Below are 109,871 nucleotides of genomic sequence, written 5' to 3' on the forward strand. Positions count from 1 at the left end.
GGCACCGCCGAGAGCCAGGCCGGCGTCGATCGCACCCAGCGCCTCGAGGAACTGCGCCAAAGCTACTTCGCCATCCTGGCGGAGATCGACACGGCCGAGCGCGGCGCGCTGACCCGCCGCCTGGAGGAGCAGGAGCGCGCGGGCCAGGCCGCCACCGAGGCCCGCCGTCGCCGCGCTACGCAGGACGTGCTCGACCTCAGGCGCGACCTCGACGACCGCTTCCGGATCACGCGCGAATACGATGAGCGTGTCCGCCGCGTGCGCGAGGCCGAGGCCGCCGGCGCAATCGACGCCGCGGAGCGCAGCCGCCTCGGAGCGCTGGCGACGGGCGAGCGCGACGAGGCGCTGCGCCGGCTGGAGGGTACCACCCGCCGCGTCGCCGCCGCGCAGCGGGACAACCGCGACGCCGAGCGCGAGGTCAACGAGGTACTGCGCGAGCGTGAGCGGCTCATCCAGGACAACGAGACAGCCTATGAGCGCTATGCGCGCCGCCTGGAACGCCTCGGCGATCTGGTCCAGCGCAGCGAGCGCGTCGGCCGGCCGCTGCCGGAGGAGACGATCGGACGGGAGGCCGAGGCCGCGATCGCAGAGCTGGAGCAGGCCGAGGGCCGGCTGCGGCAGGACACCGAGCGGACGGGGGACGCCGCCCGCGAGCTCGGCCTCGCCTTCTCCTCCGCCTTCGAGGATGCCGTTGTGGAAGGCCGCGGCTTTGGCGAGCTGCTCAAGGGCCTCGAGCGCGACCTGCTGCGCATCGGCACCCGCAAGCTGGTCACCGAGCCGCTGGCCAACGCCGCGACGGGCCTGCTGAACTCCGCGCTCTCGGGCATCGGCAGCCTGTTCGCGGGCCCGGCGGTCGCCAGCGCGCGGGGGAATGCCTTCGGCCCGGCCGGCCTGATCCCCTTCGCCACGGGCGGCATCGTCGACCGGCCGACCGTGTTCCCCTTCGCGCGCGGCGTCGGGCTGATGGGAGAGGCCGGGCCGGAGGCGATCCTGCCGCTCCGGCGTGGCCGCAACGGCCGGCTCGGGGTCGAGGCGACGGCCGCGCCGATCAACGTCGTGTTCAATGTCACGACGCCCGACGCCGGATCCTTCCGCGCCAGCCAGGGCGCGATCCTGGCCGAGCTGAACCGCGCGCTGCGCCGGAGCCAGCGGAGCATCTGATGGCCTTCGACGACGTGCGCTTTCCCGACCGCATCGCGCTGGGTGCGGAGGGTGGCCCAACCTTCGCCACCGTCATCACCACCTCGACCGGCGGCCACGAGCAGCGCCAGGCCAACTGGGCGGAGGCGCGGCGGCGCTACAACGTCGCGACGGGGCTCAAGGGCCGGGCGGACGTCGAGGCGCTGCTGGCCTTCTATATCGCGCGCCGCGGCCAGCTGCGCGGCTTCCGGTTCAAAGACTGGTCCGACTACCAGCTGCCGCGGCAGGCGATAGGGGTGACGGATGGCGCGCAGGCCGCGTTCCAGATCACCAAGCTCTACAGCAGCGGCGGGGAGCAGGTGGTGCGGCGCATCACGCGCCCTGTCGCTGGCACGGTGCGCTGCTGGGTGGGCGGCACCGAGCGCAGTCTCGGCCCAGGCTCGGCGCAGTTCGCGGTCAACCTCGCCACCGGCGTCATCACCCTCGGCGCCGCGCTTCGCGCGCCGGCGGACCAAGTGGTCGAGGCGAGCTGCGAGTTCGACGTGCCGGCCCGGTTCGACACGGACGCGCTGTCGCTGACGCTGCGCATCCATGACATCGGCGAGTGGTCCAGCATCCCCGTCGTGGAGCTGCGTGAATGAAATCCGTCTCGACCGGCCTTGCCGCGCATCTCGCTGGCCAGGCCACCACCCTCGCCACCCTCTGGCGCGTCCAGCGCCGCGACGGCGCCGTCTTCACCTTCACCGACCACGACCGCGATATCGCCTATGGCGGCGAGACGTACGTGGCCGCGCTCGGCTATCAGCGCGCCGCCATCGCCACCGGCGCCAGCCTGGCGGTCGACGAGACGGAGCTGCTCGGCCTGCTGGACAGCGCCGCGCTGGATCCAGCCGAACTCCGCGCCGGGCTGTGGGACCACGCCGAGGTGCGGATCTTCGCGGTCAACTACGCGAACCTGGCGGACGGCGAGCTGAAGCTCCGCCGGGGCCGCCTCGGCGAGGTCATCGCCCGCGACGACGGTTCGTTCTCGGCCGAGCTGCGCGGCCTGGCGCAGCCGCTGCAGGCGGTCATCGGCTCCGTCTACCAGCCCGAATGCCGCGCCGATCTCGGCGACGCCCGCTGCAGGATTGATCTCGCCTTCGGCGCCGGCTGGACGCAGCAGGCCAGCATCGAGACGGTGACGGAGAGCACGACGCTGGTCCTGGCCGATGACGGCATCGGCGGCTTCGCCGGCAGCCACTTCGAGGGCGGCGTCGCCATCTGGCAGTCCGGACCGAACGCCGGTGTCGCCCGCGAGGTGCTCGCCTGGGACCAGGCCAGCCGCACGCTGTCGCTCTTCGCGCCACCGCCGGTCGCGCCAGCAGTCGGCGACGTGCTGCACCTCCAGCCCGGCTGCGACAAGCGCAAGGCAACCTGCCAGGCGGTATTCGGCAACTACCTGAACTTTCGAGGCGAGCCTTTCGTGCCAGGCGTACTGGCCACGGTGGCGACGCCCCCATGACCATCGACGAGGCTGCGCGCGCCTATCTGGGCGTGCCCTGGCGGCATCTCGGCCGCAGCGCCACCGGCCTCGACTGCATCGGCCTCGTACTGCTTGCTGCACGTGACGCCGGCCGCACGCTGCCGGATCCGGCGCCCTACGCCCGCGAGCCGCAGGGCACGCGCCTGCTGGACGGGATCCTCGCCCACGCCACGCGGGTTGGAACTGCGGACCCCGGGGACGTGCTGCTGTTCCGCATGGGCCTCTATGGCGGCCATGTCGGGATCGCCTCGCTCCACCCCGCCTGGCGCGTGCCGGCCTGCATCCACGCCTACGCGCCGCACCGCCGCGTCGTCGAGCAGCCGATCGAGGGCGAGCTCGCCGCCGCCCTGATCGGCGCCTTTCGCCTGACGGAGTAGCGCATGGCCCAGCTTGCCGTGGCCGGAGGCGGCGCCGCGCTCGGCGCGGTCCTCGGCTCCGTCATCCCCGGCGTCGGCACCCTCCTCGGCGCGCAGGTCGGCTGGGCGCTCGGCGGCGTCGCCGGCGCGCTGCTCTTCCCCCAGCGCGGGCAGGATGCCCAGGGCCCGCGCCTCACCGACCTCACCGTCCAGACCTCCAGCTACGGCGTGCCCATCCCGGTCGCCACCGGCCGCGCCAAGATCGCCGGCAACGTCATCTGGAAAACCGCGATCGAGGAGGTCTCCTCCACCCAGCGCCAGCGCGGCAAGGGCGGCGCCCGCCGCCCCACCCAGACCACCTACGCCTACTACCTGTCGTGGGCGGTCGGCCTCTGCGAATGGCTCTCGCCCTCGCCGAACGCGCAGCTGCTGAAGATCTGGCTGGACGACAAGCTGGTGTTCGACGCCGAGGCCGCCACCGGCGTCGTCCAGATCCCAGGCCTCACCTGGCGCTTCTACCCCGGCGACGAGGCGCAGCTGCCGGATCCGCTCATCGCCAGTATCGAAGGCGAGGACGCCCCTGCCCATCGCGGCCTGGCCTACATCGTCTTCGAGCGCGTGCCGCTCGACCGCTTCGGCAACCGCATGCCGAACGTCACGGTGGAACTCGCCGGCGCCGCCATCCGCAGCTTCCCCGAGCAGCCCGGCCAGCCGCCGGCGGTCCCGCTGTTCGTCTCCACGCCGAGCGACTTCTTCATGGGCGCGGGCTGGAGCAACCGGGTCGCGATCGATTACCGCCGCGGCCGGCTCTACGAGGGCCGCCAGCGCTCTGGCTCCGCCGGCGGCGGCGCCGACGAGATGATCCGCGTCTACGACCTCGTCACCATGCAGACGATCGGCGAGCACCGCATTGACGCGGTGCTCGGCCACCTCTTCCCCGAAGGCAGCACGCCCAACGCCAGCGGCACCACCGCCGGCATCCTCCACGTCGGCGTGGACGGTTTTCTCTACATGACCGGCGGCCAGTCGATGCGCGTACCGCTTTGGAAGGTCGATCCGGACACCATGCGCGGCGTCGCCTACTTCGGGCCGCTGCAGGGCTCCAACCCGGTCTTCGACGGCGACGACACCATCGCGCTCTTCGTGCCCATGCAGATCGCCAGCATCGCCGTGCCGCAGCCGGGTGGCTCCACCCGCCCGCTGGTGATCGTGCAGGGCGGCCAGGCCGGCGCGGTGACGATCGACGCCGCGACGATGAGCTACGTCTGGGGCGGGCGGGACGCCACCTCGCCGCTGGCCATCCCGGGCCGGCACGGCATCATCCAGACAGACATCCTGGACGTGCAGCTGGTGCCGGGCGCCACCGGCACAGCCGGCGCGGACCTCTGGTATCTTCGCGGCACGGGCTGGAACACCGAGCCGCGGATCGAGATGATCCGGCTCCGCTACAGCCCCGCGCTCGTCATCACCCGCACCGACTTCCCGCCGATCGATGTCCCCGCCGAGATCGATGCCGGCGGCGACCGGCCGCTGATCCACCACGCCTGGTGGGACACCAGTGACGGGACGCTGGTCATCACCATCAGCAACGGGGGCAGCAGCGCCGGGCCCTACAGCCGCTACTCCACCTTCAAGTACGCGCCCGGCACGGGCGTGGTCTGGAAGCTCGTCGATCACGCGCCGGTCGGCCGCTTCGCCGGCGGGCCGGGACGCATGGAGCGGGTGCTCGGCAGCACCTGGGGCCTCGGCGGGGACCTGGTGCTGCAGACCGGCACCGGCCTCGCCACCTGGAACGCCAACGGCGCGGATTTCTCCAACCGCTTCTGGATTGACGAGCAGGGCGCGGTGATCGGCTTCTCCGGCACCTCGGACCTGCCCACCAAGCGCTTTCTCACGCGCGCCACCGCCGCCGACCTGACGCTCGGTGATGTCGTCCAGCAGCTTTGCACCCGCGCCGGGCTCGCCCCGGGCGACATCAACGTCGCGGGCCTCGCCGACAGCCTGCGCGGCTACGTCCTGCCGCGGCCGATGTCGGCCCGGGACGCCATCACGCCCCTCGCGAGCGCCTTCCAGTTCGACGCGGTGGAGCAGGACGACGTGCTGGTGTTCCGCAAGCGCGCGGGCAGCGTCGTGGCCAGCGTGCCCTATGCCGACCTGGTGCAGGAGCGGCCGGACGCGTCGGCGCTGAGCGAGCAGCGGGCGCAGGACGCCGAGCTGCCGCGCGAGCTCACCGTCCGTTACCTCGACGTGGACAGGGCGGGCGAGCCGAACGCCCAGTCCTGGCGGCGGCCGGTCAGCCCGACGCCGACCGTCGCGGCCACGGCCAGCAGCACGCTTGACCTGCCCATCCCGCTCACCGGCGGCGAGGCCAAGGCGATCGCGCGGCGGCTGATCACCGCCACTTGGCGCGAGCGCACCCAGCTCTCCTTTGCCGTCGGACCGCGCCACGCCCGGCTGGTGCCCACCGATCCGATCACCCTCGGCCTGGCGGACGGTGCGACGATCCGCTCCCGTGTGCTGTCGACGCAGCTCGGCGCCAACTGGACGACGCGGATCGAGGCGGTGACGGAGGATGCTGCGGCCTATGCGCTGACGGCGCCCGCCGATGGCGGCTCTGGCTGGGTGCTGCCGACGCTGCCGCTGCCCTACGCCGTCCGCCTGCTGCTGCCCGACCTGCCGCTGATCCTCGACGCCGACGATCTCGGCGGCGCGGGCCTGCGGGAATACCCGCTGATAGGCGGCTATCGTGGTCAGACGTTTCGCGGCGCCACGCTGTTCCGCAGCCCGGACCGGCTGGCCTGGGAGGAGATCGGCGCCGTCACGCGGTCGATGACCTGGGGCGTCGTCGCCGCCATGCCGCCGGCACCAGCCACGCCCTGGACCTGGGACGACAGCGGCGCGCTGGAGGCGCAGCTGGAGACCGGCGCGCTGGACAGTGCCACCGCGCTGGAGGTGCTGAACGGCGAGAACACGGCCGCGCTGATCGGCCTCGATGGCGCGGCGGAGGTGATCCAGTTCCGCGACGCCGCGGACCTTGGCAGCGGGCGCTATCGGCTCACCAGCCTGCTGCGCGGTCGGCGCGGCACCGAGGACCAGATTGCCAGCCGCGGCGTCGGGGACGTGTTCGTCCTGCTGGACGACGCGCTGCGGTTCCAGGGCTTACCCGCAGAAATCGCCGCCACCCGCCACCATCGCGCGCCGTCAATCTACGAGACGGTAGAGACCGCGGCGGTGACGGTGACCAAGGCCATCCGCGGCCGGGCGGAGCGGCCCTACGCGCCGGCGCATCTCACGGGCACGCGCGACGAGGAAGGCAACCTCACCATGACCTGGGTTCGCCGCACCCGCATCAATGGCGGCTGGGCTGACGTCACCGGCGAGGTGCCCCTCAGCGAGGCCACCGAAGCCTACGAGGTCGAGATCCTCGACGGCAGCACCGTCGCGCGGACCATCGCTGGTCTCTCTGCACCCACCGCGACCTACGCCGCCGCCGAACAGATCGCCGACTTCGGCGCGCCGCAGGCCACCGTCACGGTGCGTGTCTATCAGCTGAGCGCCATCGCCGCCCGCGGCATCGCAGCAAGGGCCATCCTATGACCACACCGAACCTTGCCATTCCACTCATCGTGGCGAGCCAGAACCAGAAGGAGGTCACGGCCAACGCGGCCTTCACGGCACTCGATCAAGCCATCACCGGCACCTTCGTCGCCGATGTCGCGGCCGGCAACGTCACGCTGACCGCTGCGCAGTATCGCGAGGCGCTCGGCGTGCGCGTGATCAACGCCACCGTCCCGGGCCGCACGGTCACCCTGCCGCTGGTCGAGCGTTACGCCCTCGTGAGCGTGGACGGGGCCACGTCGACTGAGGACGTCGCCGTCCAGCGCGGCACGACGAGCGTCGTTGTCCCCGCCGGCAGCGCGGCACTGATCCGCACGGACGGCACCGCGGACGGCTTGGCGGTGATCCTGCAGGGGGCCGATGGCGCGGCGGGCGCCGAAAACTTCCTGGCGCTCACCGACACGCCGGGCAGCTACGCCGGCCAGGCGCTGCGCCTGCTGCGCGTCAACGACGACGAGGACGCGCTTGAGTTCTTCGAGTTCGCTGGCGCCGGTTCCGAGACCTTCCTCGATCTGACCGACACGCCCGGCAGCTACGCCGGCCAAGCCGGCCGCGCGGTGGTGGTGAACGAGGGCGCCACCGGGCTCGGCTTCGGCGTACCCACAACGCCTGTCGTGACGCACACCGACAGCACCCTCGCGCCCGTGCTGGCTCAGGCCGGCCATTGGTTCCGCTGCACCAATGCCTGCACCATCACGCTGCCCTCCGACGCCACCGCCGCATTTCCGCTCGGCACGTCGCTGACCTTTTCGCAGGCCTCGACGGGCGCGCTCACCTTCGCCGCGGGTTCAGGCGCGACCGTCAACGTCGCGCCGACGCACCTCGCCAGCACCGCCGTCCAGCACGCCGTCGTCCAGGCCACGAAGCTCACAGCGAACACCTGGGTGCTGTTCGGCAACCTGGAGCTCGCCTGATGATCTCCCCCGGTGCCATCGCGGCGATGCAGCAGTTCCAGCTCGGCGAGCTCTGGCTCTACGGCAGCTACACCTCCTCGCAGGCCCTGTCGTCCCAGCGCGTGGTCTGGAATGCCGAAGCCATCGACACGCTGAACGCCTTTAGCCCGACCAGCAGCATCGTCACCGTACCAGCAGGCGTTGGATCCGCGCGGGTCTGGGCGCGCGTGCGGCATGACGGCCAGGGCGGCTCCGCGGCAGGCACGGTGTTCGCGCGCATCCAGCGCAGCACGAACGGCGGCTCCACCTGGGACACGATCGCGGAAGGCACTGCCTCGCACCCAGGCGGCACGCCGGATCAGACGATCGACGTGCCGGAGGCGAACATCGCCGTCTCGCCGGGCCACCAGTTCCGCGTGCTGTGCGGGCCGAGTGGGACCTTCGGGTTGGTGTCCTACGGCAATGATCCGAGCCGGACGTTCCTGCGGTTCGAGTGGGGTGCGTGAAGAGCGCCGTAGCTTTCGAACCGATCGGCATCACTGGCTTCGACGGGCAGATGGAGCGCGAGGGACTGTGGCTCTGCGGCCTGCCGGACGACGCGCCCGCGATCCTCTACGGCTGCCCCTCGCTGCCGGCTGAGACGCAGGCGCTGGCGCTGGAGACCAGCTGAACCAACTGGCACTTGCCGAGCTTCGGCCCGGGGGCAACGGCCAACGTCGAGGTCACGGTGCCAGGCGCGCGCCGGGGCGACTTCGCGGACGCCTCGCTCCACACCAGCAGCATCGCCTTCGTGCTCGACTGCCATGTGTGGTCCAACAACAGCGTGCGCGCGACCGCGCGGAACGTCAGCGTGTCGACGGCGCGCCGCGCCAGCGCCGATGGCAGTGCAGGTGCTGAAACGGCAGGTGCCCAAGCTGGCCGGGGCTTGGACGCACGTTAAGGCGCGTCAGTTCAATTGTCGAAGCCGCAGCGGTAAGCGCTCTTGGGTCGAGAGTGCGCCCCTCCCAAAGCTGCTGATGCGTGTCTGGGCGAGCCGCGTTATCGTTTTCGCGCGTCCGTAACTTCCGCGCTTGCATCACGATCAGCACCCGAGCAATATTGCTTCGAAAGCGCATCGAGCTGCAACCGGAGCGTGTGCATGGCTATCGCTAACACTTCAGCTTGTCATCTTCTGTCGATTTGGGCGGTCGCCTGAATCGGTCAGTCCGAGGCTCTACGATGCGGTCGGCGGCGCGTTGCTGAGGAGCAGCAGCGTCGATTCGGTCGCCGCCGCGTGTCTCCCGCCCGGCCGGACGCTTATGAGCGAGCACGGCCCGGACGGCCAATAGCCACTTCCAGGTCCGCTCAACGTCAAACGCGGGACCGAGCCTCGTGCACGCAGCGTAGTACAGCGCCGCGCGAACACGGTCGAACGAACTGAACGAGGAAACGGTCCATGTCGCTGCCAAGCAACCTGTTGATCCGGACCGGCGGGCAAGTATACCATGTCGCGGTAACTAACCAGCTTGCTGATTTTTCTGCGACCAACCACGTCACCGGAGTTGCAGTCACGGACAGCCATATACTGAGCGACCTTTTCTCACTATCTTCGGCTATCATTCTCGTTGATCGTTTATACTCTGGATATGATCAGGGCCTCCTCGGCGCACGCGACGCCACTGGAGCCGCGATTGATCAGCTTAAGACTGTGGCAGATCTTGACGCGGATTACAGCACCTTCAAAACGATAGCTTCGGGTATGACCGCCCTCCTCGTCAAGGGCGACCCACTCGCGGTCTACACGGAATTTTCGCTTGGTTCTCTCTCGACGATTACATCCGAGATAAAGAAGGCCTTTTTCTTCTCAGCAATGCAGGAATACTTTGAGTATGGCGATAAGGCTGTCGTCTCTGCGTACACAGCGATCCAGATCATTCGACGATCCGCATCGGGCACGGTCCACGCACGCGAGGACATCGTGGCCATGACTGGCGCGGCGGTCGGCGGATCCGCGATGCTGCAGGCCGCAGGGCAGCTTGTGAGCAAGTCTGATCTACTCGACGGGACCTGGTGGAGTGACCTCCGGGAACTAGCGACCTTTTTGGCGGGACTTATACTCCCGAAATTCGACCTGCAGCTTGAAGCGGTCGCGCCTCGGGTGAAGGCATGGGTGGATTTTCTGAAGGGTGTAGAATACGGATCAACCGAAGTGCTCAAGTTGTGGGAAATGGCACTGTACACCAGTGAAGTCCGGTTTGAGACGCCACCCATGTTTACGGACGCTAGCTTGCAGGAAACCCTTAGCTATTTTGAATCTCACGGCGGCCAGACCGGAGGCCCAGGCGACGATACAATCCACGGCAACGCCCAACCGAACCGGCTCGAAGGTGGCGGCGGCGACGACGATTTGCGCGGCGATGGTGGACCGGACACTCTTCTTGGTGGAATAGAAAATGACACTCTCTTTGGCGGATCTGGCAACGACAGCCTTTTAGGCGGGGACGGCGCGGACTCTCTGAAGGGCGAAGCAAACAGCGATACGCTGGTGGGCGGCGCCAACAATGACACCTTGTATGGAGATGAACACGGCGATAGTCTCCATGGTGGCTCCGGGAACGATCTCATCGACGGCGGAGACGGTACAGATACAGCCTCCTTCGAAGCGTTCCTTGCGTCGGACATCAATCTCAGCGTTAAGACTGACGGAAGCTTCCAAGTTACAACTCCGAAGGAGGGAACGGACACGTTGATCCGCGTGGAGCGGATCACTTTCGGCAGCATTACTAGGGATGTCGCTGACTGGCTGGACTATTTCAAAAACCCACCCGTGCCACCGCCAGGCGGCGGTGGGGGTGGCTCGTCCGCTCCACCTGGGGGAAGCGTGAATAGCGGACTGTCCGTCGTTCGCACCAATCACACCATTGCTGCCAACGGGACGTTGAAACTTACGGATATCTATGCGCCGTCCGCTTGGCGCGACAACGATGGCGCCCCTGATCTCACCTGGTTCTTCGTAAAGGACCGCACCCCGGGTGGTGGCTTCCTTACGAGAGACGGCACGCAGCTTGACGAAGATACGGTTTACACGGACCGTATCACCAACATTGGCTCCTACGGCTTCAAAGGCGCAGGGTTTGCGTCTGTTGACGAGATCGGCTTCAACATCGTCGACAGCTCTGGCGATTATTCGCCCTCGTTCGCCGCTGGGGCTGGTGCCAAGGTCACCACCTTCGTACCAACCTCGTCCGGCCCCGACCTGGTGATCGAGAAGGGCAGCTTCACCGGCTCGACGTTCAAGAAGGGCGACAGCGTCGAGGTGTCGTGGGAGGTGAAGAACAAGGGCGCCGGCGATGCGGGCGAGAGCTCGGCCGGGGTGTATCTCTCCGCCGACGCGACGATCACCGCAGCCGACACCTACCTCGGCAAGAACGACACCAAGGCGCTGACCGCCGGGACGACCGATCCGAACGAGAAGCTGACCGTCACGCTGCCGGGCAACCTGGCGAGCGGGAAGTGGTATCTCGGCGTGCTGGCCGATCGCACCGGCGCGGTGGATGAGGGCACCAACGAGGGCAACAACTTCTGGGCCAAGGAGATCACCGTCGGCTCGACCGCGAAGCCTGACCTGGTGATCGAGAAGGGCAGCTTCACCGGCTCGACGTTCAAGAAGGGCGACAGCGTCGAGGTGTCGTGGGAGGTGAGGAACAAGGGCGCCGGCGATGCGGGCGAGAGCTCGGCCGGGGTGTATCTCTCCGCCGACGCGACGATCACCGCAGCCGACACCTACCTCGGCAAGAACGACACCAAGGCGCTGACCGCCGGGACGACCGATCCGAACGAGAAGCTGACCGTCACGCTGCCGGGCAACCTGGCGAGCGGGAAGTGGTATCTCGGCGTGCTGGCCGATCGCACCGGCGCGGTGGATGAGGGCACCAACGAGGGCAACAACTTCTGGGCCAAGGAGATCACCGTCGGTTCGACCGCGAAGCCTGACCTGGTGATCGAGGGGGCCGCAATTAGTGGTTCGTCATTCGGCCGGGGCGCGACTGCGAGACTGGATTGGCAGGTCAAGAACGCCGGTTCGGGTAGCGCGGGGTCGAGCGAGGTCGGAATCTATCTTTCGACAAATACATCTATCACCGATAGCGACGATCTGCTCGACACCAACTCCACGGCGGCGCTCGGACCGGGAGATATTGACCGCAACCAGTTCGAGACATTCACCATCCCAAAGAGTATATCACCGGGGAACTACTATGTAGGTCTTATCGCTGATCACAAAGAAAAAATCGACGAATCCAGTGAGGGGAATAACAACGACTCGTATTTCGCCATCTCCATATGGTGATTATTGAGCCAATTTATGCTTCCGAATTCAGGGCTCCGTATCGAACGTCGAACTTCTGAACGCTGCAGAGGAGTGTCTTCGCGAGGTCGGAGAACTCCCCTGTCGCATTGAAGGTGTGACAACCCCCGATACGGCGTGGGTCTATGCCATAGACGTGTTCCCAAAAGCCTCTGCGACGGTTCGAATCCGGGCGCACTCCCTCCGCCAGTTCCAATACGAGCCGTGCTCTCCGCCAGACTGACCGCCGCGCTGAGTGGCAGGTTTCCTGGGGTTTTCGGGGCAGACCTGTTGACTGGCCCGGCGCGGAGACGCCCGAAAATCGCTCTCCGGAGGCCAATTCTCTCCGGACCTCCTGATGTCAATCGGCGTGGCGCGCGACGAACGATCCCGCACCGCCATGGCGCTCCGGCGCATCTTGGGGGACCGGCCGCCCGTCGCAATCCTGGACGACACGCCGCAGCGCCTGCGCGCCTGCGCGGCCGGGCTCGGCGTGGCGATCCTGCCCTGCCTGCCGGCAGACACCACGCCCGGACTGTGCCGCGTCGCCGAGCTGCCGGAGGAGATGGATGAGGATGCGTTCCTGGTGATCCATGAGGATCTGGCGGCCAGCCGGCCCGTGCGTGCCGTGGCCGAAGCGCTCGCCGCCCTGTTCCGGCGCGAACGCACGGCGCTGATGGGCGAGGTCAGTCCACGATGAACAGACGCGCACCCTTCCTCGTCGACGACCGGTGCGCGGCGTCGCCGAAATCCGAAACCTGGTAGGACATGCCCGGCTTCAGCGTGAAGCGGCGGCCGTCGCGCAGCTCGGTCTCGAGTTCGCCGTCGACGACGAAGAGCACATGGCCGCGGTCGCACCAATGGTCGGCCAGGTAGCCGGGCGAATACTCCACCATGCGCACGCGCAGCTCGCCGATGTTCAGCGTGCGCCACAGGGCGTGGCCCGTCTCGCCCGGATGGCGCGTGGGCTCCACTTGCGACCAGTCGGTGACGGTGAAGGTAGACGCCGGGATCTTCATCAGCCCGCGGCCCTCTTCGGCGGCAGCGGTTCGGTGGCGCCACCCGCGGCGCGCCAGGCGCCGTAGCCGCCCTTGAGGTGGGAGACCGGCTTCAGCCCCATCTCCTGCGCCGCGCGCGCCGCCAGGGCGCTGCGCAGCCCGCCGGCGCAGAAGAAGACGAAATGCCTGTCCTGCTGGAATTGCGGCCTGGCATAGGGGCTGGCGGGGTCGATCCAGAATTCCAGCATGCCACGCGGGCAGTGGAAGGCGCCGGGCACGCGGCCCTCGCGCTCCAGCTCGCGGATGTCGCGGATGTCCACGAACTGCACGTCGTCGCGGCCATACAGCTGCTGCGCGCGCGCGACGTCGATCTCCTCGACGATCGCATTCGCCTCGTCCACGAGCTGGCGATAACCTCTGGTGATCTGCTGCGGCATCCCGCCCTCCTACTGCACCAGCACGCCGTCGCGCGCGACGATCCGGCCATGGCTGACCACCAGGCGGCGCGGCGGCTGCGCGACCACCGCCTCGGCCAGCGTCTCGGCTTCCAGCAGCACCAGGTCGGCGCGCTCGCCGACGGCGAGGCGGCAGGTCTCGAAGCCGCAGGCCTCGGCGGCCCAGTCGCTGACGGTCGCGAAGGCCAGCGCCACCTCGTCGTCGCGCCGCAGGTCGTTCTTCATGCCGAGGATCATCGCCCGCTGCAGCATGTCCGGCTTGCCGTAGGGACCCCAGGTGTCCCGGATCCCGTCATTGCCGGCAAATATCTTCGTCCCGTGTGCGCGCGCAGTCCTCACCAGCGGCACGGGGCGGGAGGGTGGCGCGGTGGTGGCCAGCGCGATGCCCGCCTCCGCCAGCGCTTCGTAGAGCGATGTCGCGCGCGCGACATCGCCGAGGCAGAAGGCGTGGCTGACCACCACCTTGCCCTGCATGCCGAGCGCCAGCGTGCGCTCGATGATCAGGTCGAGCGCGAAGGCGCCGAGTTCGCCCGGCTCATGCAGATGAATGTCGAGCGGCTTGCCGTGCCGCGTGCAAAGCCCGAAGACCGCATCCAGATGCCCCTTCGGATCGCGATCGATGCCGGAGGGATCGAGGCCGCCGACGATGTCCGCGCCGTTCCGCAGCGCCGCATCCAGCAACTCCAGCGTGCCGGGGCGGATCAGCAGGCCGGATTGCGGGAAGGCCACCACCTGGATGTCCATGGTGCCGCGCATGGCATCCCGCAGCGCGACGAGCGCATCGGAATGCGCAGTGCCCACGGCCACGTCCACATCGGCATGAGTGCGGATACGGGTGGTGCCGAGGGCCAGGAACAGCCGCGCGAGGTGCTCGCCCTGGCGGCGGGGATCGAGGCCGAGGCGCTTGCGTTCGTTCCGCTCGTTGTCGATGCGGTCGATCAGCCGCGACCCGACCTCGTTGCGGTACCAGCCCATGCCCCACAGCGTCTTGTCGAGATGCGTGTGGCCCTCGACGAAGGCGGGCAGCGCCAGCAGTCCGCGCGCCGCTTCAACGGATGCGCCCGCCGGCGCGTCGAGGCCGGGGCCGATCGCGGCGATGCGGCCCTCGCGGATGAGGATGTCCGCCGCGCCGCCCTCGGGCGTTTGGCAGTCGCGGATCAGCAGCGTCGTCATGCCAGCACCCAGCTCCGGAACAGGTCGAGGTCGATGTTGCCGCCGCAGAGGATGGTGGCCGCGCGCTTGCCGCGCATCCGCTCCTTCTCCTGCAGCAGGGCGGCGAGCGGCGCGGCGCCGGCGCCCTCGGCCAGGTTGTGCGTGTCCTGCCAATAGGCGCGGATCGCCGCGGCGACCTCGTCATCGGTGACGGTGACGATGCGCGCCGCGCCCTTGCGGATCATCGCGAGCGCCCCGGGATCGGGCACGCGTGTCGCCATGCCGTCCGCGCGGGTGTTGGCGGTGGGCGTCTCCACCACATGGCCGGCGGCGTAGGACAGCGCGTAGGACGGCGCTTCGGTGCTCTGCACGCCGATGATCTCGGTGGCCAGGCCCAGCAGGTCGCGCGCCATGATGCAGCCGCAGATGCCCGAGCCGAGGCCGATCGGCACATACAGCGCATCGAGCGGGGGCGCGGCGCGGAACAGTTCCAGCGCATAGGTCGCGACGCCCAGCACCAGCGCCGGCGCGAAGGAGGGCGCGAAGAGCAGCCCCTTCTCTTCCGCGAGGCGTGCCGCCTCCACCCGCGCCGCGTCGAAATCCGCGCCATGCTCGATCAGCGTCGCGCCGAAGGCGCGCATCGCCGCGTTCTTTTCTGCGCTGTTGCCGCGCGGTACCACGATGGTGACGGGCACGCCCGCGCGCGCGCCGGCGAAGGCGAGGCTCTGCCCGTGGTTGCCGCGCGTGGCGGAGATCACGCCCGGCACCGCCGGGCGCTCGCGTTTCAGCCGGTCGAAATAGGTGATGCCGCCGCGCACCTTGAAGGCGCCGGTGGGCGTGTGGTTCTCGTGCTTGACCCAGACCTCGGCGCCCGTGCGCTGCGCCAGCAGCGGCCAGGCGTATTGCGGCGTCGGCGGGAAGACGCCGTGCACCAGGCTTGCGGCTTGCTCCAGGGCGGGCAGGTCGAACACGCGAGAACCTCCGGACGAAACAACCGCGCGCCGCCTGCGTTCAGGGCGCGAGAGCAACCATAGCGGAGGCGGCTGCCATGGCCATCACGGTAGACAGCAGCCAGTGGACCGGACAGCGCGACGAGACGCCGCTGGCCGTTCCGGTGGTCTGGGGCGAATTTTCCGACGAGGCGGCGCGCGATGCCGCGGCGGTGCAGCTGCGCGAGGCGGGCGCCCGGGATTCGGCCGGCAAGCCTGCGGCGCAGGAAGGTGGCGTCGCCCCGCCGAAGCGCGCGGTGAACGAAGACCAGGTGGACCCGCCCGACGAGCACCCGAAAGCGGCCGATCAGCGCAACCAGCGGCAGCTCCATGTCGGGACGGCGATGGCCGCCACCTCCATGGCTGCGGCGGGGCTGGTGATCGCGACCGGCGGCGCCGCGCTGCCGGCCTTTGCTGCCGCCGTCGCGGCGGGGGCTGCCACCGCCGCGGTCGGCGAGCCGCTCGCCGATGCCACCGCGCCGCAATCGTCGCAGCGGGAAACCGAGGCCCATGATCCGCCCGCCAGGCTGCACGGCCCGGTGCTCGGCCTGCAGGCGCCGGACCCGGAGACGCGCGCCCGCGCCGAGCGCCTGCTACGGGAGGCGGGTGCGCGGCGCATCCATGTGCAGGAGACCCGCGCCGGCTGATGGCGCGCGGCTGTGGCCGAGACAGGACAGGCGGCCCATGCGGGCCGCCTGATGCCGGCACGGCGAGGTGGATGGGTCGATCAGACCGCGCGGAGATTCGTCGCGGCGGCCTTGCCGCGCTCCATCACGATCTCATAGGAAAGCTTCTGGCCTTCGTTCAGGCCCTGCATGCCCGCCTTCTGCACGGCCGTGATGTGCACGAACACGTCCTTGCCGCCATCCTGCGGCACGATGAAGCCGAAGCCCTTCGTTGCATTGAACCACTTCACGGTGCCGATCGCCATGCGATCCGGGCTCCTCAACCTTGTTGCCCGCGCGCCGATCGCGCGGACTGGGGCCACGCGGCGGCATGAAGTCCTGACTGACCGGGCAGGCGAAGCCCGATAGGCACGGCGAGCCGAGACGCGTTGACGGCGGCAGGATGCGCGGGCGCCGGAAGCCAAGTCAAAGCATCCGCGCCGCGGTCACGCGTTTGTCAGCCGGCAGTTGTCGCGCAGCAGAACACCAGTACGAAAAATCGCAAAGCATCCACGCGATGATGCGTATTGCGTGCGCCGTAAACGAAATGGGCGGGCCTTTCGGCCCGCCCACCGTCTTCCGATCCGAAGTGGAGGATCAGAAGTCCATGCCACCCATGTCGCCGCCCGGAGGACCACCGGCCGGAGCCTTCTTCTCCGGACGCTCGGCGATCATCGCCTCCGTGGTGATCAGCAGCGACGCGACCGAAGCCGCATCCTGCAGCGCCGTGCGCACGACCTTGGTCGGGTCGATGATGCCGGCGGCGACGAGGTCCTTGTACTCGTCCTTCTGCGCGTCGTAGCCGTAGGACGCGCCGTCGTTGCGCAGGATCTCGCCCGCAACCACCGCGCCGTCCTTGCCGGCGTTCTCGGCGATCTGCTTGAGCGGCGCCTGGATCGCGCGACGCACGATCTCGATGCCGACCTGCTCGTCGTTGTTCAGGCCCTTCACGCCACCGAGCTTGGTGGAGGCGCGCAGCAGCGCCACGCCGCCGCCCGGCACGATGCCTTCCTCGACCGCGGCGCGGGTCGCATGCAGCGCGTCGTCGACGCGGTCCTTGCGCTCCTTCACCTCGACCTCGGTGGAGCCGCCGACGCGGATCACCGCCACGCCGCCGGCGAGCTTCGCCAGGCGCTCCTGCAGCTTCTCGCGGTCGTAGTCCGAGGTGGTCTCCTCGATCTGCGCCTTGATCTGCTCGCAGCGGCCCTGGATCTCCTCCTTGGAGCCGGCGCCGTCGACGATCGTGGTGTTCTCCTTCTCGATGCGGACGGTCTTGGCCTTGCCCAGCATGTTGAGGGTGACGTTCTCGAGCTTGATGCCGAGGTCCTCGGAGATCACCTGGCCGCCGGTGAGGATCGCGATGTCCTCGAGCATCGCCTTGCGGCGATCACCGAAGCCCGGCGCCTTCACGGCCGCGACCTTCAGGCCGCCGCGCAGCTTGTTGACCACCAGGGTGGCCAGCGCCTCGCCCTCGACGTCCTCGGCCACGATCACCAGCGGACGGCCCGACTGCACCACCGCCTCGAGCAGGGGAAGCATGGGCTGCAGGCCCGACAGCTTCTTCTCGAAGATGAGGATGTAGGGGTTGTCCATCTCGGCGATCATCTTCTCCGCATTCGTGATGAAATACGGGGAGACGTAGCCGCGGTCGAACTGCATGCCCTCGACGACGTCGAGCTCGGTCTGGATGCTCTTGGCTTCCTCGACCGTGATGACGCCCTCGTTGCCGACCTTCTCCATCGCCTTGGCGATCATCTCGCCGATCTCGGACTCGCCGTTGGCGGAGAGGGTGCCGACCTGGGCGACCTCGGCGGAGGTCGTGATCTTCTTGGTGTTCGCCTCGAGGTACTTCACGACCTCGGCCACGGCCTTGTCCACGCCGCGCTTGAGGTCCATCGGGTTCATGCCCGCGGCCACCGACTTCGCACCCTCGCGGACGATCGCCTGGGCGAGCACCGTCGCGGTGGTGGTGCCGTCGCCGGCGATGTCGTTGGTCTTCGAGGCCACTTCGCGCACCATCTGGGCGCCCATGTTCTCGAACTTGTCGGCCAGCTCGATCTCCTTGGCGACGGTCACGCCGTCCTTGGTGATCCGCGGCGCGCCGAAGCTCTTGTCGATCACGACGTTGCGGCCCTTCGGGCCGAGCGTGACCTTCACCGCATCGGCGAGGATGTCGACGCCGCGGAGCATCCGCTCACGCGCGCCGGCGCCGAACTTGACGTCCTTTGCAGCCATGTTTTCCGTTCCCTAGATCTGTGTGTCGGAGACGACCAGCCGGAGATGCGTTGCCCCGCGCGACGCGCGGGACGACGGACTCAGGCGGCCTTCGCGACGGAAGGGTTGTCGAGAATGCCCATGATGTCGGACTCCTTCATGATCAGGAGCTCCTCGCCATCGAGCTTGACCTCGGTGCCCGACCACTTGCCGAACAGGATGCGGTCGCCGGCCTTCACGTCGAGCGGGCGGACCTCGCCCTTCTCGTTGATGGTGCCAGCGCCGACGGCGATCACTTCGCCTTCCTGCGGCTTTTCCTTGGCGGTGTCGGGGATGATGATGCCTCCCGCGGTCTTCTCCTCGGCCGTCACGCGGCGAACGAGAACGCGGTCGTGCAGGGGACGGAACTTCATGCGAATCCTCTCCTGACTGCTTCCATAAGAGTGGCAAGCTCTTCCGGAGATACGCGGGCTTCCCGGACGGCCATCGGCCGCCACGCGGAACCCGCAGCCAACGCACCCGTTCCGGCGTGCGCTAGCACTCCCCCCAGAGGAGTGCCAGCGATCTAGGGCAGCGCCCCGCTATCGTCAAGACGTCGGCAGCACTCTCAGAGTGCGAGTGCTAATGCATTGAACCCAAACGTTTTTCTTGCGTTGACCCCATCCGGTCATGGCATGCTTCCGATCCCGGCCGGGCGAGCGACCCTCAACCGGACGGGAACGGGACGGGAACAATCACACAGCCCTGAGGATGACCGGACAGGAGCCCGCATGGATCTCAGCAGCCTCGAACGCCTCGCCCGCTTCCCCACGCTGCCCGACTGGCGGCTGACCACCGCGGAGCTGCTCTACCACATGCCCGACCATCCGGGCGTCCTGCAGAGCTTCATCTGGCAGAAGCACGACATGGCGCCGCGATTCCCGGAACTCGGCCGCTTCCTCGACTTCTGGCGGCGCGAGATCGAGGCCCCGCTGCACTCCGTCCGCGTCGCCTCCACCGCGCTGATCAAGCCGGCCGAGCTGCGCTATGCGGGCGGGGAGTTCCGCCTCCACTGAATCCGGCGCAAGCTGCGGAGGATTGAACGCCGCCGCGGGCGCCAAGCCCGCGGCCAGGGGGAAACCGCCGCATGCACGACAGCCCGGCCGCCGCGCCGGCGCGGCCGCTCGCCGGCCTGCGCGTCCTCGATTGCAGCCACATCCTCGCCGGGCCGTACGCTACCTTCATGCTCGGCCTGATGGGCGCCGACATCGTCAAGATCGAGCGTCCGCCCGTCGGCGACGGCCTCCGCGACACCGCGACCCGGCCCGAACTCGGTGGAATCACCGCCAACATCCAGTCGGTGAATGCCGGCAAGCGGTCCATCGCGCTCGACCTCGGCACCTCAGGCGGCCGCGCGGTGCTGGAGCGGCTGATCCCCACGGCCGATGTGTTCCTCGAGAATTTCCGGCCGGGGAAGATGGCCAGCCTCGGCTTCGGGCCGGACCGCGTCCACGCGCTCAACCCCCGCATCGTCTATGCCTCGATCTCCGCCTGGGGGCAGACCGGGCCGCTCGCCGCCCGGGGCGGCTACGACCATGTGATGCAGGCCGCCACCGGCATGATGTGGGCACAGGGCGACGACCCCGAGGCTCCGCCGGTGAAGGTCGGCTTTCCCGCCATCGACATGGCGACCGGCCTGGTCGGCGCCATCGGCCTGCTCGGCGCCATCCTGCGCCGCCGCGGCGGGGAGGAGGGGCCGATCGCCGTGGACATCTCCATGGCCGACGCCTCGCTCTGCCTGATGGCGGGCATCGCGCATGGCTGGCTGATCGAGGGCCGCGCCCCGCCCCGCGTCGGGAATGTGGGCTTCACGGCCAGCCCCGGCGCCGGCGTGTTCCGCTGCGCGGAGGGCTGGCTGTCCGTCGCCGCCAGCACGCGCGCGCAGTTCGATGCGCTCTGCGCCGCGCTGGGCCATCCCGAATGGTCCACCGCGCCGGACTGGCTCACCCGCCGCCCCGAATCGCCCGGCGCCATCCTGCGCGGCCTCGGCACGCCCCGGCTGAAGGCAGCGCTGGACGAGGCCTTTCTCGCCCGCGGCGCCGAGGCGTGGGAGACCCTTCTCAATGCCGCCGACGTGCCCGCCTCGGCGGTGCGCAGCATCGCGGAGTTCCTGGAAGGCCCCTATCGCCAGACCGGCGGCAGCAGCTTCCGGGTGCCGGACCCGAACAGCCCGGACGGCGCGCTGCACGAAGTGCTGGGCGCCGGCTTCCGCTGGACCGGCGGGGCGCCCGCCGCCACCGCGCCGGCCCCGCGCCTCGGCGAGCACACGGATGCCGTGCTCGCCGAGGCCGGCTTCGATGCCGCTGCCATCGCCGATCTTCGCCGCCAGGGAGCCATAAGATGATCCGCCGCCGTCCGCTGATCGCCGCCGCCTCGGCCCTCGCCCTGCCGGCTCACGCCCAGACCGGCGGCTGGCCGGCCCGCCCGCTGCGCATGATCGTCCCCTATGGCGCCGGCAACGTCACCGACGTGGTCGCCCGCCTGCTCGCCGACGACCTGACGGCCCGGCTCGGCCAGAACGTGGTGGTGGAGAACATGCCGGGCGCCGGCGGCACGATCGGGACGGCCGCCATCGTGCGTGCCGCACCCGACGGCTACACCTTCGGCCTGGTCGCGATGGCGGCCGTCGCCGTGATCCCGCAGATGATGCGCAACCCGCCCTACGACCCGCTGCGCGACCTGGAGCCGGTCGGGCCGGTTGTGGTCACCGGCGGCAGTTTCCTTGCCGTGCATCCCTCGGTGCAGGCGCGCACGGCGCCGGAACTGGCGGAGACGGTGCGGGCGGGCCGGCCCTCGCCCTTCTTCTACTACTCCGCCGGCAGCGGCACCTTCCCGCACCTGAACATGGAGGCGTTGCGCCTGCGGCTGGATTTCCCGGCCGAGCACGTCCCCTACCGGTCCAGCGCCGCGGGACTGGCCGACCTGTTGGCGGGCCGGGTGCATGCCACGCTCGACACGGCGGTGGTGACGCTGCCCCATGTGCAGAGCGGGGCGCTAAAGGCGCTGGCCTTCACCTCGCCGCAGCGCAGCCCGAGCATGCCGGACGTGCCGACCATCGGCGAACAGGTGCCCGGGCTCGACCTGTCCTCGCCCTGGCTCGCCGCGCTTGGCCCGCGCGGCATCCCGCCGGCGGTGCTGGCGCGGCTGCAGGCCGCGGTGGCTGCGAGCGCGACGGCCCTGGTGCCGCGACTGCCGCCGAATGTGGACCCTGATGCCGGCTCGCCGGCTGAGTTCGGCGCGCGGATGCGCGCGGACCATGCACGCTTCACCCCGCTGATCCAGGCGATCGGCCTGAAGCTGGACTGAGCCGGCGGCGGGTGTCTCAGAGCCCGGCGTCGGCCGGGACGATCACCCGCCCCTCGGCGTCCAGCCGCACCGGCACCGCCTCCAGGCTCTCGCCGTAGCAGGGGCCGGAGAAGCACGCGCCGTCCTCGATGCGGAACCGCGCGCCATGCGCGGAGCAGACGATGTGCTGCTTCTTCGCGTCCAGGAAGCGGTCCGGCGCGGGGTCCAGCGGCAGGCCGATATGCGGGCAGGAATTGACGTAGACGAAGACCTGCGCGCCCCGGCGGATCGCGAACAGGCCGGTGAACCCACCCGGCGCGGCCGGAAAGCCGCGGCTCTCGCCCTCCGGGATCTCGTCCAGCCGGCAGAGCACCCGTTCGCCGGCGGCGACCGCGCTCATGGCTTCCGGCCACCCAGTTTGCACAGCTTCCGCCAATGCTCCGCGCTGACCGGCATCACGGAAAGCCGCGACTGCCGCACCAGCGCCAGCTCCGCGAAGGCAGGATCGGCCTTGATCGCGGCGAGCGTCACCGGCGTCGGCATCGGCCCCACCGCCTTCATGTCCACGCAGACCCATGCGCCCTTCGGGTCGTCGGCGCCGACCGTGGGGTCGGGATAGGCCTCCCGCACCACCTCCACCACGCCGACGATCTCCTTGCCGATGTTCGAGTGATAGAAGAAGGCCAGGTCGCCCTTCTTCATCGCCTGCAGGTTGGCGCGCGCCATGTGGTTGCGCACGCCGGTCCAGGGCTCGACGCCATTGGCCACCTGCTGATCCCAGGAGAAGGCATCCGGCTCGGACTTCACGAGCCAATAGCTGCGGCCGCGCGCCATGTCAGGCACGATCCTGTCTGGCGGCGTCGCTGGGGCGGCGCATGGCGGGGTCTGCTCCGGGTCCTTGCAGGAAAGGCACGTAACGCGCGACGGCCGTGGCTTCAATCCGCCGCGAGTAGCCCCTAGGTTAGCCGCGTGGACGCCAGCCCTTCCGCACCGACCCGGCCAACCGGGCCCCGCACCGCACCGCCCGCCCCCGCCGGGCGCTCGCTGCATCGCTTTGCCAATCCCGGTCGCTTCCTGCGGCTGACGGATCGCTGGATGCCTTGGCTCTGGGCGCTGGCCATCGGCGTCACCGGCATCGGCGCCGCCTGGGCGCTGTTCTTCTCGCCGGCGGACTGGCAGCAGGGCGAGACGGTGCGGATCATGTACGTCCATGTCCCGATGGCCTGGCTGGCCATGGGCGGCTACACGGGCCTGGCCATCCTCTCGATCATGTCGCTGATCTGGCGTCATCCGCTGGCGGACCTGACGGCGCGGGAGCTTTCCCCCGTCGGCGCCGCGGCCACCGCCCTGTGCCTGGCGACCGGCAGCCTCTGGGGCAAGCCGATGTGGGGCACCTGGTGGCAGTGGGATGCGCGCATGACCAGCGTGCTGGTGCTGTTCTTCCTGTGGCTCGGGCATGCCGCGCTGGTGCGCGCCTTCGACGACCCCGAGCGCGGCGCGCGGGCCGGCGCGATCCTGGCGCTGGTCGGCTTCGTCAACGTGCCGATCGTCAAGTTCTCGGTGGACTGGTGGAACACGCTGCACCAGTCGGCCAGCGTCACGCGCATGGATGCGCCCGCGATGCATGTGGACATGCTCTACCCGCTGCTGACCTGCGCGCTGGGCTTCACGCTGCTGTTCGCGACGGTGGTGCTGGCGCGCACGCGCGCGGCGGTGATGGAACGCCGTGTCCGGGCGCTGGAAATGGCGCGCGCGCGCCGGCTTGACGCAGCGCAATGACCACCCATTGGCTGCATGTGAGCCTGTCCTGGGGCGTGACGGCGTTGGTGTTCGGCGGCCTCGCCGTCGGCGCCTTCCTGAGGCATCGCGCCGCCGCCGCGCGCCTGAAGCAACTCGATCCGCGCGGGGAGCGGGAAGCGTGATGACTCGGAAGAAGCGCCGGATGTGGATCCTGCTGCTCTGCGCCATCGGCCTGGGCAGCGCGACGGCGCTGACGCTCACCGCCTTCCAGGACAACCTGGTGTTCTTCCGTTCGCCGTCCGACATCATGACCGGCGAGCAGCGCCCCACGCCGGACCGCGCCTTCCGCCTCGGCGGGCTGGTGGAGGCGGGCAGCGTGCAGCGCGATCCCACCGTTGCGGGGCAGCGCCCCGTGGTGCATTTCCGCGTGACGGATGGCGCCAACGTCATCCCCGTGACCTACCAGGGCGTGCTGCCCGACCTGTTCCGCGAAGGCCAGGGCGTGGTGACACTCGGCAAGCTCGGCGTGGACGGCGTGTTCCGCGCCTCGGAAGTGCTGGCGCGGCATGACGAGACCTACATGCCGCCCGAGGTCGCCGACGCGCTGAAGCGCGCGGGCCACTGGCAGCCCGACCAGGGTCCGGCACCGGCGCCGGCCATCTGGAACACGCTTGACCCCCGCACGCAGCAGCCGACCATGCCCGGAAGGACCGGCTCTTGATCGCTGAGCTTGGCCATTTCGCCCTCGCCCTTGCGCTGATCCTGGCCTTTGCGCAGACCGCGCTGCCCTTACTGGGCGCGGAGAAACGCGATGCGCGGCTGATGTCTTCGGCGGCCCCGCTGGCCATCGGGCAGTTCATCGCCATCGCGGCGTCCTTCGCCTGCCTGATGTGGGCCTATGCGATCAACGACACGACGGTGCTGAACGTCGTGCAGAACAGCCACAGCGCGAAGCCGATGCTCTACAAGATCACCGGCACCTGGGGGAATCACGAAGGATCCCTGATCCTTTGGGTGATGATCCTGGCGCTGTGCGGCCTTGCCGTCTCCGCCTTCGGGCGTGGCCTGCCCTCCACGCTGAAGGCGCGCGTGCTCGGCGTGCTCGGCCTCATCGGCGTCGGCTTCATCGCCTTCATCCTGAAGACGTCCAACCCCTTCGAGCGTGTCTGGCCGCCGCCGCCGGACGGGCAGGGCCTCAACCCGGTGCTGCAGGACATCGGGCTCGCGATGCATCCGCCGCTGCTCTATCTCGGCTATGTCGGCTATGCCGTGACCTTCGCCTTCGCCATCGCGGCGCTGATCGAAGGGCGCGTGGACGCCGCCTGGGGCCGCTGGGTGCGCCCGTGGTCGCTGGCGGCCTGGAGCTTCCTCACCGGCGGCATCGCGCTCGGCTCCTGGTGGGCCTATTACGAGCTCGGCTGGGGTGGCTACTGGTTCTGGGATCCGGTCGAGAACGCCTCGCTGCTGCCCTGGCTGATCGGCACCGCGCTGCTGCATTCCGCGATCGTCGTGGAGAAGCGGGAGGCGCTGAAGACCTGGACCGTCCTGCTGGCGATCATCGCCTTCGGCATGAGCCTGCTGGGCACCTTCCTTGTGCGGTCGGGCGTGCTGAACAGCGTGCACTCCTTCGCCAACGACCCCGAGCGCGGGCTGTTCATCCTGGCGCTGCTGATGTTCTACATGGGCGGCGCCTTCCTGCTGTTCGCCTGGCGGGCACAGGCCATGGCGCCGACCGGCATCTTCGCGCCCGTCTCGCGCGAAGGCGCGATCGTGCTGAACAACCTGCTGGTCTGCTCGATCAGCGCGGTGGTGTTCGTCGGCACGCTGTGGCCGATGTTTGCCGATGCGCTGTTCGGCGCGAAGGTTTCGGTGGGTCCGCCCTTCTTCAACCTGGCGACCTTCCCGCTGGTCGTGCCGCTGCTGCTGGCGATGGCGGCGGGGCCGCTGATGCCCTGGAAGCGCGCGCAGCTCTGGCCTGTGGTGCAGCGGCTGTGGGCGGCTGCGCTGATCGGCTTCGGCGCGTTCTTCCTCGCGCTGCTGCTGACGGGCGAGCATGTGATGCCCGCGGTCGGCTTCGGCTTCGCCGCCTGGGTCATCGGCGCGGCGATCACGGACATCGCCGACCGCACCGCGCTGTTCCGCACGCGGCTCGGCAATTCCTGGGCGCGCGCACGGAATCTGCCGCGCGCCGCCTGGGGCGCGGCGATCGCGCATGCCGGCATCGGTATCGTCGCCGCCGGCATGGCCGGGATGGGCCTCGCGCAGGAGAAGCTGGTGGCGATGGCCCCCGGCGATACCACGGAGATGGCCGGCTACACCTGGCGCCTGGACGGCGTGCGCGACACGCCAGGCCCGAACTTCACCGCGCGTCGCGCGACGATCACCGTGCTGCGCGACGGCGAGGTGCTGCATGTGATGCAGCCGTCACGGCGCTGGTTCCCGATCGCACGACAGAACACGACCGAAGTCGCGATCCGCACCAACCTGCTCTACGACCTCTATGCGGTGATCGGCGAGGAGGATTCCGCCACCGGCAAGGCGGTGATCCGTATCCACTACAACCTGCTGGCGCCATGGCTCTGGATCGGCGCCTTCATCATGGCGATCGGCGGCGCGCTGTCGCTGTCCGACCGGCGCGTGCGCGTTTCCGCGCCGAACCGCAAGGCGGCGCTGCCGCAGGGCGCGGCCACCACATGACACCGCTCGCCCGCCGGGCGCTGCTCTTCGCGCCCTTCGCTGTGGCCGCGGCCGGCGGCGTCGCCTTCTACGGCATGCTGCAGGGCATGCGCACCGGCGAGTACAACCCGCGCGGCGTCCCCTCCGCGCTGATCGGCCAGCACGCGCCCGACTTCACGCTGCCGCCGCTGGAAGGCGCGGAACTCCCGGCGCTCACCTCGGCCGATTTGCGCAACCTGCCGGGGCCGGTGCTGGTGAATTTCTGGGCGAGCTGGTGCGTGCCGTGCATCATCGAGCATCCGCAGCTCATGCAGTTGTCGCGCGAGGGCGTGCCGGTGTTCGGCATCGCCTACAAGGACAAGCCGGCGGACAGCCTGAAATTCCTGCGCGACCGCGGCAACCCGTTCCGCCGCCTGTCGAAGGACGAGCCGGGGCGCGTCGCGATCGACTGGGGCGTGTACGGCGTGCCGGAGACCTACCTGCTGGACAAGCAGGGCATCATCCGCTGGCGCTTTGCAGGGCCGGTGACGGCGGACGTCGTCGAGCACGACATACGGCCGTTGCTCAGGCGGTGGGCGTGATGCGCCCGACAGGTCGCGCGGCCCCAACTAAACCCTCCCTCGCATGCGGGGGAGTGCCTCTGCTCCCTCCCCCGCATGCGGGGGAGGGTCGTGGTGGGGGCACGACCGCCCGCCTGCGAAGGGGGCTCATCGCCCTCCTTCTTGCCCTGTTTCTTCCCCTGCACGCCCTCGCGGTCTCCAACCCCGCGGACATGCTGCCCGATCCCGCGCAGGAGGAACGCGCGCGCAATCTCGGCCGCGACATCCGCTGCATGGTCTGCCAGAACCAGTCCATCGAGGACAGCGAGGCGCCGCTGGCCCGCGACCTGCGGCTGATCGTGCGCGAACGCATCACCGCCGGCGACAGCGACGCCGAGGTGAAGGACTTCCTGCACACGCGCTACGGCGATTACGTGCTGCTGAAGCCGCCCTTCTCCTGGTCCACCGCCGTGCTCTGGGCCACGCCGGTTGTCGCGCTGCTGCTGGGCGGCAGCCTCATCCTGGGCCTGCGGCGCCGCAACGCGCAGGCCATCGCGCCGCCGCCGCTGACCGAGGAGGAGCGCCGCCGCCTCTCCGCGCTCGGCGTGACGCCGGATGGCGAGACGAGGCAGGACGGAACCCGGGCGTGACCATCTGGATTCTCGTGGGCGGCCTCGCCCTGCTGGCGATGCTGCCGCTTGCCGTGATCCTGCTCCGTCCCGCCCGCGCGCGTGGCCGCGGCGAAGCCGATCTCGCACTGTATCGCGCGCAGCTCGCCGAGCTGGATCGCGAGAAGGAGGCCGGGCGCCTGGACGAGACGGCGCATGCCGCGGCCCGGCTCGAAGTGCAGCGGCGCATCCTCGCCGCGCCGAAGGAGGATGCGGCCGGTGCGGGCCGCCGCAGCGCCGCGCTGCTCGGCGCCGCGCTGTTCCTGGTGCCCGCCGTTGCGATCAGCCTGTACCTGGTGCGCGGCGTGCCAGACATGCCGAGCGCGCCCTATGATCTCCGCCAGCGCCAGGCACAGGCGGAGGAGCAGCTCCTGGAGCAGTTGCGCGCGCGCATCGCGCAGCTCGATCCGCGCAGCGAGCAGGCGCGGCAGGGCTTCATCCTGCTCGGCAACGCCGAGCGCAACCGCGGCCGCAACGCGGCGGCGCTGGAATCCTGGAACCGCGCGCTCGCCATCCGCTTCGACCCGCAGATCGCCGCCGACGTAGCGGAGCTGCAGATGGAGGAAGGCAACCTGGCGGAAGCCACCACGCTGCTGGGGCGCGCCCTGCTGCAACAGCCGCAGGACATCCGCCTGCGCTTCCTGACGGGCCTGGTGGAGGAACGCGCCGGGCGCCCGGCGAATGCGCGGCGCGTCTGGCAATCCATCGTGGATGACGCGCCACCGGATGCGCCCTGGCGGGAGATGATGCTGCGCCGGATCCAGCGCCTGCCGTAGGATCCGCGCCTACGCCGCGACCTTGTAGCCTTCCTCCTCCACCGCGGCGGCGACCGCGGCGCGGGGTAGCGTGGTCGCGGCGCGCACGACGCCCTCGGCCAGGCTGACCTCCACCTCCGCGGCGGGATCCTTCGCCCGGATCGCCTCGGTCACCGCCTTTACGCAATGGCCGCAGGTCATGCCCGCGACCTTCAACTCCACGGTCATGCCGTCTTTCCTTCGAGCTCCGCGATGATCGGGCAGTCCGGCCGATCGTCACCCGAGCAATGCTGCGCCAGGTGCCGCAGGCTCTCCGCCACGGCGCTGAGCGCCTTGGCCTTCGCCTCCAGCGCTTCGACATGCGCCAGCGCGAGGTTCTTCACCTCGGAACTCGCGCGGGAGCGGTCGCGCCACAGCGCAAGCAGCTTGCGGATGTCCTCCAGCGGGAAGGCCAGGTCGCGGGCATGGCGGATGAAGCGCAGCACGGCGACGTCCTGCGGTCCATAGCTGCGATAGCCATTGGCGCGGCGCTCCGCCTCGATCAGGCCGATCGCCTCATAGTGGCGGATCATCTTCGCGGAAACGCCGGAGCGCGATGCGGCCTGGCCGATCGTCATGCCGCGCGGCGCCGCCACGGGCCTCAGCCCGGCCGGCCGGTCGAGGGTGACGGCCGCCAGCGCGCGAGGAGGAGCGCATTCCCCACCACGGACACCGACGACATCGCCATCGCCGCGCCCGCCAGGGCCGGCGAGAGGAGACCGAGCGCCGCCAATGGCAGGCCCAGCAGGTTGTATGCGAACGCCCATCCCAGATTCCCCTTCACCTTCGTGTAAGTCCTGCGCGCGATGTCCAGCGCCGCCGGCACCAGGGCCGGGTCGCCGCGCATCAGCGTGATTCCCGCGGCCGCGATGGCCACGTCCGTCCCGGTGCCCATCGCGATGCCGAGATCGGCCGCGGCGAGCGCCGGCGCGTCGTTGATCCCGTCGCCCACCATGGCGACGCGGGAGCCCTGGTCGCGCCAGGCGGCCACCTGTGCCGCCTTGCCGTCGGGCAGCACTTCGGCCGCGACGCGGGCGATGCCGAGCCGTTCCGCCGTGGCCTGCGCGGCGGCTTTGCTGTCGCCGGAGAGCATCGCGACCTGCACGCCCTGGGCGCGCAGCGCAGCCACTGCTTCGGCCGCGCCGGCCTTCGGCGCGTCCTCGAAGGCGAGCAGCGCCAGCACGGCGTGGTCGGCAGGGTCGATCAGCCAGGACAGGCTGCGGCCCTGCGCCGCCTCCGCTTCCGCCGCAGCAGCGAGCGGGCCGGCATCGGCGCCGCATCCGGCCAGCAGGCGGCCGCTGCCGAGGGCGAGGCGGCGGCCCGCCACCACGCCCTCCACGCCGCGCCCCGGCAGCGCGCGGAAGTTTTCGATCGTTGGCACCGGCACGGCGCCCTGCGCCGTCAGCACGGCCTTCGCCAGCGGATGCTCGCTGCCGGATTGCAAGGCGGCGGCCAGCGACAGAGCCTCCTCGCGCGACACACCGGGTGCGGCGTGCAGTGCAGCCAAGCGCGGGCGGCCTTCGGTCAGCGTGCCGGTCTTGTCGAAGGCGACGAGGTCGACGGCCTTGGCGCGCTCGATCGCTTCCGCGTCGCGGATCAGGATGCCGGCGCGGGCCGCGGCGCCGGTGCCGGCCATGATCGCCGCCGGCGTGGCGAGGCCGAGCGCGCAGGGACAGGCGATCACCAGCACCGCCACCGCATGCAGCACTGCATCCTCGAAGCCCGCGCCGGCCAGCAGCCAGCCGAGCAGCGTGAGCAGGGCAATGCCGATCACCACCGGCACGAACACCGCGCTGACCCGGTCCACCAGCCGCTGCACCGGCGCGCGGGAGGCCTGCGCCGCAGCGACCAGGGCCGCGACGCGTGCCAGCGTGGTGTCGGCTCCGACTGCCGTGGCGCGCAGCACGAGGCGGCCATCCAGCACCACGGTGCCGGTCGCGAGGCTGGCGCCCGGCGCCTTCTCGACCGGTCGCGATTCGCCGGTCAGCGCGCTCTCGTCGGCGCCCGCCTCGCCGGATTCGACGACGCCATCCACCGGCACGCGCTCGCCGGGGCGGATCACCACGCGGTCGCCCACCACCAGCGCGGCGGCGGGCACCTCGCGCTCCGTGCCGTCAGCCTCGAGCAGATGCGCGGTGGTCGGTCGCATCGCCAGCAACGCGCGGATCGCCGCGCCGGTGCCGCGCTTGGCGCGCGCCTCCAGCCACTTGCCCAGCAGCACGAAGAACAGCACGACCACCGCGGCCTCGAAGTAGAGGCCATGCACATGCGCCGTGCCGTGTCGCCAGAGGCTCCACAGCGACAGCAGGAAGGCCGCCCCGGTGCCGAGTGAGACCAGCAGGTCCATGTTGCCGGTGCGGTCGCGCAGCGCGGCCCAGGCGGCACGCCAGAAGCGCGGGCCGAACCAGGCGAACATCGCCGTGGCCAGCGCAAGCTGCACCCAGGCGCCGGGCATCCAGTCCCGGCCGATTCCCATGCCGAGCATGCCCACGAGGAAGGGCGCGGCGAGCAGCCCGGCCGCCAGCACCTCCCGCCCCTGCCGCGCCAGCTTCGCGGCGGCGGCGCGCTCCTCCGCCTCGGCATCGTCGGGGATGGCGGCAAGCCGATAGCCGGCCCTCGCCAGCGCCGCGGCCAGCGCCGCATCCTCCACCCCTGCGAAGGCGCGGATCGTCGCCTGCTCGTTGGCCAGGTTCACGGTGGCGGAGAGCACGCCCGGCACGCGCCGCAAAGCCCGCTCCACCCGTCCGGCGCAGGCGGCGCAGGTCATGCCTTCGACGCCAAGGGTGCGCTCCGTTTCCGGCACGGCGTACCCCGCGGCGCGGATCGCCTCGGCCAGGGCGGCGGGCTCGGCGGTTCCGGCGACCTCGGCCTGCTCGGACGCCAGGTTCACCTGCGCCGCCGTGACGCCCGGCACCTTGCCCAGCGCGCGCTCCACGCGCCCCGCGCAGGAGGCGCAGGTCATCCCCTCCACGGGCAGGGAGAGGTGCGGGACGGCGGTGAGCGGTGCCTCGGGCATCGCCTTGGGGTGCGTTTCCATGGGGCAGAGATCGGTCCTCCCACCATGGGAGGGTCAAGGGGCGATCCCTGCGTCTTGGGCAACCCTGCGACGCTTTTCATGCGCGCGCCTTGATCTAACGCAGGTTCCGGGACGGGAAGGGTGGACGTTGACGGCGGCGCAACGGGCGGCGACATGGCGCCCATGCGCGCTGCATTCCTGCTGCTTCTCGCCCTTCTCCTGGTCCATCCCGCCGACGCCCAGGCGCCCCCCTCGGAGCCTGTGCGGATCGTGAACCGTACCGGGCAGCCGGCGACCGCGCTGCATGCCGTGCGCAGCGGCCGGACCGATTGGGGATCCAACCTGCTGAACCGCGGGCCGCTGCCGAGCGGATCCTTCTTCAACCTGCGGACCAACCCCGATGCAGGCTGCCGATTCGACATGCGGCTCGTGCTGCAGGATGGGCGGGAGAGCGTGCTGCGCGACCAGGACATCTGCGCCACGCCGCGGGTGGAACTGACCGAGGCGGCCGCCGCGGCACCGCCGGCCGCCGCCGTCGCGCAGGCGCGGCCGAACCAGAACGCCCGCCGTGTCTCCTCCGGCACGGGCTTCGTCATCGCGCCCGACATGGTGCTGACCAACCAGCATGTGGTGGATGGCTGCGACCGCATCCTGGCACGTACCGCCGATGGTCGTTGGCTGGCCGCGGTGCCTCCGGCGCGGGTGGATGCGCCGCTGGATCTCGCGCTGCTGCGCATCCCCGGCAATCCCGGCCCGGTGCTCAGCTTCCGCAGCGGCCCGGCAGTGCGGCGCGGCGAGAGCGTGGTGGCCTATGGCTTCCCGCTGGCCGGGCTGCTCTCGGCAGATCCGAAGCTGACGCGCGGCGAGATCAATGCGCTTGCGGGCATCCGCAACGACGCGAACAACTTCCAGATCAGCGCGGAGGTGCAGCCCGGCAATTCCGGCGGGCCGCTCCTGGACATGCAGGGGCATGTCGTGGGGGTCGTCGTCGCGAAGCTGGACAGCCGCCGCGTGCAGAACGTGGACAACGTGAACTTCGCCGTGAAGGGCGAAGCGGCGCAGGGCTTCCTGCGCCGCGCCGGCATCGCCTTCCGCACCGCCGAGAGCCGCGGCGCCGACCGCAGCGCCGCCGATGTCGGCGACATCGCCCATCGCAGCACGGTGCTGCTGCGCTGCGAGCGGTAGCCCCGCGCGGTCAGCCCGCGATCAGCCCGACGATCACCGTCCCCCAGGTGGTCAGCAGGATGTGGCCGATCGGCACCGCGGGCGTGTAGCCGAGCACGCCGACGGTGCTGCCCGACTTGTCCTGCAGCGCGGCAAGCCCTGCCGTCATGGTCTGCGCGCCCGCCAGGCCGCCGAGCAGCAGCACCGGATGCATCTTCAGCAGGTAGCGCCCGGCATAGAGGCCGACGAACATCGGCACCATCGTCACGAGTATCCCGCCGAGGAACAGGCCGATCCCGGCCTCGGCCAGCGCCTGGAAGAAGATCGGGCCGGCATGCAGCCCGGTCATCGCGACGAAGGCCGACAGGCCGAGCGTCGTCATCAGGGATATCGCGCCATCGGGGATGCGGCCGAACAGCGGCAGGCGCGTGCGCAGATGGCCCACCAGCAGCCCCGCCAGCAGCGTGCCGACGCTGGTGCTGAGGGCGATGTGCATGCCGCCCACCGGCAGCTGCACCAGCACGCCGACCACGCCGCCCAGGAAGATCGCCAGGCCGAGCACCACGAAGTCGGTGTTCTCCGTCGGCTGCACCACCGTGCCGATGCGCTTCGCCACCTCGGTGATCAGGGCGTCCGGACCGACGATGCGCAGCAGGTCGCCGCGCTCCACGACGGTGCCGGGCGCCAGCGGGATCGCCTCGCCGCCGCGGGTGATGCCGTTGAGGTAGATGCTGCGCGCCCAGTCCGACTGCGCGAGCGCGCCGAGCGTCTTGCCGGAAACCTCCCCGCGCGCCACCAGCACCTCGCGCTCCGCGAGGGGGATGTCGAGCAGCTCGCGGTCCTCCACCTCCTCCGCATGCGGGCCAACCTCCTGCACCAGCACCTCGCGCAGCCCGGACAGGGCGATCACGTCGCCCGCCTGCAGGCGCAGCGTTGGCTCGGGTGGGATGATCGCGCCGTCGCGCCGGATGCGCTGGATGAACAGGCGGTGGCCCGGGCGGAGCTCCCGCGCCTCGGCCAGCGTCAGCCCGGCGACGGGGGAATCCGCGGCGATGCGATAGGCGCGCAGCTCCACGCGCCGCCAGCCGGAGACCACGCCTGGCCGGGCGCGGCTGATGCCGAGCTGGCGTTCCAGCGCCAGCGCCTCGGCCTTCAGGTCGATGCCGAGCAGGCGCGGGCCGAGCGTGCCGCAGAAGAAGATCACGCCAAGCGCGCCGAACAGGTAGCAGACCGCATCCGCCACCGCGATGTGCGCGACCAGCCGCGCGCGCTCCGCCTCCGGCAGCGGCAGGGCGTTGATCGCCTCGGTCGCGGTGCCCATGGCGGGGCTTTCGGTGAGCGCGCCCGAGACCAGGCCCGCCGCGAACCCGGCATCGAGGCCGAGCACGCGCGCCACCGCATAGGCCGTGACCAGGCCGCTGACGGCCATCATCACGGCCAGCGCGATCGGCCGCACCCCGTCGCGCTTCAGCGCGGTCATGAATTGCGGCCCGACCGAATAGCCGATGCCGAACAGGAACAGCAGGAACAGCAGGGATTTCGCCTGGGACGAGATCTCCACATGCGCCACCTGGCCGATCAGCACCCCCGCGAAGAGCGAGCCGGTGACGGCGCCGAAGCTGAATCCGCCGAATTTCAGCGCGCCGAACCAGGTGCCGACGCCGATCGCGAGGAACACCGCGAATTCCGGGTATTTCTCCAGGAAGGCGCCGGGCCATTCGAGCATCGCAGATCCCCCACGGAGTTTCGGTCCCGGATCATGCTACTGCGCCGTTGCCCGAGCGAGATAGACGGGGACGCGGCACGGGCTTGGCAATTCCGCCGCGCTCGCGTAACGCCCGGCCCGGACGCTTGGGAGAAGGTCGCGCATGGCGGACATCCACATCGACATCGCCGGCGAGGTGTTCCGCGCCCGCTTCGAGACGCAGGACGCGCCGCAGACAGTGGCGCGCTTCCGCGAGCTGCTGCCCTTCAGCGACCGCATCATCCATGTGCGCTGGTCCGGCGAGGCCTGCTGGATCCCGATGGGCGAGCGCGACCTGTCGCTGGGCTATGAGAACGCCACCAGCCATCCGGCGCCGGGCGGTGTGATCGTCTATCCCGGTGGCATGCCGACCAGCGTCAGCGAGACCGAGATCCTGATCGCCTATGGCGGCTGCAGCTTCGCTTCCAAGGCGGGGCCGCTGGCCGGCAACCACTTCCTGACCATCACCGAGAAGCTGGACGTGCTGGCGAAGATCGGGCGGTCCGTGCTGTGGGACGGCGCCAAGTCCATCACCTTCCGCGCGGGGAGCTGAACCGATGCCACTGGGCATGAACGATGTCGTGGTGGGCGAGGGCGCGATGGCGCTCGCCGGCAAGCCGGTGACGGTGCACTACACGGGCTGGCTGTTCGACCCGAAGGCGCCCGACAACAAGGGCACGAAGTTCGACAGCTCGCGCGATCGCGGCGAGCCCTTCGGCTTCCCGCTCGGCGCCGGCCATGTGATCCAGGGCTGGGATCGCGGCGTGGCGGGGATGCGCGTGGGCGGCCAGCGCGTGCTGACCATCCCGCCCGAGATGGGCTATGGCGCCCGCGGCGCCGGCGGCGTCATTCCCCCCAACGCCACCCTGCTGTTCGAAGTGGAGCTTCTGTCCGTCGGCTGACGAATGGAGGGGCCCGGGGAGCCTCAGGCTCCCCGGCGGAGCGCGAGGCGGAGCCTCGCTAGATCTTCTTGCTGCGTCGCCACTTTCGTGGCCGGTCGCTGGGGAATGCCAGTCCGCTCGCCGCGACCCCGAGATTCGCGAGAAGCTTCGCCTGCTCGATGGCGCAGCGGTAGCCTTCCAGCACCGGCACTTCCCAGCCCATGTCGTTGAGCCGCTGCTGCAGCACCGGCGCCAGCCAATAGGCCGCGGAGCAGCCGGTGATCAGCACGTCCGCGCCGTCCTCCTCGATCGCCGCGACGGATTCCCGCACCGCCGTCTCCACCATGTCCGAGGTTTCGCCGCGGTCGTGCTTCGCCTTCTCCGCCTGCACCGGGCGCTCGTCCGGCAGGTTCGGGCGCGGCAGCGGGAAGTTCACGTTGCGGATGCCGCGGCAGCGGTCGGCGAAGCCGTAGCGCACCACCAGCTCGCGCATCTGCATGTTGTGCGCTTCGGAGATGTCGATGATGCCGAAGCTGTTTCCCAGCATGCTCGCGACATGCATCTGGGCGTTGCCGCAGGAGGTCACGGGGATGCCGTGGCGCAGTCCGATCTCGCGCGCCTCGGGGAAGCCGGGGTCGCCGCCGCCGAGCAGCACGATGGCGTCGTAGTTTCCGCTCTCGCAGGCGGCGCGCACGATCGGCAGGCGGTTGACGCCGACGATGGCGAATTCCTCGCGCGTTTCCACGGGGTGGTTGCCGTGGGTGGCCGGCGCGCCGGGATGCACCTCCCAGTCCACGTCGGCCAGCAGGTGGCGGAGGCTGTCGTAGTTCATCAGCATCGCCTCCTTCGGTCCGTCGAAGGCGCGCATGCCGTAGCCCGATCCCGCCGCCAGGCTGAAGGCCTGGATCAGCAGCAGGCGCTTGCGGGAGGCGGGCATCGTTCTTCTCCTACACCAGCCGGATGTCGGCGATCGCCGCGACGAGCTGCGGCGCCATCTCCGCCTCGAAGCGCTCGGGCGTCCAGTCGCGCGCGGAGCCGGCGATGTGGACCGCGCCCTGCGGCACGCCATCGGCGCCGACCAGCGCGGCGGCCATCACGATCTCGGAAGGGCGCCACTCCCCGCTCTGCAGCGCATGGCCGCGCTGCCGTGCTTCCGCGACCTTCGCCATGATCGCGTCGGGATCGGTCAGCGTGGTCGGCGTGTAGGCGGGGCGAGGCAAACGCTCGATCATGTGGCGCGCCTGGATCGGATCGAGCCGCGCCAGCACCGCGCGGCCGCCGGCGGAGCAGAACAGCGGCATCCGCCGCCCGACCAGCGCGGCCGCGAAGGATTCGCGCTTCGCCTGCATGCGCAGCGCATAGACAAGGGAATCGCCGTCGAACAGCGAGAGGTCCACGCGTTCGCGCACCGCGCGTCGCAGATCCACCAGCACGGGCGAGGCGCGCTCCACCAGGGGATGCGCCTGCAGGAAGTTGAAGGAGAGATCGAGCACGCGGCAGCCCAGCGCGTAGCGGCGCGTGGCGGGGTCCTGCTGCAGGTAGCCGAGTTCCCGCAGGCTGCGCGTGAATCGCTGCACCGCGCTCTTGTCGAGGCCGGTGGCCAGCGCGAGTTCGCTGAGGCTGAGGCTGCGCGGACGATCCCGGAACGCCTCCAGCACGGCAAAGGCCTTGCGGATGGACTTGACGCTCTGGACGCCCTCGGCGGTGTCGGGCTCGCTGCCCGCTTCGGTCCTGCTTGACAAGGCGGCGCGTGTTTGCGGCATATTGGATTGAGCGATAGCGTGTTGCATTCCGACATGCAAGCCGGCGCCATCCCGGCGCAGAGGAGGCAGCGATGCGGCTGAACGAGGCGCAGCTTGCCGAGTACCGGCAGCGGGGATTCCTGCTCTTCCCCTCCCTGCTTTCGGCGGCGGAGGTGGAGGCGCTGCGCGCGGCGATGCCGCCGCTGGTGGCCAGCGACGGGCCGGAGATCCGGCGCGACCGCCCGGATGCGCCGCCGAAGATCGTGTATGCCGTGCACGCCACCAGCACGCCCTTCGGCCTGACCAGCCGCCTGCCGCGCATGCTCGGCACGGTGGAGGCGCTGCTGGATGAGCCCGCCTATGTGTATCAGAGCCGGATCAACCTGAAGCTGCCCTTCTCCGGCGATTCCTGGTCGTGGCACCAGGACTTCACCGCCTGGCAGCGCGGCGACGGCATGCCGAAGCCGCAGGCGGTGATGGCCGCGGTGTTCCTGCATGACTGCACGCCGGCGAACGGCCCGCTGCTGGTGATCCCCGGCAGCCACACGGACCTGCTGGACGAGATCCTCGGGCGGGAGGCGGATGTGCAGGGCTACGACACCGAGCGCGTGCCGCTGGAGGTGCTGCGCGGCCTCGCGGATCGTGGCGGCGTGGTGGATCTCTGCGGTCCCGCGGGCACCGTCGCCTTCATCCACCCGACGCTGCTGCATGGATCGGCGATGAACATGACGCCCTGGCCGCGTTCGATCCTCTATTTCAACTACAACGCCGTCTCCAACCGGCCGACCGCGAGCAAGCGGCCCTGGTTCATGAACAACCCCGAGGTCGCGCCGCTTGCACCGGTGGCGGAGGACGCGCTGCTCGCGACGGCCTGACGCCAGGTCACGCGCTCTTCGCCATCAGCCCGCCATCCACCAGGATCTCCGTCCCGGTGATGTATTTCGCCTCCTCGCTGGCGAGGAACAGCGCGGCATGGGCGACGTCCCAGGCCTCGCCGCGGCGGCCCAGCGGCACGCGCCTCTGCGCCTCCGTGCGCAGCGTGGCGAGGTCGGCGCGGCCCTTCTGCTTCGACACGCGATGCTCCAGCAGCGGCGTGTCGATCATGCCGGGTATGATCGTGTTCACGCGGATGCCGCGTGGTCCGTAGCGCACGGCCAATTGCCGCGCGAACTGCACCAGCCCGGCCTTGGAGGCGGAGTAGCCGACATGGTCGTGGCCGAGATGCCGCATGCCGCCGATCGAGCCGACATAGGTGATCACGCCCGCGCCCTGCCCCTCCATCGCCGGGAGCACGGCCTTGGCGACGAGGAAGGCGCTGGTCAGGTTGAGGTCGAGCTGCGCCCGGAAATCCTCCACCGACATCTCCACCGGACCGCCGGTGATGGACCCGCCGACATTGTGCTGCACCACGTCGATGCGGCCGAGCGCGGAGAGGCTGCGCTGCGCCATCGCGGCAACCGAGGCGGCGTCGGTGACATCCGCCTCCAGCACCAGGCAGCGCCCGCCTTCGCCTTCGATCAGCCGCGCCGTCTCCGCGGCGGCGGCAGGGTCGCGGTCCACCACGGCGACCGACGCGCCCTGCCGCGCGAAGAGCACCGCGGTGGCGCGGCCATTGCCCCAGCCCGGGCCGACGGAGCCGGCCCCCGTCACCACCGCGGCCTTGCCGGCCAGGCGTCCCGCCATCGAGTCCCTCCCGTCAGTCCTTCAGGTTCACGCGCTTGGCGATGTCCTGCCACAGCGCGACGAACTCGGCTGTCTCCCGCGCGTGATCCTCGGGCGTGGAGGCGACGGGCGCGTAGCCCATGCCGCGCAGCCGCTGGTTCACCGCCGGCTCCTGCATCGTCGCCGCGATCGCGTCGCGCAGCTTGCGGCGGATCTCCATCGGCGTGCCGGCCGGCGCGTGCAGGCCCCAGACGCTGGTGATGTCCACGCCGGTCAGGCCGGATTCGTCGAGCGTCGGCACGTTCGGCATCGAAGGATCGCGGTCGGGCCCGGTGACGGCGATGGCGCGCGCGCGCCCATCCTCCACCATCGGCTTGGCCGAGCTGATGCCGCCCCACTGCATCTGCACCTGCCCTGCCACCAACGCCGTCAGCGCCGGGCCGGAAGAGCGGAACACCACATGCGTGATGTCGGTGCCGGCGCGCAGGTTGAACAGCACGCCCGCGAAGTGCGTGGAGGAGCCGACGCCGCCGGAGGCGTAGTTCAGCTTCCCGGGATTGGCCTTCGCATAGGCGATCAGCTCCTGCACGTTCCGCGCGGGCACCGAGGGATGCACGATCAGGATCACCGGCGCGCGCGCCAGCCGCGTGACCGGCGCGAAGTCGCGCACCGTGTCGTAGGGGATCTGCGCGATGATCGCGGGATTCTGGTAGAAGGAATTGTCCGAGAGGTACAGCGTGTAGCCATCCGGCGCGGAGCGCGCGACGAATTCGGCGCCGACGATCGCGGTGGCATCCGGCTTGTTCTCCACCACGATGGTCTGGCGCAGCCTTTCGCCCAGCGGTGGCGCGAGCACCCGCGCGATGTTGTCTGAACCGCCGCCCGGCGCGCGCGGCACGATGATGCGGATGGTGCGCGTCGGATACTCCTGCGCCAGCGCTGGTCGTGCCAGCGCGGCGGTGGCCGCGGTGAGCGCGAGGAGGCTGCGGCGATCGAGGCGGGTGGCCATGAAGTGTCTCCCTTGCTGGTTCAGTCTCCGCGTCCGCTTCGCGCACGGCCCTGTTCCGGCGCGGGCGGATTGTTGCCGGCGGGCGGCAGCGCGCCGAGCGAGAGGCCGCCGCAGACGAAGATCATCTGTCCCGTGACATAGCCCGTGCGTTCCTCAAGGAAGAAGGCGACGGCCTGCGCCACTTCCTCAGGCAGGCCGAGGCGGCGCATCGGCACGCCTTCGCGCAGGCGGATGACGTCGGGCTTGTCCGGCGGGTTGTTGCGACGGAACAGCTCGGTGTCGATCATGCCCGGTCCCACCGCATTCACGGCGATGTTGTCCGGCGCCAGTTCCCGCGCCCAGCTTCGCGTCAGCGAGGCGAGCGCCGCCTTCGTCGCGGCATAGGCGCTTCGCGTCTCCCGCCCATACACGGCGCGGCTGGTGATGTTCACCACGCGCCCGCCGCCCGCTTCGCGCATGCCCGGCAGCACCGCCTGCAGGCAGAGCAGCGCGCTGCCGAGATTGAGCCGGTCCAGCCAGCGCTGCGTCTCGCCGGTCGCCTCATGCATCCATTCGCGGCGGGAGGAGCCGACATTGTTGACCAGCCGCGTGATGCGATGCGCGCCCGCCAGCCGTTCCAGCGTACGCCGTGCCGCGGCGGCGTCGGTGATGTCCACGCACTCGAAGCCGGCAAGGCCGGGCGGCGGCGCGGGCTCGATGTCCAGCCCGAGCACGGCATGGCCATCCGCTACCAGGCGGTCGGCGATGGCGCGGCCGATCCCGTGCGCGACGCCGGTGACAAGGACGGTGTAGGGCGCGCTCACAGCGGGATGCTCCCGGGCGTGCGGCCGCCGCAGACGGACAGCACCTGCCCGCTGATCGCCGCCGCGCGGGGATCGAGGAAGCAGGCGACGGCGTGCGCGACATGGTCGGGGCGCGGCCGCGCCGCGAGCGGCCCGGCAAGCGGCAGCACCGCGTCATCCGCCAGCAGCGCTTCCGGCCCGGCGATCACGGCGTTCACCGTCACGCCGAGCGGCGCGAATTCCAGAGCCCAGCTGCGGGCCAGCCCGACCAGCCCACCCGAGACCGCCGCGGCGATGGTCTCGCATGCGGGGCCGGTGATCGCCCAGTCCGCGACGATGACGATGCGCGCGGTCGGCGCTTCCGGTCGGTCCGCGACCAGCGCGCGCGCGGCCATCCCGGCCTCGGCCAGGGCCTCGTCCAGCGCCGCGATCATGTCTTCCGCCGCGACAGCGTCGAGCCGTCCTTCCGGCAGCGCCGGCGCCAGGATCACCGCCGCGACGGGATGTCCGCCTTCCGGCAGCCTGCCGAGCAGAGCCGGCACCGCGGCTGCATGCGGCGCCGCGAGAAGGTCGTAGCCCTCCGCCGCGAGCCGCTCGCGCAAGGCCGGCGCCAGCGGCGCGGCAGCGCCGACCAGCAGTGCGTTGCGGCTCATGCCGCGCCTCGTGGCAGGGCATCGAGGAAGGCGCGCAGGTCCTTCGCGCAGCGCTCGGGCTGCGCATCGGTGATGTTGTGCGCCGCGCCTTCGTACACGATGAAGCGGTGGTCTGGCACGCTGCGCAGCACCGCGTAGTTCTCCATGGAATGCACGGGATCGGCGCCGGGCACGACGAACAGGCTGGGGCAGCGGATCTCCTGCAGCCGCGCGCCGAAATCGCCGCCGGCCATCATGCGCACGAAGCGCGCCAGGAAGCGCGGGTCGTTGCGCGCGGATTCCGCGACGAACCAGTCCACGAAGCCGGGCTCCACCGCATCCGGGTCGAAGCGCTGGCGGATGGTGCGGCGCAGGAAGGCCGCGACGCCTTCCGTCTCCAGCCCCTGCGTCCAGTCGCCATAGTCGTGATGGCCGGTGGACGGGCGCAGCCCGGGAATGGCGGCGAAGGAGGCGAGCGAGGCGAAGCGCCCCGGCCAGGTGATCGCGGCGAGCATCCCGATGATGCCGCCGGTCGAGGAGCCGACGAGATGCACGCGCTCCAGCCCGAGATGATCGAGCATCTCGATCAGGTCCAGCGCCATGCGCGGCACGGAAAGCTCGCCCTCCTCCGCCGGCGCGTCGGACGCGCCGTGGCCGCGCATGTCCCAGCGCAGCACGCGATAGCGGTCCAGCAGATGCGGCACCCATTGGCGGAAGCGGTTCATCGAGCCCATGGCCGCGTGCAGCAGCACCACCGTCTCGCCCGGCCGCCAGGGCGGCGTGAAGTCGTCCAGCCGGTAGCGGATCCGCAGGCCGTCGCTGCTGCGGAAGGCCGGCGGGGCCGGCTCCGCGGAGCACGGCGCACCGGGCGCGTGATCGCTCATCCCATCGCCGCTCCCGCTACCGGTGCCGGCCTGCGCGCGGACGCCCCATGCGCCGCGCATCATCTCTCAATGCGATATGAGGCAGCGTAATCCGACACGCTGTCAAGCGCATGGCGGTCCTGCGCCGCAGCCCCGCGGGTCCGTGCCCGAGTCACGCCGCGGCGCCACCTGGTCGCGCGCGTCGGCACATTCCGGTCACGAACCCGAAGGGCGACTGCGCGTTTCAGTCGCCGGTCTTGTGGGGGCTGCCACACTGTATACGTTAGGCGGGTCGCTGCACGGCGCCCGTCCGGCGCAGGCCGTCGGGGGGACCGGTCCGGCATGGACCATTCGACACGCGCGGGTGCCGCGGTGAAGGCGGCCGCGCCGCTGCGCCGGCGGCTGCCGCTCGGCGCGCATCTGCTGCTCCTGACGCTCGCGGTCCTGCTGCCGGCGCTGCTCGCGGGCGGACTCACCGCCTGGCAGCTCGGCAGCGCCTATCGCCAGGTGGTCGAGACGGCGCTGCAGGGCGGCGCGCGCACCCTCGCCGTCGCGGCGGATCGCGAGATCGACGTCGCCGTCACGGCCGTCACCTCCCTCGCCGCTTCCCGCGCCGTGCGCGACGTGGCGAATGGCGCGACAGGCGGGCAGGCCGATACCGCGTTGGCCGACCTGTACGAACGCGCGCGGGCCGTCGGCAATGCCTTCGGCGGCTGGATGCTGCTGGTGCGTGCCGACGGGTCCCAGCTCTTCAACACGCTGCGCCCGCTCGGCGCACCGCTGCCGGTCGCCAATGGAAGGCCCTGGATCGACCGCGCGATCGCCACCGGCGCGCCGGTGGTCAGCGACCTCTTCACCGGAAGCGTGTCGGCGCAGCCCATCCTTGTCGCCGCCGCGCCGGTGGCGGGCATGGCGTCCGATCCGCCCCGGCGCGAAAGGCTGGCGCTGATCCTCGCCTTCGACCCGGCGCGGCTCGCGGCGCTGCTGGCGCATGTGCGGGCGGGCGAGATCGCCGGTCTGATCCAGGTCTCCGATGGCAGGATCATCGCGCGGTCCGTGGGCCATGCCGAGGCGATCGGCCAGGTCGCGCCGGGCTGGATCGCCCAGCCCCTCGGCGCGCAGGAGGTCGGCATCGCCGCCGGCCCCTCGCTGGAAGGCAGCCCGATGGTGGGCGCCTTCCACCGGCTGGAGCGCGTGCCCTGGGCGGTGGTGGTCACGGCCCCCGCCCCGGCCCATGTCGCCGCCTGGCGCAGGCCGGTGGAGCGGCTGGCGGTGGGCGGCGTCCTGCTGCTCGCCATTGCGCTGCCGCTGGCCTTCCTGCTCGCGCGACGGCTGCTCGGCCCGCTGCAGGCCTTGGCACGCGAGGCCGATGCGGTCGCGGCCGGCCATCCTGCGCCGCCCCGCGCGCCCCCTGCACCCGTGGCGGAGTTCGAGGCGCTGCGCCACGCCTTGGCGCGCGCCGCCGAGGCCGCCCGCGCACGCGCCGTCTCCGAAGGCCGCGCCGCCGCCGCGGAGGAAGCGGCCGGCGCGCTGCGCACCGAGCGCGATCGCGCGCGGCTGTATTTCGACGTCGCCCGCGCCATGCTGGTCGTGCTGGGGCCTGACGGCACGGTGCGCAGCATCAACCGCGAAGGCCTGGCCGTGCTCGGCCTGGAGCGGGAGGAGGAGGCGGTCGGCCGCGACTGGTTCGCGAACTTCCTGCCGCTCGCGCTGCGCGCGCCGGTGCGTGCGGTGTTCGACAGCATCGCGACCGCGGGCGCAGCGGCGGAGGGCTCGCACGAGAATGCCGTGCTGCGCGCCGACGGCACAGAGCGGTTGGTCGCCTGGCGCAACACGGTGCTGCGGGACGAGGCCGGGCGCCTTCTCGCCGTCGTCGCCTCCGGCGAGGACATCACCGAACGCCGCGCGGCGGAGCAGCGGCAGACGCTGCTGATGCGCGAGGTGGACCACCGCGCGAAGAACGCGCTGGCCGTCGTGCAATCCATCCTCCGGCTCACCCGCAACCAGGGCCCGCAGGATTTCGCCGCCGCAGTCGAGGGGCGGGTGAATGCGCTGGCGCGCGCGCATACGCTGCTGGCGCGCGAGCGCTGGGCCGGCGGCGACCTGCGCGAACTGGCAGAGGCTGAGCTCGAACCTTATGCCGAGGCCGGGCGCCTGCGGTTCGATGGTCCGCCGGTGCGGCTGGCGCCAGAGGCGGTGCAACCGGTGTCCCTGGTGCTGCACGAACTCGCCACCAACGCCGCCAAGCATGGCGCGCTGTCGCATCCCGGGGGCCGGATCGCGCTGCGCTGGGCGCCGCAGCCCGGCGGTTCGTTGCGGCTCGACTGGGCGGAGACCGGCCAGTCCGAGGCAGACTTCAGGGGCCCGCCGACGCGGCGCGGCTTCGGCACGCGGATGATCGTCGCGACGGTGACCGGCCAGCTTGCGGGCCATGTCGATTTCGACTGGCGGCCGGATGGGCTGCGCTGCGGAATCCTGATCGGGCCGGGCCGCATCGCGTCCACCGCCTCGGCCGGCCTCGCGCCCTCCGCGGCCCCGGCGCCCGACATCGTCTCGCTGGATGGCAGGCGGATCCTGGTGGTGGAGGACGAGCCGCTGGTGGCGATGGATGTCGAGCAGACCCTGCGCGACCTCGGCGCCGCGGTGATCGGGCCGGCCGGCACCGTGGCCGAGGCGCTGCGCCTGGTCGAGCAGGCCGGCATGCCGGATGCGGCCGTGCTGGACGTGAACCTGGGCGGACAGGCGGCCTTCCCGGTGGCCGACCTGCTGGTGCGGCGCGGCGTGCCGGTGCTCTTCGCCACCGGCTATGGCGAGTTGCCGGAAGGCTGGAGCGGGAATGGCGGGCAGGGTCTCACGGCGCTGCTGCGCAAGCCGGTCGGGCGGGAGGCGCTGGCCGCCGCGCTGGGCCGCCTGCTCGCGGCGCCGACTGGAACGGCACCGGCGGCGGAGCCCCGCCAAGGGACCCCGCCGCGCGAGGCCAGGCACCGCGGCTGTTCCTAGCGAGGGGGCTCGCTCCGCGGACAGCCCGGCCCGGCGGCGCCCGATATCGCGGCGCATCATCGGGGCGCCGCTTCGCTTGGCGCTTGCCCGGCGCCACGCCAGGGCGCATTCCCTGCGGCATGGCCGCGCCGCGAATCCGCCTGCTGCCGCCGACCACCGCCAACCGCATCGCCGCAGGCGAGGTGGTGGAGCGCCCCGCCGCCGCCGTGAAGGAGCTGGTGGAGAACGCGCTCGATGCCGGGGCGCGGCGCATCGCCATTCGGCTCGAGGAAGGCGGCATCGCCGGCATCCTGGTGGAGGATGACGGCAGCGGCATGTCCGCCGCCGAGCTCGATCTCGCCGTGGAACGCCACGCCACCTCCAAGCTGCCGGAGGAAGCGATGCTGTTCCGCATCGCCACGCTGGGCTTCCGTGGCGAGGCGCTGCCCTCCATCGGCGCGGTGGCGCGGCTGACCATCACCTCCCGCACCGAAGGCGGCGATGCGCACGCCATCACCGTCGAGGGCGGCCGGAAGTCCGCCGTGGCGCCGGCCGCAGGCCCGCCGGGCACCAGGGTGGAGGTGCGCGACCTGTTCTTCGCCACCCCGGCCCGCCGCGCCTTCCTGAAATCCGCGCGCAGCGAGGCGGAGGCGAGCCTGGATGCGGTGCGCGGGCTGGCGCTCGCCTGGCCCGGCGTCGCCTTCGCGGTGGAAAGCGACGGGCGCCCCGTGCTGGCGTTGCCCGCGCAGGCGCGGGAGGCGCGCATCGCCGCGCTGCTCGGCCCGGAGTTCTCGGCGGCCGCGCTGGCGGTGGAAGCGGAGCGGGGCGCGCTGTCGCTCTCGGGTCTTGCCGCGGCGCCGCTGCACCATCGGCCCACCGGCACGGCGCAGCACCTGGTGGTGAACCGCCGCCCGGTGCGCGACCCGCAGCTTCGCACCGCTTTGCGTGTTGCCTATCGCGAGCTGATCCCGCGCGGCCGCCATCCCGCCGCGGCGTTGTTCCTGGAGCTGCCGCCGGAGGCGGTGGATGTGAATGTCCACCCGATGAAGACCGAGCTGCGCTTCCGCGATGCGGAGGCGGTGCGCGGCCTGCTGATCTCGGCGCTGCGCCGCGCGCTGGCCGTCGGCGTCGCGGCCGTGCCGGGCTTGGCGCCGGAAGCCGTGCCCGGCTCGGGCGGCTTTGCCGAAAGCGCGGCGCCCGCCCCTGCGCCACCCAGGCCGATGCTGACCGGCTGGCAGCCGGCGCCGCCGCGCCCCGCCGCCCCGCGCCTGCCGCTCGGCTTCGCCGCCCCGCCGCCGCCGCCCGAGCCGATCCTGCCCGAGGAGGAGGGGCCGCTCGGCCGCCCCCTCGCACAGCTCCTGTCCACCTATGTGCTGGCCGAGGCGCCGGATGGCGCGCTGGTGCTGGTGGACCAGCACGCCGCGCATGAGCGCCTGACGCATGAGGCGCTGAAGGCGCAGCTCGAGGCGGGCGGCGTGCGCGCGCAGCCGCTGCTGCTGCCCGCCGTGGTCGAGCTGCCCTCCGCCGCCGTGGCGCGGCTGCTGGACGCCGCGACGGCGCTGGAACGCCTCGGGCTGGAGATCGAGGGCTTCGGCCCCGGCGCGATACTGGTGCGCGGGTTGCCGGCGCTGCTCGGCAACCCCGACCCCGCGCCGCTGCTGCGCGACCTGGCGGAGGAGATGGCCGAGGATGGCGGGGAAGGGCTGGCCCTGGCCGACCGGCTGGATGCCGCGGTGGCGCGGCTGGCCTGCCATGGCTCGGTCCGCGCCGGGCGGCGACTGACCGGCGCGGAGATGGCGGCCCTGCTGCGCGACATGGAGCGCACGCCGCGCGCGGCGACCTGCAGCCATGGCCGCCCGACCTTCATCCGGCTGGGCAGGGCGGAGCTGGAGCGGCTGTTCCACCGCCGATGACGCCGCCCGCCCGCATCGTGCTCGACGTCTCCAGCATCCTGCGCTGGACCGGCCCGCCCGTGGGCATCCTGCGCGTCGAGCAGGAACTGGCGCGGCACGGCCTGGCCGCGGAGCCGGATGTCGTGCCGGCCTTCTTCGATCCCCGCCGCGGCGTCTTCCGCGCGCTGAACCCGGCTTGGCGGGACCGGCTGCTGGGTGCCGAGGCGGCGATCGACCACGTCACGCTGGACTGGCGCCGCCAGCGACGCCTCTGGCAGAACCTCGCCTCGCCGCGCTACCCCGCGGCGATGGCGCTGGAACGGCTGCGCCTGGCCGGGCATGGCTGGGCGGCGCAGGCGCAGAGACGTCTGCTCGGCGCCTATGTGCATCACGCGCCGTTCGGCGCGCCGGGGGTGCGCCATGCGGTGGTGCCCCTCGACATGGCGCTCGGCGCGACGCTGGCGCTCGGCCCGCGCGACCGGCTGCTGCTGGCGGGATCGGGCTGGGCGCGGGCGCGCGCCGCCGCGGCGCATGGGATGGAAGCCGGCGCGCGGCTGGTGCCGCTCTGCTACGACCTGATCCCACTGCTGCATCCCGAATGGTTCCCGCCGGAGGAACTGCCGGATTTCGAGGCCTACTGGGCCGCCCTGCTGCCCGCCGCCGCCCGCGTGCTGTGCAACGCCGCCTGCGTCGCGGAGGACATCACCCGTCACGCCGCAACGCTCGGCCACCGCATCGCGCCGCCCAGCGTGCTGCCGCTGGGCTTCGCGCCGCCCCCGCCGGTGCCGCCCGCGCCGCTGCCCCCGCCGCTCTCACCCGGCCGCTTCGCGCTCTTCGTCAGCACCATCGAGCCGCGCAAGGGCCACGCGGCGCTGCTGGCCGCGTGGCGGCGCCTGGTGGCGGAGGGCGTGCCGCAGCGCGCCGATTTCCGCCTCGTCTTCGTCGGCCGTCCCGGCTGGATGGTGGAGGCGGTGCTGCGCGCGCTGCCGGACGCGGATGGCGCGCTGGGCGGGCGCGTGCTGCATCTGCGCCACGTCGACGACGCCACGCTGCGGCGGCTGCTGGCCGATTGCGCCTTCACGCTCTACCCCTCGCGCTACGAGGGGTTCGGCCTGCCGATCATCGAGAGCTTCGCCGCCGGCAAGGCGGTGATCGCCTCCACCGGCGGCGCCGTGCCGGAGACGGTGGGCGGCCTCTCCCCCTGCCTCGATCCGCTGGATGTGGACGCCTGGACGGCGACGCTCGGCGCATGGATCGCCGACCCGGCCGCGCGCGCGCCCTGGGAGGCGCGGATCGCGCGGCAGTTCCGACCGCTGCACTGGCCGGAGGCCGCCGCCGGGATCTTCGCCGCTACCCGCGCGGCGTGAGCAGGCTGCGCAGCCACAGCAGATGCGCATGCAGCCGCGTGCGCAGGGCCAGGCCGGGCTGCGCGCGCAGCAGCGCCAGCGCCGCCCGCGCGCCACGCCCCTGGCCCAGGGCAAGCTGCTCCTTCGCCGCGCCGAGCGCGCCGGCGATCAGCGCATCGGACATACCGTCCAGGCCGTCATCCTCGGCGCGCCCGGCGCGGCGCCGCTCGGCGGCGCGCCGCGCGCGATGCGCGGCGACGATGCTGCGCTCGAGCGTCTGCCAGGTCGCCTGCCCGGCATGGATGCGATAGTCCACCAGCGCCTCGGTGAGCGCATGCAGCGCTCCGGCCTCGCTCAGCCGCAGCCACAGATCGTAATCCTCCGCGCCGTCATAGCTGGCGCGATAGCCGCCAACCGCCAGCACGGCCGCGCGGTTCAGCAGCATGGTCGGATGCGCCAGCGGATTGCCCCGCGGCAGCGCCGCGGCGATCGCCTGCGGGCCGGGCGGCGGCGTCACTTCCCGCAACACGCGGCCGGCGGCATCCACCACGCGCCAGCCGGACGCGATCGCCACCGCCTGCGGCGTCGTCGCGGCCAGCGCCATCTGCTTTGCCAGCCGGTCCGGCCGCGCGACGTCGTCGGCATCCATCCGCGCCACCCAGGGCGCTCGGGATGCGGCCAGGCCGCGGTTCAGCGCAGACACCACGCCGCTGCGCGGCTGGGTCAGCACCCGGATGCGTGCGTCCCGCCGCGCCGCCTGCGCCAGCAGTTGCGGGGTGGCATCGCGCGAGCCATCATCCACCACGATGCAGTCGAAGTCGCGCCACTCCTGCCGCAGGATGCTGTCGAGCGCCGCGGGCAGGAAGGCGGCCCCGTCGCGCACCGGCATCAGCACGGACACCGCCGGCATCGTCATGCGGATGCCATAGCGGATGGCGCTGCCGCCTGTCAGCATCATTACGGTCACGCGCGACGGCCTGTTCTTCACGCGGCTGCTGGTGGACCAGGTGCGCAGGCTGGTGGGCCCGCGCGACTACGAGATCATTGTGGTGGACCAGGGCAGCCGGGACGGCACCCAGGCCTGGCTGCGCGCCCAGCCGGATGTGCGGCTGCTGCGGCGCTGGACCTGGTTCGGCCACGGGCACCGCCATGGCGAGGCCGCGGAGAAGGCGGTGCGCGCGGCACGGCATGAGCGGATCGTGCTGCTCGATTCCGATGCGCATCCGGTCTCGGCCGACTGGCTGGAGAACAGCGCCGACCTGCTGGACGACGCCCGCCCCATCGCCGGCGCGATCTTCCGCAGCCCGCATCGCGGCAACCCGCATGGCTGGTACGTGCACCCGCATTTCATGGCGTTCCGCAGGTCGGACCTCGGCGGGCTGGTGGTGCTGCGCAAGCTCCGCGGCGAGGACACCGACACCGGCGAGGAAGCGACCATCCGCGTGCTGGCGGCGGGCCGCGGCGTGATCGGCCACGAGATCGCCTTCTGCCCGGAACTGTCGGTCGGGCACGAGAGAGTGCCGACGGTGGCGGGCGGCGTGTTCCATTGCTGGTACACCTCGCGCCTGCTGCACGAGGAAGCCGTTGTGCTGCGCGAATCCGAAGGCCAGGTCAGCCGCGCCACCTATCTCGACCCGCTGATGGCGAAGCTGCGGGCGCATTACGGGCTGGACTACTGATCGAGGCGCAGCTCCTGCGCGACTTCCGCCAGGATCGCCTCGATGCAGCGGAAATTGTCGGCGAAGTCGGCGCGCAGCGCCGCGACGCGCGCCGCGGCGCCGATCGCGCGGCGGCGGGCGGGATCCCGCAGCAGCAGCGCGAGCGTCTCTGCCAGCCCTGAATCGTCATCCGGCCGGTCGAGCACGAAGCCGCTGCTGCCATGCGCGATCAGGTCGGATGCGCCGTTCAGCCGCGTGGTGACCACCGGCAGGCCGGCGGCCATGCCCTCGATCGTCGCCAGGCTGCAGGCATCCCAGCGCGTCGGGTGCAGCATCGCATCCGCCGCGGCATAGAGCGGCTCCATCGCCGCGACCGGGCCGAGGAACGCCACCTGCTCCGCCACGCCAAGCCGGGCGGCAAGCCCGGACCAGGGCCGGTCCGGCAGGCCGCCGGCCACCGCAAGCCGCACATCTATCCCGGCGGCCCGCAGCCGCGCCAGCGCAAGCAGCGCCGTGTCCAGCCCCTTCAGGCGCAGATTGTGCGCCACCATCAGCCCGAGGAAGGTCTCGTCGCCGAGCCCCAGCGCGGCGCGCGCCGGGCCGCGCAGCGGCGCCAGCCGTTCCGGCGCGAAGCGGGCATTGTCGACGCCATTCGGCACCACGCGCAGCCGCTCCGGCGGCAGCCTGTGGCGCTGCGCGAGGAAGCTGCCGAGATGCCGCGACAACGCGATGACGCGCCGTGCGCGCGCCGCGGCGAGATGCTCGACGACGCGCATCTGCATCCGCCGGCTGTTCAGCCGCGGCGAGATCGTCGCGCGCAGCCGGCGCCAGGCGACATGGGAGGTGATCTCCCGCTGCAGGGAATGCAGGCCGGAGCCGGTATGGGGATGCAGCACATGGCCCGACCAGCCGACGCCGCCATCATGCCAGACCATCGGCGGCAGCCGTCCCGGGCGCAGCGCCGCCGTCACGCCGCGCGCGCGGCCGAGCACGGAGCCGGGATCGGGGATCAGGTGCAGCCGTCCCGCGCGCACCGCGCCCTGTGCGCGGAAGGCCAGCAGATGCACCTCGTGCCCGGCATGCGCCAGATGCTCGGCGAAGCGCGCCGTCCAGCGTTCCGCGCCGCCACCTTCCGGGTTCCATTCCTCGATGACGAGGCCGACGCGCATGCTGCCTCCGGACGTTCAGCGCGGAGGCTAGCCTGCGCTGCCGGGGACGGCGAGAGCCTGCTCGCGCTGCGAGACGTGCGGGATTCCCGTGCGCGCGGCGCGCCCGGCGTGTAGGAAGATGCGACGCGGAGCGGAGACAGGCCGATGCGGGTGCTGCAATTGATCTACGCGTCACGGCCCTTCGGCTTCGATGCCGCCGCGCTCGAGGACATCCTCGCGGTGGCGCGCCACCGCAACGCGCAGGACGGCATCACCGGCGCGCTGATCTGCCGCCACGACCTGTTCATGCAGGTGCTGGAAGGACCGCGCGCCGCGGTGACCGCCTGCTTCGGCCGCATCCTGCGCGACGACCGGCATGTGGAGGTCTCGCTGCTCTGGAGCGGCGACGCCGCGGCGCGGCTCTTCCCGGACTGGACGATGCGCGACGATTCCGTCCCGTCCTGGATGTGGAGCCGGGAGGCGCTGGCCGCCGGCGCCATCGCCGGCGCCACCGCGGAGGAGGCGCGGCAGGTCTTCGTGCGCCTGGCGCGCGAGCCGCACCAATGCGGACTGGTCCTGCACGCCACCCGGCATTGACGGGGCCGCCGCGTGGCGGCACTCCGGACCGATGCCGAAGCTCCAGGCCGCCCAGATCGCCGTCACGCCCTTCCAGCAGAACTGCGCCCTGATCTGGGATGCGGAGACGCGGCGCGGCGTAGTCGTGGATCCCGGCGGCGACGTGCCGCGCATCCAGGCGGCGCTGGATCGCGCCGACTTCACGGTGGAGCGCATCCTGCTGACGCATGGCCACCTGGACCATGCCGGGGGCGCGGCGGCGCTGAAGGCGGCGCTGGAGGCGAAGCAGGGCGCGCCGGTGCCGGTGGAAGGCCCGCATCGCGCGGACGAGTTCCTGTTGCAGGGCATTCCCGTCCAGGCCGCGCAGTACGGCCTGGAGGGCATGGACAGCGTCACGCCCGACCGGTGGCTGGCGGACGGCGACGTGGTCTCCATCGCCGGGCAGGAGTTCGGCGTGCTGCATTGCCCGGGCCATGCGCCGGGGCATGTGGTGTTCGTCGCACCCGGGCTCGGCTTCGCCATCCTGGGCGACGTGCTGTTCCGCGGCTCGATCGGGCGGACCGACTTCCCCTATGGCGACCACGCGGCGCTGCTCGATGCGATCCGCACCAAGCTGTTTCCGCTGGGCGACGAGATCCGCTTCCTCTGCGGCCACGGCCCGGGTTCGACCATCGGCGAGGAACGCCGGTCGAACCCCTTCCTGAAATAGGTCGCCCTATCGCGGGCGCAGCACGACGACCGCCTGCACTGTCGCCTGCACCACGACATCCTCCGCCACCGCGACGGGCGGCGGGGCGGCGCTGGCGCTGCGGGCGGCCATGGCCATCGGCGCCGGGCGCGGCATGCGCTCCGGCACGTCGATCCGCACCTCCTTCAGCCCGACCATCACCAGGCCGAGCTGTTCCGCCACCGCCGCCGCGCGCCGGCGCAGCCCGTCCAGCGCCAGGCGGGAGGCTTCCTCCCGCGCCGCGCGCTCGGTCTCGCGCGTCAACTGCCAGTGCAGGCTGCTCATCGCGAGCCCCTGCCCCTGCAGCGTGCCGGCCAGGCCGAGCAGCGCGGCGCCGTCGCCGCTGCGCAGCGTGACCTGCTGGGCCGCCTGCCAGGCGCGGCCCTCGTCGACGCGGTTGGTCCAGTAGCCGCCGGTCGAGACGCGCACGCCCTGCACCGCACGGGCACGCTCCACGGCGCCGGTGACGGCGCGGTTCACCGCCTCCTGCGCGGCGGCGGCGGTGCCGGCACGGGCCTCCGCGCGCAGCGTCGCCACCACCTCGTCCGGGGCGCGCAGCACCTCGGCGCTCTCTCCGATATGCAGTTCCGTCTCCGGCACGGGCGTGGGCTGCGCGGCGAGCGGCGCGGCCAGGGCGACTGGCATTGCAAGCAGCCCGAGCAGGGCGAGGATCCGGCGCATCTGGGTTCTCCGTTCTGGTTCCCGCATGGAGCGGGATTGCCGTGGCGGCAGCATGGCATGGCAAGGCTGCCGATGCTTCGGGCACGCGGGTTTGATGCGCCGGCGGCGCCAAGCCATCGGCGTGAGGCTGTCAGAACGGCAGCAGCAGCGGCACCAGCAGCACGCTGACCACCAGCGCGACGAGCGTGAAGGGGACGCCGACCTTCATGAAGTCGGCGAAGCTGTAGCCGCCCGGCGCCACCACCAGCGTGTTCACCGGCGAGGAGACCGGCGTCATGAACGCCGCGGAGGCGGCGAGCGCCACGATCATGGCATAGGGGTAGGGCGAATGGCCGAGATCCTGCGCGATGGCCAGCGCCACCGGCGCCATCAGCACCGCCGTCGCCGTGTTGGAGATGAACAGCCCGAGCGACGCGGTCACCACGAACAGGATCGCCAGCACCAGCCGCGGCGCGAAGCCGCCGGCGACCGACAGCAGCGCCTCCGCCGCCAGGTCCACGCCGCCCGTGCGTTGCAGCGCGATGGAGAAGGGCAGCATGCCGATGATCAGCACCAGCGTCTTGAAACTGATGGAGCGGTAGGCGCTGTTCATGTCGACGCAGCGGAACAGGCCCATCAGCAGGCAGCCGATCAGCGCCGCCTGCACGTTCGGCACCACGCCGCCGACCATCAGCGCGACGGTGATGCAGAGCGAGAGCAGCGCCGGCAGGGCGAGGCCGGGCGCCGGCAGCACCTCGTCGAACTCGGCCGGCAGGTTCAGCAGCACCAACTCGCTGCTGTCGCGCCGCAGCGCCTCCAGGTCGCGCCAGAAGCCGAACAGCAGCAGCGTGTCGCCCACCTGCAGGCGCTGGGTCAGCAGCTCCGCGCCGGCAGGCTTGCGGCCACGCCGCAGGCCGATGGCGGTCATGCCGTATTCCGAACGCAGCCGCGCTTCCAGGATGGTGCGGCCGACCAGGCTGGATTCGGCTGGCACCAGCGCCTCCACCATGCCCATCTGCTGGCTGCGCGCGCCGAAATAGCGCGTGCCGTCGCCGAGCGGCAGCGGCGCCAGGCCGTGGCGGGCGAACAGTGGGGCGGGATCCGCGCCGGCGGCCTGGAAGTCGGCGAGAAGTTCGTCGCCATCCTGCAATGCCACCGTGCCGGAAGGCCGCAGCAGGTCCACGCCGAAGCGGCGCGGGCGCTCGATGGCCAGGATGTTCAGGCCGTCCTTGCGCAGCGCCAGCTCCTCAAGCCGCCGTCCGGCCAGGGGCGATCCGGGCCGGATGCGCAGGCGGTATTCGCGGTCCGGCAGGTCGTATTGCCGGATCCAGTCCTGCAGCCGGGCGCGCTGCGCCTCCGGTGGCGCCGACACCGCCGCCGCGTCGCCACCCGACAGCAGGCGCCGCGCGACCAGCATGTAGAGCACGGCCAGCACCAGCAGCGGCAGGCCGAAGGGGGTGACGCCGAAGAAGCCGAACCCCTCATGCCCCTGCCGCGCCAGTTCCGCATTCACCATCAGGTTCGGCGCGGTCGCGATCAGCGTCAGCATGCCGCTGATCAGCGCCGCGACGGAAAGCGGCATCATCAGCGCGCGCGGGGAGGCGCCGGTGCCGGCGCACAGCCGCAGCACGATCGGGATGAAGATGGCGACCACCGCCGTGCTGCTCATGAAGGCGCCGAGCCCGGCCGCCGCGATCATCAGCATCACCAGCGCACGCGATTCGCTGCCGCGGGCGGCGCGGCCGAGCCAGTCGCCCATGTCGCGCGCGACACCCGTGCGCACCAGTCCCTCGCCGATGACGAACAGCGCGGCGATCAGCACGATGGACGGATCGGCGAAGCCGGCCAGCGCCTCGTTCACGGTGATGACGCCGGTCAGCGGCAGCAGCACGATCATCAGCAGCCCGACCACGTCCATGCGCGGCCGGTTCGCGATGAACATCGCGATCGCGGCGCCGAGCAGCAGCAGGACGAGCAGGAGGTCGGTGTTCATCGCCGCGGCCGTGGTGGCACAGCGCAGGCGGCGAGGCCAGGGCAAATGCCGCGCCCGCGCCGGCTTCGCGTATCCTGGCTGTGCAGCCCGTCCCAGGCCCGCCGCGGGCGCGATTCGCACCCCGCGCCTCGACGCCGCCTGCATGCTATCGGTTGCGTGCGACGGAAGGACGAAGGACGCTCCCATGGCCTTCGGCGAGGCAGGCGATTTCATCTCCACCGGCGCCCTGCCGGCGGCGGAGCGCGTGCAGGCTCTGGTGGAAGACGCGCATCGCCGCTTCGCCGGCGTGACGGAAGGCGACGTGTCGCGCGTCTACCCCGCGCTGGCGCGCATGCCGTCGGAGCTGTTCGGGATTGCGGTCGCGGATACGCGCGGCGCGGTCTTCACCGCGGGCGATGCGCGGCAGCCCTTCTCCATCATGTCCGTCTCCAAGCCCTTCGTCTTCGCGCTGGTGTGCCAGGCGATCGGGCCGGAAGCGGCGCGCGCCCGCATCGGCGTGAACGCCACCGGCCACGCCTTCAACTCGGCAGCGGGCATCGAGCACATGCGGGATGGCCGCACCAACCCGATGGTGAACGCGGGCGCCATCGCCACCACCAGCCTTGCGCCGGGCGCGACGCGGGAGGAACGCTGGCGCTTCCTGCACGAGGGCCTGTCCCGCTTCGCCGGCCGCGACCTGCCGATGAACGAGCCGGTGCTGGCCTCGGCGCGCGAGACCAATTTCCGCAACCGCAGCCTCGCCTGGTTCCTGCAATCGGTCGGCACGATCTATTGCGAGCCGGCCGAGGCCGTGGACCTCTACACCATGCAATGCGCGCTGGACGTCACGGCGGTCGACCTCGCCGTGATGGGCGCGACGCTGGCCGATGGCGGCGTGAACCCCGTGACGAGGCAGCGCGTGGTGGATGCCGCCACCTGCCACTACGCGCTGGCGGTGATGGCGGTGGCCGGCCTGTACGAGACCTCCGGCGACTGGCTCTACGAGATCGGCCTGCCCGGCAAGAGCGGCATCGGCGGCGGCATCGTCACCGTCTCACCCGGCAAGGGCGGGCTCGGCACCTTCGCGCCGCCGCTCGACGCGGCCGGAAACAGCGTGAAGGGACAGCTTGTCGCACGGCACCTGTCGCAGCGCATGGGGCTCGACCTGTTCATCTCGGCGCCGGCGGGATGAACCGGCGGCTACCCGCCGTGGAACTCCAGGGTCAGCATGTCCACCTCGTCGCCGACCCATTGCTGGCTGCGCAGCACGGCGCCCGATTCCGGCTGCACCCAGAAGAGGTTGGTGAAGGCGCCTGCGCCGCCGCCGGTGCAGCGCTCCTCCACCAACAGCCATCCCGCCTCGTCGCGGCCGGTCAGCCGGCATTCCAGGGCGACGCCGAAGCGCATCGTGGCGGGATCGCGCTCATTCGCGGCGAGATCCACGCTGCGCCGCGCGAAGGCTTCCGTGCCGCGCAGCGCCAGCGGGCGTTCCAGCGGGTCCGGCCCCTCGAAGCGCGTCGCCATCACCATTTGCCGGAAGCCCGCGGTGGCGATCACCCGCGCGCCTTCGGTCGCGACGGCGACATTGCTGGCCTCGCCACGCCAGATGTGGCGCGCGCCGCTTCCGCTCACCGGCAGCAGCACCGCGCGCCGCGGCGCGATCAGCAGGACATAGGGCCCCTGTACGGGCACCGGCAGCGCGGTGGGCGTCCCGCGTCGCAGCGCCTGCGCCGCGGGCGTGTCGCCGCAGCCGCCGAGCAGCGCGAGAAGGCTTAGCGCGACGGCGCAGCACAGAGGCGGACCCATGCCAGGGAAGCTAGGCTGCGCGCCCCCGCCACTGCAACGCCATCAACGCCGCCGCCAGCGCCAGCCCGACCAGATGCGGATGCGGCACCAGGTCGGCCAGCAGCGCCTCCAGCGCGGCGGGGAACACCATCAGCACGCCCGCCAGCGCGAGCGCCCAGCGCTCCCACCCCGCCAGCGCGCGCAGCAGCCAGCCCTGGGTGGCGGCGGCCAGCGCGGCGAGGCCGAGCGTCGCCAGCACCACCTGCCACGCCACGTCGGCCCAGTTCATGCCGTCGCGCAGCTGCAACAGCAGCCCGACGCCCTCCGGGTCGGTGACGAAGACGAAGGGCAGGACGAAGGCGGGTATGGTGTATTTCCACGCCATCAGCGTGGTGCGGTATGGCCCCGCCCCGGTGATCGCGCTGGCCGCGAAGGGACTGAGCGCGGTGGGCGGCGAGACCTCGCTCAGCACCGCATAGTAGAAGACGAACATGTGCGCCGCGTAGTCCGGCACGCCGAGCTTGATCAGCGCCGGCGCGGCGACTACCGCGCAGATGATGTAGCTGGCCGTCACCGGCACGGCGAGGCCGACGACCCACACGATCAGCCCGGTATAGATCGCCGTCACCACCAGCGAACCGCCGGCCGCCTGGATGGCGATGTCGGAGAATTTCAGCCCGAGCCCGGTCAGCGTGATGACGCCCACGATGATGCCGGCGCAGGCGCAGGTGGCGGCGATACCCACCGCCTGCACCGCGCCCGCCGACAGCGCCTGCACCAGGCGCATCGGCGTCAGGGCCGTGTCGCGCCGCAGGAAGCTCAGCACCACCGCGACGATCATGGCGTAGAGCACCGACAGGGTCGCCGAGTAGCCCATCACCATGAAGACGACGATCGCGATCAGCGTGGAGAAGTGGAAGCCGTAGAGCCGCAGCAGCTTGCCGACCGGGTCGACCTGCATCCTGGTCGCCGCGTCCTGGTCGCCCGCCGCGGCGCGCGCCTGGATGCGCCGCTGGTCCAGCTCCACCATGAACAGCAGGGAGGCGTAATAGAGGCAGGTGGGGATGATCGCCATCACCAGCACCTCGAGATAGCCGATCTTGAGGTACTCGGCGATCAGGAAGGCCGCAGCACCCATCACCGGCGGCGAGAGGATCGCGCCCATCCCGCCGGCTGCAAGCAGCCCGCCGGCATCGGCCGCCGGATAGCCGACCCGCTTCATCATCGGCCACGCCACGGTGCCGAGTGTCACGGTGGTGGCCACGCCCGAACCCGAAGGCCCGCCCAGCAGGAAGGAGGAGAGCACCACGGTGCGCCCCGCGCTGGTCGGCTTGCCGCCGGTCAGCGCGAAGGAGAAGTCCACGAAGAATTTTCCCGCACCCGAGGCCTGCAGGATGGCGCCGTAGATGGTGAACAGCACGATCAGCGACGCGGACACATCCACCGCCGTGCCGAAGATGCCTTCCAGCGTGATGGTCAGGTGCGGCACCAGCCGCTCGGCGTCGTAGCCCTGGTGCTGCCAGGGCGGCGGCAGCAGGTTGCCCCAGAAGCCGTAGAGCAGGAACACCAGCCCCACCACGGGCATCACCGGCCCGGTGGCGCGGCGTGTCACCTCCAGCACCAGCGCGATCAGCATCCAGCCGACCACCAGGTCCATCGGCTCGGGGAAGACGTAGCGGTCCTGCAGCTCGTCGCCGCCGGAGATCAGGTACCAGATGACGTAGATGCTGGCGGCGATCAGCGCCATGTCCCAGGGCATCAGCCGGTGCCGCCAGCTTCGTCCCGCGGGGAACAATGCGAAGCCCAGCACCAGCGCGAAGCCGACATGGACGTAGCGCAGCGTGGTGGTGGGCACGATGTCCCAGGCCGCCCACAGGTGGAACAGCGACATCGCCAGCGCGACCGCGACCGTGGCTTGGCCGAGCAGGCCGGGGAGGCGGTTCTGCACCCCCTCCTCCTGCTCGATCAGCTCCTCCAGCCGGGCGGCGGTGGCCTCGTCCAACGCGCCCTTGGGCACCTCGGGCGGAATCAGGGTGGTGCTCATCAGCCCGAGATGCCCTTGACGGCTCAGCCCAGATTGGCGCCGGCGGCGCGCCAGAAGGTCTCCGCGGCAGGATGCCAGGGAATGCCGGCCGCTGCGGTCTTCTGCGCTGCCAGCGTGAAGTCGCGTGCGGCGGAATGGGTGCGCACGAGGTCCTCGCGCCTGCCCCAGGTGACCTGCAGGATCCTGGTCACGAGGTCGGCGGGCATGTCATCGCGCACCGCCAGGATGTTGGCGACGGAAAGCTGCTTGTTCGGCGTGGTCTGGCCCGGATAGGTGTTGGCCGGGATCTCCTCCGGGAAATAGACCGGGCCGTTCTTCTCCACGATCTTCTGGAAGAGATCGGCATGATCCACCAGGTGGATCTGCGTGCCAGGCGTCGCTGCCAGGTCGGTGATCGCGCTGGTCGGCACGCCCGAGACGAAGAAATAGGCATCGAGCTTGCCGTCGCGGATCGCGTTGGTGGATTCCGCCGGGGAGAGCCGCTCCCGCGCACGGAAATCCTTCTCGCGATCCAACCCGGCGGCCTCGATCACGCGGAAGGCGAAAAGCTCCGTCGCGGAACCCGGCGCGCCCGTGGAGATGCGCTTGCCCTTCATGTCCGCCATGGACTTGATGCCCGTGGCGGCCGTGGTCACCACCTGCATGCGGTTGGTGTAGAGCACGGCGATCGCGCGGGCCGGCACCTTGCGCCCGCGGAAGGGGCCGGCGCCGTTGATGGCGTCCACGGCCGCATCCACCTGGCCGAACAGCATGCCGACGCGGCCGGCGCCGAGGAGCTGGAAATTCGCGACGGAGCCGCCGGTGACCTCGGCTGTCGCGCTCATCCCGGGAATGTCGCGCGAGAGCAGGTTCCCGAGCGCGCCGCCGAGCGGGTAGTAGACGCCGCCGGTGGTGCCCGTGGCGATGGACATCTGCACCGCGCCCTGGGCGCGCGCGACATGCGGCAGGCCGAGCGACGTTGCACCCGCGATGGTTGCAAGTCGGAGCGTGAGCGTGCGTCGGCCGATGGCGTTGGACATGAAAGCGGTTCCTCCCTTGTTCACGGCGCCAGGAATACAGGCGCTGCGGATGCTGTCAAACGGCCGGCGGTTGACCTGCGTCAAGGTTTGCATCGGCCGGGGAGCCTAACATGATGGTATTCTGCACCGGAGCAGAGGGAGCGCCCCGATGACCAATCTCAGAGCCCGTGACCTGATGACCTCCGACGTCATCACCGTGCCGCCCGAGACGCCCGTGATGGCGATGGCGCGCGTGCTGGCCGATCGCGGCATCTCCGCCGTCCCGGTGGTGGATGCGGAGGGCAAGGTGCTCGGCATCGTCACGGAGGCCGACCTGATCCGTCGCCTCGCCGGCGAGGCCGACAAGCCCACCGGCTGGTTCGCCAGCCTGTTCGGCAACCAGGAACGCGACGCCGAGCGCTACGCCCGCACCCATGGCGTGACCGCGCGCGACGTGATGACCAGCGAGGTCGTGGCCGTGGACCCCGACACGCTGGCGTCGCAGATCGCGCACATGATGGAGGATCGCGGCATCCGCCGCGTGGTCGTGACGCAGGACGGGCGCCTGAAGGGCATCGTCTCTCGCGCCGACCTGCTGCGCGCGCTGGTCACCGCGCCATCGGATGGCGGCGAATACCCGGATGAGCGCATCCGCCGCGCGGTGATGGCGGCGATGAAGAAGGAGCCCTGGGCGGACACCTTCTACACGCTGGTCGAGGTCAACAACGGCATCGTGGAGTTCCACGGCTTCAGCCGCAGCGCCGCCGTGCAGCGCGGCCTGCGCGTCCTGGCGGAGAACATCCCCGGCGTGAAGGGCGTGACGGACAACACCCAGCCCATGCCGCCCTACCTGTTCGCGACGGCGTAGCCCTACCGTCCAGAGAAGGCCTCTCCCCCCAACGGGGGGAGAGCGTTGGGTGAGGGGGGCATCACCCTACGCTCTCACTCTCCCCGCGTCGGAATCCTCTCCAGATCCGCCAGCCACGCCGCCGCCGAGGCATCGCTCGGCGCGCGCCAGTCGCCGCGCGGCGAGAGCGACCCGCCCGAACTCACCTTCGGCCCGTTCGGCAGCGCCGACCGCTTGAACTGGCTGGTCGCGAAGAAGCGCCGGACGAAGACCCGCAGCCATTTCGCGATCACCGGCAGGTCATAGGCCATGCGCTTGTCCGCCGGCGTGTTCGGCGGCCAGGCGCCGGCCTGCGCGTCGCGCCACGCATGCCATTCCAGGAACGCCACCTTGGAGGGGCGAAAGCCGAAGCGCGTGACGTGGAACAGCGTGAAATCCTGCAGCGCATAGGGGCCCACGAAATCCTCGGTCTTCTGCGCCGGCCCGTCCTTGCCGTCGCCGGGCACCAGCTCGGGCGAGATCTCGGTCGCCAGGATGTCCAGCAGCACGGGCTTCGCCGCCGTGCCGAAGGCAGCGCTCTCCGCCACCCAGCGGATCAGGTGCTGGATCAGCGTCTTCGGCACGCTCGCATTGACGTTGTAGTGCGACATGTGGTCGCCGACGCCATAGGTCGCCCAGCCCAGCGCCAGTTCCGACAGGTCGCCGGTGCCCAGCACCAGCGCGTCGTGCTGATTGGCCAGGCGGAACAGCAGCGACGTCCGTGCGCCGGCCTGCACGTTCTCGAAGGTGATGTCGTGCACCGGCTGGCCTTCGGCGAAGGGATGGCCGATGTCGCGCAGCATCTGCGTGCAGGCCGGCGTCATGTCGATCTCGGCCGCCGAGACGCCCAGCGCGCGCATCAGCGCCCAGGCATTGGACTTGGTCCGGTCCGTCGTCGCGAAGGCCGGCAGCGTATAGGCCAGGATGTTCGTGCGCGGCAGTCCGAGCGTGTCGAAGGCATGCGCCGCGACCAGCAGCGCCTGCGTTGAATCCAGCCCGCCGGAGACGCCGATCACCAGCCGCTTGATGCCCGTGCATTCCAGCCGCTGCCGCAGCCCGTACGATTGGATGTTGTAAGCCTCGTAGCAGAGCTCGGAGAGCCGCGCGTCATCGTCCGGCACGAAGGGGAAGCGGCTGAGCGGGCGGCGCAGGCCAAGGTCGCTTTCGGTGTCGGGCGCCAGCGCGAAGGGGATCACGCGGAACGGGCGCGAAGGCGGGTTGAAGTCCGCGGCGTCGCCGAAGCTGGTCATGCGCAGCCGTTCCTGCTGCAGCCGCTCCAGGTCGATATCGGCCAGGATCGGCGCCGCATCCCGGGCGAAGCGCGGCGCCTCGGCCAGCAGCGTGCCGTTCTCGTAGATCATCGCCTGCCCGTCCCAGGCCAGGTCGGTGCTGGATTCGCCGTTGCCGGCGGCGGAATACAGGTAGGCCGCGACGCAGCGCGCCGAATGCACCTGGCACAGCGCATGGCGATAGGCCGACTTGCCGACGGTGACGTTGCTCGCGGAGAGATTCAGCAGCACCGTCGCGCCGGCCAGCGCGGCGGCCGTGGAAGGCGGCACCGGCGCCCACACATCCTCGCAGATCTCCACATGGATGGTCAGGTCCGGCAGGTCGGTGGCGCGCAGCAGCACATCGGTGCCGAAGGGCGCCTCCTGCCCCGCGATGTGCAGCGTCGGCGGCACGGCGCCGAGGCCGGTGGCGAAGTGCCGCTTCTCGTAGAACTCGCGGTAGCCCGGCAGGTAGGATTTCGGCCAGGCCGCCAGCAGCCTGCCGCGATGGATCGCGAGCGCGGCGTTGAACAGCCGCCCGCCCACGCGCACCGGCGCGCCGACGAACAGCACGGGCGCCAGGTCACAGGATTCGTCCAGCAGCCGCGCCACGGCCTGTTCCACCGCCGCCAGCAGCGCCGATTGCTGCAGCAGGTCGTCGATCGCGTAGGCGGACAGGCCGAGTTCCGGGAACAGCACCAGCGACGCGCCCTGCGCCGCCGCGTCGCGCGCCATGGCCAGCGTCTGCGTCACGTTGAAGGCGGGATCGGCGACGCGCACGCGCGGCGCGACGACCGCGGCGCGGACGAAGCCATGGGTATGGAGGTTGTGGAAGGCGGTCACGGCCGGTTCACCTCGGGCCTGCCGATACAGCAAGCGGGTGACGGCGACAAATGCGGCGCGTCATGGGCGGGCGAAGCCGACGCCGGTCAGGCCGATGCCGAGCACCCGTTCGTCGCGGCCCGCGCCGACGGCGCGGGGGGAGGTCGCCCGCCCGTCCTCGATCGTCACCCGCAGCACCCCATCGGCCGCGGCGGCGGCGGTGAAGGGCAACGCGACCTCGCGCGGCCGTCCGTCGGTGAAGTCGATCTCCCGCGGCGCCTCGCCAGCGATTGTCACGACCACCGGCGGCTGCCCGGGGCCGGCGGCGAAGCGATGCATTTGCAGCAGCAGCGCACCGCCGCCCGCCCAGCCTTCCGGCAGCGGCAGCAGCAGGCTGGCCTTGGGCCCGCTCCAGGCTCCCCAATTCTCCAGCCCGTGGAAGCCGCTCTCCAGCCAACCTGCATGCTCACGCAGGTCGGCGATCGGATGCAGGCCGGGGGCAGCCGGCGGGCGGGGCAGCGGCGCGGTCTCGAACGCCCAGGACTCACTCGGTCCGAACCAGCGCAGCCGCGCGAAATCGACCGCGCAGGCGTGCCCAGCAAGCCCATGCGCCTCCAGATAGCTGCGCAGCCTGGCGGGGTAGTCGCGCTGGTTCGGCGCGCCGAAATCCCAGCCGGGCGGGTTGAAGGTGGAGAAGCCGTTCGGCGTGCGCAGACCTGCCACGGAGGCCAGGACCATCGCATCCACGTTGTGGCTGTAGAGCTGGTCCGCCATGCTGCGCGCCTGGCCCATGCGGGGCACGATGGCGACGAAGACTTCGCAACCGGGTGGCGGTGGCACCAGCGCCTCGATCCGGCGCAGCTCCGCCGTGCGGCGCATTCCCGTGTCGGGGATCGCGGTCCATTGCTCTGCCAGCAGCAGCATTGCGCAGCCAGCGGCCGCGATCCGCCAGCGCGCCTGCCACAGCGCGGCCAGCGGCACGGCGCAGGCGATCACGGCGAGCGGCGCCAGCACGACCACGACGCGCGAGATCTCGCGCGCCACGCCGGCACCCGGCACGCGCAGGAAGGTCACGCGCCAGGCCCAGGCCCGGCCGCCGAAATCCACCGTCGACAACACGATGAGCAAGGTCGCGATCAGGAAGGCGAGGGCGAAGCGCAGGCCGGGATCGGCGCGGCGCCGCCACAGCAGCAGCATGGCCGCCAGCGTCGCAAGCAGCGTGATCGGCGGGATGCCGCGCGCCAGATAGCGCATGCGCAAGGACGCACCGGCGGCGTCGCGGTCAAGCCAGGGGCTCAGCCAGCCCCAGAGCAGGTTGCGCGGCCCTGTGTCGATCACCGAGAGTGGCCCGAGCGCGAAGAAGCGTGTCGCTTCGATCCCGTGCCCGCCGGTCTGCGCCAGCAGGGGCAGGTAGAGCCAGAGTGCCGGCAGCAGCGCGACGACGAGAACCAGCAGCGGCACGCCCAGCAGCCACCAGGGCCGCCTCTGGCCGAACAGGCCGCGGAACTCGGTGCGCGGCATGCCGATCGCGAAGACCAGGGCCGAGAGCAGAATGGCCAGCCCGACGATCCAGAAGGTGTAGAAGGCGGTCAGCATCAGCGCACCGCCGAAGCCGCCCGCCAGCACGCCCAGCCACAGGAACCGCCGGCGGGCGCCCTGCAGGAAGGCCATCGCCATGCCGTGCAGCATCGCGCACCACAGCACCGCCGGACCCACGGCGTAGATCTGGATATGCAGCGTCGCCGCCTGCATCAGGCCGGGACTCAGCGTGCTGACCGCAGCGGCCAGGCAGGCCCAGGCCGGTTCCAGGCGCAGCATGCGTCGCGCCAGGAGGAAGGCGCCCAGGAACCCCATTGCGCCGAACAGTGGCGGCACCAGCTCGACCGCCAGCAGCGGATCGGCGCCGACGAGCCGGAAGCCGAGCGCCGCCAGGCCGAACAGCAGATAGCCGTCATTGTAGCCCAGCGTGCGCGCGAAAGGGTGGAACCAGGCGACCTGATGCCAGGGCTCCACGCCGGTCAGCACGTTGAACCAGTGCGAGATCAGCGCGACGGCGATCAGCCCGTCATGCTGGTCGCCCGTCATGCTCTCGAAGCCGGAGAGCCACAGGTCGCGGTGCACGACGGCGACGGCGCCGCACAATGCGACGAGCAGGATCACCGTGGCGGGAAGACGGCCGGATCCGTTCCGGCCGGGCGTCGTTTCGGCGCGGGGCATCAGCCCCGGCGCTGTACCACCTCCACCAGCGCCTCGCAAACGCGGTCCACATCCGCATCTGTCAGCGCAGGATAGCTCGGCAGGCTCATGCCGCGCGCCGCGATGTCCTCCGACACGGGCAGGACCAGATCCGGCCGTTCGTGGTGCGGCATGTGGTGCGCGCAGTAGAAGACCGGCCGCGTCTCGATCCGCAGCCGCGCCAGGCGCTCCATCACCGCGTCGCGGTTCGCGCCGCGCGGCAGCAGCAGGCTGACCAGCCAGTCCGAGCTGTCCACCTCGGGCCGCATTTCCTGGAACGCAAAGGGGTGGTTCGCCAGGTTCGCCCGATACCGCGCGGCGATCGCCTTCTTGCGCGCCAGGATCGCCGGCAGCCGCTCGATCTGGCCGAGGCCGATCGCCGCGGCGACATTGGTCATGCGGTAGTTGAAGCCCATCGCGACGTGCCAGTAGCGACGGTCCGGGTCCATGCCCTGGCCCTTGGCGATGCGCAGCCTGCGCAGCATCGCCGCGTCGCGGGCCATCACCATCCCGCCCTCGCCGGTGGTGACGGTCTTGTTGCCGAAGAAGCTGAAGGTCGCGGCGGCGCTGAACCGGCCGACATGCGTGCCGCGCCAGGTGCTGCCCAGTGCCTCCGCGCAATCCTCGACGATCTCCAGGCGGTGCCGCTCCGCAAGGGCGCAGAGCCGGTCCATGTCGCAGACGGCGCCGTACAGGTGCACCGGCATGATCGCGCGGGTCTTCGGGGTGATGCGCCGCTCGACATCCACGGGGTCGAGCAGCCAATCCTCCGCCGTGCAGTCGGCGAAGACCGGCACGGCGCCCGCCTGCACGATGGTGTTGACGGAGGCGATGTAGGTGAAGCTCGGCACGATCACCTCGTCGCCGGGCTGCAGGTCCAGGCAGTGCAGCGCAAGATGCAGCGCGACCGTGCCGTTGCACACCGCGGTGACATGCGGCGTGCCGACGACCTCGCCGAAGGCGCCCTCGAAGCGGTCGAGGAAGGCGCCGCGCGAGGAGATCCAGGTGCTGTCCACGGCCTCGAGCACGTAGCGCCGCTCATTGCCGGACAGGTCCGGCTCATAGACGGGCAGGAAGGCGGAAGCCGCCCCGTCGGCCGGCCGGCTCAATTCGTTCATTGCGAGTCTGCCACCAATGCCGTGGCCCTCCCCATTACCAAAACCGCAGGTTGATCAGTACGCCTGCGCCTAATCGGTCTGGTTGTTTCTCTCTAGCGCCGCGCCGTGTCATCCGGCAACCGATTTGCCGCGCAGCGGCCGTGCGGGCACCCCGCCCACCATCGTCCGATCCGGCACGTCCTTTACCACCGCGGAGCCGGCCCCCACCACCGCGTCGGCGCCGATCCGTACGCCCGGCCGCACCGCCGATCCAACCCCCACCAGGCTGCGTGCGCCGACCTGGACGTTGCCGGCAAGCGCGCAGCCCGGCGCGACATGGGCGGCCGAGCCTAGCAGGTTGTCGTGGTCCACGACCGCGCCGTTGTTCACGATCACGAAGTCCCCGAGTACGGTTTCGGTCCCGATCACGGCGCGAGCCAGCACCGCCGCACCGGCCCCGATTCTCGCCGCCGGCGAGACAAACGCCGCAGGATGGATCAAGGCCGGGATAACAAAACCGTGTGCCGCCAGCGCCGCACCGAGCCGCTCACGCGCAAGGTTGTTTCCGATGGCGACGAAGGCTGCCGAAACGCCCTCTCGCCGGAGCCGCGGCAGGTCGTCGTCACCGCCGATGACAGGGACGCCGAGCACCGTCCGGCCGGCCTGCGCACCATCCAGTAGGCCGGCAATCCGCCAACCCTGCGCCGCCCGGAAGGCTTCGATGACCACCTTGGCGTGGCCGCCGGCGCCGATGATCAGAAGATCCCTGGACATCCCGAATCCGCACTCCCTCCCCGCGACGGTTGCAGCCCGGACGCGCAAAAATTGACCTTCAGGCAATCCCCGCGCGGGGTTTGTTCGCCAGCCGCAGCAGATATAAGGGCGCCGGCGCCGCATCGGCCGCACGGAGTAGCCCCCTCGTCCATGACGATCTGGTTCGACGTCGAAGACCTCTTCGAATACGCAGGCGCCGTTGCCAGGCCAAGCGGCATCCAGCGCCTGTCCTACGAAATCTATGCGGCGATCCAGGCAAGCGACGCGAGCCGGGTCGGCTTCCTGCGGCATGACCCGGTCGGCGGCACCATGCGCGTGGTGGATTGGGCGGATGTGCAGGCGATCTATCGCAGCATGACGCATGGCGTGCCGGCCCGCGCGCCGGCCGCGGCGCCGCAGGCGGTCGCGCCATTGCTGCAGAGCCGCGCGGCGCGGCTTCCCCTGATCGGCAGCGGCATGCGCCTGGCGGCGAGCCGGCTGCCGCCGGAGATGCGGCGTCCGCTGGGCGAGGCGGCGCGCGCGCAGGTGGCGGCGATACGCGGCCTCGCGCGCTTTGCCGCGGCGCTGCCCGGTGCCCTCGCCGCGCGCCGCCGGCAGAACGCCGCCGTCGCCGCGCCGCCGCCCGGCGAGGTTGCCGCGCTTCCTGCGACGCCCGGCGCTGCGCCCTCCTACGGGCGCGACATCCGCGACGTGGCGCAGCCCGGCGACGTGTTGGCCGCGCTCGGCTCGCCCTGGTCCAGCCAGGGATATCCCGCCCTGGTCGCCCGCCTGAAGTCGCAGACGAATCTCCGCTTCGCCCTGCTGGTCTATGACCTCATCCCGGTCATGCGCCCGGAATTCTGCGATCGTGGGCTGGTGATGCTGTTCTCCTCCTTCATCCTCGGCTGCCTGCCGCTGGCCGACGAGCTGATGACCATCTCGCGCGCCAGCGCCGCCGACCTGGAGCGCTGGTCGGCGCGGATCGGGGTGCGGCTCGCCACCACGCCGCGTCCGATCCCGATCGGCACCGGCTTCTCCACCTCGGCCGAGACCGTGCCGCTGCCGCAGGGCCTGGTGGCGGGCGAGTATGCGCTGTTCGTCTCGACGGTGGAGGCGCGGAAGAACCACCTGCTCGCCTTCCGCGCGTGGCGGCGCCTGCTCGAGGAGCTGCCGCCGGAGCGTGTGCCGCAGCTTGTCTTCGCCGGGCGCGTCGGCTGGATGGTGGCCGACCTGATGCAGCAGATCCGCAACTCGGAAAACCTCGCCGGCAAGCTGACCGTCGTCGAGAACCCCGACGACACGACGCTCGCCCAGCTCTATCGCGGCGCCCGCTTCACGCTGTTCCCCTCGCTCTACGAAGGCTGGGGCCTGCCGGTCTCCGAAAGCCTCGCCTTCGGCAAGGTCTGCCTGGCGTCCGGCACCACCTCGGTGCCGGAGGCCGGCGGGCGGTTCTGCCTCTACCATGACCCCGACAGCGTCACGGAAGCCGTGGCGCTCTATCGCCGCGCCATCGAGGAACCCGGCCTGATCGCCCGGCTGGAGGCCGAGATCGCGGACGGCTACCGGCCGACGCCGTGGAGCAGCACGGCAGCCGCGATCCTCGACCAGCTCGGACACGGGTGAGCCCGCTGGTGCCGGCAACCTCGCCGAGGATCTGGTTCGATGTGCAGGACCTGCTGGACTACGCCGAGATCGCGACCCGGCCGAGCGGCATCCAGCGCGTCTGCCTGGAACTCTATGCCGCGCTCGAGGCGGTCGGGCCGGAGCGCATCGGCTTCCTGCGGCACGATCCCGTGGCCGGCACGATGCGGGCGATGCGGTGGGAGGACCTCGCCGCCCATTGCGCACCGCTCCGCCTGACGGAGCCGCCCGCCCCGGGCGACGCGGCGGAAGCCGGCGCGCCGAAGGACGCAGCGGCCGATGTCCCGGAGGCGCCGCGCGGGACGCTGCGCAGGGCATTGCGCTGGCTGGCCTGGCGACTGCCCGTGGAGCTCCGCTACCCCATGGGGGAGGCGATCTACGGCCAAATCGCGGCGATCCGTGCGCTCGGCCGAGCGGCACGTGCCACCTTGCCGGGGGGCGGCTCCGCGACCTCCTCCGCGGTGCTGGAGGGCTTGCCCGACATCCGCAACGTCGCCCAGCCTGGCGATATCGTCGCCGCCTTCGGCTCGCCCTGGGGCCATCCCGACTACGCGGCCCTGCTGCAACGCTGCGCCCGGCCCGCTGGGCTGCGCTTCGCCATGCTGGTGCATGACCTGATCCCGGTGGTGCGCCCGGAATTCTACGAGGCGCACAACGGCGCGCTGTTCCGCGCCTTCATGCGCAACTGCCTGCCCGAAGCCGACCTGCTGCTGACCATGTCGCGGGCGACGGCGCGCGACGTCGTATCCTGGGCGGGGGCGCAGGGGCTGGCGCTGCGGACGCAGCCGCGCCCGCTGCCGGTCGGCATCGGGTTCAGCCACGCGGCGCCCGGCCCGCTGCCCGAGGGGCTGGAGGCCGGCAGCTACGTGCTGCTGGTCGGCACGCTGGAAGCCCGCAAGAACCACCTGCTGGCCTTCCGCGTCTGGCGCCGCCTGCAGGAGGAATTGCCGCCGAAGCAGGTGCCGCAGCTCGTCTTCGCCGGCCGGGTCGGCTGGATGGTCGAGGACCTGATGCAGCAGATCCGCAACTCCGGCCAGCTTGCCGGCAAGCTGACGCTGATCCCGGACGCGGACGACGCGACGCTCGCGGCGCTCTATCGCGGCGCGCGGTTCACGCTGTTCCCCTCGCTCTACGAAGGCTGGGGCCTGCCGGTGACCGAAAGCCTGTCCTTCGGCAAGGTCTGCCTCGCCTCTTCGGCGGCCTCGCTGCCGGAAGCCGGCGGGGCGTTCTGCCTGTATCACGACCCCGACAGCGTCACGGACGCCGCGCGCCTGGTGCGCCGCGCGATCGAGGAGCCGGGGCTGATCGCTGAGCTCGAGGCCCGGATCGCGGCGGAATACCGGCCCACGCCCTGGACCGCGACAGCCCGCGCCGTGCTCGACGCGGCTTCCTGATCAGCCGATCCGCGCGCGCCAGTCGTCCAGCACCGCGGCGAGCGTGCTCTCCCAGGGCACGCGCGGCGCCCAGCCGAGGGTGTCGCGCGCGGCGGTCGCGTCGCATTCGGTGCGGATCACGTCGGTCGGGCGCAGCCGCGCCGCCTCCTCCTCCACGCGCGGCGCGATGCCCGCCAGACGCAGCAGATCCGCCAGGATCGTGCCGACATGCTTCGGCGTGCCGCTCGCCACGTTGAACACCGCGCCGGGCTTCAACGCATCGGCGCAGCGCAGCACCGCGACATAGGCGGCGCAGACATCGGCGACGTCGAGGAAGTCGCGCCAGCGCTCCAGCGCGCCGACGCGGATCACGGGTGGCTGCCGCCCCGCGGCGATCATCGCCGCCTGCCGCGCGAAGGCGGAGACCACGAAATCCTCCGACTGCCCCGCACCGGTGTGGTTCACCGGCCGCAGCCGCACGCTGCGCAAGCCGCGCAAGGCCATTTCGGCCACCGCCAGGTCCGTCGCCGCCTTGGACGCCGCATAGGGATTGGCGGGCAGCAGCGGCGCATCTTCCGCCAGTCTGCGGCCCTGCTGGAAAGCAAGGCCGTAGACTTCCGCCGAGGAGGCCTGGACGAACAGCGCCTCCGGCGCTTCCGCCCGCACCGCCTCCGCCATCGCCAGCGTGCCGAGCAGATTGGTGCGCCAGGTCAGCAGCGGATCGCGGAAGGAGGCGCCGACGGCCGCCATCGCGGCCAGGTGCAGCACCGCATCCGGCCGCGCGGCGCGGAGCGCGGCCGCGCAGCTTGGCTGGTCCAGGAGGTCGAGCGTGACCGCCTCGTCCCAGTCCGCGACGCTTTCGCCGCGGGTCGCCGCCAGCAGCCGCGCCTGCGGGAAGGCGGCACGCAGCGCCGGCCGCAGATGGCCGCCGACGAAGCCGGAAGCGCCGGTGACGAGGATGCGGCGCACGATGCGTCAGCGCATGCGCGACTGGTGGCGCGCGATGTCGGCTTCCACCATCTCGGCCATCATCTGCTCGAAGCTGATGGTCGGCTCCCAGCCCAGCTTCGCCTTCGCCTTGGCGGGATCGCCATGCAGCACGTCCACCTCGGCCGGGCGCATGAAGCGCGCATCCACCGTGACGAAATCCTGGTAGTCGAGATCGGCGCAGGCGAAGGCGACGCGGCACATCTCGCGCACGCTGATGGTGCGCCCGGTCGCCACGACGTAATCGTCCGGCGCCTCCTGCTGCAGCATCAGCCACATCGCGCGGACATAGTCCTTCGCATGGCCCCAGTCGCGCGTGGCGTCGAGGTTGCCCATCGGCAACTCCTTCGCCAGGCCGAGCTTGATCCGCGCGACGCCGTCCGTGACCTTGCGCGTCACGAACTCGATGCCGCGCAGCGGGCTCTCGTGGTTGAACAGGATGCCGGAGGACGCGTGCATCCCGAAGCTCTCGCGGTAGTTCACGGTGATCCAGTGCGCGTAGAGCTTCGCCACCGCATAGGGGCTGCGGGGATAGAAGGGCGTCTTCTCGCTCTGCTGCTGCTGCTGGATCTTGCCGAACATCTCGGAGGAGGAGGCCTGATAGAAGCGCGCCTCCGGTGCGGCCAGGCGCACCGCCTCGATCACGTTGTGCGCGCCCATGGCCGTGACGTTGCCGGTCAGCAGCGGCTGGTCCCAGGAGGTCTTCACGAAGGACTGCGCGCCGAGGTTGTACACCTCGTCCGGCTTCACCTCCTGGATGGCGCGGATGATGGAGGAGAGGTCCATCAGGTCGCCATCCACCATGCGCACCCGGTCCTGCACGCCGAGCCAGCGCAGCCGCTCCCCCATGACCTCGGCCGAGGCGGAACGACGCAGCAGGCCGGACACCTCGTAGCCCTTCTCCAGCAGGAGCTGCGAGAGATAGGCGCCGTCCTGGCCTGTGATGCCGGTGATGAGTGCGCGGGGCATGAACCTCGCCTTCATTGCGATGCGGGCGCCTGGATTAGACGGCATGGCGTCCCAAGGCCAGACCTGCGGTCACGGACGCGACCCGGGACCCGGCAGGGTGCGGCCGTTCAGTCGGCAAGCCGGCGAACCGGAACCAGCTCCACGCCGGACGCCGCTGCGGCGTATTCCTCGGCCACCTGCCCCCAGCTCCGATGGCGCATGCGCTCATGCACGCCTTGCTGGACCGCGAACGCCGCATCGCGCCCGGCGATGGTCCGCAGGATCAGGTCGGCCAGCGCCTCCGCATCGTGGGGATCGAAGACATAGGGGGCCAGCTCCGGATAGCGCGCGAGCAGTTCCTCGGTGTGCGGGCCGCGGGCCAGCACGCAGGGCGTGCCGACACTGACCGATTCGGAGAACGGGAAGGGCGCGTCGCCGCCTTCGAAGAAGGCGGGATGCACCGTGAGCGCGGCCGCATGATAGAAGGCCGCGTGCTCCGCATCGGGAAGCCGCGGCACCGAGAAGGCGTCGAGCACCAGCCCGTGCTCCCGGATCAGTCCATGACTGCGCAGGAAGGGCGTGGCCGGGTCATCGATCAGCGCGGTCGTCATCAGGAGCTTCAGCGCGCCGAACCTCTCCTGGACCAGGATGCGCAGCGCCTCGATGACCGCGGGGATGTTCTTGCTCGGCCGTTCCTGCGTGGAGACCGCGATGTAGTCCACGTGTTCCAGCGGGAAGTCGGCAAGATAATCCCAGCCCCGAAGGCCGGCATGGCGGCGCAGCATGGCGGCGGCGGCCCGACGGCTCGCGGCCGTACGGATGCCGTCCGGCTCCAGGAAGGGAAGCGCGTGGCGCAGGTCGGGCGGCGCGTGCGGCACGATGCGCAACCGTCGCGGGTCGGCACCCAGCGCCGCAACCGCATGCCGCCGGGCGACGTGTTCCGAGAAGGTCAGGATCGCCTCGCAGACCTGCAGGTTGTGGCGCACCGCGGGGAACCATCCGGTGATCGGGCCGTCCGGTCCCAGGTCGTGAGGATTCCAGGTGGAGCTGAAATCCACCATCATCGCATCCGGCAACAGCATGGCGCGGCGCCCGGGTATGCTCTCCGGCACCACCATGTTGGCCATCAGGCTGAGCCAGGCGTCGACGCCGCCGGGGTCAAGGCCGCGCACCTCCCAGGATGGCCCCTCCGGTGACGCGGTCGGGTCGGGCGACCGGCCGGGGATCGCCGGCGGTTCGTCGGCGATCGGCATCGCCTCGGCGCGCCGCTCCGCCTCACGCTGCGCCGCCCAGGCGGCCAGCCCCTCCGCAAGGCGCGGAAAGGGTGGCAGGCGCAGCCGCCGGATGCCGATCGCGATCTCGGGCGCCACGGCAACCGGATCGCGCCGGGCGGCCATTGCCAGGCCAAGGCCGCTCCGCACGCCGAACCGCCAGAAGGGGCGCAGCAGGGCGCGCAGGGCGAGCAGCGGTGTGGCGAGCACCCCGGCGGCAAAGAGGCCGAGGCCGATGCGGCTGTCGGGCATGGCCAGAAGCCGCTGCGCGGCCTGCGGAAGCTCGGGCGGCGGTGGCTCGGCCGGTGCCGGCGGGGGTAGCGGCGGCTCCGGCGCCGGCAGGGCGACCTGCTCGATCGTGCTGAGCGTCCAGTCCGTGCCTTCGCGCGCGCGCAGCGCCCCCAGCATGGCCCGCGCCGCCGCTTCGTTCATGGGCCGGACGCAGACATGCAGCACCACCCGCCCGCTCTGTGCCGCGCCCTCGACCAGCATGGCGAGGAGGCGGCTCATGCCTTCGCCCACGAAATTGACGGGAAAGTCCCAGGCGACCCAGACGCCAAGCGCGACGCGTTCCCGCGAGGGCTCAGCCATGTGCCATCAGCCTTCCGAGGATGTCGCCATAGGCTGCGACGAGATCGGCTTCCGACGTCGGCCGCAGGTCGTGCCCGGGCGCGATGCCGGCGCGCAGCCGGCGCTCCGCCTCCAGCAGCGCGGTCGCGGCGGCGTCGGGATCGCGTGCCGGGTGGAACAGCGCCGCCACCCCGTGCCGGTCGCAGATGTGGCGCATCGGCGGGTAGTCGCTGCTGACCAGATGGGCGCCGGCCATGGCCGCGTCGAAGGCGGCGAAGGTGCCGTTGTCGGCCAGCACGTTGTGCCAGAGCACGCCCTTCGAGGCGACGAGGCGCCGATAGGTCGGGTCGGGCGGCTCGCCCACGAAGTGCATCCGCGCCAGCACCTCCGGCGCGTCGGCCAGGGCGCGGGCGCCGGGATGGTCGCTGCCGGTGGCCGGGTCCAGCGCGCGGCTGCTGACGCCGCAGACGGTGATGTCGAGCCCGCCGCCGCGGCTGACATAGCCGCGCAGCGCTGCGACGGCGGCAAGGTGGTTCTTGTGCGCCTGGCGGTTCGTCACCCAGAGGATGCCGGGCTCGGACCCCGCCGGCGGCAGTACGATCTCCGTCTCGGGCATCGCCGCCTCGGTCTGCAGCGGGGCCAGCACGGCGCGGTCGGGATGCACCCCCGCATAGCTCACCAGGTCCGAATGCGTGGTCGGGGTTGTCGCGAAGGCGCAGCGCGCACGGCGCCAGCCGATCATCGCCTCCGCCAGGGTCGAGCGGTCGCCGAACCCGTGCGGCCCGCCATGCGCCGCCGCGACGCGCCGCGGCAACAGGTCGGCGCAGAACACCGCGGTGGGGCGCAGCCAGGGGATCCGCGCGTGCCCGTGCGAGGCGAAGAACAGCCAGGCATCGGCATCGCGCAGCTCGCGGCCCCCGTCATCCGGCAGCAGCACCGGCGCCGCGCCGGGCGGCACCAGCGCCTCCGGCAGGATCACCCGTGCGGCATCGGCCGCCATCGGGCGCCAGGCGAAGGGGCGGATCGAGATGCCGCCGACCTCCCGGCACCAGCGGCGCAGCGCCTGCCAGTCATAGGGGCCGCTCCGCGGCAGCGCGACCACGACCTCGACGGTGCCGATCCCCTCCCACGCGCGCGAGGCGTAGAGCCGCGCGAGCAGCAGCGCGTTGCGCAGCATGCCGCCGCGCCATTCGGCGGCGAGGATGATCGCCAGTCGGATGCGGCGGTTGTCGGGCGAGGATTCCACGGAGGGGCCGCCATGCGCCGCGGCCCGCCCTCAGTCAAGCGAGGGGGTGGGACGTCAGCCGCCTTGACGCTCAATTTGCGACCCGGCATCACGTGGCTGAGATACGGCGCGGCGGATGAGGAGGCGATGCCGACAATCCTTCACCGGCCTCGTCGGCTCGTCTGGATCGTCAACCATCGCACGCTGTTGCCGGCGGAGGTGCCGATCTTCCGCCGCCTCGGCTACGAGGTGTTCATCCCGAAGATCATTCCGCCCGAGCATGCCTACCGCAGCGGCGTCGTCACGCATGACTACGACGCGTCGCTCACCCTTCCCGAAGCGACGCTCGCGGTCCTCAATGCGCATGACTTCTACGGGCGGAGCCTGTCCCGGCGCGGCTGGAGCCCGACGATCCACCAGATCCTGAATGCGCATTTCGATGTCGTGGTGACATCCATGTCGAACTTCATCACGCCGCTGCGGGAGACGGTGCGGCATTTCCGCGGCCTTGTCGCGATGCGCGTCTTCGGACTGCAGCATCCCAACACCTATGCCCGCGGCCTGGAGCATTTCGGCCATGCCGAGCTGCTGGACGAGATCGGCCGCCGAGGCGAGTCCTTCGTCTTCGCCCAGGGCTTCGACAATCTGGCCGAGATCGAGCCACCCGAACTCGCCCGGCGTGCGCATACGGTGACGGTGCCGCTGCCCGAACGGATCTATGCCGAGGCCGAGAGCTGGACGGGGCGCGGCGCCGAGGTGATCGCCTACTGCCCGGGCATCCAGCAGGAGGGCTATTATCGGGAGCTGTACGACGCCATCCGCCGCGACTTCGGCGACCTGCCGCTGCGCATCTTCGGCCGGCAGACGGAAACCATCCCGGACCCCGCGATCCTGCCCAACCTGACCGACGCGGCGCTGATGGCCCTGTACGCCGCCGCGCCGGTGATGGTCTATCCATCGACGGAGCCGCGCCATGTCCACTACGCGCCGATCGAGGCGATGATCGTCGGCACGCCCGTGCTCTACCGGCGGGGCGCGCTCTGCGACGTCCTGGCCGGGGGCGGCGGACCGGCTGCCTGTGCGGATGTCGCGGAGATGCGGGAGAAGGCGCTGCGCCTGATGGCCGGCGATCAGGCGCTGACCGAGGCGATCCGGGCTGCGCAGCCGCGCATCGTGGCCCAGTTCGACACCGCGCTCGCCGAACGGCAATGGGCGGCCATGCTGGGCCCCGCGATGCGCGAGCCGCTCGCCGAGCGTAGCGTCGCATGAGGCGCTGGCTGTCCCGCCTCCTCGGGCGGCAGGAGACGCGCGCGCGGCTGATGCAGCTCGAGGCGCAGCTTGCCCAGCTTGCGGACGCCGCCGCCGGGCTGCGTGGCGAAGTCGGTGCGCTGCGGGCGGAACTCGGCACGGCGCGCGCGGAACTCGGCGCGGCACGCGCGGAGCTCGGTGCGGCGCGCGCAGGGCAGGAGGCGGCGCTGCGCCACAGCGCCGAGTCGATCGTCGCGCAGGTCGAGGATGCGGTGGCGGCCCATGTCGACCGGCTCGACGGCTACCTGGTCCACCACGCGGATCGGATCGTCACCGATCTCAGCCGAGGCTGAGCACCGCTTCGATCCACACGCCGGCATTGCCGAAGCCGATCACCTCCGCCCGGCCGTCGCCGGTAACGTCGGCCGCAAGTCGTGGATAGCGGTCCTGGCTCTCCCAGCTTCCGGCCACGACGCCGAAGCCCTCGACCGCAAGCACCGGATCCTCGAAGCCGCCGGTCCCGTCGGCCAGCGCCACCCAGACGCCGGCATTACCGAACCCCACCACGTCGGCCAGCCCGTCGCCGTTCATGTCGGCCAATTGCCGCGGAAACAGGTTGCCGTTCTCCCAGCTCCCGGCCTGCCGCCCGAAGGCGCCCAGGACGAGGCGCGAGGCCTCGAAGCCGCCGGCGCCATCGGCCAGTGCGATCCAGACCCCGGCATTGCCGAAGCCGTACACATCGGCCAGCCCGTCGCCGTTCACGTCGGCCATGCCGCGCGGGAAGTTGTCCTGGCTCTCCCAGCTTCCGGCCACGAAGCCGAAGGCGTCCAGCGCCAGCCGCATCGGGCCGAAGCCGCCGGTCCCGTCGGCCAGCGCCACCCAGACACCGGCATTGCCGAAGCCGACGACATCCGCCCGTCCGTCCCCGTTCACATCCGCCATGGCGCGCGGGAAGCGATCCTGGCTGAGCCACGACCCGGCCTGGTAGCCGAAGCCGTTCAGCACCAGGCGCATCGGCTCGAAACCGCCGATCCCGTCGGCCAGCGCCACCCAGACGCCGGCATTGCCGAAACCCACCACATCCGCCAGGCCGTCGCCATCCACGTCGGTGACGCTGCGGGGATAGAGGTCCTGGCTGAGCCAGCTTCCGGCGACGAAGCCGAAATTCGACACCGCGAGATAAGGCGCATCGAAGCCACCCGATGCATTGGCGAGCGACACCCACATCCCGGCATTGCCGAAGCCGAAGATGTCGGCCCTTCCGTCGCCGTTCACATCCGCGGCGCCACGCGGATACTGGCTCTGGGCGCTCCAGCTGCCGGCAACGAAGCCGAATTCCGAGAGCGCGAGGCGCGGACCCGCCGGCGGATCGGCCTGCAGCCCGCCGCCCTGCCCGAAGGGCACCCAGACGGCGCCGTTCCACGCCGCGCCAGCCTCGCTGCCGAGACCGGCGCTGCCATGCTCCTGGCTGCCATCCGCGTCGGCGATGCTGAATTGCAGACCGCTGGCATTGTCGAAGTAGTCGCCCGTCAGCCGCACGCTGCCGGCCGCGGCCGCCTCGCCCCCCAGCGAATCCTCCCCCGTGATACGATACAGCCCATGCGCCGTGGCCAGGGTGCTGCCGACATCGAAGCTGGCCGCGAGGTCGTACAGCACGCCGCCCCAGCGATCGCCGGAATTCGCCTCGAACACCCAGGTGAAGCGCGCATCCGCGGCGACCAGGGCCGCATCGGCCTGCTGCGCGCCCGCCATCCCGAACGCCATCCAGGCCAGCCCCGTCCAGGCGAAGTCCTGCTCGCTGCCGAGACCGGCCGCGCCCGCGGCGGTGCCGGCGCCGTTCCGCGTCGCCAGGAACTGCGCCGTCTGGACATCCCAGTACCAGTCCACGAAGACCTGCCCGTCCTCGAGCCCCAGGGCCGAGAGGTCGATGCCCTGATCCTCCACCGTCAGGATCGTGTAGGTGCCGAACGCGCCGGGCAGGGTGTCGCCGGCGTCGTGGAGGCCGGTGTCGGCGATCAGGGTGCCGCCCCAGGAATCGCCCCCATGGGCCAGGAAGCGCCAGGTGATGCGGCTGTCCGGCAGGCTGCCCGCGGTCATCCCTGGCTTCTGCGCCCTGCGCGATGAAGCGGCGGTTAAGCTACCCGCCTTGGCTTTTCCGCCGCCGGCGGCAATGAGGGCGGGATGATCGGCTTCCTGCACCGACAGGTCTGGCAGCGCCTGCCCTATGGCCTGCGCCGGGCGGCGCTGTTCCGCGCCACCGCGCTCGCCGCGCCGCGCCTCGCCCGCGGCGCCCCGCCGACGCCGCCGCCCATCGTCGTCGGCGCCTTGCGCACGGCGTCGGGCCTCGGCCAGTCGGCGCGGCTGTGCCTCGGCGCCCTGCGCGCCGCCGGCGTGCCGAGCGCCGCCTTCGACATCACGGAGGCGCTGCGCCAGACCGCGGCGCTGCCCCTGCCGGCGGCCGACGCCGCGCCACCGCCCGGCCAGGGCACGCTGATCCTGCATGTGAACGCGCCCCTGATGGGGCTCGCCCTGCTGGCCCTCGGGCGCCGGCGCGTCGCGGGCCGGCGCGTGATCGGCTACTGGGCCTGGGAATTGCCGCAGGTGCCGGCGGAATGGCGGCTGGGGGTGAAGCTCGTGCACGAGATCTGGGTGCCAAGCCGCTTCACGGCGGAGGCCATCGCGCCCATCGCAGGCGGCCGGCCGGTGCATGTCGTGCCGCATCCCGTGGCGCTGTCGCCCGTGCCGCCGCGCGCACCGCGGGCGCCGGGCGCGCCCTTCACGGTGCTCTGCGTGCTGGATGCCGCCTCCAGCCTGTCGCGCAAGAATCCCGAGGGCACCATCGCCGCCTTCCGTCAGGCCTTCGGCGAGGATCCCGGCGCGCGGCTGATCGTGAAGACGCAGCGCCTGGCGACGCTGCCCGAGGAAGCCGCGCGGCTGCGCGCACTCGCCGCCGCGCCGAACATCGAGCTGCGCGACGTCACCCTCGACGAGGCCGGCATGGAGGCGCTGTACGCGGAAGCCGATGTGCTGCTTTCCCTGCACCGCGCGGAGGGCTTCGGCCTGACCATCGCGGAAGCGATGCGGCGCGGCGTGCCGGCGGTCGCCACGCAGTGGTCCGGCACGGCGGATTTCCTCACCGAGGCGATCGGCGTGCCGGTGCCCTCGCATCTGGTGCCCGCAGAGGACCCGCAGCGCACCTATCACCATCCGCAGATGCGCTGGGCGGAGCCGGATCTCGATGCCGCCGCGCAGGCACTGCGCCGCCTGCGCGACGATGCGGTGCTGCGCGGAAGGCTCGGCGCGGCCGCGGCAGCCTATGCGGCCACGCATTGGGATGCGGGCTCCTATGTCGCGCTGCTGCGGCGCTTGGGGATGCCGGCATGACGCGCATCCTGCTGTGGTTCTGGGGGCGGCGCGGCGGCGGCGCGCAATTCGCGCTCAGCCTCGCGCGCGCGCTGGCGCCGGGCGGTCTGGCCCTCTCCGTTTCGCGCCAGAACGAGCTGATCGATCTGTTTCGCGGGATATCCGTGCCGCGGCAGGAGGTGTCCACGTACAACGGCGTCGCCGGCTTCGTCGCAGGCTTCGCGCGCGTGCCCGGGCTGGCCGCTGGCCTGTCGCGCTTCGCGCGGGAACAGGAAACGCCTGTCGTCGTCTCCGCCATGGCGCATCCCTGGACGCCCTTCGTCGCGCCCGCCCTCACCCGCGCCGGCCTCGCCTTCATCCCGGCGATCCACGACGCCGTGCCGCACCCCGGCGATCCCGCGGTGCTGTTCGACTGGCGCTTGCGACGCGAACTGGAGGCCGCGCGCGCCGCCATCGTGTTCAGCGACGCCGTGGCGCAGGCGGTCGCGGCGCGGCGGCCCGACCTGAGGCTGATCCGCCTTCCCCTCGGCGCGCTGCTGCCCTTCGATGTCGCGCCGACGGAGAAACGCGCCGACGTGCTCTTCTTCGGCCGCTTCCGCCGCTACAAGGGCCTCGACCTGCTGCGCGACGCCTGGCCGGCGCTGCGCGCGGCGCATCCCGGCGCGACCTTGCGCGTCGTGGGGGAGGGCGATGCGGAGGCACTGGCCCCTGGCCTGGCCGCGCTGCCCGGCGTCACCCTGGAACAGCGCTGGGTCCCGGATGCCGAGATGGCGGGCCTCGTCGCCGGCGCGCGGCTGCTGGTGCTGCCCTATCGGGAGGCGAGCCAGTCCGGCGTGCTGCCAGTGGCGCTGGCCTGCGGCGTGCCCGTGGTCGCGACCGATGTCGGCGGTCTTGCGGAGCAGCTTCGCGGCAGCGGCGCCGGGCTGCTGGTGCCGCCCGAGCCCGCCGCGCTCGCCGCCGCCATGGCGCGCCTGCTCGATCCCGCCGCGCATGCGGCGTTCGCCGAGGCCGCGCGCGCGGCGGGGGCGCGGCTGAATGACTGGGACGGCATGGCCGCGGCGCTGCGGGAGGAGATCGCGCGCGTCCTGCGCTGACCGCACTCGGTCAGTCGGTCTCGCCCACGGCAAGCTCCGGCACGCCGACGCGGCCTTCGTGCAGGCGCCTGACGGTCTCCGCCACAGCCAGGGCGCGGCCCTGCGGCGCGTAGAACACGCCGCGGATCTGCGTCGTCGCCTGCAGCGCGGCGAGGAAATCCTCGCGCAGCGCCGGGTCGGGCGGCGTGCCCTCCACCCAGAAATCGTCGAGCGCGCCCTGATGCGCCAGCCCGGGCACGTCCCACACCGCCTTGCCGAGCGCCTTGGTCGCGCGGTCCAGCACGATCGACCGCAGCCCCACCGTGCTGTTCACCGTCACCAGTCCGCGCGATCGCGCCAGCATCGCGTCCAGCTCCCCGTGATGCGCTAGGTGCACACGCCCGGTCAGCCCCGCCGCGGCCGCCAGCGCCGGCACCCGCCTGCCCCAGCGCTTCAGGCAGGGATCGAGCGGATGCACCTTCACGATCAGATGCCCCTCGCGCGGCCCGCCTGCGGCGAAGGAGCGGAAGACGTCGGCGAGCGGGGCATCCATGTCGCGATAGCGGGAATAGGCGCGGATGGAGAAATCGGTCTCCATCTGCATGGCGAAGACCCAGAAGGGCGCCGCGCCCACCGCCTCCAGCGCCCGCGCGCCTTCGGCCCGTTCCGCCCCGCGCCGCAGCAGGCGCAGCCCGATGCCGGCGTAGGTCGCCAGCGGATGGTGCAGATGGTGGCTGCGATAGTGCGGGAAGGGCCAGGGCAGCATGCTGGCGAGGTGATAGGTCACGTCCCAGCGCGCCTGGCGGGGGAAGTCGTCCTTCATCCGCTCCGCAAGGTCGGCGCGCGGCAGCGCGGCCGCCAGGGCGCGGATCGCGGCGGGGCTGCGCGGGAAGCGGCTGTCGCCGCCCATCCCGTCGCGCTCCAGCGTGATCCAGTCCGGACGGAAATAGCCGAAATCGGTGACCGTCACCGCGATGCGCCGCGCATGCGCCGCGGCGATGGCGGCACGGTGGTAGTCGCGCTGCTCGCCCAGCAGCACGAGATCGGTCACGCCATGCGTGTCGAGATAGGTTGCGACATGGTCCGCCCACGCTGCCGGACGTGCCCGGAAGTCCTCCACGCGGCCCGGCGCGCCGCGCCAGAGCAGGCTGTCGCCGAAGTTCAGGTTGATCCGGTGGATCTCGTGGCCGAGCGACGCAAGGCCAGCGGCGACCTCCGCGAAGAACGGGCTGATCGGTCCCTGCAGGAACAGGAAGCAGCGCCGCGCGGCGGGGGTCTGAGAGAACTGCATCGGCCCTGCGGCATTGGCACCCCCCCGGGCCAGGGTCAACCGGAAGGCCGGGACCAGAACAGCCGGAGATCGCGCCACGTCACGAGGCGCACGCCGCGCCGCGCCGCCGCCTGCAGCGCCTGTCCATCCGGGAAGGGGCAGTAGGGCAGCTCCGGCGCTTCCTGGCCCGCCACGGCCTCGCCGGCAGCGAGGCGTGCGACGACGTCCTGCAGCAGCGGCACGCCCGCCAGGTGCAGCAGGCGCGCGGCCGCCAGCGCCGACACGCCCGGCGGCAGTGTCACCGCGCGCTGCGCCAGCACCGCGCCCGCATCGATGCGCGGCGTCAGCCGATGGATGCTGACCCCGGCGCGGCCCTCGCCCTTGGCCAGCGCCCAGAAGGCCGGGATCGGGCCACGATGCCGCGGCAGCAGCGCGGGGTGCATGTTGATGCCGCCGAGCGGCGCCAAGGCGAGCGTCTCGGCGCTCAGGATCTGGTCGAAATGCAGGGTGACGATCAGGTCCGGCCGCGCCGCGCGCAGCGCCTGGTGCATCGCCAGGCCGTTCACGTCATCGACCGTGACCGCCGGCGCCAGCCGCCGGAGGCCGGCCGCACCGCCTGCGGGTCCGAATCCGAGCGCCAGGTAAGGCAGGATGCGCGGCCCGGAGCGCGCGAGGTGCCGCCGCGCCTGGCCGGCGGCGCCGCCCATCGCGGCGCGGTGCGGATTGGACAGGCCGATCAGGGCAAGCCGCCCGGCCGCGGCCTCGGCGAAGGTCAGGCACGCATCCGCGCTCATCACCGAGGGCAGGGTGAGCAGCGCGATCCGCATGGAGAAACCATAGCAGCCGCTGCGTGCCGCGCCACTATACCGTCCGGACGGTTTGTGCTTGACGAACCGTCCGGACGGTATAGGTGAAGGCCATGACGGACGGCCCCGCCCACCCCCCGCCCGATGTCCGCACCCGCGTGCTCGACGCCGCCGAGGCGATCATCCAGGCGCGCGGCGTCGCTGGCTTGACGCTGGAAGCGGCGGCGCGCGACGCGGGTGTCTCCAAGGGCGGGTTGCTCTACCATTTCGCCTCTAAGGAGGCGCTGCTGGCGGCGCTGCTGGCGCGCCTGGCCGAGTTCATGCAAGGCGAATACGCCGCCTGCGTCGAGGCGCAGCCGCCCGGCCCCGGCCGGGTCGCGCGTGCCAACCTGGAATGGGGCTTCGGCGACGGCGAGCGGTCCTGCAACGAGCGGCATGACCGCGCCGCGGCGATCTTCCTCGCGGCGTTCCACCACGACCCTGCGCTGCTGGATCCGATCCGTGCGGTGATCGCCCGCATGCGGGACGACAACGCCGCGGACGGCCTGCCGCCGGGCGTTGGCGAGGCGATCCACGCCGCCGCGGATGGCATGTTCATGGCGCGCATCTTCCGCCTGTATGCGCCGAGCGACGCCCAGCGCGCGGCGATGCGCGGCGTGCTGGAGCGGCTGCTCGCGGGGGCGACATGACGCGCGGCGCGCGCCTTCTGCTCGGCGCCGCGCTGCTCGCGGCGGCCGCCGGGGCCGGATTCGTCTGGATGCGCGATGGCGAGGCCGAGCGCACGCCCGCGCCGGTTGCCGCGCCCGCCGCGCCGATCGGCGTCGGCGCGCTGGGCCGGGTCGAGCCGGCATCGCGCATCCTGCGGCTTGCGCCGGGGCCGGGGCTCGAAACCTCGCGCATCGCCCGCCTGCTCGTGGCGGAAGGCGACCGGGTCGAGGCCGGCCAGGTCCTCGCCGAGTTCAGCGAGGCGCCGCTGCGCGATGCCGCCGTGCAGCAGGCCGCGGCACAGGTGGCGCAGGCGCGCGCAAAGCTGGACCGCACCCGCGCCGCCGGCCGTCCGGCCGAGATCGACGCCCAGAAGGCGCGCATCGAGGCGCTGCGCAACGCCGAGGCCAGCGCGCGGCGCGAGGCGGAGCGCGCCGAGCGGCTGGAACGCAGCGGCGCCGGCGCAGAGGCCGTGGCGGAACGCGCGCGCTTCCTGGCCAACCGCACGCGCGCCGAGCGCGCGGAAGCCGAGGCCGTGCTGGAGACGCTGCTGCATCCCCGCCCCGAGGATGTCTCCCTGGCCGAGGCCGAACTGGACGCGGCCGAGGCCGCGCTCGGCCGCGCGCGGGCCGAGGCTGCGCTGGCGCGGCTGACCGCACCGATCGCCGGCACCGTGATCCGCGTCATTGCCCGCACCGGCGAGCGCGCTGGCACCGACGGCGTGCTGGAGATCGCCGACCTCTCCCGCATGGATGTCGTCGCCGATGTCTATGAGACCGACCTGCCGCGGCTGCGCCTGGGCGCTCCGGCGGAGGTGGTGGTGCCGGGCGAGCCGGAACGCTTCCCCGCCACGGTGCGGGAGATCGGCTGGCAGGTGCGGCGCACGACGCAGGCCGGCACCGATCCGGTGGCCGCGGTGGATGCGCGCACCGTGGAGGTGCGGCTGGGCCTGGCGCCGGACGCGGCGGCCGCGCTGGCGCGCCGGTCCAACATGCAGGTCCAGGTGGCGATCCGGCCGTGAACGAGGTGCCTCGCCCCGCCGCGCTGCTGCCCTGGGCGCCCGAGCGCACCGGGGAGACGCAGCCTGCGCCCGCCGCCCCCGCGCCGCGCCGCGGCCCCGGCTTCCTCGGTTCGACACTGCTCGCCTTCCGCCTGGCCTGGCGGCAGTTGCGCGCCGAGAAGGCGCGGCTCGCTTCCGCCATTGCCGGCGTGCTCTTCGCCTGCGTGCTGGTGTTCATGCAACTCGGCTTCCGCGGCGCGCTGTTCGAGAGCGCCACGAACCTGATCGGCAGCATGCGCGGCGACCTGTTCCTGATGCACCCGCTGACGCTCGCGAGCTTCCGGCCAGAGCCGCTGCCGCGCGTGCGCGCGCAGCAGGCGCTGGCGCTGCCGGAGGTGGAGCGCGCCGTGCCGGTCTACCTGGCGCAGGCGACCTGGCGGAATCCGGAAAGCGGCACGCGACGGACCATCCAGCTCATCGGCGTGGACGTGGCCGCCGGCGTGCTGGAATTTCCGGGCCTCGCGCCGCTGGTGGACCAGCTCAAGCGCGCCGACACCGTCGCCTTCGACCGCAGCTCCCGCCCGGAATTCGGTCCGATCGCGGCGATGCTGGCGGAGCGCGGCGCGCCGATCGAGGCGGAGATCGGCAACCGCCGGATGGATGTGGTCGGGCTGATCGAGATCGGCCCCTCCTTCGGCGCCGACGGCAACGTGGTGCTGTCGGAAGTGAATTTCCGCCGCGTCGCGAAGGACCGCCAGGTTGCGGCGGTGGACCTGGTCGCGATCCGGCTGCGGCCCGGCACGGACATCGCGCAGGCGCAGCAGCGGCTGCGCGCGGTGCTGCCCGAGGATGTGATGGTGCTGACCCAGGCCGAGCTGCAGGCGCATGAGCGCCGCTACTGGGAGGAGGCGACGCCGATCGGCTTCATCTTCGCCTTCGGCAGCCTGATGGGCCTCGTGGTGGGGATGGTGATCGTCTACCAGATCCTGTTCAGCGACATCGCCAGCCACCTGAAGGAATACGCCACGCTGAAGGCGATGGGCTATTCCGGCTTCTACCTGGCGCGCGTCGTGCTGGGCGCGGCGATGATCCTGGCGGTGGCGGGCTTCATCCCCGGCCTTGCGCTGTCCTGGTTCCTGTACGGCGTCGTGGCCGACGCCACCTTCCTGCCGCTGCGCCTCGACCTGCCGCTGGGCGCGCTGGTGTTCGGCATGATCTTCACCATGTGCGCGCTGGCCGGGCTGCTGGCCGTGCGCAAGCTGCGGGATGCGAACCCCGCGGACATGTTCTGATGAGGCGGCAGGGCGGACATGCCCCCGCCCAACCCTCCCCCGCACTGCGGCGGAGGGCTCGGCAGCACGCATGACCCCCGTCGAGCTCCGCGGCGTGTCCTATGCGTATGGCGAAGGCGAGCTGCGCCGGCCCGTGCTGCGCAACGTGGACCTGCAGGTGCGCAGCGGCGAGATCGTGCTGCTCACCGGCCCCTCCGGCAGCGGCAAGACCACGCTGCTGACGCTGATCGGCGCGCTGCGCGCGATGCAGGAGGGCAGCGCGCGCGTGCTGGGCGAGGAATTGCGCGACGCGCCGGAGACGCTGCGCGTGAAGCTCCGCCGGCGCATCGGCTTCATCTTCCAGAACCACAACCTGCTCGGCTTCCTCACCGCGCGCCAGAATGTCGCGATGGCGCTGGAACAGGATGGCGCCGTCGGCGAGCGGCAGCGGCTGGCGCGCGCCGGCGCGCTGCTCGGCGCGGTCGGGCTGCAGGGCCATGAGGATCGCGTCCCGGCGAAGCTCTCGGGCGGGCAGCGGCAGCGCGTCTCGGTGGCGCGCGCGCTGGCCGCCGATCCCGGCCTGATCCTGGCCGACGAGCCGACCGCCGCGCTCGACAAGGCCAGCGGGCAGGAGGTGGTGCAGCTGCTGCGTGAGCTCGCCAAGTCGCGCGGCGTCGCGATCCTGCTCGTCACCCACGACCCGCGCATCCTCGACATCGCCGACCGCATCGTCGCGATGGAGGATGGCCGCATCGTCCAGGCCGACACCGTGCCGGGCTGAGGCTTGAGCCGGCGCGCCGCGCCTGCGAAGCTCCGGCGCGATACGGAACGGGTGGAAACGTTGGATTCCGCGCAGGGGCGCCGCGTCCTGGCGGTGCCGGACTTCCGGCGCCTCCTGCTGGTCGGCCTGGTGCTGTCGGTGGCGCGCTGGCTCGAGATGCTGGTTATCGGCGTCATCGTCTTCGAGGTCACCGGCTCCGCCTTCCTCGTCGCCGCGATGACCCTGCTGCGCATGCTGCCGATGGGCGTCTTCGGCGCCTTCCTCGGCGTTCTGGCCGACCGCGTGCCGCGCCGCGGCGCGCTGCGTGCGGTGCTGGCCCTGCAGGGCGCCGCGGTGGGGGCGCTGGCGGTCTCCGGCATGTTCGGCACGCCGGCGGTGTGGCAGATCGCGCTCGCCAGCCTGATCGGCGGCTTCGGCTGGGCCACCGACAACCCGGTGCGGCGCATGCTGATCGGCGAGGCGGTAGGCGCCGCGCGGATGGGCCAGGCGATGTCCTTCGACGTGCTGGCCAACAACGCGAGCCGCGTCGCCGGGCCGGCGCTGGGCGGCACGCTGCTCGCCTTCTACGGGCCGGGCGCGGCCTTCGGCCTGTCCTTCGCGCTCTATCTGGTGGCGATCGTCGCGGCGGCCGGCCTCGGCGTCGGCACCGTCGCGGAGCGGGCGCGCGGCCATGGCGTTGTGCACGAGATGCGGGAGAGCTTCCGCTTCGCGCTGCGCCATCCGCGCCTGCGGGCGGTCCTTCTGATCACGGTGGTGTTCAACCTCTCCGCCTGGCCCTGCGGCAGCATGATTCCGGTGATCGGCCAGGACCGGCTCGGGCTGGGGCCGGAAGGCGTCGGCGTGCTCGCCAGCATGGATGGCGTGGGGGCACTGGCAGGGGCGATGCTGCTGGGCGTGCTCGCGGCGCAGCGGCGGCACGCGGCGATCTATCTGGGTGGCACGATTCTCTATCTCGGTATGATGTGTGCATTCGCATTGTCGCCGACGCCCGTCCTTGCCGGCGCGCTGCTGGTGGGGGTCGGGATCGGCGGCGCTGGATTCGCCACCATGCAGGCGACGCTGATCTACCTCTCCGCGCCGCCGGAACAGCGCAGCCGCGCCCTTGGTGTCCTCTCCACCGCCATCGGCACGGGTCTGCTGGGCTTCCTGCAGGTCGGTGTGCTGGCGGAACTGTTCGGCGCCTCGACCGCGACCTTCCTGGTCTGCGCGCAGGGGCTGATCCTGCTCGGTGCAACCGTCAGGCTATGGAAGCCTCTGTTTGGATAGCCTTTGCGGTTTCAATGGCGAACTCGTGATGGTAACAGACCCGCCGAATGAGCGGCGCAGGCGAAACTCACGCGCTTTTCATGCGCGTTTTGGTCGAACGCGTGTCCATGTCAGACATTCGAAGCGGGGAAGTTCACCCGGGTAGGGGAAACAAGAATATGGCCACACCCGACATGGAGCGGCGTGCCGGCACGAATGCCTCATCGGAGAGGCCTGGGCAGCGTGCGAACGCAGCGGATCGCCACGTCGGCGCCCGCATCCGGGAACGCCGCGTGATGATGGGCCTGTCCCAGCAGCAGCTGGCCAAGATGATCGGCGTGACCTACCAGCAGGCGCACAAATACGAGCGCGGGCTGAACCGGATCTCCGCCGGCCGGCTGTTCGAGATCGGTCAGGTGCTCGGCGTGCCGGTATCCTGGTTCTTCGAGGGTCTGACGCCCGACAGCGATGCGCAGGAAAGCAGCCCGCGCCAGCGGATGTGCCTGGAGCTGGCCCGCAACTTCGCGCTGATCGACAACGAGAAGCACCAGGAGGCGCTGAGCCAGATGGCCCGCGCCCTGGCAGCGCAGTCCCAGGCGGAGCGCGACGGCCACTCCTGAGGCGTTCGCGCCCGGGCGTCGCACCCGGAACCTTCCCGCCCCCGACGGCGTTGCGCCGTCGGCCCGGGGGCATGTCTGACGCATGCGCAGCGAGAGAGCGGCACCGACGCGTGGCGGCTTGTCCGCCGGAGGCTGGCTCGGCCTCGGCCTGATGCTGTTTGCGCTGGTGGGTGCGCTCGCCCTTGCTGGCGGCGTGCTGGCGCCCCTGACGACCGGGTTCAGCCACCGCACCGAGGCCGCCGCTCCGCCCGCATCGGCAACCTCGCCCGACACGGCGCCCTACACGGCGGAGCAGGCGCGGGCGCGACTGGATGTGCTGCGGGAAGAGATCGCGCTCGAGCAGGCGCGGCTGGCCGCGCTTCGGGCGATCCGCAGCCGGCTCCAGGCGGAGCTTCCCGCCGCCGAGGAAGCGGCGGAAGCCGCCCTGACCGATCCGCCTGAGGAGGCGGTCGGCGAGCCGCCGCCTGCGCCGCCGCAACCTGCGCCCGAGCCGCCCCGCCGCGGGCCGCGGGTGTTCATCCATCACCGTGCCAGCTCCGCGGCCGGCCTGGCCAGCGCGACCGACCTTGCGGGCGCGCTGCGCAGGGCCGGCATGACCGTCGCTGGCGTGCGCGCCACGCCGAACGTCCCCACGACCCCCGTGGTGCGCTTCTTCCATACGGCCGACCGCGCCGAGGCTGCGCGGCTGGCATCGCGTCTGGGACGTGGCTGGGCGGTGCAGGATTTCCGCGCCTTTCCCTCGCTTCCCGCGCGCGGGACCCTGGAGATCTGGCTGCCGGCAGGCTGACCGCGCGGCACCGCGGCAGGGCAGGCGCGTTACGGCGGAAACGCCGGAGGTCCCCATGCGCCGCACGCTTCTGCTTCTCGCCGCCCTGCTCGCCTCGCCCGCCCTGGCCCAGCCCGGCGGACCGCTGATCATCGAGGGCGACGGGCAATCCCGCCGGCTCGACTGTGCGGACCGGGATGTCGTGGTGCGCGGCGCGCGCAACCAGCTCGCCTTCACCGGCGGCTGCCGGAGCCTGGAGGTGCGCGGCGATGCGAGCCAGATCCAGGCGGAGCTCGCGCCGGGTGCGCGCGTGAGCCTGCAGGGTGACGCGCTGGACCTGCGCTGGGCGCAGCGCGGCGAAGGCCAGGCGCCGCGCATCACCACGCAGGGCCGGCAGATCGCCGTGCAGCAGGTGCCCCGCATCGAGGGCGGCAGCGCGCTCGCGCGGCGGGAGACGGCACGCGGCGTCGCCATCAACCTTTCCGGCGACGTGCTGTTCGCGTCGGGCGCCGACCGTCTGCGGCCGGATGCGGCGCAGGGCCTGCGGCAGGTGGCGGAGCTGATCCGCGACCTGAAGCCGCGCGCCCTCACCATCATCGGCTACACCGATTCGGTCGGCGGCGAGGCGGTGAACCGCGACCTGTCGTTGCGGCGCGCGCGGGCCGTGCAGGGCTGGCTGCAGGACCATGCGGGCGGCGCGATGCCGCCGGTGGTGGTGGAAGGCCGCGGCGAGGCCGATCCCGTCGCCAGCAACGACACCGATGACGGCCGCGCGCAGAACCGCCGCGTGGAGTTCTTCCTGGAGCGGTAGCCGCTACTGCACCGCTGCGCCTTCGCGCCGGCCGATCAGGCGGGCGCGGATGCGCGCGGAGATCAGGTCGATCACGGCGACGGTCGCGATCATCAGGATGATGATGAAGGCGACCTCGTCCCAGTGCCGCACCTTGATGCGCTCGGCGATCTGCAGCCCGATGCCGCCCGCGCCGACCACGCCGAGGATCGAGGCGGAACGCGTGTTGCTTTCGAAGAAATACAGCGCCTGCGCCAGCATCACCGGCCAGACCTGCGGCAGAAGGCCGAAGCGCGTGCGCAGCAGGCGCCCGCCGCCGACGGCGTCGATGCCTTCCGCCTGGCGCTTCTCCGCAGTCTCGATCGCCTCGGCATAGAGCTTCGACAGCACGGCGATGTCGGCGGTGGCGATGGCCAGCACGCCGGCGAGCGGGCCGAGGCCCACCGCGCGCACATAGGCCAGCGCCCAGATCAGCTGGTCCACGCCGCGGAAGCCATCGAAGACGCGGCGGATGGAGAAATGCGCGAGCGTGCTGGTGATCACGTTCCCCGCGCCGAGCAGGCCGAGCGGCACCGCGACGATGGCCGCGATCAGCGTGCCGAGGAAGGCCATGGCGACGCTCTCGGCGATCCCCTTCAGGATCTCCATCCACAGCTCGCCGGGGGAGGGCGGGATCATCAGCACGATGATGGTGCCAAGGCCGGAGAGCCCGTTCCAGATCCGCGTCGGCGAGAAGCCGAACCACCAGAGCAGGGCGATGATCCAGCCGATGCTGGCGGACCACGCGACCGCGCCCAGGATGCGCGTGCCGGTCGAGGCGCCGAAGGCGCGCGGCATGCGCGAACGCAGCGCGGCGATCTCGGCTTCGGTCGGGCGGGCGAGCGCCATGCTCAGGCCGCCGCGCCGCGCGGCATCTCCGCGGCCAGGCCGCGGCGAAGGCGCTCGGACAGCATGTCGATGCAGGCGACGGTCAGGATGATCAGCACGAGGATGGCGCTGATCTCCTCGTAGTAGTTGAAGGCGATCACGTGGTACAGCTCCTCGCCGATGCCGCCGGCGCCGACGAAGCCGAGCACGCTCGCACCGCGCACATTGATCTCGAAGCGCAGCAGCGCGTAACTCAGGAAGTTCGGCAGCACCATCGGCAGCACGCCGAAGCGCATGCGCTGCAGCCAGTTGCCGCCCGCGGCGCGCACGCCCTCCATCGCCGAGGTGTCGGCATTCTCCGCGACCTCGGCGAAGAGCTTCCCGTTCGCGCCGGCAGTGTGGATGATGATCGCGAGGATTCCCGCCAGCGGCCCGACGCCGAAGGCCCAGACGAAGATCAGCGCGAAGACGATCTCCGGCACGGTGCGGCAGAATTCCAGGAAGCGCCGCGTGACGTGATAGACCCAGGGCGCGGGCGAGAGATTGCGTGCCGCGAGGAAGCACAGCGCGCAGCTGATCGCGGTGCCGAAGAGCGTGCCGAGCAGCGCCATCTGGCTGGTCTCGAAGATCAGCCAGAGCCACTTGTCCGCCCGGTACATCCAGGCCGCGAAGCTGCCGTCGGTCTCCCAATCCGAGAAGAAGACCTCCGCGCGGAAGCTCGGCAGGGTGCGCCAGAGATATTCGCCGATGCGCGGCAGGCCGGCGGCCAGCGTTTCCGGATAGAATTCGCTGACGCGCGCGGCGACCAGGGCGCAGACCAGCAGCATCGCGCCCCAGAGCAGCGTGGCGCGGCGGCGTTCGCGCTGCGCCGCCTGGAAGGCCGCCTCGCCCCGTTCGACGATGCCCGGCAAGCCGGGCCGGGCGAGCGCCGCCTCCATCAGTTCTGCTAGGAGCGGCGGCGGCGTTCCGCCGCTTCCTCGCGGCGAAGCTGCACGATCGGCTCGAACATGGCGTGGGTCACCTGCGCGTAGCCCTGCCCGCCGCCGCGCTCGATCTGCGCGTAGATCTGCGGGTGCACCGCGGCGAGCGCCAGGTGGAACTGGGTGAAGTCGGCCTTGAAGGCGGGCGGCAGGTCGGCGCGCACGGTCATCGGGCCATTCGGGATGGGCCGCGACTTCCAGATGATGCGCAGGTCGCGCATGGTCAGCATGCCCTTGTCGACCATGGCGCGCAGGTTGCCGCGGGTGAAGCCCTGGCTCTCGTCGCCCTGGCCGGAGGCCCAGGTGACGGCGCCGTCGTATTGCCGCTGCAGCACCGCGACCACCGCCTGCTCATGCCCGCCGCCGAAACCGGTGCGCGAGAAATAGGTGTTGATGTCGATGCCGGCGCCACGCAGCTCGCTGCGCGGGATCAGGTAGCCGGAGGTGGAGTTCGCATCGGCCCAGGCCAGCGACTTGCCGCGCATCTGCTCGAGGCTGGTGATGCCGCTGTCGGCGCGCACCACCATGACGGAGATGTAGGCGATCGAACCGTCCGCCTCGCGCGCCACGAAGATCGGCTCGACGCCGCCATTGGTGTCGAGCCAGGCGCCTGCATAGGCCGAGGCGCCGAGCGCTGCCCCTTCGATCTGCTTCGCGCCGAAGGCCTGCATCACGCCGGCATAGTCGGCCGCCGGGAACAGCCGCACCGGCACGCCGAAGGTCTGCTCCAGCAGCGCGCGATAGGCCTCGTAGCGGCCCAGCCGGTCGGCCTCGTTCTCCCCGCCGAGCAGGCCGAGCCGGATCTGCGGCACCTGTTGCGCCCAGGCGCGCCGCCCCGCCGCCGGCATCTGCGGCGTCTGGGCTTGCGCGGCGAGCGGGGCCAGGGCGGCTCCGGCGATCAGCAGGCGGCGGGTGAGCATCTCGTGTCTCCGTGGGTCGGGGTCAGGCCACGGCGAGCCGCGTCCGGGCCGGGTGCGGCCGGGCGGGTGCTTCCTCCGCGGAGTCCTCGAACTCGTCCTCGGAGACGCCGTAGATGTCGCGCACGCGCTGGCTGGTCAGCTCCGCGGGCGTGCCGTCGAACACCACGCGGCCGGCCTGCATCGCGACGATGCGGTCGCAATACTGCCGGGCGGTGTCCAGGTGATGCAGGTTGGTCAGCACGGTGATGCCGTCCTCGCGGTTCACCTGCCGCAGGGCGTCCATCACGACCTTGGCGTTGCGCGGGTCGAGCGAGGCGATCGGCTCGTCGGCCAGCATCACCTTCGGCTCCTGCAGCAGGGCGCGACAGATCGCCACGCGCTGCTGCTGCCCGCCGGAGAGCGTGTCCGCGCGCTGCAGCGCCGTGTCCGCCAGGTCGAAGCGGTCGAGGACACGGATCGCCATGGCCCGCTCCTCCGCCGTGAACATCTTCAGCAGGGAGGTGAGCGTGCCCATCACGCCGGGGCGGTGGTTCAGCCTGCCCACCAGCACGTTGGTCAGCACGTCCAGCCGCTGCACCAGGTTGAACTGCTGGAAGATCATGGCGCAGTCGGTGCGCCAGCGCCGCAGCGCGGCACCACGCAGTGCGGTGACGTCCTGGCCGCCATACAGGATGTGGCCTTCGGAAGGCTCGGTCAGGCGGTTGATCATGCGCAGCAGCGTGGACTTGCCCGCGCCCGATCGCCCGATCACGCCGACCATCTGGCCGTCGGGGATCACGAGCCGGACATCGTCGACGGCCGTCACGGCACCGAATCGCCGCGTCAGCCCCTGTAGCTCCAGCATGGGTGCCGCCTTTCCGTGAGGCAGCCTTCTACAGGCGCGCGATGACATGCCGGTGATGGTCCGATGACGCCGCCATGTCGCTTGGCAGGGCAGGACAGCGTCCGGCTTCCCCCTGCTGGCGGGGGTTGCGATGCTGCCTTGGCAAGACCGCAAGGAAGGGACGCCGATGATCGCCGACGTACGGATCTACACCTGCCTGCCGAACCGCCTGCCTGAATTCGTGGCGTTGTACGAGGCCAAGGCCTGGCCGCTGCAGCTCAAATACCTGGAGAACTGCCTCGGCTGGTACCAGACGGTCGAAGGCGAGCTGAACACGGTGGTGCATATCTGGGGCTATGCCGACCAGGGCGACCGGGAGCGGCGCCGCAACGCCATGGCGGCCGATCCCGCCTGGGGCGAATACCTGAAGGAGGCAGGGTCCAAGGGCCTGCTGATCAAGATGGAGAACCGGATCGTCCGCCCCACCGGCTTCTTCACGACGTTCCAGCAGAAGAATGGCTGACGGGGCGCGGCGCCGGGCACGCGCCCGGCGCCCCTTGCCAGGGCGGCATCGAGCGAGTTACGTTATACCATAACGCCTTCTACCATAACGTGTCGCCACGAGAGCCGCATGCATCGCCGTTCCCTTCTCCTGGCCGGAATCGGCCTTCCCCTGCTGGCGCGCCCTGCATCCGCACAGGCAAGGCCGATGGTCGTCGCCTCCTTCTCGATCCTCGGCGACATGGTCGCGCAGGTCGCCGGTGACCGGGTGCGCATCCGCGCCATCGCCGGTCCGGATGCGGACGCCCACATCTTCCAGCCGCGCCCCTCCGATGCGCAGGCGCTGCGGGATGCCACGCTCGTGGTGCGCAACGGCCTCGGCTTCGATGGCTGGATGGACCGCATGATCCGCAGCGCCGGCTATCGCGGCCCGGTCGTCACGGCCACCGAGGGCATCAGCCCGCGCAGCATGGCAGCGCATCACCATCATCACGACCACGGCGCCGGCCGCCGCCAGACGCACACGGTCGGCCCGCGCAGCGTGCCGGACCCGCATGCCTGGCAGGATGCGCGGCTGGGCGCCGCCTATGCCCGCACCATCGCCCGCGGTCTCGCCGGCGCCGACGCCGCCAATGCCGCCGCCTACCAGCAGGGCGGCGAGGCCTTCGCCGCGCGGCTCGATGCGCTGGATGGCTGGGTGCGCGCGCAGGTCGCCACGGTGCCGGAGGCGAAGCGCAAGGTCGTCACCAGCCATGATGCCTTCGGCTATTTCGGCGCGGCTTATGGCGTGGCCTTCCTGGCGCCGCAGGGCGTCTCGACCGAAGCCGAGCCCAGCGCGCGCCAGGTCGCCGAGCTGATCCGCCAGATCCGCGCGGAGTCCGTCACCGCCGTCTTCATGGAGAACATGGCCAACCCCGCCACATTGGAACGCCTGGCGCGGGAGGCCGGGGTGCGCGTGCGCGGCCGCCTCTATGCCGATGCGCTGTCGCCGCCCGACGGTCCGGCGCCGACCTATGAAGCGATGTTCCGCCATAATGTCGGGCTGATGGTCCCGGCCATGCGGGGCGAGGGCGCGTGAGGCGCGCGGTGCTGGCAGCGGCCCTGCTGCTGCCCGCCGCCGCCGTCGCGCAGGACGTCCGCTTCCCGCAGGTGAACTGGTCGGCCGATCTCGGCCTCTACGGGGTCGGCACGCCCTCCGCCACCGATGCGGACCGCGAAGGCACCAGCATCTTCCTCTTCGGCGAGGTCGCGGCCGGCGTGCATCTTTCGCCGGAGTTCTCCGTGCAGGGCGTGCTGGCGCTGGAGCCGATCGGCGAGGGCGATGCCACCGGCGGCTTTCCCGATGGCGGCGTGATCGGCTTCCGCCGCCAGGCCGCCTATATCGAGGCGCTCTACGCGGATTGGCGCCCGACCGACGGCCTGGCGCTGCAGGCCGGCCGCTTCGTCGCGCCCTTCGCGCGTGGCTACCACGACTTCCCCGGCATCCTCACGCGCATCCGGGCGCATGAGATCTCGATGATCGGCGACAGCCTGGGCGTCGGCGGCACGGTGAACCTGCTGTCCGACCTCACCTTCGGCGACGTGGACCTCTCCGGCTCGGTCTTCACGCTGGACCGCACCTTCCTGTCCTCCACCTTCGTCACCAGCCGAAGCTGCTGCGATCCGCGCTACGAACGCTACAGCCGCATCACCGCGGCGCAGGGCGGGCCGGCGAACAACGCGCAGTTCAACAACTTCGCCTTCGCCCTGGACGGCGACGGCATCGCCGCGTTGCCCGGCCTGTCCTGGCATGTCGCCGCGCTGACGCGCGCGCCGGGGCAGGACGGGACGGCGCGGGAATGGGGCTATGCCGCCGCGCTGCGCTACCTGCACCGCTGGAACGCCGAACAATCCACGCTGTTCTTCGCGGAGGGTGTGCAGTTCCGCAACGGCGGCGCGCGGCCTTCGGTGGAGTTCACCACCTTCGGCACCGATCCCGACACCGGCGATCCCACCGAGATGACGGAGACGACGACGCTGGCGGAGCGCCAGACCTTCATCACGCTCGGCGCGCAGCACCGCATCGGCCCGTGGCGCGGCACGCTCGCCTGGCAGCGGCTGCAGACCAAGCGCAGCGTGGATGCGGTGCCGACGGAGAACTGGATCGAGGCGTCCTTCGGGCGCGCGCTCGGCGCCGGCTTCAGCGCCGATCTCGGCTACCAGTATGCGCGTTATGCGCCCGAGGAAGGCGGCGGGCTCGGCACCGCCCACTCCATCCTGTTCCGCCTGGGCTGGACCCGCGAATAGGGTCGCCGCCAGGATGGGGCAATGCCCCTTCTGCCCGGCGGCCTTCCCTTCCCCGCGACCGCCGCCGAGGCGCGCATCCTCGTCCCCGATCTCGCCGCGCGCGTCGAAACCACGGACCGGATCGGCGCCGTCTCCGTGATCGGCGGCGCCGATGCGTCGTCCACCCGCTTCGACCCGACCCGCACCGTGCATGCGGCCATCGTCGCGATGGACTGGCCTGCGCTGCAGGAGCTCGGCCGAGGCGGCGCGGTCACCCAGGGCGGCCTGCCCTATGTTCCCGGCCTGCTCGGCTTCCGCGAGGTGCCGGCGCTGGCCGCGGCATGGGCGCGGCTTCCGCAGAAGGCGGACCTGCTACTGGTGGACGGTCACGGCATCGCGCATCCGAAGGGTTTCGGCATCGCGTGCCTGGCGGGGCTGGTGCTGGACGTGCCGAGCATCGGCGTCGCCAAGTCGCTGCTCGTCGGCGAGGTCGAAGGCCCGCTGGCGGATGAGGCCGGCGCGCGCGCGCCGCTGGTCTGGAAGGGCGCGCGGATCGGCGTGGCGCTTCGCACGCGGCGCGGCGCCAATCCGGTCTATGTCTCCATCGGCCATCGCGTCTCGGAAGCCACGGCGCTGGCCTGGGTGGAGCGCTGCCTGCGCGGCCGCCGCCTGCCGGAGCCCACCCGCGCCGCCCACGACGCCGCCGGCGCGCTGCGACGCGCCGCGGGCCTTCCGGCCGGAGCGACGGAAGGCTAGAGCCGCGCCATGTCCCGCATCTGGATGGCGCTAGGCGCCCTGCTCTGCCTGGTCTCCGTCGCCATGGCCGCCTATGCCGCGCATGGCCTGGACCCCGACCGGGCTTCGCTGGCGAATACCGGCGCCTCGCTCGGCGCCTGGCACGGGCTCGCGCTGATCGGGGCGGGGCTGCTGGCGGAGCGGCGGCACGGCCGTCTCGTGCACATCGCCGCCGCCTGCCTCGCCGCGGGCGCGCTCATGTTCTGCGCCGGGCTGTTCGTGCGCGCCCTGACGGACTCCTCGCTCGGCATCGTCACGCCGACGGGCGGCGTCGCCATGCTGGTCGGCTGGGGGCTGCTCGCCGTGGCGGCGCTGGTCTCGCCGCAGCGATGATCGGCAGCGCCTGGCTCGCCGCCGAGGGGTTCGAGGCGGAGCTGGTGGAGGAGCTGCGCCGCTCCGGCCGCCGCATCGCCGCCTGGCATGGCCGCCTCGCGCTCTCGCCCGATCCGCCCGGCCCTGCCGCCTGGGCGCTGGATGTCTGGACCGAGCCGCGCGAGGTTTCCGTGCGCTCGGTGAAGGACGCGGCGGATGCGCTGCGCGCGATCCAGCGCAACTGGTCCTCCTACCTCGCTGCGCATCATCGCCGTGGCGCGCTGATCGCCGAACGCCTGCCGCCGGTGAAGGCGAAGCCGCTGGCCTTCCCGGAGCCCGCGCCGACGTCCCATCTCGGCGCCTGGACGCTGCTCGCGCCGGACCGGCTGCTGTGCTCGCCGACGAAGTCCAGCCCCTTCGTGAATGGGGAGGTCGCGTTCCTCGAGGATCGCGAGGGCCCGCCCTCGCGCGCCTATCTGAAGCTGTGGGAGGCGCTGACGCGCCTAGGCCGGCATCCCGCGCCGGGCGAGCGCTGCCTCGATCTCGGCGCATCGCCCGGCGGTTGGACCTGGGCGCTGGCGAAGCTCGGCGCCCTTGTGGAGGCGGTGGACAAGGCGCCGCTCGATCCCCGCGTGGCGGCGATGCCCGGCGTGACCATGCGCAACGAGAGCGCCTTCGGCCTCGATCCCGCGAAGCAGCCGCCGGTGGATTGGCTGTTCAGCGACGTGATCTGCTACCCCGCGCGCCTGCTGGCGCTGGTGAATCGGTGGATCGCGGCGGGGACGGCGCGCAACCTGGTCTGCACGGTGAAGTTCCAGGGCGCGACGGATCACGACATCGCCGCGGCGTTCGCCGCGATTCCCGGCGCCGTGCTGTTCCACGGCGCACACAACAAGCATGAGCTGATGTTCGCGCGCCTGGGATAGGGGCGGCGGGATTTGCACCCGCACACGGCTTGCGCCGCGAGGGTTTTTAAGACCCTTCCGTCTACTGTTCCGGCACGCCCCCTTCGCGCGCTTGCGTAGCATGAAGCGGCGGCCTGGGCACCGGGCCCCGGCCGGTGGAGGATCGCCGCCGCGCGAAGGAGAGCGGAGACGATGGAGCAGGCTGACCGCCCCAACACCGTGCCCTGGCCGCCGATCCTCTACGGCGCGGCGGCGCTTCTCGCCTGGTTGCTCGGGCGCGTCGCACCGCTGCCCTGGCCGGATTCGGCGCTGCTGGCGCCAGCCGGCTGGATGCTGATCGCGCTGGGGCTCGGCCTCGATGTCTGGGCCATGGCCGTGATGGCCCGGCGCAGGGCCAACATCCTGCCGCACCGGGCCGCGACGGCGCTGGTGACGGAGGGTCCCTTCGCCTGGTCGCGCAACCCGATCTATCTCGGCAACGCCACGCTGCTCACCGGCTGCGCGCTGGCCTTCGGCAATGCCTGGTTCCTGGTGGCCGCGGCAGGCGCCGCCGCCGCGGTGACGGTGCTGGCGATCCGGCGCGAGGAGGCGCATCTCGCGCTGCGCTTCGGCGCGGCATGGCACGCCTATGCGGCGCGCACCGCCCGCTGGTTCGGACGGCGCGCGGGCGGCTGAGCATCCTTCAGGCGAGGCGCCGCGCGAGGCCGAGCACGGCGTAGGCGGCGACCAGCGTCACCGCGGCGCCGGCCGCGAAGATCGCGATGCCCAGCACCCAGTCGATCGGCCCGCCGATGTCGCGGAAGCCGGAATGGGTGACCTGCTGCATCACCAGCACCGCCGCCACGCCGCCCGCCAGCGCGACGACCTCGGACCAGACCAGGCGGCGCGGCCTGAGCCCGCCGTCGCGGAACAGCACATAGACCAGCGCGACCAGCGCCAGCGCCGCGGCGCCCAGCCCGATCCAGAGCCAGTTCCCCAGCATCTCCTCGAACACCGCGAGGAAGACGGAGACGTCGAGTTCCTTCATGGTCCGGTCCTTCCCTCAGGCGCGGCCGCGCAGCATGGCGAGATAGGTCGGCTTCAGCCCGACCTCCTTCATGATCCAGGAGATCCACAGCTCCTCCAGCGGCGCGATGACTCCGGGGAAGGAGGGCGTGAGGTTGTTCTCGTAGTCGAACTCCACCAGCATCGCGCGGCCCACGCGGGTGATCAGCGGGCAGGAGGTGTAGCCGTCGTAGCGGCTGTCGCTCTGCTTGCCCTCGATCGTCGCGACCAGGTGGTCCGCGGCGACCGGCACCTGCCACTTCACGCTCGCCGCGGTCTTGCCCTTCGGCACGCCGGCGATGTCGCCCACCGCGAAGACCTCGGGGAAGCGGACATGACGCAGCGTGTGGCGCTCCACCTCCGCCCAGCCATCGCCGGCCCAGGGGCCGGATTGCCAGCGCAGCGGGGAATTGCGCACCACCTCGGGCGCGCGCATCGGCGGGATCACGTTGATGAAGTCGTAGCCGAATTCCTTGCGGCCCTGCGCCGTCTCGAAGGTGGCGATGCGCCGGGCGGGGTCGATCGCCTTCAGCACATGCGAATGGTTCACCTTGATGCCGCGCTCGCCGAACAGCATGCGCACCTTCTCGGCGACGATCGGCACGCTGAACAGGCTGGTGGTCTGCGCATTGTAGATCAGTTCCGCCCGGGTGCGATTGCCGCGGCGGCGCAGCGTGTCGTCGGTGAGGAAGGCGTATTTCAGCGGCGCGCCGGCGCATTTCATCTCCGTCTCCGGCCGGCCGAAGATCGCGGTGCCGCCGCGGTCGGCGAAGGCCGACATGGCGCGCCAGGTGGCTTCCGCCTGCGCCGGGCCGGCATAGACCGAGCCCAGCCCGTCCTGCCCGATGCGGGCGACGTCCATCCCCTCGATCGCCGCGTAGTCGAGCGTCAGGCCGGTGGCCAGCACCAGGAAGTCGTAGGGCAGGCGGCGGCCTGCATCGGTGGTGACGACTTTGGCGACGGGATCGATCTCCGCGCCGCGCTCCTCCACCAGCGTCACGCCACGCGCGACGTACTCGGCCGTCGTGGAGATCACGTAGTCGGGCGTACGCAACCCGGCGGCCACCAGGGTGAAGCCGGGCTGGTAGAGATGCTCGCGCCGCCGATCCAGCAGCGTGATCTCCGCCCCGTCGAGCCGCGCGGCAAGGCGCGACGCCATGGCGAGGCCGGCCGCCCCCGCGCCGAGGATCACGATGCGTGCACGGGTCGCGACGGCGGCACGCGGCCGCCCGCCACCAGCGGCCAGCCCGGCCAGCGCGGCGCCGCCCAGCATGAAGGCGCGCCGCGCGAAGGGTGCGCCGGCGATTCGTGATGTCGTCATGGCCTTCCTCGTTCCTGGCCTTCGCCGCCCGGCCCCGCGCCTGCGCAGGACCGGATCAGCCTTGCCAGCTCTTATATCTCTTATCTTCGAAATTACTCATATGCGAAATCGATCTGAAGGGCAAGCAGGATTCGATGGGCCTGTCGCCATGGCGAGATTGGAGGACCGTTCGCCCCCGATGCCTGCCGTGTCTTCCGGCGGCCGCCAGCCGGGCGGCGCGCTTCAGCCGCGGGCGGCGCGGCGGGGCGGCGCGGCCGCGGCGGGCGCAGCATCCGCGTCGCAGCCCGCCGGGGCGCAATAGAGGCCGTAGAGCGTCTCCAGGATGGCGGCGACCTCGCGGCTGGCAAGGCGGTAGTAGATGGTCTGGCCCTCGCGCCGCGTCTCCACGAGGTTCAGGTCGCGCATGCGCGCGAGGTGCTGCGACAGCGCCGTGGGCGACAGGTCGATCAGTTCGGCCAGGCGACCGACCGAGACCTCCCCACGCAGCATGTGGCAGAGGGCCAGAAGCCGCTTGCCATGCGCGAGGGTGGAGAGCAGCCGCGCGGCTTCGTCCGCCTTCGCGGCCATGTCCGCCACATCGTCTTCGGAGATGCCATTCTGCATACCCGTGAATTAGTATCTTCGAAGATGAAATTCCATAGGTTTCCCGGCTCGGTGCCGGGATGGCCGATCACGCTGTCGCGGTGTCCGCAGTACCGCCGCGGGCGGGCTTGATGTCCAGCAGCGGGGTGCCGTCCAGGCAATCCAGCCCGCGCACCAGCAGCACCGCGCCCTCACGCCCGACGAGGTCCACGATGCTGGTGCCGATCGGGTTCGGTCGCACCGGGGAACGCAGCGCAAAGGTGCCCCGCGCGCTGCCGTGATGCCTGGGGCTCTGGCGCAGCAGGTCGCGGCGCGAGAGATGCAGCCAGTAGAGCAGCTCGAGCCTGGCATGCGCCTCGATCCCGTCGAGCGCCCCGCCGCTCGCCCAGGGTTCGTCGATCTCGATGCGGCAGACCGGGCCGTCGGGGCGTCCCTGGCGCGGGCAGTCGGAGCGCTGCGTCCAGGGCGTGCGGATCCGGCCGATGAAGACCAGGCCGGCCTGTTCCGGCGGCAGCCGGTCGGCGACCACCTCGCCTGGACGCGATCCGTCGCTCATCCCTCGATCCCGATATCGCCGCCGCGCCCCGGCGGCCCGCCCGCATCGGCAGGACCTGCCGTCGCGTCGCCCGTCTTCGGCAGGATGGTTGCTTGCCGCGCCCGGCGGCGCAATCCGATAGTGGCGCGCGACGAGGCGATCATCGGCGAGGGATACGGTTGCATGGCGCGTTGGCGTGTCGGCGTGGATTCGGGCGGGACCTTCACCGATGTCTGCCTCTTCGACGAGGAGGCGGGGCGCGTCGAGGTGTGGAAGGTGTCCTCCACGCCCGACGATCCCTCCCGCGGCATCGCGCAGGGCGTCGAGGAAGGCATGCGGCGCGTTGCGCCGGAGGCGGCTCAGCCCGCCGCGCCGGTCGTCTATTTCGGCCATGGCACGACGGTCGCGACGAACGCGTTGATCCAGCATCGGGGCGTGAAGACAGGCCTGGTCACCACCGACGGCTTCCGCGACCTGCTGGAGATCGGGCGGCAGAAGCGCCCGGACCTCTACGACATGCAGGCCGACAAGCCGCCGACGCTGGTGGCGCGCGACCTGCGGCACGAGGTGCCGGAGCGCGTGCGCCACGATGGGCGCATCGAGCAGCCTCTGGACGAGGACCGCATGCGCGCCGCGGCGAAGGCGCTCAAGACGGCGGGGGTGAAGGCGATCGCCGTCTCCTTCCTCTACGGCTTCATCAGGCCCGAGCACGAGAAGCGTGCCATCGAAATCCTGCGCGCGGAGATGCCCGACGTCTTCATCAGCGCCGGCCACGAGATCGCGCCGGAGTTCCGCGAGTTCGAGCGGCTGTCCACCGTCGTGCTCAACGCCTATCTCGGCCCGGTCATGCGCGGCTACATCGAGCGGCTGACGCCGCGGCTGCAGGCGCTCGGCATGACCGCCACGCCGCATCTGACGCAATCCAACGGCGGCGTGATCGGCTTCGGCACCGCGGCGGAGATGCCGGTGCGCGCGGTGCTGTCGGGGCCCTCCACCGGCGTGGTCGGCGCGCAGGCGATCGGCCGCGTCGCGGGCTACGAGGACCTGATCACCTTCGACATGGGCGGCACCTCCACCGACGTCGCGCTGCTCAATGGCGGGCAGTGCAAGCTGGCGTCGGAAGCCATCGTGCATGGCTACCCGATCAAGGCGCCGATGCTCGACATCCATACCGTCGGCGCCGGCGGCGGCTCCATCGCCACCATCGATGCCGGTGGGCTGCTGAAGGTGGGGCCGCGAAGCTGCGGCGCGGATCCGGGACCGGTCTGCTACGACAAGGGCAACACCGAGCCCGCGACGACGGACGCGAATGTCGTGCTGCAGACGCTCAACCCCGAATACCTGCTGGGTGGCCGCATGGCGGTGCGGCAGGACCTGGCCAAACAGGCGATCGGGCGCCTGGCGGAACGCCTCGGCCTGGGGCTGATGGAGACGGCGCAGGGCATCATCGCCGTCGTCACCGCCAACATGGCGCGCGCGATCCGCGTGATCTCCGTGCAGCGTGGCTACGACCCGCGCGACTACACGCTGATGGCTTTCGGCGGGGCGGGGCCGCTGCATGCGGCGCGCCTGGCGCGGGAGCTCGACATGAAGCGCGTGCTGGTGCCGCCGCATCCCGGCATCCTCTGCGCCATGGGCCTGCTGCTGACGGACCTGCGCGCGGATTTCGCCGCGACGAAGCTGCTGCCGGCCTCGGCGGACTCGGTCGGCGAGGTCGCCGCGTCCTTCGATGCGCTGGCCGCGCGCGCCGAGGCGTGGTTCGTGCATGAGGGCATCGCGCCGGCCGAGCGGCACCTCACCCGCACCGCGGACATGCGCTACGCCGGGCAGAACTACGAGCTCGCCGTGCCGCTGACGGATGGCCCGGTGACGCCGGCCACCATCGCGACACTGGCCGAGGGCTTCGCCGAGGCGCACCGCCAGCGCTACGGCTTCGTCGCGGAAGGCGAGCCGGTGCAGCTCGTCACGCTGCGAATGGAAGCCACCGGCCGCGTGCGCAAGGCGGAGCTGGCATCGCATCCCAATGGCGGTCACGACGCCGCCGGCGCCGTGACGGGCTCGCGCGAGGTCTGGTTCCCGGAGGCCGGCGCCTTCGTCCCCACGCCGATCTACGCGCGCGAGAAGCTGCGCCCCGGCAACCGCTTCATCGGCCCTGCCATCGTCGAGCAGATGGACAGCACCACCGTCGTGCTGCCGGGCATGACCGCACGGGTAGATGCCTATCTCAACCTGATCCTGGAGGACGTGGCATGAACGACGCGCCGATGTCCCAGGCCCCCGTGCTGGACCCGATCACCGTGGAGGTGATCGGCGCCGCCCTCTCCTCCATCGTCGAGGAAACCGGGGAGGCGCTGATCCGCGCCTCCTACTCCACGAACATCAAGGAACGGCGCGACTGCTCCACCGCGCTGTTCGACACGGAAGGGCACACGCTGTGCCAGGCGGAGCACATCCCGATCCATCTCGGCAGCTTCATCGGCATCGTCGCGCATGTGCTGAAGCACCACCGGATCGAGGAGATGCGGCCGGGCGACGTGTTCGTCGGAAACGACGCCTATGAGGGCGGCGGCACGCACCTGCCCGACATCGTCCTTGCCGAGCCGATCTTCTTCGAGGAGCGCATCGTCGCCTGGACGGTCAACCTCGCGCATCATTCCGACTTCGCGGATCGCGGCCATGCGCATATCTACCAGGAAGGCCTGCGCATCCCGCCCATCCGGCTCTACCGGGCAGGCGAGCTGCAGAAGGACGTGCTCGACCTCATCCTGCTGAACTGCCAGGTTCCGCGGGAGCGGCTTTCCGACCTGCGCGCGCAGATGGCGGCGAACCGCGTCGGCGTGCAGCGCTTCCAGGCGCTCTGCACGAAGTATGGCGCCGCCACGGTGCTCGCCGCCGGCGCCGCGCTGCTGGATTATGCCGAGCGCAAGATGCGTGCGGGCATCGCAGCCATCCCCGACGGCACCTACGATTTCGAGGACGTCTTCGAAAGCACCGAGGTCCCGGAGCCGCTGCCGCTCACGGTGCGCGTCACCGTCTCCGGCGACACGATGGCGCTGCATTTCGACAGCCCTCGCCAGCTCCGCGCCGGTCTGAACATGACCTACACCGCGCTGCTCGCCACGGCCTATTACGTGGTGAAGTCGGTGGTGGATCCGACCATCCTGCCCAATGCGGGGCTGGCGCGGCCGCTGACCATCACCGCGCCCGAAGGCACCGTGCTCAACTGCACGCATCCCGCTGCGGTGAACGGGCGCGTGCAGACCTGCCAGCGCGTTTCCGACCTCATCCTGGGCGCGCTGGCCAAGGCGGTGCCGGAGCGCGTGACGGCCTGCTCCAACTCGGTCTGCACCGTCGCGACCTTCATCGGCGAGATGCCCGGCGACGGCACGATCTGGGTCTATCTGGAGACGATGGGCGGCGGCGCTGGCGCGCGGGCGACGAAGGACGGGCTGGATGGCGTGCATGTGCATGTCACCAACACCTCCAACCTGCCGGTCGAGGCGCTGGAGATCGAATACCCGCTGACGCTGCTGCGTTACGAACTCGTGGAGGGTTCGGGCGGCGTCGGGCAGTATCGCGGCGGCATGGGGCTGCGCCGGGTCTATCGCGCCGATGCGGATTGCCGCGTGCGCGTGGATGTCTCGCGCATCAACTCCGTGTCCTGGGGCCTGTTCGGAGGCGGCGCAGGCGGCCATGGCGCGGTGGAATGCGGGCCGGGCGTGATGTTCGACCGCGACAACGCGGAACTCAAGGCGGGCCAATGGTTCGCCATCGTCAGCCCCGGCGCGGGCGGCTACGGCCCGCCGGGGAAGCGGGACCGCGCCGCCGTGGCCCGCGATCTCGCGGAGGGCGCCATCACCGCGCAGGCCGCGCGGGAGATCTACGGCCAGGCCGGGTAGTCCGGCGCATGTCTGGGAAACAAGGAGGAGAGCCAAGATGAATGCAACCCTGTCCCGCCGCCTGTTGCTCGGCGGCACCACCGCCGCGGCGCTGCCCTTCCTGCGCCAGCCCGGCGCGCGCGCGGCCACGCCGGGCGCGCTGACCTTCGGCCTGTCCAGCTTCCCGCCGAGCATCCAGCCCTGGCAGAACACCGGCACCGCCGCGGCGACGATCAAGCTGATGATCTATCGCGGCCTCACCTCCTATGCGCCGGATGGCGCGCTGCGCGGCGAGCTTGCGGAATTCTGGCAGCCCGTCGGGCGCACCGGCTGGGAGTTCAAGCTGCGCGACGCACGCTTCCAGAATGGCGAGAAGGTGACGTCGGCCGACGTGAAATGGACCATCGAGCAGATCGCGGCCGAACGCTCCCCCGCCTATTTCCGCGCGGAGATGGGCAATGTTGAGAAGGTCGAGACACCGGACGACCGCACCGTGCGCATCGTCATGAAGGAGCCGGTGGCGACGCTGCCGATCTGGATGGCCTCCTACCACCTGCCGATCATCTCGCGGAACTCGCCGCGCGGCAGTTTCGTCGGCGCCGGGCCCTTCGTGCTCAAGGCACAGGAACGCGGCACCGCGCTCGACCTCGAGCGTTTCGAAGGCTTCCACCGCGCCGGCCTGCCGAAGCTGCAGCGCATCCGCGCCATCGCCTACCCGGATGAGAATCTGCGCGTCACGGCCCTGCGGGCTGGCGATGTGGACCTGATCGAATACGTGCCCTGGCAGGCCATGGAAGCCATCGCCGCGGACCAGCGCCTCTCGCTCGATGCGACCGACGGCGCCTTCATGTTCCTGGTGTTCAACGGCACGCGGCCGCCCTTCAACGATCCGCGCGTGCGCAAGGCGGTGGCGCATGCGGTGAAGCGGGAGGACGTGGTGCGCGCCGCCTTCTTCGGCCGCGGCTCCGCACTGGAACAGCTGCCCATCGCCGAATCCAGCCCCTTCTACAACCGCGAATTCAAGGGCGCCTGGCGCTACGACCCGGAGCTTTCGAAGCGCCTGCTGGCGGAGGCCGGGCATGCGAACGGCATCACCTGCTCGCTGCTCTCCACCGCGCAGTACGGCATGCACAAGGACACGGCGGAGGTGGTGCAGCAGCACCTGGCCGCCGTCGGCATCAAGGCGGAGCTGAACCTGCCGGACTGGGCGACGCGCGTGCAGATCGGCAATCGCGGCCAGTACGACATCGCCGTGATGGGCACCGCGGCCGACAGCAACGACCCCGACGGCATTGCCAACCTGATCGACGGCTCGCTCTCGCCCTCCTATGTGCGCAGCTTCGGGCTCAAGATCGACCGCATCACGGAGCTTCTGGCGGCAGGCCGCGCCGAGTTCGACGACGAGAAGCGGCGCGGGATCTATCGCGAGCTGGAACGCGTGGCGATCGAGCAGGCGCCGATCGCCGGGCTGAGCTGGCGCAGCCAGGGCTATGCGATGCAACGCGCCGTGCGCGGCTTCAAGAACCTGCCGGGCGCGCTGACCTTCTATTCCGGCCTGACCTTCGAGACGACCGAGAACGGCTGATCGTAGCGCGGCATCCGCACCCGCCGGCCAGCGTGCCGGCGGGGCGCAAGACTACAGGTGCCGCCCGCGCTCCAGGATCTCCAGCGTGTATTCCCGGTAGCTCATCCCCAGTTCCTCCGCGCGTTCCAGCCGGCGCAGCGCGATCTCCCGCGGGGCGGACCAGGCCTTCTTCTTCGCGCGCTTCCAGCACCACAGCCGCCAGCCCGCGGGATCGTCCTCCTCCTCCAGCGGCGGGCCGCCATTGTGGCCCAGGCGGGCGGGCTCTTCGGCCATGCTATTCCGCCGGCGCCGGCATGGCGCGCGGCGGCAGGGATTGCGCCCAGAGCTCGGGTTCCAGCTCCTCCCGCCGGTTCGGGAAGAACAGCGCGCAGACGATGGTGATGGCCGCGAAGGCGCTCATCACCGCCAGCACCGTGCCCTGCCCGCCGGTGGCCTGGTGCAGCCAGGCGACGATCGGGCTGGCCGCGGCGGCGCCGAGGAAGCCGACGAAGAAGCGGATGGAATAGAGCTTGGTGCGCAGTGCCGGCGCGACGTAGCGCGCCGTCATCGTCTCGTTCACCGTCACCTGCCCGAAGATCGCCGCGGCGATGATCCCGGAGACGAGCAGCACCGGCCAGCCCTCCAGGAAGGAGAGCAGGAACAGGCCCGGCATCTGCACGAAGGCCAGCGGCATGAACACCCGCTTCAGCGTGGAGCGGTCGATGATGCGCCCCACCGTGAACTGCGTCAGCCCGCCGCAGAGCGTGACGAGGAAGGCGAGCATGCCGATCAGCGGCAGCAGCTCCGGGGTGCCGCCGAGGCGTTCCTGGATCAGCTTCGGCAGCAGCAGGGTGAAGGCGTTGAAGACGAAGCCGCCGACGGCCGCCAGGATCAGCAGCACCGTCACCGCGCGGCGCACGATGGCGCGCGGGATCTCCGGGAAGGGGCGGCTGGCGGCCTTGTTCTTCGCGGAATCCACCGCGCCCTCGCGCAGGTAGACCAGGCCGGCGATGACGCAGAGAAGGCCGGGGATGACGAAGGCCCAGCGCCAGCCCATGCCGGCGGCGATTGCCGCGGTGACGATCGGCGCGCCGGCCACGCCGAGATTGCCGAAGACGCCGTTGATGCCCATGGCGCGGCCGACCCGTGCGCCGGCCGCGTCCACCAGCATCGCCGTGCCGATCGGATGGTAGATCGCGCTGAAGGCGCCCATCGCCGCCAGCGCGATGGCGAGCGTCACCGGGCCTGAGGCAAAGCCCGCCACCGCCATGGCGCCGCCGGTGCCGAGGAAGAAGGCCGCCATCAGCCGCGGGCGGCCGAAGCGCTCGGCCAGCCAGCCCATGGGCAGCGATCCCAGGCCGTAGAAGACGAACATGCCGGTGCCGAGCGCGAGGATCGGCCCGTAGAGATCGCCGAACCCCGTGGGGTCCTGCACCACCATGGCCAGCACGGCGGTCGCCAGGATCAGCAGCCCGTAATGGGTGAAGACATGGGCCAGGTTGATGAACACGATCTGGCGGCTTGCGGCGTCCATGCGGCGCGGTCCTGCGGACAATGGAGAAGGCGTTGGCGTCGCCGCCATGCTAGGCTGGCGGGGTGAAGACGTCCCGTCAGCCTCTGTCGCCAACCCGACAGGCTTCCGCGCAGCGCCGCGACCTGCCGCAGGACCGGGTGGACCGACCCCTCTCTGTCTTCGCGCGCGACTATGCGGATGGCGAGGCGGTGCCGCGCCACGCGCATGAGCGCGCGCAGCTTCTCTATGCGACGCGCGGCGTGATGCGCATCGCGACCGACGCCGCGGCCTTCGTCGTGCCGCCCGGCCATGCGCTCTGGATGCCGGCGGGCGAGCCGCATCGCGTGGGGATCGAGGGCGCGGTCGCGATGCGTGCGCTGTTCCTGCGCGGCGACGCGGCTTCCGCGGGGCCTGTCGCGACGACGGTGCTCGCGGTCTCGCCGCTGCTGAAGGAGCTGATCCTCGCTGCCTGCGCCGAGCCGCTGGAATGGGACGAGGCCGGGCGCGGCGGGCATCTGGCCGCGCTGATCCGCGACGAGATCGCGCGCGCCCGCACCCTGCCCTTCGGCGTGCCGGAACCGCGCGACGCCAGGCTGGCACGCGTGGCGGCGGGGCTGCGCGCCGACCCCGCCAGCCCGCGCCGGCTGGAGGAGTGGGCGGAGGAAGCCGGCGCCAGTCCGCGCACGCTGGAGCGGCTGTTCCTGGCCGAGACCGGCATGGGATTCGCCCGCTGGCGCCAGCGCCTGCGGCTTTCGGAAGCCGCGGCGCGCCTGGCGCGCGGGGAGGCGCCCGCCCGCGCCGCGGCGGCGGTGGGCTATGCCAGCGCGCCGGCCTTCGGCGCCGCCTTCCGCGCGGCCTTCGGCATCACGCCGGGCGGCGCTAGGTAGTCCTACGCACTGCCGGGCGCCGTTGCCCTTGCCACATTCCTGCCATGAAGGCCCGAGGCACGGGCCCGAGGCCTGAAGGGAGGCAACATGGTGGGCACGGCGAGCATCGCGCGGCGGCGCTTCTTCCTGGGCGCGGCGGGCGCCGGTGCGGCAATGGGGCTCGGCGGTCCGGCCGGCGCGCAGCAGGCATCGCAGCAGCGCGCCGGCGGCCTGCCCGACTACGTCGCCTGGAAGGATGCGGACGACCTGATCGTCCACACGCCGCGCACCATCGAGACCAGGCGCGGCGCCTTCGGCAGCAGCGGCATCACGCCGGACACCAACCTCTACGTCCGCAACAACCTGCCCGCGCCGGATGCCGCCATCCTGCGCGACCGCGACGCCTGGGAGGTCTCGGTGGAGGGCGTGCGCAACGCCCGCGCCATCACGCTCGGCGCGTTGCGCCAGATCGGCGTGGAGAGCGTGGCGGCGGTGCTGCAATGCTCCGGCAACGGCCGCGCCTTCTTCGACCACAAGGCCAGCGGCACCCAATGGAGCGTCGGCGCGGCGGGCAACGTGATGTGGAGCGGCGTGCCCTTGCGGGCCGTGGCGGAGGCGATGGGCGGCATCGCCGACGGCATGCGCTTCATCACCGCCCGCGGCGGCGAGGCAATCCCGCAGGGCGTGGACCCGAAGACCGTGATGGTGGAGCGCTCCGTCCCGATCGCGGCGATGGACCAGGCGCTGCTGGCCTGGGAGCTGAATGGCGATCCCGTGCCGCTGGCGCATGGCGGACCGCTGCGTCTGGTGCTGCCCGGCTACTACGGCGTGAACAACGT

General features: G+C 71.5%; 107 protein-coding genes and 1 tRNA gene (2 of these 108 only partly in view). 59 read left to right on the plus strand and 49 right to left on the minus strand.

Annotated elements, in window-relative coordinates; all coding sequences use genetic code 11:
- The 10 genes from E4T13_RS15905 to E4T13_RS15950 all read left to right on the plus strand — a co-directional run.
- Positions 1–1,161: the 3' portion of a tape measure protein gene (locus tag E4T13_RS15905; protein ID WP_137179276.1), read on the plus strand. 1,008 nt of this gene lie to the left of the window's left edge; 1,161 of the gene's 2,169 nt are visible here — the last part of the coding sequence; its start codon lies beyond the left edge, outside the window; it ends in the stop codon at positions 1,159–1,161.
- Positions 1,161–1,781, plus strand: a complete 621-nt coding sequence (locus E4T13_RS15910; RefSeq protein ID WP_137179277.1) for a DUF2460 domain-containing protein — start codon at positions 1,161–1,163, stop codon at positions 1,779–1,781. The genes E4T13_RS15905 and E4T13_RS15910 overlap by 1 nt, the downstream gene beginning before the upstream one ends.
- Complete coding sequence (locus tag E4T13_RS15915) at positions 1,778–2,641, plus strand: DUF2163 domain-containing protein (protein WP_137179278.1); 864 nt, start codon at positions 1,778–1,780, stop codon at positions 2,639–2,641. Before E4T13_RS15910 ends, E4T13_RS15915 begins: the two co-directional genes overlap by 4 nt.
- Positions 2,638–3,039 carry a C40 family peptidase gene (locus E4T13_RS15920; protein WP_137179279.1) on the plus strand — a complete coding sequence of 134 codons (402 nt, stop codon included), beginning with the start codon at positions 2,638–2,640 and terminating at the stop codon, positions 3,037–3,039. The genes E4T13_RS15915 and E4T13_RS15920 overlap by 4 nt, the downstream gene beginning before the upstream one ends.
- A 3-nt stretch (positions 3,040–3,042) precedes the next feature.
- Entirely contained in the window at positions 3,043–6,615 is a 3,573-nt protein-coding gene (locus tag E4T13_RS15925) for a phage tail protein (RefSeq protein WP_137179280.1), read from the plus strand.
- Positions 6,612–7,550, plus strand: coding sequence for a hypothetical protein (locus E4T13_RS15930; protein WP_137179281.1), 939 nt, complete (start codon positions 6,612–6,614; stop codon positions 7,548–7,550). The genes E4T13_RS15925 and E4T13_RS15930 overlap by 4 nt, the downstream gene beginning before the upstream one ends.
- Positions 7,550–8,035 carry a hypothetical protein gene (locus tag E4T13_RS15935; RefSeq protein WP_137179282.1) on the plus strand — a complete coding sequence of 162 codons (486 nt, stop codon included), beginning with the start codon at positions 7,550–7,552 and terminating at the stop codon, positions 8,033–8,035. Before E4T13_RS15930 ends, E4T13_RS15935 begins: the two co-directional genes overlap by 1 nt.
- On the plus strand, positions 8,032–8,199 hold the full coding sequence (locus E4T13_RS30550; protein WP_240791155.1) for a hypothetical protein: 168 nt from the start codon (positions 8,032–8,034) through the stop codon (positions 8,197–8,199). The genes E4T13_RS15935 and E4T13_RS30550 overlap by 4 nt, the downstream gene beginning before the upstream one ends.
- A 765-nt stretch (positions 8,200–8,964) precedes the next feature.
- The gene (locus tag E4T13_RS15945) at positions 8,965–11,856 is read left to right on the plus strand and encodes a CARDB domain-containing protein (protein WP_137179283.1); all 2,892 of its coding nucleotides are present in this window, start codon (positions 8,965–8,967) and stop codon (positions 11,854–11,856) included.
- Positions 11,857–12,211: 355 nt separating this feature from the next.
- Entirely contained in the window at positions 12,212–12,553 is a 342-nt protein-coding gene (locus E4T13_RS15950) for a LysR substrate-binding domain-containing protein (protein ID WP_137179284.1), read from the plus strand.
- Here the strand turns inward: E4T13_RS15950 and E4T13_RS15955 are convergent.
- Genes E4T13_RS15955 through E4T13_RS15970 form a run of 4 tightly spaced genes read right to left on the minus strand, consistent with a single transcriptional unit; the run spans position 12,540 to position 15,429 of the window.
- Positions 12,540–12,872, minus strand: a complete 333-nt coding sequence (locus E4T13_RS15955) for a DHCW motif cupin fold protein (protein WP_137179285.1) — start codon at positions 12,870–12,872, stop codon at positions 12,540–12,542. The two genes, E4T13_RS15950 and E4T13_RS15955, sit on opposite strands and share 14 nt — an antisense overlap.
- Positions 12,872–13,288, minus strand: a complete 417-nt coding sequence (locus E4T13_RS15960) for a rhodanese-like domain-containing protein (RefSeq protein WP_137179286.1) — start codon at positions 13,286–13,288, stop codon at positions 12,872–12,874. The genes E4T13_RS15955 and E4T13_RS15960 overlap by 1 nt, the downstream gene beginning before the upstream one ends.
- A 9-nt stretch (positions 13,289–13,297) precedes the next feature.
- Positions 13,298–14,479 carry an amidohydrolase family protein gene (locus E4T13_RS15965; protein ID WP_137179287.1) on the minus strand — a complete coding sequence of 394 codons (1,182 nt, stop codon included), beginning with the start codon at positions 14,477–14,479 and terminating at the stop codon, positions 13,298–13,300.
- A complete protein-coding gene (locus E4T13_RS15970) occupies positions 14,476–15,429 on the minus strand; it encodes a threonine dehydratase (RefSeq protein ID WP_137179288.1) in 954 nt (317 codons plus the stop codon). Before E4T13_RS15970 ends, E4T13_RS15965 begins: the two co-directional genes overlap by 4 nt.
- A 77-nt stretch (positions 15,430–15,506) precedes the next feature.
- Between E4T13_RS15970 and E4T13_RS15975 the strand changes: the two genes are divergently transcribed.
- Positions 15,507–16,094, plus strand: a complete 588-nt coding sequence (locus E4T13_RS15975; RefSeq protein WP_137179289.1) for a hypothetical protein — start codon at positions 15,507–15,509, stop codon at positions 16,092–16,094.
- An 80-nt stretch (positions 16,095–16,174) separates the two neighbouring features.
- Here the strand turns inward: E4T13_RS15975 and E4T13_RS15980 are convergent, their stop codons facing one another.
- From E4T13_RS15980 to groES, 3 genes are all read right to left on the minus strand, one after another.
- A complete protein-coding gene (locus E4T13_RS15980; RefSeq protein ID WP_137179290.1) occupies positions 16,175–16,378 on the minus strand; it encodes a cold-shock protein in 204 nt (67 codons plus the stop codon).
- Positions 16,379–16,709: 331 nt separating this feature from the next.
- Positions 16,710–18,347, minus strand: a complete 1,638-nt coding sequence (gene groL / locus E4T13_RS15985; protein ID WP_137179291.1) for a chaperonin GroEL — start codon at positions 18,345–18,347, stop codon at positions 16,710–16,712.
- Positions 18,348–18,427: 80 nt separating this feature from the next.
- Positions 18,428–18,739, minus strand: coding sequence for a co-chaperone GroES (gene groES, locus E4T13_RS15990; RefSeq protein WP_137179292.1), 312 nt, complete (start codon positions 18,737–18,739; stop codon positions 18,428–18,430).
- A 357-nt stretch (positions 18,740–19,096) separates the two neighbouring features.
- Here groES and E4T13_RS15995 point away from each other — a divergent pair, with 357 nt between their 5' ends.
- The 3 genes from E4T13_RS15995 to E4T13_RS16005 all read left to right on the plus strand — a co-directional run bounded on the left by E4T13_RS15995 (position 19,097) and on the right by E4T13_RS16005 (position 21,671).
- Positions 19,097–19,381, plus strand: a complete 285-nt coding sequence (locus tag E4T13_RS15995; protein ID WP_137179293.1) for an usg protein — start codon at positions 19,097–19,099, stop codon at positions 19,379–19,381.
- 71 nt (positions 19,382–19,452) lie between these two features.
- The gene (locus E4T13_RS16000; protein ID WP_137179294.1) at positions 19,453–20,709 is read left to right on the plus strand and encodes a CaiB/BaiF CoA-transferase family protein; all 1,257 of its coding nucleotides are present in this window, start codon (positions 19,453–19,455) and stop codon (positions 20,707–20,709) included.
- Positions 20,706–21,671, plus strand: a complete 966-nt coding sequence (locus E4T13_RS16005; protein ID WP_137179295.1) for a tripartite tricarboxylate transporter substrate binding protein — start codon at positions 20,706–20,708, stop codon at positions 21,669–21,671. The genes E4T13_RS16000 and E4T13_RS16005 overlap by 4 nt, the downstream gene beginning before the upstream one ends.
- 16 nt (positions 21,672–21,687) lie before the next feature.
- Here the strand turns inward: E4T13_RS16005 and E4T13_RS16010 are convergent, their stop codons facing one another.
- Both E4T13_RS16010 and E4T13_RS16015 read right to left on the minus strand, forming a co-directional pair.
- Positions 21,688–22,050 (minus strand): Rieske (2Fe-2S) protein, encoded by a 363-nt coding sequence (locus E4T13_RS16010; protein ID WP_137179296.1) that lies wholly within the window; start codon positions 22,048–22,050, stop codon positions 21,688–21,690.
- Entirely contained in the window at positions 22,047–22,484 is a 438-nt protein-coding gene (locus tag E4T13_RS16015) for an EVE domain-containing protein (protein WP_137179297.1), read from the minus strand. Before E4T13_RS16015 ends, E4T13_RS16010 begins: the two co-directional genes overlap by 4 nt.
- Positions 22,485–22,745: 261 nt before the next feature.
- Here E4T13_RS16015 and E4T13_RS16020 point away from each other — a divergent pair, with 261 nt between their 5' ends.
- From E4T13_RS16020 to ccmI, 7 genes are read left to right on the plus strand one after another with little or no spacing between them, the layout of a single operon-like run.
- A complete protein-coding gene (locus tag E4T13_RS16020; RefSeq protein WP_137179298.1) occupies positions 22,746–23,429 on the plus strand; it encodes a heme ABC transporter permease in 684 nt (227 codons plus the stop codon).
- Positions 23,426–23,572 (plus strand): heme exporter protein CcmD, encoded by a 147-nt coding sequence (gene ccmD, locus E4T13_RS16025; RefSeq protein WP_137179299.1) that lies wholly within the window; start codon positions 23,426–23,428, stop codon positions 23,570–23,572. The genes E4T13_RS16020 and ccmD overlap by 4 nt, the downstream gene beginning before the upstream one ends.
- Positions 23,572–24,111: a cytochrome c maturation protein CcmE gene (gene ccmE / locus E4T13_RS16030; RefSeq protein ID WP_137179300.1), complete on the plus strand. Its 540-nt coding sequence runs from the start codon at positions 23,572–23,574 to the stop codon at positions 24,109–24,111. The genes ccmD and ccmE overlap by 1 nt, the downstream gene beginning before the upstream one ends.
- Positions 24,108–26,087 (plus strand): heme lyase CcmF/NrfE family subunit, encoded by a 1,980-nt coding sequence (locus E4T13_RS16035; RefSeq protein ID WP_137179301.1) that lies wholly within the window; start codon positions 24,108–24,110, stop codon positions 26,085–26,087. Before ccmE ends, E4T13_RS16035 begins: the two co-directional genes overlap by 4 nt.
- Positions 26,084–26,647, plus strand: coding sequence for a DsbE family thiol:disulfide interchange protein (locus E4T13_RS16040; RefSeq protein ID WP_137179302.1), 564 nt, complete (start codon positions 26,084–26,086; stop codon positions 26,645–26,647). Before E4T13_RS16035 ends, E4T13_RS16040 begins: the two co-directional genes overlap by 4 nt.
- 53 nt (positions 26,648–26,700) lie before the next feature.
- Entirely contained in the window at positions 26,701–27,255 is a 555-nt protein-coding gene (locus E4T13_RS16045; protein ID WP_306768497.1) for a cytochrome c-type biogenesis protein, read from the plus strand.
- Positions 27,252–28,049, plus strand: a complete 798-nt coding sequence (gene ccmI, locus E4T13_RS16050) for a c-type cytochrome biogenesis protein CcmI (protein ID WP_137179304.1) — start codon at positions 27,252–27,254, stop codon at positions 28,047–28,049. The genes E4T13_RS16045 and ccmI overlap by 4 nt, the downstream gene beginning before the upstream one ends.
- Before the next feature lie 9 nt (positions 28,050–28,058).
- Here ccmI and E4T13_RS16055 read toward each other — a convergent pair whose 3' ends face one another.
- The 3 genes from E4T13_RS16055 to E4T13_RS16065 are packed head-to-tail and all read right to left on the minus strand — an operon-like array spanning position 28,059 to position 31,104.
- Positions 28,059–28,256: a cation transporter gene (locus E4T13_RS16055; RefSeq protein ID WP_137179305.1), complete on the minus strand. Its 198-nt coding sequence runs from the start codon at positions 28,254–28,256 to the stop codon at positions 28,059–28,061.
- Positions 28,253–28,645 (minus strand): Cu(I)-responsive transcriptional regulator, encoded by a 393-nt coding sequence (locus tag E4T13_RS16060; protein ID WP_137179306.1) that lies wholly within the window; start codon positions 28,643–28,645, stop codon positions 28,253–28,255. The genes E4T13_RS16055 and E4T13_RS16060 overlap by 4 nt, the downstream gene beginning before the upstream one ends.
- A gap of 23 nt (positions 28,646–28,668) precedes the next feature.
- Positions 28,669–31,104: a heavy metal translocating P-type ATPase gene (locus tag E4T13_RS16065; RefSeq protein WP_240791157.1), complete on the minus strand. Its 2,436-nt coding sequence runs from the start codon at positions 31,102–31,104 to the stop codon at positions 28,669–28,671.
- A gap of 162 nt (positions 31,105–31,266) precedes the next feature.
- Between E4T13_RS16065 and E4T13_RS16070 the strand changes: the two genes are divergently transcribed.
- Positions 31,267–32,268 carry a S1C family serine protease gene (locus E4T13_RS16070; RefSeq protein WP_240791158.1) on the plus strand — a complete coding sequence of 334 codons (1,002 nt, stop codon included), beginning with the start codon at positions 31,267–31,269 and terminating at the stop codon, positions 32,266–32,268.
- Positions 32,269–32,278: 10 nt separating this feature from the next.
- Here the strand turns inward: E4T13_RS16070 and aspT are convergent, their stop codons facing one another.
- A complete protein-coding gene (gene aspT, locus E4T13_RS16075; RefSeq protein ID WP_137179307.1) occupies positions 32,279–33,973 on the minus strand; it encodes an aspartate-alanine antiporter in 1,695 nt (564 codons plus the stop codon).
- A 142-nt stretch (positions 33,974–34,115) separates the two neighbouring features.
- Between aspT and E4T13_RS16080 the strand changes: the two genes are divergently transcribed.
- A complete protein-coding gene (locus E4T13_RS16080; protein WP_137179308.1) occupies positions 34,116–34,544 on the plus strand; it encodes a DUF3830 family protein in 429 nt (142 codons plus the stop codon).
- A gap of 4 nt (positions 34,545–34,548) precedes the next feature.
- Positions 34,549–34,893 (plus strand): FKBP-type peptidyl-prolyl cis-trans isomerase, encoded by a 345-nt coding sequence (locus E4T13_RS16085; RefSeq protein WP_137179309.1) that lies wholly within the window; start codon positions 34,549–34,551, stop codon positions 34,891–34,893.
- A 58-nt stretch (positions 34,894–34,951) separates the two neighbouring features.
- On the opposite strand, the gene E4T13_RS16090 is transcribed toward E4T13_RS16085, so the two are convergent.
- A complete protein-coding gene (locus tag E4T13_RS16090) occupies positions 34,952–35,809 on the minus strand; it encodes an aspartate/glutamate racemase family protein (RefSeq protein ID WP_137179310.1) in 858 nt (285 codons plus the stop codon).
- Between the two features lie 10 nt (positions 35,810–35,819).
- Entirely contained in the window at positions 35,820–36,614 is a 795-nt protein-coding gene (locus tag E4T13_RS16095; protein WP_170985026.1) for an IclR family transcriptional regulator, read from the minus strand.
- A gap of 92 nt (positions 36,615–36,706) precedes the next feature.
- Here E4T13_RS16095 and E4T13_RS16100 point away from each other — a divergent pair, with 92 nt between their 5' ends.
- A complete protein-coding gene (locus tag E4T13_RS16100) occupies positions 36,707–37,489 on the plus strand; it encodes a phytanoyl-CoA dioxygenase family protein (RefSeq protein ID WP_137179312.1) in 783 nt (260 codons plus the stop codon).
- A 7-nt stretch (positions 37,490–37,496) separates the two neighbouring features.
- Here the strand turns inward: E4T13_RS16100 and E4T13_RS16105 are convergent, their stop codons facing one another.
- Genes E4T13_RS16105 through E4T13_RS16125 form a run of 5 tightly spaced genes read right to left on the minus strand, consistent with a single transcriptional unit; the run spans position 37,497 to position 41,583 of the window.
- Positions 37,497–38,297 (minus strand): SDR family NAD(P)-dependent oxidoreductase, encoded by an 801-nt coding sequence (locus E4T13_RS16105; protein WP_137179313.1) that lies wholly within the window; start codon positions 38,295–38,297, stop codon positions 37,497–37,499.
- Between the two features lie 13 nt (positions 38,298–38,310).
- The gene (locus E4T13_RS16110; RefSeq protein WP_137179314.1) at positions 38,311–39,285 is read right to left on the minus strand and encodes a tripartite tricarboxylate transporter substrate binding protein; all 975 of its coding nucleotides are present in this window, start codon (positions 39,283–39,285) and stop codon (positions 38,311–38,313) included.
- A 20-nt stretch (positions 39,286–39,305) separates the two neighbouring features.
- Positions 39,306–40,088 (minus strand): SDR family oxidoreductase, encoded by a 783-nt coding sequence (locus E4T13_RS16115; protein WP_137179315.1) that lies wholly within the window; start codon positions 40,086–40,088, stop codon positions 39,306–39,308.
- Complete coding sequence (locus tag E4T13_RS16120) at positions 40,085–40,720, minus strand: SDR family oxidoreductase (protein WP_137179316.1); 636 nt, start codon at positions 40,718–40,720, stop codon at positions 40,085–40,087. Before E4T13_RS16120 ends, E4T13_RS16115 begins: the two co-directional genes overlap by 4 nt.
- The gene (locus E4T13_RS16125) at positions 40,717–41,583 is read right to left on the minus strand and encodes an alpha/beta fold hydrolase (protein ID WP_170985027.1); all 867 of its coding nucleotides are present in this window, start codon (positions 41,581–41,583) and stop codon (positions 40,717–40,719) included. Before E4T13_RS16125 ends, E4T13_RS16120 begins: the two co-directional genes overlap by 4 nt.
- A gap of 321 nt (positions 41,584–41,904) precedes the next feature.
- On the opposite strand from E4T13_RS16125, the gene E4T13_RS16130 reads away from it, so the two are divergent.
- From E4T13_RS16130 to E4T13_RS16140, 3 genes are all read left to right on the plus strand, one after another.
- Positions 41,905–44,562, plus strand: coding sequence for an HWE histidine kinase domain-containing protein (locus E4T13_RS16130; protein ID WP_137179318.1), 2,658 nt, complete (start codon positions 41,905–41,907; stop codon positions 44,560–44,562).
- A gap of 119 nt (positions 44,563–44,681) precedes the next feature.
- Positions 44,682–46,454: a DNA mismatch repair endonuclease MutL gene (mutL, locus tag E4T13_RS16135; protein ID WP_137179319.1), complete on the plus strand. Its 1,773-nt coding sequence runs from the start codon at positions 44,682–44,684 to the stop codon at positions 46,452–46,454.
- Complete coding sequence (locus tag E4T13_RS16140; RefSeq protein WP_137179320.1) at positions 46,451–47,800, plus strand: glycosyltransferase family 1 protein; 1,350 nt, start codon at positions 46,451–46,453, stop codon at positions 47,798–47,800. Before mutL ends, E4T13_RS16140 begins: the two co-directional genes overlap by 4 nt.
- On the opposite strand, the gene E4T13_RS16145 is transcribed toward E4T13_RS16140, so the two are convergent.
- A complete protein-coding gene (locus E4T13_RS16145) occupies positions 47,784–48,737 on the minus strand; it encodes a glycosyltransferase (protein WP_137179321.1) in 954 nt (317 codons plus the stop codon). The two genes, E4T13_RS16140 and E4T13_RS16145, sit on opposite strands and share 17 nt — an antisense overlap.
- Here E4T13_RS16145 and E4T13_RS16150 point away from each other — a divergent pair.
- Entirely contained in the window at positions 48,712–49,458 is a 747-nt protein-coding gene (locus E4T13_RS16150) for a glycosyltransferase family 2 protein (protein ID WP_137179322.1), read from the plus strand. The genes E4T13_RS16145 and E4T13_RS16150 overlap by 26 nt on opposite strands.
- Here the strand turns inward: E4T13_RS16150 and E4T13_RS16155 are convergent.
- A complete protein-coding gene (locus tag E4T13_RS16155; RefSeq protein ID WP_137179323.1) occupies positions 49,452–50,606 on the minus strand; it encodes a glycosyltransferase family 4 protein in 1,155 nt (384 codons plus the stop codon). The two genes, E4T13_RS16150 and E4T13_RS16155, sit on opposite strands and share 7 nt — an antisense overlap.
- Positions 50,607–50,750: 144 nt before the next feature.
- Here E4T13_RS16155 and E4T13_RS16160 point away from each other — a divergent pair, with 144 nt between their 5' ends.
- Both E4T13_RS16160 and E4T13_RS16165 read left to right on the plus strand, forming a co-directional pair.
- Entirely contained in the window at positions 50,751–51,182 is a 432-nt protein-coding gene (locus tag E4T13_RS16160) for a BLUF domain-containing protein (protein WP_137179324.1), read from the plus strand.
- Between the two features lie 31 nt (positions 51,183–51,213).
- On the plus strand, positions 51,214–51,870 hold the full coding sequence (locus E4T13_RS16165) for an MBL fold metallo-hydrolase (protein ID WP_137179325.1): 657 nt from the start codon (positions 51,214–51,216) through the stop codon (positions 51,868–51,870).
- A 6-nt stretch (positions 51,871–51,876) separates the two neighbouring features.
- Here the strand turns inward: E4T13_RS16165 and E4T13_RS16170 are convergent, their stop codons facing one another.
- Both E4T13_RS16170 and E4T13_RS16175 read right to left on the minus strand, forming a co-directional pair.
- Positions 51,877–52,569: an SIMPL domain-containing protein gene (locus tag E4T13_RS16170; RefSeq protein ID WP_170985028.1), complete on the minus strand. Its 693-nt coding sequence runs from the start codon at positions 52,567–52,569 to the stop codon at positions 51,877–51,879.
- Positions 52,570–52,699: 130 nt separating this feature from the next.
- Positions 52,700–54,541, minus strand: a complete 1,842-nt coding sequence (locus E4T13_RS16175; RefSeq protein ID WP_137179327.1) for an SLC13 family permease — start codon at positions 54,539–54,541, stop codon at positions 52,700–52,702.
- 184 nt (positions 54,542–54,725) lie between these two features.
- Here E4T13_RS16175 and glsA point away from each other — a divergent pair, with 184 nt between their 5' ends.
- Positions 54,726–55,712, plus strand: coding sequence for a glutaminase A (gene glsA, locus E4T13_RS16180; protein WP_137179328.1), 987 nt, complete (start codon positions 54,726–54,728; stop codon positions 55,710–55,712).
- Positions 55,713–55,720: 8 nt separating this feature from the next.
- On the opposite strand, the gene E4T13_RS16185 is transcribed toward glsA, so the two are convergent.
- From E4T13_RS16185 to E4T13_RS16195, 3 genes are read right to left on the minus strand one after another with little or no spacing between them, the layout of a single operon-like run.
- Entirely contained in the window at positions 55,721–56,326 is a 606-nt protein-coding gene (locus E4T13_RS16185; RefSeq protein ID WP_137179329.1) for a YjbF family lipoprotein, read from the minus strand.
- Positions 56,327–56,336: 10 nt separating this feature from the next.
- On the minus strand, positions 56,337–58,349 hold the full coding sequence (locus E4T13_RS16190; RefSeq protein ID WP_137179330.1) for a TRAP transporter fused permease subunit: 2,013 nt from the start codon (positions 58,347–58,349) through the stop codon (positions 56,337–56,339).
- A gap of 23 nt (positions 58,350–58,372) precedes the next feature.
- Positions 58,373–59,368: a TAXI family TRAP transporter solute-binding subunit gene (locus tag E4T13_RS16195; RefSeq protein WP_137179331.1), complete on the minus strand. Its 996-nt coding sequence runs from the start codon at positions 59,366–59,368 to the stop codon at positions 58,373–58,375.
- Positions 59,369–59,516: 148 nt separating this feature from the next.
- On the opposite strand from E4T13_RS16195, the gene E4T13_RS16200 reads away from it, so the two are divergent.
- Entirely contained in the window at positions 59,517–60,215 is a 699-nt protein-coding gene (locus E4T13_RS16200) for a CBS domain-containing protein (protein ID WP_240791159.1), read from the plus strand.
- Positions 60,216–60,289: 74 nt separating this feature from the next.
- Here E4T13_RS16200 and E4T13_RS16205 read toward each other — a convergent pair whose 3' ends face one another.
- From E4T13_RS16205 to E4T13_RS16220, 4 genes are all read right to left on the minus strand, one after another.
- Positions 60,290–62,344 (minus strand): NAD(+) synthase, encoded by a 2,055-nt coding sequence (locus E4T13_RS16205; RefSeq protein WP_137179332.1) that lies wholly within the window; start codon positions 62,342–62,344, stop codon positions 60,290–60,292.
- Between the two features lie 60 nt (positions 62,345–62,404).
- Positions 62,405–64,540 (minus strand): hypothetical protein, encoded by a 2,136-nt coding sequence (locus tag E4T13_RS16210; RefSeq protein WP_137179333.1) that lies wholly within the window; start codon positions 64,538–64,540, stop codon positions 62,405–62,407.
- Complete coding sequence (locus tag E4T13_RS16215; protein WP_137179334.1) at positions 64,540–65,676, minus strand: DegT/DnrJ/EryC1/StrS aminotransferase family protein; 1,137 nt, start codon at positions 65,674–65,676, stop codon at positions 64,540–64,542. Before E4T13_RS16215 ends, E4T13_RS16210 begins: the two co-directional genes overlap by 1 nt.
- Positions 65,677–65,784: 108 nt before the next feature.
- Positions 65,785–66,429 (minus strand): acetyltransferase, encoded by a 645-nt coding sequence (locus E4T13_RS16220; RefSeq protein WP_137179335.1) that lies wholly within the window; start codon positions 66,427–66,429, stop codon positions 65,785–65,787.
- A gap of 150 nt (positions 66,430–66,579) precedes the next feature.
- On the opposite strand from E4T13_RS16220, the gene E4T13_RS16225 reads away from it, so the two are divergent.
- Positions 66,580–68,031, plus strand: a complete 1,452-nt coding sequence (locus E4T13_RS16225) for a glycosyltransferase family 1 protein (protein ID WP_137179336.1) — start codon at positions 66,580–66,582, stop codon at positions 68,029–68,031.
- A complete protein-coding gene (locus E4T13_RS16230; protein WP_137179337.1) occupies positions 68,028–69,443 on the plus strand; it encodes a glycosyltransferase family 1 protein in 1,416 nt (471 codons plus the stop codon). Before E4T13_RS16225 ends, E4T13_RS16230 begins: the two co-directional genes overlap by 4 nt.
- Here the strand turns inward: E4T13_RS16230 and E4T13_RS16235 are convergent, their stop codons facing one another.
- From E4T13_RS16235 to E4T13_RS16250, 4 genes are all read right to left on the minus strand, one after another.
- Positions 69,444–70,391, minus strand: a complete 948-nt coding sequence (locus tag E4T13_RS16235) for a GDP-mannose 4,6-dehydratase (RefSeq protein ID WP_240791160.1) — start codon at positions 70,389–70,391, stop codon at positions 69,444–69,446.
- A gap of 6 nt (positions 70,392–70,397) precedes the next feature.
- Entirely contained in the window at positions 70,398–71,378 is a 981-nt protein-coding gene (gmd, locus tag E4T13_RS16240) for a GDP-mannose 4,6-dehydratase (protein WP_137179339.1), read from the minus strand.
- Between the two features lie 107 nt (positions 71,379–71,485).
- Positions 71,486–73,219, minus strand: coding sequence for a glycosyltransferase (locus tag E4T13_RS16245; protein ID WP_137179340.1), 1,734 nt, complete (start codon positions 73,217–73,219; stop codon positions 71,486–71,488).
- Positions 73,212–74,444, minus strand: coding sequence for a glycosyltransferase family 4 protein (locus E4T13_RS16250; RefSeq protein WP_137179341.1), 1,233 nt, complete (start codon positions 74,442–74,444; stop codon positions 73,212–73,214). The genes E4T13_RS16245 and E4T13_RS16250 overlap by 8 nt, the downstream gene beginning before the upstream one ends.
- A 126-nt stretch (positions 74,445–74,570) precedes the next feature.
- Between E4T13_RS16250 and E4T13_RS16255 the strand changes: the two genes are divergently transcribed.
- On the plus strand, positions 74,571–75,692 hold the full coding sequence (locus tag E4T13_RS16255) for a glycosyltransferase (protein WP_137179342.1): 1,122 nt from the start codon (positions 74,571–74,573) through the stop codon (positions 75,690–75,692).
- Positions 75,689–76,024, plus strand: coding sequence for a hypothetical protein (locus tag E4T13_RS16260; protein ID WP_137179343.1), 336 nt, complete (start codon positions 75,689–75,691; stop codon positions 76,022–76,024). The genes E4T13_RS16255 and E4T13_RS16260 overlap by 4 nt, the downstream gene beginning before the upstream one ends.
- Here E4T13_RS16260 and E4T13_RS16265 read toward each other — a convergent pair.
- Positions 76,011–77,768: a VCBS repeat-containing protein gene (locus tag E4T13_RS16265; protein WP_137179344.1), complete on the minus strand. Its 1,758-nt coding sequence runs from the start codon at positions 77,766–77,768 to the stop codon at positions 76,011–76,013. The genes E4T13_RS16260 and E4T13_RS16265 overlap by 14 nt on opposite strands.
- Positions 77,769–77,852: 84 nt before the next feature.
- Here E4T13_RS16265 and E4T13_RS16270 point away from each other — a divergent pair, with 84 nt between their 5' ends.
- Together E4T13_RS16270 and E4T13_RS16275 are read left to right on the plus strand one after the other, a co-directional pair.
- A complete protein-coding gene (locus E4T13_RS16270) occupies positions 77,853–79,055 on the plus strand; it encodes a glycosyltransferase (protein ID WP_137179345.1) in 1,203 nt (400 codons plus the stop codon).
- Positions 79,052–80,128, plus strand: a complete 1,077-nt coding sequence (locus E4T13_RS16275) for a glycosyltransferase (RefSeq protein WP_137179346.1) — start codon at positions 79,052–79,054, stop codon at positions 80,126–80,128. The genes E4T13_RS16270 and E4T13_RS16275 overlap by 4 nt, the downstream gene beginning before the upstream one ends.
- Positions 80,129–80,138: 10 nt before the next feature.
- Here the strand turns inward: E4T13_RS16275 and E4T13_RS16280 are convergent, their stop codons facing one another.
- Positions 80,139–81,398 carry a capsular biosynthesis protein gene (locus tag E4T13_RS16280; protein WP_137179347.1) on the minus strand — a complete coding sequence of 420 codons (1,260 nt, stop codon included), beginning with the start codon at positions 81,396–81,398 and terminating at the stop codon, positions 80,139–80,141.
- A gap of 35 nt (positions 81,399–81,433) precedes the next feature.
- Positions 81,434–82,204 carry a formyltransferase family protein gene (locus E4T13_RS16285; RefSeq protein WP_137179348.1) on the minus strand — a complete coding sequence of 257 codons (771 nt, stop codon included), beginning with the start codon at positions 82,202–82,204 and terminating at the stop codon, positions 81,434–81,436.
- A 92-nt stretch (positions 82,205–82,296) separates the two neighbouring features.
- On the opposite strand from E4T13_RS16285, the gene E4T13_RS16290 reads away from it, so the two are divergent.
- The 8 genes from E4T13_RS16290 (at position 82,297) to E4T13_RS16325 (ending at position 89,382) form a co-directional block, all read left to right on the plus strand.
- Positions 82,297–82,872 carry a TetR/AcrR family transcriptional regulator gene (locus E4T13_RS16290; RefSeq protein WP_137179349.1) on the plus strand — a complete coding sequence of 192 codons (576 nt, stop codon included), beginning with the start codon at positions 82,297–82,299 and terminating at the stop codon, positions 82,870–82,872.
- Positions 82,869–83,909 (plus strand): efflux RND transporter periplasmic adaptor subunit, encoded by a 1,041-nt coding sequence (locus E4T13_RS16295; RefSeq protein ID WP_137179350.1) that lies wholly within the window; start codon positions 82,869–82,871, stop codon positions 83,907–83,909. The genes E4T13_RS16290 and E4T13_RS16295 overlap by 4 nt, the downstream gene beginning before the upstream one ends.
- Positions 83,906–85,180: an ABC transporter permease DevC gene (devC, locus tag E4T13_RS16300; protein WP_240791161.1), complete on the plus strand. Its 1,275-nt coding sequence runs from the start codon at positions 83,906–83,908 to the stop codon at positions 85,178–85,180. Before E4T13_RS16295 ends, devC begins: the two co-directional genes overlap by 4 nt.
- Positions 85,181–85,250: 70 nt before the next feature.
- Positions 85,251–85,940 (plus strand): ATP-binding cassette domain-containing protein, encoded by a 690-nt coding sequence (locus tag E4T13_RS16305; RefSeq protein WP_137179351.1) that lies wholly within the window; start codon positions 85,251–85,253, stop codon positions 85,938–85,940.
- 51 nt (positions 85,941–85,991) lie between these two features.
- Entirely contained in the window at positions 85,992–87,206 is a 1,215-nt protein-coding gene (locus E4T13_RS16310; RefSeq protein ID WP_170985029.1) for an MFS transporter, read from the plus strand.
- 173 nt (positions 87,207–87,379) lie between these two features.
- Positions 87,380–87,805 carry a helix-turn-helix domain-containing protein gene (locus tag E4T13_RS16315; protein WP_137179992.1) on the plus strand — a complete coding sequence of 142 codons (426 nt, stop codon included), beginning with the start codon at positions 87,380–87,382 and terminating at the stop codon, positions 87,803–87,805.
- Positions 87,806–87,887: 82 nt separating this feature from the next.
- Entirely contained in the window at positions 87,888–88,592 is a 705-nt protein-coding gene (locus tag E4T13_RS16320; RefSeq protein ID WP_137179353.1) for a hypothetical protein, read from the plus strand.
- Positions 88,593–88,647: 55 nt separating this feature from the next.
- Positions 88,648–89,382: an OmpA family protein gene (locus E4T13_RS16325; protein WP_137179354.1), complete on the plus strand. Its 735-nt coding sequence runs from the start codon at positions 88,648–88,650 to the stop codon at positions 89,380–89,382.
- A 3-nt stretch (positions 89,383–89,385) separates the two neighbouring features.
- Here E4T13_RS16325 and phnE (E4T13_RS16330) read toward each other — a convergent pair whose 3' ends face one another.
- The 4 genes from phnE (E4T13_RS16330) to phnC are packed head-to-tail and all read right to left on the minus strand — an operon-like array spanning position 89,386 to position 92,972.
- Positions 89,386–90,249, minus strand: coding sequence for a phosphonate ABC transporter, permease protein PhnE (gene phnE / locus E4T13_RS16330; RefSeq protein WP_137179355.1), 864 nt, complete (start codon positions 90,247–90,249; stop codon positions 89,386–89,388).
- A gap of 2 nt (positions 90,250–90,251) precedes the next feature.
- Positions 90,252–91,166 (minus strand): phosphonate ABC transporter, permease protein PhnE, encoded by a 915-nt coding sequence (gene phnE, locus E4T13_RS16335; protein ID WP_137179356.1) that lies wholly within the window; start codon positions 91,164–91,166, stop codon positions 90,252–90,254.
- 8 nt (positions 91,167–91,174) lie between these two features.
- Entirely contained in the window at positions 91,175–92,128 is a 954-nt protein-coding gene (gene phnD / locus E4T13_RS16340) for a phosphate/phosphite/phosphonate ABC transporter substrate-binding protein (RefSeq protein ID WP_137179357.1), read from the minus strand.
- A 22-nt stretch (positions 92,129–92,150) separates the two neighbouring features.
- Entirely contained in the window at positions 92,151–92,972 is an 822-nt protein-coding gene (gene phnC / locus E4T13_RS16345) for a phosphonate ABC transporter ATP-binding protein (RefSeq protein WP_137179358.1), read from the minus strand.
- Between the two features lie 166 nt (positions 92,973–93,138).
- On the opposite strand from phnC, the gene E4T13_RS16350 reads away from it, so the two are divergent.
- From E4T13_RS16350 to E4T13_RS16375, 6 genes are all read left to right on the plus strand, one after another.
- Positions 93,139–93,474, plus strand: coding sequence for an NIPSNAP family protein (locus E4T13_RS16350; protein ID WP_137179359.1), 336 nt, complete (start codon positions 93,139–93,141; stop codon positions 93,472–93,474).
- A gap of 186 nt (positions 93,475–93,660) precedes the next feature.
- Entirely contained in the window at positions 93,661–94,530 is an 870-nt protein-coding gene (locus E4T13_RS16355; protein WP_240791162.1) for a metal ABC transporter solute-binding protein, Zn/Mn family, read from the plus strand.
- A gap of 8 nt (positions 94,531–94,538) precedes the next feature.
- Entirely contained in the window at positions 94,539–95,738 is a 1,200-nt protein-coding gene (locus tag E4T13_RS16360; protein WP_137179361.1) for a hypothetical protein, read from the plus strand.
- Between the two features lie 21 nt (positions 95,739–95,759).
- Positions 95,760–96,473 carry an endonuclease V gene (locus tag E4T13_RS16365; protein ID WP_137179362.1) on the plus strand — a complete coding sequence of 238 codons (714 nt, stop codon included), beginning with the start codon at positions 95,760–95,762 and terminating at the stop codon, positions 96,471–96,473.
- 9 nt (positions 96,474–96,482) lie between these two features.
- Positions 96,483–96,845 carry a DUF423 domain-containing protein gene (locus E4T13_RS16370; RefSeq protein ID WP_137179363.1) on the plus strand — a complete coding sequence of 121 codons (363 nt, stop codon included), beginning with the start codon at positions 96,483–96,485 and terminating at the stop codon, positions 96,843–96,845.
- Positions 96,842–97,750, plus strand: a complete 909-nt coding sequence (locus E4T13_RS16375) for an SAM-dependent methyltransferase (protein WP_137179364.1) — start codon at positions 96,842–96,844, stop codon at positions 97,748–97,750. The genes E4T13_RS16370 and E4T13_RS16375 overlap by 4 nt, the downstream gene beginning before the upstream one ends.
- Here the strand turns inward: E4T13_RS16375 and E4T13_RS29925 are convergent.
- Positions 97,748–97,832 (minus strand) — tRNA-Leu (locus tag E4T13_RS29925). The genes E4T13_RS16375 and E4T13_RS29925 overlap by 3 nt on opposite strands.
- Before the next feature lie 89 nt (positions 97,833–97,921).
- On the opposite strand from E4T13_RS29925, the gene E4T13_RS16380 reads away from it, so the two are divergent.
- Positions 97,922–98,404 carry an isoprenylcysteine carboxylmethyltransferase family protein gene (locus tag E4T13_RS16380; protein WP_137179365.1) on the plus strand — a complete coding sequence of 161 codons (483 nt, stop codon included), beginning with the start codon at positions 97,922–97,924 and terminating at the stop codon, positions 98,402–98,404.
- Between the two features lie 7 nt (positions 98,405–98,411).
- Here E4T13_RS16380 and E4T13_RS16385 read toward each other — a convergent pair whose 3' ends face one another.
- The 4 genes from E4T13_RS16385 to tsaA all read right to left on the minus strand — a co-directional run bounded on the left by E4T13_RS16385 (position 98,412) and on the right by tsaA (position 101,232).
- Entirely contained in the window at positions 98,412–98,756 is a 345-nt protein-coding gene (locus E4T13_RS16385; protein ID WP_137179366.1) for a DUF5368 family protein, read from the minus strand.
- A gap of 15 nt (positions 98,757–98,771) precedes the next feature.
- Complete coding sequence (locus E4T13_RS16390; protein ID WP_137179367.1) at positions 98,772–100,094, minus strand: NAD(P)/FAD-dependent oxidoreductase; 1,323 nt, start codon at positions 100,092–100,094, stop codon at positions 98,772–98,774.
- A gap of 222 nt (positions 100,095–100,316) precedes the next feature.
- A complete protein-coding gene (locus E4T13_RS16395; protein ID WP_206030195.1) occupies positions 100,317–100,661 on the minus strand; it encodes a metalloregulator ArsR/SmtB family transcription factor in 345 nt (114 codons plus the stop codon).
- 103 nt (positions 100,662–100,764) lie between these two features.
- A complete protein-coding gene (tsaA, locus tag E4T13_RS16400) occupies positions 100,765–101,232 on the minus strand; it encodes a tRNA (N6-threonylcarbamoyladenosine(37)-N6)-methyltransferase TrmO (RefSeq protein WP_137179369.1) in 468 nt (155 codons plus the stop codon).
- A 162-nt stretch (positions 101,233–101,394) separates the two neighbouring features.
- Here tsaA and E4T13_RS16405 point away from each other — a divergent pair, with 162 nt between their 5' ends.
- From E4T13_RS16405 to E4T13_RS16415, 3 genes are read left to right on the plus strand one after another with little or no spacing between them, the layout of a single operon-like run.
- On the plus strand, positions 101,395–103,464 hold the full coding sequence (locus E4T13_RS16405; RefSeq protein WP_137179370.1) for a hydantoinase/oxoprolinase family protein: 2,070 nt from the start codon (positions 101,395–101,397) through the stop codon (positions 103,462–103,464).
- On the plus strand, positions 103,461–105,110 hold the full coding sequence (locus E4T13_RS16410; RefSeq protein WP_137179371.1) for a hydantoinase B/oxoprolinase family protein: 1,650 nt from the start codon (positions 103,461–103,463) through the stop codon (positions 105,108–105,110). Before E4T13_RS16405 ends, E4T13_RS16410 begins: the two co-directional genes overlap by 4 nt.
- 37 nt (positions 105,111–105,147) lie before the next feature.
- The gene (locus tag E4T13_RS16415) at positions 105,148–106,674 is read left to right on the plus strand and encodes an ABC transporter substrate-binding protein (protein ID WP_137179372.1); all 1,527 of its coding nucleotides are present in this window, start codon (positions 105,148–105,150) and stop codon (positions 106,672–106,674) included.
- Positions 106,675–106,725: 51 nt separating this feature from the next.
- On the opposite strand, the gene E4T13_RS16420 is transcribed toward E4T13_RS16415, so the two are convergent.
- Complete coding sequence (locus tag E4T13_RS16420) at positions 106,726–106,947, minus strand: hypothetical protein (RefSeq protein WP_137179373.1); 222 nt, start codon at positions 106,945–106,947, stop codon at positions 106,726–106,728.
- A 1-nt stretch (position 106,948) separates the two neighbouring features.
- Positions 106,949–108,187: an MFS transporter gene (locus E4T13_RS16425; RefSeq protein WP_137179374.1), complete on the minus strand. Its 1,239-nt coding sequence runs from the start codon at positions 108,185–108,187 to the stop codon at positions 106,949–106,951.
- A gap of 137 nt (positions 108,188–108,324) precedes the next feature.
- On the opposite strand from E4T13_RS16425, the gene E4T13_RS16430 reads away from it, so the two are divergent.
- Positions 108,325–109,053, plus strand: a complete 729-nt coding sequence (locus E4T13_RS16430; RefSeq protein ID WP_240791163.1) for a helix-turn-helix domain-containing protein — start codon at positions 108,325–108,327, stop codon at positions 109,051–109,053.
- 87 nt (positions 109,054–109,140) lie between these two features.
- On the plus strand, positions 109,141–109,871 hold the 5' portion of the coding sequence (locus E4T13_RS16435) for a sulfite oxidase (RefSeq protein WP_137179375.1). It continues 469 nt past the right edge of the window; 731 of the gene's 1,200 nt are visible here — the first part of the coding sequence; it begins with the start codon at positions 109,141–109,143; its stop codon lies off the right edge, out of view.

Source organism: Roseomonas sp. AR75 (genome assembly GCF_005222815.1).
In the GTDB taxonomy this organism is placed as follows: domain Bacteria; phylum Pseudomonadota; class Alphaproteobacteria; order Acetobacterales; family Acetobacteraceae; genus Falsiroseomonas.

Bases quoted from the DNA above. Each gene is read 5' to 3' on its own strand.
- E4T13_RS15910 (WP_137179277.1), top strand. From the start codon at position 1,161: ATGGCCTTCGACGACGTGCGCTTTCCCGACCGCATCGCGCTGGGTGCG.
- E4T13_RS15915 (WP_137179278.1), top strand. From the start codon at position 1,778: ATGAAATCCGTCTCGACCGGCCTTGCCGCGCATCTCGCTGGCCAGGCC.
- E4T13_RS15920 (WP_137179279.1), top strand. From the start codon at position 2,638: ATGACCATCGACGAGGCTGCGCGCGCCTATCTGGGCGTGCCCTGGCGG.
- E4T13_RS15925 (WP_137179280.1), top strand. From the start codon at position 3,043: ATGGCCCAGCTTGCCGTGGCCGGAGGCGGCGCCGCGCTCGGCGCGGTC.
- E4T13_RS15930 (WP_137179281.1), top strand. From the start codon at position 6,612: ATGACCACACCGAACCTTGCCATTCCACTCATCGTGGCGAGCCAGAAC.
- E4T13_RS15935 (WP_137179282.1), top strand. From the start codon at position 7,550: ATGATCTCCCCCGGTGCCATCGCGGCGATGCAGCAGTTCCAGCTCGGC.
- E4T13_RS15945 (WP_137179283.1), top strand. From the start codon at position 8,965: ATGTCGCTGCCAAGCAACCTGTTGATCCGGACCGGCGGGCAAGTATAC.
- E4T13_RS15950 (WP_137179284.1), top strand. From the start codon at position 12,212: ATGTCAATCGGCGTGGCGCGCGACGAACGATCCCGCACCGCCATGGCG.
- E4T13_RS15955 (WP_137179285.1), bottom strand. From the start codon at position 12,872: ATGAAGATCCCGGCGTCTACCTTCACCGTCACCGACTGGTCGCAAGTG.
- E4T13_RS15960 (WP_137179286.1), bottom strand. From the start codon at position 13,288: ATGCCGCAGCAGATCACCAGAGGTTATCGCCAGCTCGTGGACGAGGCG.
- E4T13_RS15965 (WP_137179287.1), bottom strand. From the start codon at position 14,479: ATGACGACGCTGCTGATCCGCGACTGCCAAACGCCCGAGGGCGGCGCG.
- E4T13_RS15975 (WP_137179289.1), top strand. From the start codon at position 15,507: ATGGCCATCACGGTAGACAGCAGCCAGTGGACCGGACAGCGCGACGAG.
- E4T13_RS15980 (WP_137179290.1), bottom strand. From the start codon at position 16,378: ATGGCGATCGGCACCGTGAAGTGGTTCAATGCAACGAAGGGCTTCGGC.
- groL (WP_137179291.1), bottom strand. From the start codon at position 18,347: ATGGCTGCAAAGGACGTCAAGTTCGGCGCCGGCGCGCGTGAGCGGATG.
- groES (WP_137179292.1), bottom strand. From the start codon at position 18,739: ATGAAGTTCCGTCCCCTGCACGACCGCGTTCTCGTTCGCCGCGTGACG.
- E4T13_RS15995 (WP_137179293.1), top strand. From the start codon at position 19,097: ATGGATCTCAGCAGCCTCGAACGCCTCGCCCGCTTCCCCACGCTGCCC.
- E4T13_RS16000 (WP_137179294.1), top strand. From the start codon at position 19,453: ATGCACGACAGCCCGGCCGCCGCGCCGGCGCGGCCGCTCGCCGGCCTG.
- E4T13_RS16005 (WP_137179295.1), top strand. From the start codon at position 20,706: ATGATCCGCCGCCGTCCGCTGATCGCCGCCGCCTCGGCCCTCGCCCTG.
- E4T13_RS16010 (WP_137179296.1), bottom strand. From the start codon at position 22,050: ATGAGCGCGGTCGCCGCCGGCGAACGGGTGCTCTGCCGGCTGGACGAG.
- E4T13_RS16015 (WP_137179297.1), bottom strand. From the start codon at position 22,484: ATGGCGCGCGGCCGCAGCTATTGGCTCGTGAAGTCCGAGCCGGATGCC.
- E4T13_RS16020 (WP_137179298.1), top strand. From the start codon at position 22,746: ATGCCTTGGCTCTGGGCGCTGGCCATCGGCGTCACCGGCATCGGCGCC.
- ccmD (WP_137179299.1), top strand. From the start codon at position 23,426: ATGACCACCCATTGGCTGCATGTGAGCCTGTCCTGGGGCGTGACGGCG.
- ccmE (WP_137179300.1), top strand. From the start codon at position 23,572: ATGACTCGGAAGAAGCGCCGGATGTGGATCCTGCTGCTCTGCGCCATC.
- E4T13_RS16040 (WP_137179302.1), top strand. From the start codon at position 26,084: ATGACACCGCTCGCCCGCCGGGCGCTGCTCTTCGCGCCCTTCGCTGTG.
- E4T13_RS16055 (WP_137179305.1), bottom strand. From the start codon at position 28,256: ATGACCGTGGAGTTGAAGGTCGCGGGCATGACCTGCGGCCATTGCGTA.
- E4T13_RS16060 (WP_137179306.1), bottom strand. From the start codon at position 28,645: ATGACGATCGGCCAGGCCGCATCGCGCTCCGGCGTTTCCGCGAAGATG.
- E4T13_RS16065 (WP_240791157.1), bottom strand. From the start codon at position 31,104: ATGGAAACGCACCCCAAGGCGATGCCCGAGGCACCGCTCACCGCCGTC.
- E4T13_RS16070 (WP_240791158.1), top strand. From the start codon at position 31,267: ATGCGCGCTGCATTCCTGCTGCTTCTCGCCCTTCTCCTGGTCCATCCC.
- aspT (WP_137179307.1), bottom strand. From the start codon at position 33,973: ATGCTCGAATGGCCCGGCGCCTTCCTGGAGAAATACCCGGAATTCGCG.
- E4T13_RS16080 (WP_137179308.1), top strand. From the start codon at position 34,116: ATGGCGGACATCCACATCGACATCGCCGGCGAGGTGTTCCGCGCCCGC.
- E4T13_RS16085 (WP_137179309.1), top strand. From the start codon at position 34,549: ATGCCACTGGGCATGAACGATGTCGTGGTGGGCGAGGGCGCGATGGCG.
- E4T13_RS16090 (WP_137179310.1), bottom strand. From the start codon at position 35,809: ATGCCCGCCTCCCGCAAGCGCCTGCTGCTGATCCAGGCCTTCAGCCTG.
- E4T13_RS16100 (WP_137179312.1), top strand. From the start codon at position 36,707: ATGCGGCTGAACGAGGCGCAGCTTGCCGAGTACCGGCAGCGGGGATTC.
- E4T13_RS16105 (WP_137179313.1), bottom strand. From the start codon at position 38,297: ATGGCGGGACGCCTGGCCGGCAAGGCCGCGGTGGTGACGGGGGCCGGC.
- E4T13_RS16110 (WP_137179314.1), bottom strand. From the start codon at position 39,285: ATGGCCACCCGCCTCGATCGCCGCAGCCTCCTCGCGCTCACCGCGGCC.
- E4T13_RS16120 (WP_137179316.1), bottom strand. From the start codon at position 40,720: ATGAGCCGCAACGCACTGCTGGTCGGCGCTGCCGCGCCGCTGGCGCCG.
- E4T13_RS16125 (WP_170985027.1), bottom strand. From the start codon at position 41,583: ATGAGCGATCACGCGCCCGGTGCGCCGTGCTCCGCGGAGCCGGCCCCG.
- E4T13_RS16130 (WP_137179318.1), top strand. From the start codon at position 41,905: ATGGACCATTCGACACGCGCGGGTGCCGCGGTGAAGGCGGCCGCGCCG.
- mutL (WP_137179319.1), top strand. From the start codon at position 44,682: ATGGCCGCGCCGCGAATCCGCCTGCTGCCGCCGACCACCGCCAACCGC.
- E4T13_RS16140 (WP_137179320.1), top strand. From the start codon at position 46,451: ATGACGCCGCCCGCCCGCATCGTGCTCGACGTCTCCAGCATCCTGCGC.
- E4T13_RS16150 (WP_137179322.1), top strand. From the start codon at position 48,712: ATGGCGCTGCCGCCTGTCAGCATCATTACGGTCACGCGCGACGGCCTG.
- E4T13_RS16145 (WP_137179321.1), bottom strand. From the start codon at position 48,737: ATGATGCTGACAGGCGGCAGCGCCATCCGCTATGGCATCCGCATGACG.
- E4T13_RS16155 (WP_137179323.1), bottom strand. From the start codon at position 50,606: ATGCGCGTCGGCCTCGTCATCGAGGAATGGAACCCGGAAGGTGGCGGC.
- E4T13_RS16160 (WP_137179324.1), top strand. From the start codon at position 50,751: ATGCGGGTGCTGCAATTGATCTACGCGTCACGGCCCTTCGGCTTCGAT.
- E4T13_RS16165 (WP_137179325.1), top strand. From the start codon at position 51,214: ATGCCGAAGCTCCAGGCCGCCCAGATCGCCGTCACGCCCTTCCAGCAG.
- E4T13_RS16170 (WP_170985028.1), bottom strand. From the start codon at position 52,569: ATGCGCCGGATCCTCGCCCTGCTCGGGCTGCTTGCAATGCCAGTCGCC.
- E4T13_RS16175 (WP_137179327.1), bottom strand. From the start codon at position 54,541: ATGAACACCGACCTCCTGCTCGTCCTGCTGCTGCTCGGCGCCGCGATC.
- glsA (WP_137179328.1), top strand. From the start codon at position 54,726: ATGGCCTTCGGCGAGGCAGGCGATTTCATCTCCACCGGCGCCCTGCCG.
- E4T13_RS16185 (WP_137179329.1), bottom strand. From the start codon at position 56,326: ATGGGTCCGCCTCTGTGCTGCGCCGTCGCGCTAAGCCTTCTCGCGCTG.
- E4T13_RS16190 (WP_137179330.1), bottom strand. From the start codon at position 58,349: ATGAGCACCACCCTGATTCCGCCCGAGGTGCCCAAGGGCGCGTTGGAC.
- E4T13_RS16195 (WP_137179331.1), bottom strand. From the start codon at position 59,368: ATGTCCAACGCCATCGGCCGACGCACGCTCACGCTCCGACTTGCAACC.
- E4T13_RS16200 (WP_240791159.1), top strand. From the start codon at position 59,517: ATGACCAATCTCAGAGCCCGTGACCTGATGACCTCCGACGTCATCACC.
- E4T13_RS16210 (WP_137179333.1), bottom strand. From the start codon at position 64,540: ATGCCCCGCGCCGAAACGACGCCCGGCCGGAACGGATCCGGCCGTCTT.
- E4T13_RS16215 (WP_137179334.1), bottom strand. From the start codon at position 65,676: ATGAACGAATTGAGCCGGCCGGCCGACGGGGCGGCTTCCGCCTTCCTG.
- E4T13_RS16220 (WP_137179335.1), bottom strand. From the start codon at position 66,429: ATGTCCAGGGATCTTCTGATCATCGGCGCCGGCGGCCACGCCAAGGTG.
- E4T13_RS16225 (WP_137179336.1), top strand. From the start codon at position 66,580: ATGACGATCTGGTTCGACGTCGAAGACCTCTTCGAATACGCAGGCGCC.
- gmd (WP_137179339.1), bottom strand. From the start codon at position 71,378: ATGCCCCGCGCACTCATCACCGGCATCACAGGCCAGGACGGCGCCTAT.
- E4T13_RS16245 (WP_137179340.1), bottom strand. From the start codon at position 73,219: ATGGCTGAGCCCTCGCGGGAACGCGTCGCGCTTGGCGTCTGGGTCGCC.
- E4T13_RS16255 (WP_137179342.1), top strand. From the start codon at position 74,571: ATGCCGACAATCCTTCACCGGCCTCGTCGGCTCGTCTGGATCGTCAAC.
- E4T13_RS16260 (WP_137179343.1), top strand. From the start codon at position 75,689: ATGAGGCGCTGGCTGTCCCGCCTCCTCGGGCGGCAGGAGACGCGCGCG.
- E4T13_RS16265 (WP_137179344.1), bottom strand. From the start codon at position 77,768: ATGACCGCGGGCAGCCTGCCGGACAGCCGCATCACCTGGCGCTTCCTG.
- E4T13_RS16270 (WP_137179345.1), top strand. From the start codon at position 77,853: ATGATCGGCTTCCTGCACCGACAGGTCTGGCAGCGCCTGCCCTATGGC.
- E4T13_RS16275 (WP_137179346.1), top strand. From the start codon at position 79,052: ATGACGCGCATCCTGCTGTGGTTCTGGGGGCGGCGCGGCGGCGGCGCG.
- E4T13_RS16280 (WP_137179347.1), bottom strand. From the start codon at position 81,398: ATGCAGTTCTCTCAGACCCCCGCCGCGCGGCGCTGCTTCCTGTTCCTG.
- E4T13_RS16285 (WP_137179348.1), bottom strand. From the start codon at position 82,204: ATGCGGATCGCGCTGCTCACCCTGCCCTCGGTGATGAGCGCGGATGCG.
- E4T13_RS16290 (WP_137179349.1), top strand. From the start codon at position 82,297: ATGACGGACGGCCCCGCCCACCCCCCGCCCGATGTCCGCACCCGCGTG.
- E4T13_RS16295 (WP_137179350.1), top strand. From the start codon at position 82,869: ATGACGCGCGGCGCGCGCCTTCTGCTCGGCGCCGCGCTGCTCGCGGCG.
- E4T13_RS16305 (WP_137179351.1), top strand. From the start codon at position 85,251: ATGACCCCCGTCGAGCTCCGCGGCGTGTCCTATGCGTATGGCGAAGGC.
- E4T13_RS16315 (WP_137179992.1), top strand. From the start codon at position 87,380: ATGGAGCGGCGTGCCGGCACGAATGCCTCATCGGAGAGGCCTGGGCAG.
- E4T13_RS16320 (WP_137179353.1), top strand. From the start codon at position 87,888: ATGCGCAGCGAGAGAGCGGCACCGACGCGTGGCGGCTTGTCCGCCGGA.
- E4T13_RS16325 (WP_137179354.1), top strand. From the start codon at position 88,648: ATGCGCCGCACGCTTCTGCTTCTCGCCGCCCTGCTCGCCTCGCCCGCC.
- phnE (WP_137179355.1), bottom strand. From the start codon at position 90,249: ATGGCGCTCGCCCGCCCGACCGAAGCCGAGATCGCCGCGCTGCGTTCG.
- phnE (WP_137179356.1), bottom strand. From the start codon at position 91,166: ATGGAGGCGGCGCTCGCCCGGCCCGGCTTGCCGGGCATCGTCGAACGG.
- phnD (WP_137179357.1), bottom strand. From the start codon at position 92,128: ATGCTCACCCGCCGCCTGCTGATCGCCGGAGCCGCCCTGGCCCCGCTC.
- phnC (WP_137179358.1), bottom strand. From the start codon at position 92,972: ATGCTGGAGCTACAGGGGCTGACGCGGCGATTCGGTGCCGTGACGGCC.
- E4T13_RS16350 (WP_137179359.1), top strand. From the start codon at position 93,139: ATGATCGCCGACGTACGGATCTACACCTGCCTGCCGAACCGCCTGCCT.
- E4T13_RS16355 (WP_240791162.1), top strand. From the start codon at position 93,661: ATGGTCGTCGCCTCCTTCTCGATCCTCGGCGACATGGTCGCGCAGGTC.
- E4T13_RS16365 (WP_137179362.1), top strand. From the start codon at position 95,760: ATGCCCCTTCTGCCCGGCGGCCTTCCCTTCCCCGCGACCGCCGCCGAG.
- E4T13_RS16370 (WP_137179363.1), top strand. From the start codon at position 96,483: ATGTCCCGCATCTGGATGGCGCTAGGCGCCCTGCTCTGCCTGGTCTCC.
- E4T13_RS16375 (WP_137179364.1), top strand. From the start codon at position 96,842: ATGATCGGCAGCGCCTGGCTCGCCGCCGAGGGGTTCGAGGCGGAGCTG.
- E4T13_RS16380 (WP_137179365.1), top strand. From the start codon at position 97,922: ATGGAGCAGGCTGACCGCCCCAACACCGTGCCCTGGCCGCCGATCCTC.
- E4T13_RS16385 (WP_137179366.1), bottom strand. From the start codon at position 98,756: ATGAAGGAACTCGACGTCTCCGTCTTCCTCGCGGTGTTCGAGGAGATG.
- E4T13_RS16390 (WP_137179367.1), bottom strand. From the start codon at position 100,094: ATGACGACATCACGAATCGCCGGCGCACCCTTCGCGCGGCGCGCCTTC.
- E4T13_RS16395 (WP_206030195.1), bottom strand. From the start codon at position 100,661: ATGGCCGCGAAGGCGGACGAAGCCGCGCGGCTGCTCTCCACCCTCGCG.
- tsaA (WP_137179369.1), bottom strand. From the start codon at position 101,232: ATGAGCGACGGATCGCGTCCAGGCGAGGTGGTCGCCGACCGGCTGCCG.
- E4T13_RS16405 (WP_137179370.1), top strand. From the start codon at position 101,395: ATGGCGCGTTGGCGTGTCGGCGTGGATTCGGGCGGGACCTTCACCGAT.
- E4T13_RS16410 (WP_137179371.1), top strand. From the start codon at position 103,461: ATGAACGACGCGCCGATGTCCCAGGCCCCCGTGCTGGACCCGATCACC.
- E4T13_RS16415 (WP_137179372.1), top strand. From the start codon at position 105,148: ATGAATGCAACCCTGTCCCGCCGCCTGTTGCTCGGCGGCACCACCGCC.
- E4T13_RS16420 (WP_137179373.1), bottom strand. From the start codon at position 106,947: ATGGCCGAAGAGCCCGCCCGCCTGGGCCACAATGGCGGCCCGCCGCTG.
- E4T13_RS16425 (WP_137179374.1), bottom strand. From the start codon at position 108,187: ATGGACGCCGCAAGCCGCCAGATCGTGTTCATCAACCTGGCCCATGTC.